This window comes from Blastopirellula marina DSM 3645 (assembly GCF_000153105.1).
GTDB classification, from domain to species: Bacteria; Planctomycetota; Planctomycetia; order Pirellulales; family Pirellulaceae; genus Blastopirellula; species Blastopirellula marina.
Genome location: NZ_CH672377.1, coordinates 1191395 through 1272304 on the forward strand (window position 1 = coordinate 1191395; position 80910 = coordinate 1272304).

General features: G+C 57.1%; 49 protein-coding genes, 1 tRNA gene, 1 rRNA gene and 1 other annotated feature (2 of these 52 only partly in view). Of the genes, 20 read left to right on the forward strand and 31 right to left on the reverse strand.

Features of this window, described 5'->3' with window-relative positions:
* Positions 1-1515: a sequence feature (mutual gap in cmsearch alignment for this rRNA model is longer than 100), on the reverse strand; it reaches 1194 nt to the left of the window's first position.
* 699 nt (positions 1516-2214) lie between these two features.
* Positions 2215-2871, reverse strand: a complete 657-nt coding sequence (locus DSM3645_RS23940; RefSeq protein WP_002655206.1) for a DUF1349 domain-containing protein — start codon at positions 2869-2871, stop codon at positions 2215-2217.
* Positions 2872-3016: 145 nt separating this feature from the next.
* On the opposite strand from DSM3645_RS23940, the gene mfd reads away from it, so the two are divergent.
* From mfd to DSM3645_RS23955, 3 genes are all read left to right on the forward strand, one after another.
* Positions 3017-6250: a transcription-repair coupling factor gene (gene mfd, locus DSM3645_RS23945; protein ID WP_002655207.1), complete on the forward strand. Its 3234-nt coding sequence runs from the start codon at positions 3017-3019 to the stop codon at positions 6248-6250.
* 96 nt (positions 6251-6346) lie between these two features.
* Positions 6347-8023, forward strand: a complete 1677-nt coding sequence (locus DSM3645_RS23950) for a peptidylprolyl isomerase (RefSeq protein WP_002655208.1) — start codon at positions 6347-6349, stop codon at positions 8021-8023.
* 233 nt (positions 8024-8256) lie between these two features.
* Entirely contained in the window at positions 8257-9546 is a 1290-nt protein-coding gene (locus DSM3645_RS23955; protein WP_002655209.1) for a citrate synthase, read from the forward strand.
* A 95-nt stretch (positions 9547-9641) separates the two neighbouring features.
* Here DSM3645_RS23955 and DSM3645_RS23960 read toward each other — a convergent pair whose 3' ends face one another.
* The 5 genes from DSM3645_RS23960 to DSM3645_RS23980 form a co-directional block, all read right to left on the reverse strand.
* The gene (locus DSM3645_RS23960) at positions 9642-9836 is read right to left on the reverse strand and encodes a hypothetical protein (protein WP_002655210.1); all 195 of its coding nucleotides are present in this window, start codon (positions 9834-9836) and stop codon (positions 9642-9644) included.
* A 188-nt stretch (positions 9837-10024) separates the two neighbouring features.
* On the reverse strand, positions 10025-11332 hold the full coding sequence (locus tag DSM3645_RS23965) for a Gfo/Idh/MocA family protein (RefSeq protein ID WP_002655211.1): 1308 nt from the start codon (positions 11330-11332) through the stop codon (positions 10025-10027).
* A gap of 109 nt (positions 11333-11441) precedes the next feature.
* The gene (locus tag DSM3645_RS23970) at positions 11442-12542 is read right to left on the reverse strand and encodes a M14 family metallopeptidase (protein ID WP_002655212.1); all 1101 of its coding nucleotides are present in this window, start codon (positions 12540-12542) and stop codon (positions 11442-11444) included.
* 5 nt (positions 12543-12547) lie between these two features.
* Positions 12548-13069, reverse strand: a complete 522-nt coding sequence (locus tag DSM3645_RS23975) for a cation transporter (protein ID WP_002655213.1) — start codon at positions 13067-13069, stop codon at positions 12548-12550.
* 101 nt (positions 13070-13170) lie between these two features.
* Positions 13171-13878 (reverse strand): metallophosphoesterase, encoded by a 708-nt coding sequence (locus DSM3645_RS23980; protein ID WP_050769496.1) that lies wholly within the window; start codon positions 13876-13878, stop codon positions 13171-13173.
* 271 nt (positions 13879-14149) lie between these two features.
* Here DSM3645_RS23980 and DSM3645_RS23985 point away from each other — a divergent pair, with 271 nt between their 5' ends.
* Entirely contained in the window at positions 14150-15184 is a 1035-nt protein-coding gene (locus tag DSM3645_RS23985; RefSeq protein WP_161603409.1) for a WD40 repeat domain-containing protein, read from the forward strand.
* A 55-nt stretch (positions 15185-15239) separates the two neighbouring features.
* Positions 15240-20450 carry an MSCRAMM family protein gene (locus tag DSM3645_RS28905; RefSeq protein ID WP_050769497.1) on the forward strand — a complete coding sequence of 1737 codons (5211 nt, stop codon included), beginning with the start codon at positions 15240-15242 and terminating at the stop codon, positions 20448-20450.
* Between the two features lie 56 nt (positions 20451-20506).
* On the opposite strand, the gene DSM3645_RS31030 is transcribed toward DSM3645_RS28905, so the two are convergent.
* From DSM3645_RS31030 to DSM3645_RS24005, 4 genes are all read right to left on the reverse strand, one after another.
* Positions 20507-20677: a hypothetical protein gene (locus DSM3645_RS31030; protein ID WP_002655218.1), complete on the reverse strand. Its 171-nt coding sequence runs from the start codon at positions 20675-20677 to the stop codon at positions 20507-20509.
* Between the two features lie 78 nt (positions 20678-20755).
* A complete protein-coding gene (locus tag DSM3645_RS23995; RefSeq protein WP_002655219.1) occupies positions 20756-21406 on the reverse strand; it encodes a hypothetical protein in 651 nt (216 codons plus the stop codon).
* A 93-nt stretch (positions 21407-21499) separates the two neighbouring features.
* Positions 21500-22024 (reverse strand): DUF2269 family protein, encoded by a 525-nt coding sequence (locus DSM3645_RS28910; protein WP_131282815.1) that lies wholly within the window; start codon positions 22022-22024, stop codon positions 21500-21502.
* Positions 22025-22102: 78 nt separating this feature from the next.
* Positions 22103-23383, reverse strand: coding sequence for a CCA tRNA nucleotidyltransferase (locus tag DSM3645_RS24005; RefSeq protein ID WP_002655221.1), 1281 nt, complete (start codon positions 23381-23383; stop codon positions 22103-22105).
* Between the two features lie 105 nt (positions 23384-23488).
* On the opposite strand from DSM3645_RS24005, the gene DSM3645_RS24010 reads away from it, so the two are divergent.
* Both DSM3645_RS24010 and DSM3645_RS24015 read left to right on the forward strand, forming a co-directional pair.
* On the forward strand, positions 23489-23824 hold the full coding sequence (locus DSM3645_RS24010; RefSeq protein ID WP_002655222.1) for a rhodanese-like domain-containing protein: 336 nt from the start codon (positions 23489-23491) through the stop codon (positions 23822-23824).
* 210 nt (positions 23825-24034) lie between these two features.
* Positions 24035-24119 (forward strand) — tRNA-Leu (locus tag DSM3645_RS24015).
* 58 nt (positions 24120-24177) lie between these two features.
* Here DSM3645_RS24015 and DSM3645_RS31865 read toward each other — a convergent pair.
* The 6 genes from DSM3645_RS31865 to DSM3645_RS24045 all read right to left on the reverse strand — a co-directional run bounded on the left by DSM3645_RS31865 (position 24178) and on the right by DSM3645_RS24045 (position 33537).
* Complete coding sequence (locus DSM3645_RS31865) at positions 24178-24762, reverse strand: GNAT family N-acetyltransferase (protein WP_081444995.1); 585 nt, start codon at positions 24760-24762, stop codon at positions 24178-24180.
* Entirely contained in the window at positions 24647-26386 is a 1740-nt protein-coding gene (locus tag DSM3645_RS24025) for an FAD-dependent oxidoreductase (protein WP_237564924.1), read from the reverse strand. The genes DSM3645_RS31865 and DSM3645_RS24025 overlap by 116 nt, the downstream gene beginning before the upstream one ends.
* Positions 26387-26684: 298 nt before the next feature.
* Entirely contained in the window at positions 26685-29942 is a 3258-nt protein-coding gene (locus tag DSM3645_RS24030; RefSeq protein ID WP_002655225.1) for an efflux RND transporter permease subunit, read from the reverse strand.
* Positions 29943-29945: 3 nt separating this feature from the next.
* A complete protein-coding gene (locus DSM3645_RS24035) occupies positions 29946-31388 on the reverse strand; it encodes an efflux RND transporter periplasmic adaptor subunit (RefSeq protein ID WP_040352975.1) in 1443 nt (480 codons plus the stop codon).
* Between the two features lies 1 nt (position 31389).
* Positions 31390-32076, reverse strand: coding sequence for a CerR family C-terminal domain-containing protein (locus tag DSM3645_RS24040; protein WP_002655227.1), 687 nt, complete (start codon positions 32074-32076; stop codon positions 31390-31392).
* A gap of 174 nt (positions 32077-32250) precedes the next feature.
* Entirely contained in the window at positions 32251-33537 is a 1287-nt protein-coding gene (locus tag DSM3645_RS24045; protein WP_237564925.1) for a PQQ-binding-like beta-propeller repeat protein, read from the reverse strand.
* A 246-nt stretch (positions 33538-33783) separates the two neighbouring features.
* Between DSM3645_RS24045 and DSM3645_RS24050 the strand changes: the two genes are divergently transcribed.
* A complete protein-coding gene (locus tag DSM3645_RS24050; RefSeq protein ID WP_040352976.1) occupies positions 33784-37335 on the forward strand; it encodes a PVC-type heme-binding CxxCH protein in 3552 nt (1183 codons plus the stop codon).
* Between the two features lie 214 nt (positions 37336-37549).
* Entirely contained in the window at positions 37550-38365 is an 816-nt protein-coding gene (locus DSM3645_RS24060; RefSeq protein ID WP_002655231.1) for a transglutaminase-like domain-containing protein, read from the forward strand.
* Between the two features lie 23 nt (positions 38366-38388).
* On the opposite strand, the gene DSM3645_RS24065 is transcribed toward DSM3645_RS24060, so the two are convergent.
* Positions 38389-39021 carry an NADPH-dependent F420 reductase gene (locus DSM3645_RS24065; RefSeq protein ID WP_040352977.1) on the reverse strand — a complete coding sequence of 211 codons (633 nt, stop codon included), beginning with the start codon at positions 39019-39021 and terminating at the stop codon, positions 38389-38391.
* Positions 39022-39130: 109 nt separating this feature from the next.
* Positions 39131-40762: an alpha/beta hydrolase gene (locus DSM3645_RS28915; protein WP_002655233.1), complete on the reverse strand. Its 1632-nt coding sequence runs from the start codon at positions 40760-40762 to the stop codon at positions 39131-39133.
* A 311-nt stretch (positions 40763-41073) separates the two neighbouring features.
* Between DSM3645_RS28915 and DSM3645_RS31935 the strand changes: the two genes are divergently transcribed.
* Positions 41074-49335 (forward strand): tetratricopeptide repeat protein, encoded by an 8262-nt coding sequence (locus DSM3645_RS31935; protein WP_002655234.1) that lies wholly within the window; start codon positions 41074-41076, stop codon positions 49333-49335.
* Here DSM3645_RS31935 and DSM3645_RS31035 read toward each other — a convergent pair.
* From DSM3645_RS31035 to DSM3645_RS24090, 3 genes are read right to left on the reverse strand one after another with little or no spacing between them, the layout of a single operon-like run.
* Positions 49332-50465, reverse strand: a complete 1134-nt coding sequence (locus tag DSM3645_RS31035; protein ID WP_050769498.1) for a hypothetical protein — start codon at positions 50463-50465, stop codon at positions 49332-49334. The two genes, DSM3645_RS31935 and DSM3645_RS31035, sit on opposite strands and share 4 nt — an antisense overlap.
* The gene (locus tag DSM3645_RS24085; protein WP_002655236.1) at positions 50455-50967 is read right to left on the reverse strand and encodes an anti-sigma factor family protein; all 513 of its coding nucleotides are present in this window, start codon (positions 50965-50967) and stop codon (positions 50455-50457) included. Before DSM3645_RS24085 ends, DSM3645_RS31035 begins: the two co-directional genes overlap by 11 nt.
* 11 nt (positions 50968-50978) lie before the next feature.
* Positions 50979-51623 (reverse strand): RNA polymerase sigma factor, encoded by a 645-nt coding sequence (locus tag DSM3645_RS24090; protein WP_002655237.1) that lies wholly within the window; start codon positions 51621-51623, stop codon positions 50979-50981.
* A 682-nt stretch (positions 51624-52305) separates the two neighbouring features.
* Here DSM3645_RS24090 and DSM3645_RS24095 point away from each other — a divergent pair.
* The 3 genes from DSM3645_RS24095 to DSM3645_RS24105 all read left to right on the forward strand — a co-directional run bounded on the left by DSM3645_RS24095 (position 52306) and on the right by DSM3645_RS24105 (position 55967).
* Positions 52306-53976, forward strand: a complete 1671-nt coding sequence (locus tag DSM3645_RS24095; RefSeq protein WP_002655238.1) for a DUF1549 domain-containing protein — start codon at positions 52306-52308, stop codon at positions 53974-53976.
* Positions 53977-54050: 74 nt separating this feature from the next.
* Positions 54051-55316 carry a DUF1501 domain-containing protein gene (locus DSM3645_RS24100; RefSeq protein ID WP_390072903.1) on the forward strand — a complete coding sequence of 422 codons (1266 nt, stop codon included), beginning with the start codon at positions 54051-54053 and terminating at the stop codon, positions 55314-55316.
* Positions 55317-55535: 219 nt separating this feature from the next.
* Positions 55536-55967: a universal stress protein gene (locus DSM3645_RS24105; RefSeq protein WP_002655240.1), complete on the forward strand. Its 432-nt coding sequence runs from the start codon at positions 55536-55538 to the stop codon at positions 55965-55967.
* Between the two features lie 74 nt (positions 55968-56041).
* Here DSM3645_RS24105 and DSM3645_RS24110 read toward each other — a convergent pair whose 3' ends face one another.
* The 3 genes from DSM3645_RS24110 to DSM3645_RS24120 form a co-directional block, all read right to left on the reverse strand.
* Entirely contained in the window at positions 56042-56731 is a 690-nt protein-coding gene (locus DSM3645_RS24110) for a DUF1559 family PulG-like putative transporter (RefSeq protein WP_002655241.1), read from the reverse strand.
* Between the two features lie 87 nt (positions 56732-56818).
* Positions 56819-57550, reverse strand: a complete 732-nt coding sequence (locus DSM3645_RS28925) for a DUF1559 family PulG-like putative transporter (RefSeq protein WP_050769499.1) — start codon at positions 57548-57550, stop codon at positions 56819-56821.
* Positions 57551-57577: 27 nt separating this feature from the next.
* A complete protein-coding gene (locus DSM3645_RS24120; RefSeq protein ID WP_050769500.1) occupies positions 57578-58336 on the reverse strand; it encodes a DUF1559 family PulG-like putative transporter in 759 nt (252 codons plus the stop codon).
* 212 nt (positions 58337-58548) lie between these two features.
* Here DSM3645_RS24120 and DSM3645_RS28930 point away from each other — a divergent pair, with 212 nt between their 5' ends.
* Positions 58549-59154, forward strand: a complete 606-nt coding sequence (locus DSM3645_RS28930) for an RNA polymerase sigma factor (RefSeq protein ID WP_002655244.1) — start codon at positions 58549-58551, stop codon at positions 59152-59154.
* A complete protein-coding gene (locus tag DSM3645_RS24130) occupies positions 59147-59812 on the forward strand; it encodes a hypothetical protein (RefSeq protein WP_040352979.1) in 666 nt (221 codons plus the stop codon). The genes DSM3645_RS28930 and DSM3645_RS24130 overlap by 8 nt, the downstream gene beginning before the upstream one ends.
* Before the next feature lie 82 nt (positions 59813-59894).
* On the opposite strand, the gene DSM3645_RS24135 is transcribed toward DSM3645_RS24130, so the two are convergent.
* The 5 genes from DSM3645_RS24135 to DSM3645_RS24160 form a co-directional block, all read right to left on the reverse strand.
* Positions 59895-61043 (reverse strand): GNAT family N-acetyltransferase, encoded by a 1149-nt coding sequence (locus DSM3645_RS24135; RefSeq protein WP_002655247.1) that lies wholly within the window; start codon positions 61041-61043, stop codon positions 59895-59897.
* A gap of 303 nt (positions 61044-61346) precedes the next feature.
* Entirely contained in the window at positions 61347-61862 is a 516-nt protein-coding gene (gene rimI, locus DSM3645_RS24140; protein WP_040352980.1) for a ribosomal protein S18-alanine N-acetyltransferase, read from the reverse strand.
* Between the two features lie 160 nt (positions 61863-62022).
* The gene (locus DSM3645_RS24145; protein ID WP_002655249.1) at positions 62023-68394 is read right to left on the reverse strand and encodes a hypothetical protein; all 6372 of its coding nucleotides are present in this window, start codon (positions 68392-68394) and stop codon (positions 62023-62025) included.
* Between the two features lies 1 nt (position 68395).
* Positions 68396-71770, reverse strand: coding sequence for a hypothetical protein (locus DSM3645_RS24150; protein ID WP_002655250.1), 3375 nt, complete (start codon positions 71768-71770; stop codon positions 68396-68398).
* A gap of 554 nt (positions 71771-72324) precedes the next feature.
* Entirely contained in the window at positions 72325-72756 is a 432-nt protein-coding gene (locus tag DSM3645_RS24160) for a response regulator (RefSeq protein WP_040352983.1), read from the reverse strand.
* 229 nt (positions 72757-72985) lie between these two features.
* Between DSM3645_RS24160 and DSM3645_RS28935 the strand changes: the two genes are divergently transcribed.
* The 4 genes from DSM3645_RS28935 (at position 72986) to DSM3645_RS24180 (ending at position 77947) form a co-directional block, all read left to right on the forward strand.
* Positions 72986-74053 carry a tetratricopeptide repeat protein gene (locus tag DSM3645_RS28935; protein ID WP_002655252.1) on the forward strand — a complete coding sequence of 356 codons (1068 nt, stop codon included), beginning with the start codon at positions 72986-72988 and terminating at the stop codon, positions 74051-74053.
* Between the two features lie 469 nt (positions 74054-74522).
* Positions 74523-76610, forward strand: a complete 2088-nt coding sequence (fusA, locus tag DSM3645_RS24170; protein WP_002655253.1) for an elongation factor G — start codon at positions 74523-74525, stop codon at positions 76608-76610.
* A gap of 168 nt (positions 76611-76778) precedes the next feature.
* A complete protein-coding gene (locus DSM3645_RS24175) occupies positions 76779-77330 on the forward strand; it encodes a hypothetical protein (protein ID WP_131282817.1) in 552 nt (183 codons plus the stop codon).
* A 23-nt stretch (positions 77331-77353) separates the two neighbouring features.
* Positions 77354-77947, forward strand: coding sequence for a 5-formyltetrahydrofolate cyclo-ligase (locus DSM3645_RS24180; RefSeq protein WP_002655255.1), 594 nt, complete (start codon positions 77354-77356; stop codon positions 77945-77947).
* On the opposite strand, the gene DSM3645_RS24185 is transcribed toward DSM3645_RS24180, so the two are convergent.
* Both DSM3645_RS24185 and aroH read right to left on the reverse strand, forming a co-directional pair.
* The gene (locus tag DSM3645_RS24185; RefSeq protein WP_161603412.1) at positions 77944-78756 is read right to left on the reverse strand and encodes a cysteine peptidase family C39 domain-containing protein; all 813 of its coding nucleotides are present in this window, start codon (positions 78754-78756) and stop codon (positions 77944-77946) included. The two genes, DSM3645_RS24180 and DSM3645_RS24185, sit on opposite strands and share 4 nt — an antisense overlap.
* A gap of 477 nt (positions 78757-79233) precedes the next feature.
* Entirely contained in the window at positions 79234-79665 is a 432-nt protein-coding gene (gene aroH / locus DSM3645_RS24190; protein ID WP_002655257.1) for a chorismate mutase, read from the reverse strand.
* A gap of 507 nt (positions 79666-80172) precedes the next feature.
* Here aroH and DSM3645_RS31040 point away from each other — a divergent pair.
* Positions 80173-80910, forward strand: a 16S ribosomal RNA gene (locus tag DSM3645_RS31040); it runs 860 nt beyond the window's last position.

The window sequence follows — 80910 nt, forward strand, 5'->3', positions numbered from 1 at the left end:
TCCGGGAGCGGATTTTCCAATCTCCCCATCTTGCTGCAAATCACGGGCTGTTCCACCAGCCCGATCACCTTTCGGACGCCGTCCCTCCATCGGTCCAACGTTCTAGCGCAGGAATATTAACCTGCTATCCATCGTCTACGCCTTTCGGCCTCGACTAAGGCACCGGCTAACCCTGGGCGGAATTGCCTTCCCCAGGAAACCTTAGGTATTCGGCGAACAGGATTCTCACCTGTTTAATCGTTACTCATTCCGGCATAATCACCCGATAGCCCCAACACCGCTCCTTTCGGTACGGCTCGTATCTGACTATCGGCGCTCTCCTACCACTTTCGTCCGCTGCTTCGGTGAGACGCTTACTCCCGATCATTATCGGCGCAGAATTACTCGACCAGTAAGCTGTTACGCACTTTTTAAATGGTGGCTGCTTCTAAGCCAACATCCTGGTTGTCACAGTAATTCAACCTCCTTAGTGACTGAGCGTCTCTTCGGGACCTTAACAGACGGTCTGGGTTGTTTCCCTCTCGACCACGAAGCTTATCCCTCGTGGACTGACTCCTGAGATAGTCGCCCCGGTATTCGGAGTTTGGTCCGACAGGGTACCCCGGGAAGGGGCCCCAAATCGATTCAGTCTCTCTACCCCCGGTGCGTAGTGGCTCAAGGCTAGCCCTAAAGCTATTTCGGAGAGAACGAGATATCTCCAAGTTTGATTAGACTTTCACTCCTCCCCACAAGTCATCCCCTCGGTTTTCAACCCAAGTGGGTTCGGTCCTCCACGCGGTATAACCCGCGCTTCAACCTGCTCATGGGTAGATCACTTGGTTTCGCGTCTACAGCCTACGACTAACGCCCTATTCAGACTCGGTTTCCCTCTGGCTTCAGTCCGTAAGACTTTAACCTGCCGCAGACCGTAACTCGCCGGATCATTATGCAAAAGGCACGCCGTCACCCAATAATCGGGCTCCGACCGCTTGTAAGCGTATGGTTTCAGGTTCACATACCTCCCCTAACAGGGGTTCTTCTCATCTTTCAGTCGCCATACTGAGTTCGCTATCGGTTATCAGAGAGTATTTAGCCTTACGGGATGGTCCCCGTGGATTCAGTCCAGGTTTCACGTGCCTGAACCTACTCAGGTATCTCTCGGGAGGCAATTCCGCTTTCGTTTACCGGGCTGTCACCGTCTGTGGCCGACCTTTCCATGTCGTTCAACTAGCAGATTGCTTTGTAACTCCCATGTGAGAGACCCTACAACCCCGTGAGGAAAATCCCCACGGTTTGGGCTATTTCGCTTTCGCTCGCCGCTACTGACGAAATCGAGTTTTCTTTCTCTTCCTCCAGGTACTGAGATGTTTCAGTTCTCTGGGTTAGCCACTTACGCCTATGTATTCAACGCAAGTCATTCAGGAATCCCGGGATCAACGTTCGTTTGACAACTCCCCCAGGCTTATCGCAGTCTTCCACGCCCTTCATCGCCTTCTGATACCAAGACATCCCCCATACGCCCTTAATAGCTTGACCACAAATATTCAAAGCTCTTCAGCAAAGAACATCTTTCAAGCTATCGGACTTACTTACTGCCGACGCCTCGCGGCGGCGGCTATAGATATCCGATTAATTTAACGATATTCGCTCGAGAATTTCACCTTAAAATTAACCCCCAGCTTGTAGAACCGGGGGTCCGGTTACTTTTGCATTCTCTATATTCTCACGCTCACTTCAGCGGCCGCAAACTGAACTCGCTCTCCACCTCCGCTCCCCTTCACTTGCGTGATGAGTCGCTTCCGAAGAAAGCTTGTTTCAATCGCAAACCACGTCTGCAAGACGTGATGAATGCCATCTACTTCATTTGCCAAATTGTCAAAGAACTCTTTTCCGCCGCAACTTTTCGGAGCAGCGTTCCCCTGTTGAAGTATTGCCCTCAACGAGAAGAAAGGAATTTATGACAAACCGGACCGAGTGTCAAACGGGGGCAGCGCCGTTTTCATGAAGAGTTGGAAAAAGAATCGACCGCGAAGCGAGCGATACTACCGAATTCCTCGGTGTTTTACGGGGATCGCGGCCAAATGCGGATTGTGAAAGTTTTTAGAATATCGCGCCGTCGGATCCACTTTTTCGTGACTTTGGCAAACGCTGCTTCGAGACGTCAGGACGAATTTGGGGGTCGAGATCGAACCTTTTCTGGCGATCTGGAATCCAGGCTGGATATGGCCACTCTGGCTACTTGGCTGCCGATTCCAGCAGATAGAAGTCGCGAAAACTGGCCGCGAACTCCTTTTTGGTCACGTTTAACGCAAACACGCCGACTTGGACCTGCGCCGGCAACGGCATCCGCAGCGATGTATGACGACGCCACTGCGAACCGTCGTCGCTAAGCCAAAGATAGATGCGATCGGCTCGGCGCTCGAGTCGCAGCCACATCGGCTGCCCATTCCATGCGACGTTGACGTTTTCGGTCAGCTTTCCCTGCTCATACAGTTCGGCGGAAGCAAACACGGCCCTCGCTTCGCCGACTGCCGAACGAGTCCAGCGGAGAAAGTTGTTCTCGTTTTGCCAGACAACCAACCCAGCAGCGACATAGCTGACTCGGATATTCCCGGTATTCTCGGCGGGAATCGGGAAGTCGAGGACTTGGGTTTCGATAACAAAATCTCCGCTGACTTCGCGCCAGACACGCGGCGCCGAAGTGTCCTTCAGCACCGGATTGAGATTGTGGATCCCTGGCGGAACATGAAAATCAAGCTGCCCCTGGCTTTCTTCAACGGGGCAATCTCCATGGGGATCCTCGGTCTCGCCCCAATCGGCGACTTCGGCAAGCAGCGGGGTCGCCAACACGGCCCAAACCAAAAGTCCTATCCGCAGCTTGGCAAATTGCATCCTCGCGATCCTTCTATGGCGCATTCTGGATAATCGGTCAGGCCACGATCATGTACGTAGTAGCCCCGCTTCGAGTTCAACAACGCGAAAGTTGGTTCGCACTTGGCGAAGTTGGCCTTTTGGCCGTAGAATTTCGCTGAATCGTATGGCAACTGGGACCGCGCTAGAGTCGGCGGCCGCGCAACTGCGCAGCTTGCCGCAAGGATTAGCCGAACGAACAGAGTTCCGAGAACTCGTCACTCAGATCGCTGCAGGGCGCAAAGGGACGATCGAGGGAGTCTGGGGATCAGCCTGCGCGCTGATCACCGCGGCGATCGAGCCGGATATTGCCGGCCCTCTGTTGGTCGTCTGCCCGAGTTTGGCCGATATCGACGACGTATCCGACGCTTTGCGGACGTTCAGCAGCGCCGAGATCGTGCAATTTCCCGCTTGGGAATCGGACCGCAGCGAACGTCTGCTGCACGACGAGATCTATGGCCGGCGCCTGCGGGTCTTAAAGCAACTGACGCACGGGCCGCAGCCGGCGATCATTGTGACCAGCATCGAAAGCCTGTTGCAGCCGGTCCCCAGCGCGGCGAATGTCGCCGCCAACAGCCGGCGCGTCGCAGTCGGCGACCAACTGGACGTCGAAGAACTGGCCCAATGGCTGGTGCGACATAAGTTCCACTCGACCAGCGCGGTCGAACTGCCGGGCGAATTCTCGCTTCGCGGCGGCATCCTTGACGTGTTCGCCCCCGATTGGGAGCAACCGGCCCGGATCGAGTTGTTTGGGGACGAAATCGAATCGATTCGTCAGTTCGAGATCGGCACGCAACGCAGTCTTCACCCATTGGAGACAGTTGAGATCACGGTTCTGCGATACGGCAAGGGGCAGACCGGACACTTTTCGGACTACCTACCAACCGCTTCGGCCTGCGTGCTGATCGAGTTGGAGCGGATGAAGGACTCGGCCGAGCAGTACTTGGATCGGCTGGAGAAGATCGAAGACAAGTTTGGCCTGCACGAGACGCTCCAGAAACTGCAACCGCTCGGTTCGCTTAGTCTGTCAGGCGTCGCAAGCGGTCATCTCGACGCGAGTTTGACGCTCCACTTTGAGTCGGTCGAGCAATTCAGCGGCGAGATCGAACGGGTTCGCGGCGAGCTCGAAGCGCTCAGTAACGGGCAGGACGTCTACATCATTTGTCAAACCGAGGCCGAAATCGATCGGCTGAGCGAAGTTTTTGAGGGAGGCGAACTACAGCGAGCCGGCCGACTCTATTTCGCGTTGGGACGCTTACCGCAAGGCTTTCGTTACCGCGAAGAGAGCGTCGTTTTGGTCAGCGGCGATCAGCTGTTCCATCGCGTCCGTCGCCAACGGCCGGCGACGCGCAAACTTGGAAAAGTGATCGACAGCTTTCTGGACCTGCGCAAGGGAGACCTGGTCGTGCACTTGGCGCACGGCATCGGTCGGTATCGCGGGCTCAAGAAGATTGAGAAGCAGCGGCAGGTCGAAGAGCATCTGGAAATTGAGTTTCACGGCGGGACGAAGGTCTATGTCCCGGCGTCGAAAGTCGAGTTGGTGCAGAAGTATGTCGGCGGCTCGAAATCGCGACCTCCGCTCGCCAAGATCGGCGGCGTTACCTGGCAGAAGCAAAAAAAGGCGGTCGAGCAGGCGGTCCACGATCTGGCCGGCGAACTGCTGGAAGTCCAAGCGATGCGGCGCAGTCGCCCCGGCATCGCTTTCTCGGCTGATACTCTTTGGCAGCGCGAATTTGATCTATCGTTTCCGTATGAAGAGACGACCGATCAGCTGACGGCGATCGGCAATATCAAGTTTGACATGGAGCAGCCGCGGCCGATGGATCGCCTGCTGTGCGGCGACGTCGGCTTTGGCAAAACGGAAGTCGCCATGCGGGGCGCCTTTAAAGCGGTCGACAACGGGTACCAAGTCGCGATCCTGGTGCCGACGACCATTCTGGCCGAACAACACTACAAAAGTCTCCGCGAACGGATGGCCGAATTCCCCTTCACCATCGCCCGACTCAGTCGATTCGCCTCGGCGAAGGAACAGCGAGATGTGGTGAAAGGACTGAAAGACGGCACGATCGATATCGTCGTCGGCACGCATCGCTTGGCGTCCAAAGATGTCAGCTTCCAAAATCTGGGGCTGGTCGTGATCGACGAAGAACAGCGCTTCGGCGTTGAGATCAAAGAGCGGCTGAAACAACTGCGCACCACCGTCGACGTGCTGACGATGACGGCGACGCCGATTCCTCGCACGCTGCATATGTCGCTGGTGGGAGTCCGCGATATCTCGAATTTGGAAACGCCGCCGCTGGATCGCGTCGCCGTCGAAACAAAAGTATCGCGTTGGGGCGACGAACTGATTCGACACGCGGTGCTTCGCGAACTTTCGCGCGGCGGCCAGATCTTTTTCGTCCACAATCGCGTGCAAGACATCGAGCTAATCGCCGCGAAATTGCAGCGCATTGTGCCGGAAGCGAAAATCGGCATCGGACATGGCCAAATGGGGGAAGGCGCGCTCGAAAAGGTGATGACTGATTTCATCGCCGGAAAATTTGACCTGCTATTGGCGACGACCATCGTCGAAAGCGGACTCGATATTCCCAACGCGAACACCATCTTCATCGACGAGGCGAATCGCTACGGCCTGTCCGAGCTGCATCAACTGCGCGGTCGCGTCGGTCGCTACAAGCATCGCGCCTATTGCTACATGCTGCTGCAACCAGGCCGGCATCTCAGCCCGGTGGCGGCCAAGCGCTTGCATGCGATCGAGGAGTTCAGCCACATGGGCGCCGGGTTCGCCATCTCGATGCGCGACTTGGAAATCCGGGGCGCCGGTAATATCCTCGGCACGCAACAAAGCGGCCATATTGCGACGGTCGGCTACGAGCTGTATTGCCAACTGTTGGAAACGGCCGTGCGGCGGATGAAGCGAATGCCGTCGAAAATGACGATCGATGTCGACGTCGACCTGCCGGGCGAAACCTATCTGCCGGATGACTATGTCAACGATATGCGGCAAAAGATTGATCTCTATCGCCGCATGACGCGCGTTGCTAGCGACGAGGACCTGACCAATCTGAAGGAAGAGATGCAGGATCGATTTGGTCCTTTCCCTGATCCCGTCGAGCGCATGCTGCGAATGACCGAGATCAAGCTCGACGCCGCGTTTTGGCAGATCAACGCGATCTTTCTCGAAGAAGAGTATCTGGTTTTGCAATATTCGGACCGCGGGCGCGTCGAACAGCTAGCTCGCCTGCGCGGGCGTGATTTCCGGATCGTTGATGACAAAAGCGTTTACGTTCCGTTGAAGTCGAATGAGCAGGACGCCGACGCTATCATCAACAAAACGAAATCTATCTTGCGGCCAAGTTAATCTCTTTCTATTATCGCGCCCCCTCAATAGATTCGCTATTGAGGTTCGCCAGCCAAAACTCGCTCGGGCCAGATAGCCGCCTGCACGGAGGGTTCCTTGATCCGCCGCAGTTCGATCTACATTTTCCTCACGGCGTTCGCATTGTCGACGTTCGGCTCCTTGCCTTGGTGCGCCGAGCCTGCGCAACTTTATGCACAGGGGAGTACGTTTCGTTCTTGGTTGCCTTGGGGGGGCAAAAGCACGAGTGATGATGCGCCGGTCGATCCGTTTAAAAACCGCGGAGGATCCGCGACGCCCGATTATCGCGTCGCTGCTGCGCCCAGCGCCACTGCTCCGGCGGCGACGCCCACGACGGCGCCGCTTCCCTATCCGAGCAATCCCTATGGCGCCACCGGCTACACGCCGCCCAGTCGCAGCGCCGTAACGACGCAAATCGGCGATCAGCCGAGTGGATCTGCCGGCGCCCATGAGGCGTATTCCGGCAACTACACCAACGCGACAACTCAGCCCTGGCGAGAATATCCACAAGGAGCAGCGGCGTGGTCCAACCAATCGCCGCCCGGCGCAACCAACTCGCCGCAAAACGCCTATCCGCCCCGACAAGTTGCGCCACAGCCGGCGGCGCGACCAAGTCCGTATCGGCAGAGCCAATATGGACAAAGCCAATACGCGCCGCCTGTTACGAGTCAATATCCGCCAGCACAAACGCCGACTGTCAATGCGCCGCCGGTGACCGAGCCTGCGCGAGCGGGCGTCAATAATGACAAGCTCTTCGTCCCGGCGCGCATCATTGCGTTGGTTGGCGGTCAGCCGATTTTGGCGGGAGATATTCTCGGCCCGGTGAATCAGGCGCTGGAAACCAGAATCGCCGAACTGTCGCCGGAACAGCGCGAACAGGTTACGGAAGAGGTCCTCGAGGAGCAGCGTCAGATGGCTTTGCGTGAGCTGCTGCCGGGCCTGATCGACACCAAAATGATCTATCTCGATTTCATTCGGACGATTCCGCCTGACAAGCTGTCCGAGATGCAAGGGCACCTCGATTCCCAGTACGCCGAATACCAGATGCAAAGCGACTTGGACCAGTATGAAGTCCATACGCCGGCCGAGCTCGATATCGTGCTACGTCGTGAAGGCTCTTCTTTGGAAAAGAAGAAGCGACTGTTTCTCGAACAGATTGTTGCGAGCCAACAATTAAAGACCCACGTCAAACCCAACACGGAAGTAAGCCACCAGCAAATGCTGGACTACTACCACGATCACGCGGCCGACTACGCAAGCCCGGCTCGCGCGAAATGGGAACAATTGATGGTCCGGTTTGATAAGTTTTCGAGTAAAGCGGAAGCCGAGCAAGCGATCGCCGAAATGGGAAATCAGGTCCTCCGCGGCGCTCCGCTGGACGCCGTCGCCAAGAAGGAATCGCAATGCTTTCGTGCTTCGGAAGGGGGGCTCTACGATTGGACGACCCGCAACAGCCTGAAAAACGAGACGATCGACGCGGCGATCTTTTCGCTCCCGACCAACCGACTGAGCCAGATTATCGAATCGCCGGAAGGGTATCACATTGTTCGGGTCTTGGAGCGCGATGAGGCCTCGATCAAGCCGTTTCGGGACGCGCAACTAGAAATTAAAGAAAAGATTCGCCGTGAACGCGCTAACCAGGCGCAGCGCGACTATGTCGCCGACGTCCGCAAACGGACCCAAATTTGGACGATCTTTGACGAAGAGAAGGGGGCCCAAACGGCCTCATCCGATTCTTCGGAACAACGCCGTTAGTCTGCCAGCATAAGCACGGCTAATATCGCCAACTGCGGGCAGCCCTCCTCGTCTCGATTCAGGCAGGGCTGTAGAATTGGCGGTTGTGCAGATATCTGCGGCGGCGAATTCCGCCTTCGGCTATTTTGCCGGCCGCATGCATCGGGTAGAGTATCTCTCACCTATGCTTTCACATCCATGCGACGCCAATTTGGGCGCCGCACGTCGCAATTGATGACGAAGAGGAGCCGTCGATGACTGAGGTCGCCCATCTACGTGTTCGCGATACCGAGATCGAATTACCGATCGTCGAGGGAACGGAGCAAGAGACTGCCGTCGACATCAGCAAGTTACGTGCTGAGACCGGCTTTATTACGCTGGACGACGGTTACGTAAACACAGGTTCGACCACGAGCAAGATTACGTATCTCGACGGCGAGGCCGGCATTCTGCGCTATCGCGGCTACCCGATCGAGCAACTTGCCGAAAACTGCGACTTTGTCGAAGTCATGTATCTGCTGATCTACGGCGAACTGCCGACGGAAGCGCAGATCATGGACTTCCGCAAGTCGATTCGCCGTCACACGATGTTGCACGAGGACATGCGGTCGTTCTACGACGGCTTTCCGCGCGACGCTCATCCGATGGCGATTCTCAGCTCGGTGGTCAGCGGTTTGTCGACCTTCTATCAAGATTCGCTTGACCCGCACGATCCGCGGCAAGTCGAAGTGTCGATCCATCGCTTGTTGGCGAAACTGCCGACGATCGCCGCCTATAGCTTTAAAAAGTCGGTCGGTCAGCCGTTTATCTATCCGCAAAACGACCTATCGTACTGCGAGAACTTCCTGCAGATGATGTTTGCTGTCCCCAGCGAACCGTTTCACGTCGATCCGGACTTCGTCAGCGCACTCAATCTTCTGCTGATCGTCCATGCCGATCACGAACAGAACTGCAGCACGTCGACGGTCCGCATGGTCGGCTCGGCCGACGCGAATCTGTTTGCGTCGATCTCGGCAGGCATCAGCGCTTTGTGGGGCCCACTGCATGGCGGCGCCAACGAGGCGGTCGTTTCGATGCTGGAAAAAATCATCGCCGACGACATGAACGTCGAAAAATACGTCAAGCTGGCGAAGGACAAAACTAGCAAGTTCCGCCTGATGGGCTTTGGCCACCGCGTGTACAAGAACTTTGACCCGCGAGCCACGATTATCAAAAAAGCGTGCGATACGCTGCTGGCCAAGCTGGCGATTAAAGATCCAATCTTTGAAGTCGCCCAGCGACTTGAAACAGCCGCCCTGAATGACGAGTACTTTATTGAGCGGAAGTTGTATCCCAACGTCGACTTCTACTCAGGCGTCATTTATCGTGCGATCGGCATACCGGTGCAGATGTTCACCGTGCTATTTGCGATCGGACGTCTGCCGGGCTGGATCGCCCACTGGAAAGAAATGCAAGGCTCCCCCTCGAAACGCATCTGCCGGCCGCGTCAGGTTTATACCGGTCCGACCGAGCGTGAATTCGTTTCGCTCGAAAAACGAGGCTAAGCCGAAACGCTCGTTACAATCTCAAGTTCCCACGCCAAGCGTTTTGTCGCTTGGCGTTTTTTATGAGCGATCACGTTTTAGAAATTTGTTAGCCGTTACTCTTCGCCGCCGACAACGGCGCCGCCGACCATAATCACGACGCCTAATGCGATCGCGCCCAAACGAATGCCGATGCCCGGCAAGGGGCCCCACATGTCGACCCAACTCAGCAAGATGAACTCCATGCCGACCATGTTCAACAGGAATGAACCGGCGCCCAACATCACCAACGTTCCTCCCAATCCACCCATCGTTCTGTCTCCCGTATAAGAATGCAAAAGAGTTGAAAAAGCTGTGACGAGTAACAAATTGACGGCACACCTCAGAGGGGGTCGCCGCACCGCTAAGTTACCCGTTCGGCAACTCTCAAGCAAACAAAAAATGGCTGCCTCGAATTGCTCCGCGGCAGCCATTCAGATCATCGGCAGTTACTGATCGGTTAGAGCGTCCAGCCTTTACGATACTCCTTGTGGATCAGGTCCTGGGCCTGCGGGTTGTTGTTGGTGACCTTCAGGTTCTCGGCGTCCCAATGAATCGCGTCGCCGCTGCGATAGGCGACCGTTCCCAGCAACACCGCTTCGCTCAAAGCTCCTGAATAATCGAAGTTGCAAGTGGTCGGCCCGCCGGTGCGAATCGCTTGCAGCCATTCGTTGTGGTGACCGATCGAGTCGGGGATCGTTTGCTCGGGCGACATAAAGTCGACCATCTCGCCGTCTTGGAAAACGTAGTGCCGACCGTAGTCCGACAAAACCATTCCCTTGTCGCCGACAAACAACTGGCCACTGCCCCAGTTCATTGGATTCCCCTCTTTGTCTTTGAGCTGGGCGAGCTCTGCGGGACGTTTGCCCCCGTCGTACCAGGTCAAATGGACCGGCGCCTTTTCACCGCGGGCCGGGTATTGATAGTCAGCAACGCACCAGCTGGGACAACCGACCGGATCGACCTCGGGCCCGGTGGCTGAGACGCTTGCCGGATGCTTCAGATCCAGCGCCCAGTGAACCAAGTCAACATAATGGCAAGCCATATCGCCAAACGTACCGGCGCCGTAGTCCCAGAACCGGCGCCAGTTGGCCGGATGAACCTTTTCGCTGTAAGGACGTTCGGGCGCACAGCCGAGAAACAAATCCCAGTTCAAGTTTTTTGGGGCCGCTTTGCCAAACGCGTATTTGCCGTCTCCCCAACCTTTGCCGACCCAGACGTGCGCGCGGGTGATATTGCCGATAATGCCGGAGTTAAGCAGTTCGACGACGCGGCGATAGTTATTGGTTGCGTGAATTTGCGTGCCCATTTGGGTCACTAGCTTGTTTTCTTTCGCCAGGTTGCTGACGGTGCGGGCCTCATAGACCGTGTGCGTCAGCGGCTTTTCGCAGTAGACATGTTTTTTCAACCGCAGCGCCATCGCCGAGGCCGGCGCATGGCTATGATCGGCGGTGCTGACAACGACCGCGTCAATGTTGTCCGCTTCCTTCTCTAGCATGACGCGATAGTCGGCGTAGCCTTTCGAGCCGAACCGCTTGGTCGCCGGCTCCAAATAGCTCGAATCTACATCCGCCAACGCGACAAAGTTTTCGCTTTCACATCCTGACAAGTTGGCGTTGGCGCGATTCGCGACGCCGATGCCGGCCAGATTCAGTTTTTCGTTGGGCGATTTCGATTCGGCGGCGGGAAGTTGCGAATAGAATCCGATGCCGGACACGGCGGCCGAGGTAGCGACCAGGAACCGACGGCGAGAAGTTCGCAGCGACATGACGTGGGTCTCCGAGGTGGGAAATTAGGCGGAATCAGCCTATTGAAGCAGACTTCTAATCACGATGCAAAATCGCGCACACGAATCTCGCAATTCCGCAACGACCGTATTAGTCTGTCCGATTTTCTTGGAGTTTTGCGACCGCCGCAAGGCAGATCACTTCACCGCGCATGACGGACTGTTCCCGCCAGACCGTACTCTTGGGACAGAACGCGTCGGCAGCCGACTGCTTCGCGCGATGGAACGCCGGACTGGCGCGGTCTCCCCAGAAATGGGCCTGATTCTCACGGCGCAGCGCCTGCAAGACGCGCACGGCCGAATAGGTTCCAAACTCGGCGCAGTAGTAGGCGTAGTCGATTGCGCCGGCCTGCTCAGCGCACCACAAGCCAAAGTCTCCTCGCGCCTCATAGGCGCCTGCAGCTTTACGCATGCGATCGACGGCGGAACCGCCGAGCGCATGCGCCGCTTGCTGCTGCCAGGGCGAATCGAGTTGTGGATGGGCCAAGAGCGTCAATTCTCCCCAACGTCCCAACCCGGTGTGAAAGTCCAAATGAATCACCCGGCGGCTTGCTCCTAGCCAGGCTTTCCAATGCGGCGCTAGGATCTGCTGCGCCTCGCTTGGCCCTTTGCCGCCGTAGAACAGGCCGCGAGGAAATTCGTACTGCCCGCCGGCGATCGCCTGTTTGACCTGTTTCATGCCATAACGCGCGAGCGTCGCCGCCGCACGGAAGCGAAAGCAGTCGAAACCGCCGGGGGGAACCTCGGGATTTAAGAGCGGATCTAGAACCTCGTAAAGCGGCGGCGCTCCGCGATGCTCTTCGCCGCGCCGCAGGAAAGCGCGGTTCAGATCCAGGTTCTGAGCGTCGCTGCGCCGCTGATCGACATATCCATAAGGATTGAGCGCGTGCGCCACTACAATTCGCAGGTTGGACGGGACTCCCTCGCGCAGCAAACGCCGCATCCAGCGCAATTGAATCGCGGCGCCAAGCGGAGCTTCGAGCCCATGCAGCCCGCTGGAGAGAACCAGACAGTGCGGCGCCTGGGGATCGCCCAACGTCAGCAGGTCAATCGATAACGGATCGCTTTGGGGCTCGAGCGACTCGATCGCGTGAGACTCCCACGCGCCGCCGAGCTCTTTGCCAACGGCGAGAAATTCGGCACGCGACTGGTCATAGTCGCGCGGAAACCAGATCCCCTCCGGAACGCTCACGCGACTTACGGTTTCACCTTGACGTGAAAACCGGCCGCCATCAAAGCGGCGACGACATCCGCGGCGTCGAAATCTCCCTCGACGACCATCGTCTCTTCTTTTGGCTTGGCGGTGTCCGCTTGGACGCCGTCGACGGTCGCGACCGCCTCTTTAATCGACTTGGTGCAAGCGCCGCAGCAATTGTGCAGACCGGTTAGTTCCAGACGCTTGACAGCTCCTGCTTTGACGCCGGAGTCATCCTTCATCTTCAATTTTTCGCTATCGGTTTTCGCATGAAAGCCGGCCTGGGAGATTGCGTTAAGTGCGGATTGGGCCGCTTTATCATCGTCGGCAGTCACCACCGTTTTTCCTTCTTTCGCGGTCACATCCACTTTTACGCCGGGCAAGTCTTTGACCGCGGCCTGGACCGCTTTGACGCAAGCACCGCAGCAGAGGTGCATTTTCGTTAGCGTAACGGTGGTTTCGGCCTGAGCCGCTGGGACGAAGAGGGCGACCGAAAAAATCAGTGCGAGGGGCAATCGAAACATCGGGGTTCTCCGTTCGAAGGGGGCAAGTCGGCGCATATTGTGCGATCCCCCAATTCTACCACTCGCGCATCCTCCGTCGCAAAGCCAAAATCGCGCGATTTTCACTCGGTCGCATGCGCGGGAATCGCGTGCGATATCGCCAATTCTTCCGCTTGGCGCAGTTGACCAAAACGACTTGCTTGCCAGACATGCAGCGCGTCGACATCGATCGCCGTCAGCCAACCGTTGCGCCAGCAAGCGGTATCGATATCCTGAATGCAGCCGAGATTCAGGATTTCGCCGCTGCGCTGCTCGGTATGCCCTACAAACAACGTTTTGCCGGAAACATGGCACTGATACGCGTCAGGCTCGAGCACCTTCCAACGCAGCGCATACGGCGGCTGCTGATCCATCGGCAAGTCGGGCTCTGCATTGGCATGCGCAAACAGGCAGGTTTCCGTCTCGTAGTAAAAGCGTGAACGACGGATGAACTCGATATGGTCGGCCGGAATATCGTCGATCGAACCGCCGAAGCGGTAGGAGTTGATGGTCCGAGTTCCTCCGCAGTTCTCCCAATAGTCGCGCGTCTTTTCGCAGGTCAAACCGGCCAGCAGCAATTCCTCGTGATTCCCGAGGAGGTGAATCAGGTTCGTTTCTGACTCGAGCTGGATCAAACGCTCGATTGTCTGCTTCACTTCCCATCCCTGATCGATGAAATCCCCCAACACGACGATTGTGTCTTTGGGTGTCGGCGCAATCATCCCCAGCACGGCGTCCAGCGCATGCACGCAGCCATGAATGTCGCCGATGGCGATAGTTCGCGATGGCATGGTGATTTTCGCCTTGAATCGACATGGGTCGGAAAAGCGCCGTATCTCGTTTATCGGCCAGTCGCCGCCGGCGGATTGCATTCCAAGCTAGCAGCAACGCAATGCATGCGAAACGGATGATCGGAATGACCGGTTTGATGCGTTTTGCTTACTTGGTCGAAACATTTTCACACATTCCGCTGCGGCCAGGCGCCAGTTAGCGCCGATAGAGGATGAAGGATCGCGCTGTCATCTGCGCGGAGAGAAATTGGACTTCAGAGGGATGGTAAAGATGAGCATGGATCGTGTTCCGTCTATTCGAATCTTCGCCGCAGTTTTGCTAGCGGCTCTGATCGTAGGCGTCGCCTCGGCGCAAGAACCGACCGCAATGCTCGACCGCACAATTCAGTTGCGCCCCGAACCGGGCCGACTCCATCCCCCGGTCATTTCCGATATCTCGATCCACCCTGCCGGCGCCATCTTCGCCGCCGCCGGCGACGATCATATCGTTCGCGTCTTCGAGATGGACTCTGGCAACGAACTCTATCGCTTGGAAGAACACCACGATTGGGTGCGCGCCGTTAAATTCTCGCCTGATGGCGCTACGCTAGCTACCGCCGGCAATGACCGCCGCATCATTTTGTGGGACGTCGAACGACGTGCGCAACTCCGCTCGATGGGCGAGTTTCCGTATGCCGTCGCCGACGTGGCCTTCAACAAAGCCGGCACCATGCTGGCGATCGTCGGCTTTGGTCCGACCATCGCAATTCACGACCCCATCACAGGGCAAAAGCTGCACGAATTGGAAGCGCCGATCAACGACATGCGCTGCGTTTCGTTTTCGCCTGACGGCGCGATTGTCGCCGCCGCCGGCCGCAACGGCGTGATCCGGACCTGGGACGCCGTGTCTGGTCGACCGCTGGGTGATGTGAAGGCGCATCGCCAACGGATTCATTCGCTGGTTTTCTCCAGCGATTCATCCCAATTGATCTCTTGCAGCGACGATCGCACGATCAAAGTCACTGATTTGGGACAAAACAAGGAACGCACGTCGATGTCGAGCGCTCCGGCGAAAGTCATGGCGCTGACGTTAATTAACGATACGACGCTGGTCTCGGCAGGCAGCGACAATCGCCTGCGATTGTGGGACCTGACGACGCACGCAGAAATCGCCAAGCTCGAAGGGCATTCGGGCAGCGTAACGGCGATCGACGTCTATAACGACGTGATCGTCTCTGGCGGCTTCGACACCACGGTTCGGATCTGGAAGATCCAGTCGGGTGAGCGAACCGCACAATCCCCCCAGGGCAGCTTGTTTACGAAATAAGTTCGACGATTGCGGCAAGGATCGCCGCTATATGACGCACGCATGGAGGCGCTAAATGCTTCGCCGAATGTTCAATTCGCTTCTGAAGGGCCGCAAACGTAAAGGCCCCGCTCGACCTACGCTCCGTGGCAGCGATGTCGAAATGCTGGAAGATCGACGCGTCTTTGACGCCGATCCAATCCAATTGGGAGCGATCTATGTGGAAGAAGACGCCTCGGGCGGCGACGACCACGGCGATACGTTCCACATCAAGTTCAGCGGCGGCGCCGCCGGGACCGAACTGACCCAGATCATCATCGATGGGGATCAGATCGGCAACTTTGGCAACCTGCCGGGCCTAAGCGCCGGCGACGTGATCTTTGACACGGCGCTGGGCGGACTCGGCGCGGACAGCGCCTTCCCGTTCAAAATGATCTCGGCCAATGGGATCGACAACTTCAAGGTGACCGTCGCCGACGGCGGCACGAAGTTGATCATTGACTTCGATGGATTCAACGCCGGCGAAGAGTTCGTCTTTTCGATCGATGTCGACGAAATCATCATCTACGATCCGAATAACCCCGGCAACATCTTAGTCGACCCGATCGCGTCGGGCGCCGAAGTTCAGGGGACGCAATTCTCCGCCACCTTCGAGGCGCAGTACTACCACAATACGACGATCGACACCATCTTTTACGACGCGTACGATCCGTTGCTGAATGCGTCGGGGCTGAACCTGCCCAGCGACAACGCCACCGGTCATCGCGATCGTACGGACGGCGCCTTTGGCAATGCGGTCCAACAACCGCTGCCGATTACGATCTCGGGTCGCGTCTACCACGACGTCAACCTTAGCTTGACCCAAGAAGCAGGCGAAGCTGGCCTGTCGGGCGTTTCACTCACGCTGTGGCAGAAGGTGAACGGCGTCTATGTAAACACGGGATTCACGACCACCACCAATGGCCAAGGGGATTACGAGTTCGGCGCGAATCTCAATCTGCAGCCAGGCACCTATCAAGTTCGTGAAACGCAGCCTTCCGGTTACTTTAGCGTGGGCGCGATCCCCGGCACGGTCGCTGGCGCTGGAATCGGCGAAATTGTCGCCGGCGACAAGGATGTACTGACCGAAATCACGATCATCAACGGCGGCACGTCCGGCATTCACTACGATTTCGCCGAAGCGCTGCCGGCGTCGATCAGCGGTTACGTCTATCACGACCGTGACAACGACGGCGTTAAGGAAACCGGTGAAGAAGGTATTGCCGACGTCACGATGACGATCACCGGCATCGACGTCGACGGCGTCACGCACACCTACACCGTCACGACCAACTCGGTCGGCTACTACGAAGCGACCTTGCTGCCGCCGGGCATGTACACCGTAACTGAAACGGTGCAGCCGGCTGCGTACATCGACGGCATTGACGCTGCTGGTACGGTCAATGGCGCGGGAATGGGTTCGGCCATCAATCCTGGCGACAAGATTGTCAGCGTGTTGTTGCTGGGTGGTGAAGCGGGCATCAACTACAACTTTGGCGAAATCAAGCCAGGTTCGATCAGCGGTTCGGTTCATTTGACCGATCGCGATGGCAACTGCTACGACGGCGTCACGATCATTACGCCTCCGATCGAAGGAGTCGTGATCGAGTTGCTCGACGCTAGCGGCAATGTAATCGAAACAACGACGACCGACGTGAATGGTCAATATTCGTTCGACAACTTGCTGCCGGGGACCTATTCGGTCCGCGAGTATACGCCGGTCGGCTTGATCGACGGCGGTGACCATGTCGGCAAGATCGACGGCATCAAAGTGGGTCAGAACTCGACCAACGATCTGCTGTCGAATATCGTACTGATGTCGGGCGATGACGGCGTGAACTACGACTTCTGCGAACATGAAGCGGCGACGATCGCCGGTTATGTCTATCACGACCGAGACAACGACGGGGTCAAAGAAGCGGGCGAAGAGGGAATCGGCGGCGTGACCGTCGTGCTGCTCGACGCCAGCGGCGTGCAAGTTGGTACGACGACCACCAATTCTGACGGTTCGTACAGCTTTACCGGGCTTCGAGCCGGAAGCTATCAAGTTGTCGAAACCCAACCGACAAATTACCTCGACGGTCTTGACGCCGCCGGCACCATCGGCGGAACGACCGTCGGCGCCGCGCTCAATCCTGGTGACAAAATCAACGCGATCGAGCTGAAGTGGGGCGATGACGGCATCGACTACAACTTTGGTGAAATCAAGCCGGTCAGCATCAGCGGCTACGTCTATCACGATCTCGACAATGATGGTTTAAAGGAAACAGGCGAAGCCGGGATCGGCGGCGTCTCGGTTCAGGTGATCAACACGGTCACCAACCAGATCTTCTCGGTGACGACCGACAATGATGGTTACTACGAAGTCGTCGGACTACCGCCGGGCACTTATCGGATTACCGAAACCCAACCGGTTCCGTACATCGACGGTAAAGACGCCGCCGGTACGGTGGGCGGATCAACGCGCGGCGGCGCCGTGAATCCCGGCGACGAGCTCAACGCGATTTCGCTAGTCAGCGGCGACACCGGCATCAATTACAACTTTGGCGAAATCCTGCCGGGCTCGATCTCCGGCAAGGTTCATCTGACCGACCGCGATGGCAACTGCTTCAGCGAGGAAGCGTATAACTCGCCAATCGAAGGTGCGATCGTCCGGCTGTACGATTCTCTGGGGAATCTGGTCGCCGAAACGACGACCGACGCCAACGGCGATTACTCCTTTAACGGATTGCTGCCCGATACGTATACCGTTGTCGAAATCACGCCTGCGGGTTTGATTGACGGGGGCGATCATGTCGGCACGATCAACGGCGTGGCGGTTGGACAGAAAACGGTCAATGACACGCTCTCGTCGATCATCATTCGGTCAGGCGATCAGGGGATCAACTACGACTTCTGTGAACACTTGCCGGCTCAAATCGGCGGTTTTGTCTATCACGACCGGAACAACGACGGCGACATGGACGCTGGCGAAGAGGGAATCGGCGGAGCGATCGTTTACTTGTACGACAGCTCCGGCGCATTGGTCGGCACGCAAACGACGGCCGCGGATGGAACCTACTTGTTCACCAACCTGCGGGCCGATACGTACCGCATCGTCGAACAACAGCCCAACGGTTATCTCGACGGCAAAGACGCTGCTGGAACCATTCTGGGAGCAGTGGTCGGCGCCGCGACCAACCCCGGCGACGAGATCAACGCGATCGAATTGAAGTGGGGCGATTCGGGCATCAACTACAAGTTTGGTGAAGTCAAACCGGGTAGTATCGGCGGTTTCGTCTGGTCCGACACGGATGACGACTGCTTGTTTGACGCCAACGAAAATCCGATTTCCGGCGTCGTGATCAATCTGTTGGACGCCGCCGGCAACGTCATCGCCACCACGACGACCGACGCCAACGGCCACTATCAATTCGACAACTTGTTGCCAGGGCTGTATACGGTGGTTGAAACTCAACCGGCCGGTTACTTCCAAGGGCACCAGATGGACATGAACGGCCTGGCCGACGATTCGGTGCAAGATACGATCTCTCGCATCAACATCACGTCGGGTCTGGATCTCGATAACCACAATTTCTGCGAACTGCCGCCGGCGACGATCTCCGGATACGTTTACCAAGATGGTGCGACGTTCACCACGAGCGATGGCAATTTGCCGTCGGACGCGCTGTCGCAGCGGGACGGCACGCGAACCTCCGACGACACGCCGATCGGCGGCGTTACGTTGGAGCTGCGTGACGGCATTACCGGCTTGCCGATTATGGGGAATGACCCGCGACTGCTGGGTGGAACCTACGGCAGCGGACCAGTTCGCGTGGTTACCGGCTCGGACGGTTATTACCAATTTGTCGGACTACAAGCCGGTTTTTACGCCGTCTTTGAAGTGCATCCCGAAGGCTATGCAGACGGCAACGACAACGCCGGCACCACGGCGGGCGTCGCTTTCAACCACGGCAACGGAGTCAGCGTCGGTACGTTGTTGATCGATCCGCTAAACGACTTGATCGCTTTGATCGACGTGCCGGTCGGCGCCCACTCGTACGAGAATAACTTCAGCGAACTGAAGGCGCAGCCGAACCCGCCGTTCCTACCTCCGGTTCCGCCAGAGCCGGTCGGCACGCTGCCGCCGCTGGTTACTCCGGTCGCTCCGGCGCCAGCCGATTTGATTCCGCCTGCGGCGCTGTTTATTATTCAGCCGCTGCTGCAAAGTTCGAGCGGCGGCGCCACCGGCGTTACTTGGCACTTGAGCGTTGTGAACGCCGGTTTGCCGCGCAGCAAGGATCAGATCGCATTTGTGGAGCCGAACGTTTGGTTCACCGCGGCCAACGATTCGATCTTGCCGTGGGAAGGAAACGAGTTGCAACAGGCCGAATGGAAGCTGCAAGTGCAGTCGGCCGGCGACAACGATCCCGAGCAGATTCTCACCAAGATGTTCGGCATGGCAGGCGCCCACCCGGTCTCGGGCGACTTTAACGGCGACGGCGTCACCGACTTCGGCATTTACTACAAAGGTCACTGGTACATCGACGTCAACGGCAACGGCGTCTGGGACGAGGGAGACCTGTGGGCCAAGCTGGGTTACGACGGCGATCTGCCGGTGGTTGGCGACTGGGACGGTGACGGGAAAGACGATATCGGCATCTTCGGCAAAGCGTGGGCGGGCGATCCTCGCGCCGTCGCCAGCGATCCTGGATTGCCGGTGCCGAACAACGTCTCGACCGGCGTCTCTAAAAACTTGCCGCCCAAACCGGATGAAGCGACCCTAGGCAGTCGCGTCATGAAATTGACCTCGACCGGCAAGGTCCGTTCCGACCTGATTGACCACGTCTTCCACTTTGGAACGGCCGGAAACTTTCCGATCGTCGGCGACTGGGATGGCGACGGCATCCAAACGATCGGCGTCTTCCAAGATGGCGAATGGCGCCTGGACGAAGATGGCAACGGCCGCTGGAACGACGAAGTCGATTCACGCGTTCGCTACGGCAAAGCAGGCGATGTTCCGGTCGTCGGCGACTGGAACGGCGACGGCATCGACGAAATCGGCGTCTATCGCGGCGGTGAGTGGATCCTGGATAGCGACAACAATCGTCACCAAGACGATACCGACAAAGTCTTCATGCTCGGCGACGCCGATGACATGCCGACGGTCGGCGACTGGGATGGTGACGGCTACGACGAAGTCGGCGTCTACCACGGCATCTCCGCCGATGCCCGAGTCAGCGAAGCGCCCGGTCCGGCAAAACGCTAAGCAATTTAAAGGGGGGCCCGGCCAGTTTTGGAGAGACTGGCCGGGGCGCCCTGATTTTAGCTCGCCTTTAGCTTTTCGATTTCTGCTTTGGCGGCGGCCATTTCTTGCTCGAACTTTTCGGTTTCGCTGGCGTCGTCCGCTTGTTCTTTTGAGCCGGCCAATTGCTGCGTCAGCTTTTGAATCTTCTTGTTCAGCACTTCGATTCGTTTTTTCGCCTTTTTGTCCATCGTTGCTCCCAGAGCCTGCGAGATGAGTATTTCTATGCGTCAGTGTAGTGGTTCGTCGCCCCCAGCGGGAGTATCGCCTTACAGCATCGCACGCAAGGCCTGCATCGCGGCGATCGACTCCATCCCTTGCAATCCAAAACACTCGTAAAGCAGCATGATCGCATCGTTGAAATTACTCTGCATCAATTCTTTGCGCAACTGCATCGCTTTTGAGACGATCTCTGGGTCCTCTCGATAGCGCTGGAGAAAGACTTTGGCGCATTGTTCGCCGCGCGGCAGGTCGACTTGCAGCAAGTCAGACAACACGCGTCCAGCTGCGGATTCGTCGCCAGCTTGAATCGACTGCATAAACAGCTGAAAGTTGGCGGCCGGCGCAGGCGCAGGCAAACTCAAGACGTTGGGAGTCGATTCCATCGGCAGCGAAGCCTGCGGCGCCGACTCAAACGTAAAAGCAGTCTCGCTGGACGCGGCCATCGCATCGTCCGTCGAGTAGGTTTCTTCGGCTTCAAATTCCAGGGCTTCGGCCGGCATGCTGGAAATCATCTGATTGACATGCACCAGACGAGCGCCGATCTGATCGTAAATCGTTTCGATATCGCTCAGGAACGATTCGCCGCGAGCATCGGCTAGAATCTCTTCTTCGTTCTCAACGATTCGCTGCCGCAGACGCGCGACTAATTCTTCGCGGGCCTGCTTCAAGATCGTGACGGCATCTCGTGGCGAGTTCATGGTGGATCGGCGGAAAGGTCAGGAAAATGGCCAGATTGTCGTGCCAGCCTCCCTGCTTTGGCGCTATCTCCACCTTACTTAAACCGGTCCCTGCTACGAACCATTTTCCGCTGCAGAGGGGGAAGTCGGTTCCGTTTCTGCCGGTTGAACAGTTTCTGCGTCCCCTTTGGGAATCCGCTCGGCGACTTTCAGCGCTCCGCCCATCAGCACGATCGAAATCGCCAGGCCGGCGTTCATCGAGAGCCAGAAGCGTTCTTTCTCGCGAAAACGAGCCGCGTTTTCGCTGCGGCCGGTCAGCATGCTGGCGATGTAAAAGACGACCAAAGCCACCAACATTTTGACGCCGACGACCGGATGATAGTACTTTTGCGGAAAGCTGTACTGCGTCGCGATCAGCACGACGTTGATGATCCCGCTGACTAGCAGCAGAAAGGCGCAGATCATCACCCATTTCATCCAGCGAGCGCGAACGCCTGCTTTCAGTAGCTCTTTTTGCTCGTCCGCCAACGGGTCGGTCGAGGGAGCCAGGGCAAATCGTGCATAGACCGCTCCTCCCACCAAAATGGTCGCCGGTACGATGTGGGCCCAACGTAGTAGCAAATCGGTCGCAAAACTCATACGGTCGCCTCGGGTGCGGATAAAAGGAAACGTGCCTGCCGACGTCGCTATGATATCCGCTTCGCCGCTATTGGCCACCTACGCAGGCCGCCAATTTCTGGCCAGTTCCAGCGCTTCGTCCAGCGTTGCGATCTCACCCAACAGCTGCGCATCGCGGATCGATTCGAGCAGTCCTTGGAAATGTCGCCCCGGTTTCAGCCCGGCGCGGATCAAATCGTCTCCGGTCGCTACCGGCGACGGATTCAGCCGTTCGACCGCCCAACCAAGTCGCTCGCGCACAAAATCGAGGTGCTCCAGCGATTCCATCCGCGCCTTCGCAATGGCCGACGCGAGATCCGCCAGCTTCTCGATCCGCGGATCGACCAGCACGCGTTGCAGCCGCGGCCAAGACTGATCTTTCGCGGTCTGCAGCACGTGCACCTGGCGCAAGAGCCATTGGACATCTCTGGTTTCGTCGTTGGTCAATTTCCATCGCCGACAGACTTCGACCAACAGCGGGATCGGCTTCCGCGGATCGCCGCTGGCCAATTCGCGAGCCGTCGAAAATCGCAGCAGCGCCGCCAATGCGGTCGCAAAGTCGTTGCCCGACAAGAACTGCAGAGTCCGCAGCGTCTCGGTCCACCGCGGCGCATGATCAATGACGGTGATAACTTCTGGCAATACGGTTGGAAAGAGCCAGGAATCTCGCAGCAACACGACCGCTTCAACCCGGCGCGGCGAGCAGAGCATCTTACGCATCTCGACGGCGACCCGCTCGGCGCTGACGACGGCGATATTTCGCGAATGTCGTTGGATCGCCCGCATCGTGTTCATTTCGAGATCAAACTGAAATGTCGAAGAAAAGCGAATGGCCCGCAACATACGCAACTTGTCTTCGGCGAAGCGCTGATTGGGATCGCCGATCGCGCGGACTAGGCGATCACGCAGATCGATCTGCCCACCCACAAAATCGTAGATCGCAGACGCATCTGGATCGTAGAAAATGCCGTTGATCGTAAAGTCACGCCGCTTCGCGTCTTCTTCGGCCGAAGTGAAGCGAACTTCGTCAGGCCGACGACCATCGCTATAGCCGACATCCTGACGAAACGTGGCGACTTCAATCTGGCCTCGTTTTTTCCCACCTTGGACAGTAATCACGCCAAACGAGGCGCCGATCGCCAGGGTCCGCTTTTCGCCAAAGATCTGCCGCACGCGCTCTGGCGGCGCATCGGTTGCGACATCAAAGTCTTGCGGATCGCGGCCCAGCAGCATGTCGCGCACGCATCCGCCGGCCCATAGCGCTTGATGGCCATGCGTTTTGAGCGTGCGGACCACTTCTAACGAAAAATCGCGTTCGGCGCCGTTTGATTCTGCATTCATAGTGTCACGATTTTATCAAGTCAGCGGCGGGGCTGGACGGACGTTGGCTGATCCGGCTACGATCGGATAACTGTTCTGACCCAATTTTGTGGAGCTTTTCGCCCGATGACTGACGCGCCGATGGAAATCACTGTAAGCGAAGTGAAACAACTGCTCGACTCCGGCGACAAGTTTCTGCTGCTCGATTGCCGTCAACCCGACGAACACCAGTTCGCCAATATCGCCGGGGCCGTGCTGATTCCGATGAACGAGCTGCCGCAACGGATCGCCGAAATCGAGCCGTTTCGCGACGCGCCGATCGTGGTTCATTGTCATTTAGGGGGCCGAAGTCTGCGAGTCACCCACTGGCTGCGGCAAAACGGGTTCATGCAATCGCAAAATATGACCGGCGGAATCACCCAGTGGAGTGCGGAAATCGACTCCACCGTGCCGACCTATTAAGAGGTGGGCGCTCGGCATTGCTCGGTTCGCCCGCAAAATCGGCCTAGTCCGAGCAAGTGGATTAAGCCCGACGCGAACCAGAATCTCCCCTAAGGGGTCCTTTTCCCCAAGGGCCCTTTCCACTCGGGAACCGTCGATTATAATTCACACCTTGCCAGCGGCTCTCCGGAGCCAAGTAGAGTGCATTTCGGTCTCTAAGACCGGCAAAATGCCGAAGTGGCGGAATTGGCAGACGCGCTAGGTTCAGGTCCTAGTGGGAGTAAATCCCGTGGAGGTTCAAGTCCTCTCTTCGGCACTTTTTAGAAGGCGACCATTTTTGGTCGCCTTTTTTTGTGCGCCGAGCAGGCATGGCGTTAGCCGACGGGACGTCTCATTTCAACTTCGCACAACGCGTCGAACCGATCACTTTTGCACCAATCAGCGCGTTGTTCGCCTACAACAACAAAACCCAATCTTCGAAATACTTCGATGTTGCCCGTTTCACGAATGGTGAATAGCGCAAGCGTTCTACATTCCCGTTCCTCCGCTACTCGCTCCGCGAACCTCAGCAGCCTTGACGCCACGCCGCGGCGACGGAATTTCGGAAGTACGCCCAGCCCGGTTATGCGCAGCAGCGCTCCATCTGTATTGAAACTGATGACGCCGACATCCCCCCCCTCGATCGAAGCGACCGCATCGACTTGCTCGTCGGTTGTCGCACTACTCGTCTCTAGCAGCGTGTAGACCTGTCGAACCGAGCGGAAAGCGTTTTCTCGGATCGCGACAACATGCTGCCGTTCAGCGGCGACGGCGATTCGGACGGAAATCAACGGAACGCTTTTCTCACACGGTTGTGACTCTTTGCCCAAACGTCGACAACACCCGGTGGACGCAGGTGATCGCCATCGAGCCGTCTCCCACGGCGAAACCGCAGCGTTTGGTGGATCCGGCTCGGACATCTCCGGCGGCTAAGATGCCGGGGACGCTGGTTTCCAGATCGCAGGGGGGACGATCGGCCGTCCATTGGGCCGTTAGCTTGTCCGGCGGAATTGCGGCGCCCGTCAGGACGTATCCGGCGTCATTTAGCAGCACGCTCTCTGGCAGCCACTTCGTATGCGGCTGCGCTCCAATGAAGCAAAACAGCGCGGCGCACGCCAGGGTGGTGACTCGCTCGGATGGGCGATGAATTAGATCAATCGATTCGACGCAGCGCGCCCCCTGAATCGCGACGATCTCGCTTTCGGTCAGGACCTCGATTTTGGGGTGATTCAGGACTCGTCCGCACAGATAGGCCGACATGCTTTTTCCCAGATCGTCGCCGCGAATAACGATTTTCACCGCTTGGGCCGTTTGCGCCAGAAACATTGCGGCCTGACCGGCCGAATTGCCGCCGCCGACGACGACGGCGGTCGAGTTTTCGCAAATGCGCGACTCAACAGAGGTCGCCGCGTAGTAAAGTCCGGCGCCCTCAAAATGTCGCGTGTTGGAAACGCCCAGTTGTCGATAAGTGACGCCGGAAGCGACTAAGACGCAGCGAGCTTTGACCATTTGGGCGGTGCAGAGCGTCAATTGGTGCTCGCCTGACTCGAGCGTCTCGATCGACTGAACCGTAATCGGCGCGATGAACTGGGCGCCAAACTTGAGGGCCTGCAAATAACCTCGGTTCGCCAAATCACTGCCGCTGATGCCAGAGGGGAAACCGAGAAAATTCTCGATCTTCGAGCTACTGCCGGCTTGCCCGCCGGGCCCCATGCTATCGATTACCAGCGTCCGAATCCCTTCCGACGCCGCATAAACCGCGGCGGCGAGTCCGGCCGGTCCAGAACCGACGATGACCAGATCGAACGACTCGCCGTGAACTCGCCGAGAGATCCCGATGCACTCGGCCAGTTCCGGCAGCGAGGGGTTGTGAACCGTGTGTCGGTTGCAATGGATGACCGGAAGTTCGGCGTTCACCGCATCTAGCTCTTGAAGCAGTTTCCGCCCCGCTTCACCATGCGCCTCGAAAAACGAGTGGGGCACGTGATTCTTGTAGAAGAACTCGCGTAGTCGCGCCGTGCGCAGGCAGCTGACGTCGCCGATGATGCTGACGCCGACAAATCCAGAGCTTTCTAACAGCTTGCGGCGGACCTGGAACGCCTCTAACAGCTTGTCGCTGAAAGCAGGGCAGTCATTCAGCAGCTTGCGCAGGCGAACGCCGCACAATTGGTACGCTTCTACCGGGCCTTTGGCGATCGCGCCGATCACCGCCGCGCGGCCGGTGAGCATATCGACATCGCCGGTAAACTCGCCGCACCCATGAACCGTCACCTGTTGCTCGACGCCGTGATGATTTTCTACGATTCGCACTTCGCCCGATTTGATGACAAAGAAGGGATAGTCTTTTACTCCCTGCTGAAACATGACTTCATCGGCGGCGAAGCGAACCAACTTGCCATGTTCTAATACGGCCGACATCTGTTCGTCGTCCAGCACCGGAAAGGCGACGTCGCATTGTGAACCCATTTGCCCCTCGATCGTTTCGATCTTGTCGGTCAGGTAGTTGTTTGATTTTGTGCGACGCGCCAGACAAACCGGTTGCACAATGATTTGATCCCATCCGACGATATTGTAATGGCGAATTCGTTGCCGACGTCTCCCATCATCGCTTTCCCATAACGGGAAGTCCAGAATTGCTTTGCATGCGCCCGTAAGATGGATGCGTTGACGTTGATCTGACAAACTTGTCCCGAAAACGCCCTTACCGTTCTAGGCGGAATAGCAGGACAGTTCCGATTCGATTGCAGATTGGACCCGTTCCGCGGCAGGTTGGTCCGAAAAAAAAAGCGACCTCGTGTGAGATCGCTGTTCTTCGATTCCCAGTGATTCTGACGGCTCAAGCTCAGCTCACCTCGGACGTCACCAGCTCTTGCTTCTCAATCTCCCGCCGCTCTTCCGTTGTTTCGATCTCATCATGTTTCGACACCTGACCTCCCAAGATCGCGTAGATCAAATAGAGGACCGGCACCAGGTACAAGACCAGGAAGGTCGACGCCATCAGGCCGAAGCATAAGCTGACCGCCATCGGGATCAAAACTTGGGCTTGAAGCGAGGTCTCGAACAAGAGCGGGGTCAGGCCCGCGATCGTGGTAATCGAGGTCAACAGCACCGGGCGAAAACGACGTCGGCCGGTATCTAACAGCGCCTCGTAAATCGGTAGGCCGTCTTTCAAACGATGGTTAATGAAGTCGACCAACACGATGGAGTCGTTCACCACCACGCCGCATAACGCAACCAGGCCAAAGAAGCTGAAAAGCGTCAACTCAAGCCCTAGCAACAAGTGACCCACCACGGCCCCGATCAGGCCGAACGGAATCGCGATCATCACAATCAGCGGCTGAAAGTAGGAATTGAATTCGATCGTCAGCAGCACGAACATCGCCGCCAACGCGACGCCGGTGCCGATGAACAAACTGCCGAGCGATTCGCTTTGCTGCTCTTTCTGCCCTTCCCAACGGATGGTGACGCCAGGGAATTTCTCCATCATTTTCGGCACGTACTCGGTCTTCAGATTCTCGATAATCGCGTTCGAGTTGGCGACGCGTTGATTGACGTTCGCCGACACGGTGATCGAACGCTTCTGGTCGAGACGATTGATCTCGCTCAGCGGTCGAACAATCTCGACATGGGCCAATTCCGTAATCGGTCGCTCTGATCCGTCGCCGGTCCGCACACGGATTTGATCGAACTCGGCCAATGAGCGGCGATCCTCCCGCGGATAGCGGACCATCAATTTGACTTCGTGTCGTCCGCGCTGCAGACGCATTACTTCGTCGCCGTAGTAGGTGGCGCGAATGGTTTCGGCCAGGTCGCGTTCGGTGACGTTCATCGCTTGAGCGTTCTCTTTCAATCGCAGGCGCAGCTCCATCTTGCCTGGCGAAGAGTCATCTTCGATGTCGTATACGCCGGCCGACTTGGCCAACTCGTCCTTGGCGTCTTCGACCGCCGCTTCTAAGCGCGCCATGTTTTTGGGGTTGGTCAACAGCTTGAATTCAATCTGCTTTCCGCCGGGGCCAATATCTTGGGAGTCGAACACCAGCACGTCGGAGCCGACAATCGGTCCGGTCGCATCGCGCCATTCTTCGATCAGTTGCGAGCTGCTAACGGTTCGCAGCCCTGGAGATGTAAGTCGTACCACGACGGCGCCCAAATGACTGCCGAACTGATCGCTCGTTTGGCCAGGTCCTTGTCGCATCTGGGCGAAGCCGACGTTTCGCCGAATCAGCTCTACGACGGTCTCTCCATTCTCTTCGTGCTTTGCATTCACGGCGCGAATCGCCGCTTCGATTTTTTGCGTCGCTTCGTCCGCCAAGACCGCCGGCGTTCCGTCCGGAAAACCGACGTTCGCGACGATCGTTTTACTATCCATCGACGGAAACAGATTGAGCGGCACAAAACCGGCCCACACGACCGCGATTGAAATCGCCATGATGCAGACCGCCAGCGTAAAGATGGTGAACGGATTGCCGAGCGAATACTTCAATCCGGGCTGGTAAGCGTTTTCGATGACCCAATCGAGCCGCGCCGATGTCCAATCCCCCACCCGGTTGAACGCCGCCCCAATGGGTCGGAACGGGTAGGCGAAGAAGTCGATCGCGTTGTTGATTAAATCGTCGGAGTCATCGCCGTGAGCCAAGTGACACGGCAAAATAAAGGCCGCTTCTAATAATGAGATCACGAGAATCGCGATCATCGCCAGCGGCATGACCGCCATAAACTTGCCCATCACGCCGGCGACAAAGAACATCGGCACGAACGCCAATATCGTGGTTGCGATCGACATGACGACCGATGGCAACACTTCGGCGGTGCCGTCCACGGCCGCTCGATGAAAGCTCTTGCCCATCTCGCGATGCGCGTAGATGTTTTCGCCGATCACGATCGCGTCATCGACCACAATGCCCAGCGCCATGAGAAACGAGAACATCGTCAGCATGTTGAGCGTCTGCCCACAATAGAGCAGGATCGCGCAAGCGCCGAGCATCGAAATCGGAATCCCCATCGACACCCAAAACGCGAGCCGCGTATTCATGAACAAGGCCAAAATGATCAGCACCAGGACGAGCCCTTGCCAACCATTGGTCGTTAGCGTGTTGAGACGATCACGAACTTCTTCCGATTGATCTCCCCAGGTCACCATGCTGTAACCTTCGGGAATCAAATCGCCATGCTCCTTGACGAAGTTCTTCACTTCATCGGTGATGACGATCAAGTCTTCTTTCGAGGTCCGATTGACCGAGATCGCGATCGCCGGGCGACCATCAACGCGTTGGAACGACGTAACATCGTCGAAGTCGTCGCGGACCACCGCGAGGTCGCCAACGGTTAACACAACCCCGTCTTGCGTCTTGATCAACGGCAGCTTGGCGATCTCGCGACCGATATCGCGTTTGTTATTGCCGCGCACCAGCACTTCTTGCGAAGCGGTGCGGATCAATCCGCCGGGCATTTCCAGATTTTCGTCTCGAACGATTTCCGACACTTGCTTGAGGGTCAACCCAAAGCGGCGGAGCGTATCTTCTTCGATCTCGATATCGATCTGATAGTCTTTGGCGCCGGAAACTTCGGCTTGTGAAACGTTAGGCAGCGCCAAAAGTTCAACGCGGATCTCTTCGGCCAGATCGCGCAAGCGCCATTCCATCTCGGCGCTGGGATGCTCGACGTCAGGGGCGAGCACGCCGACGGTGATCGCCGACTCGCGCAGCGTGATCTGCTGCACCTCGGGATCTTCAGCCAGTAGTGGAAAGCTGGGGATACGCTCGACATCGCCGCGAACTTCGTTCAAGACGCGCTGCGCGTCGACGTCGGCGTTCAGTTCCAAGATGACGGCGCCATAGTCGTTGTTGGCGACTGAGGTCATTTTTTTGATGCCGACCGTGTCTTTGACCGCTTCTTCGATCTTCTCGCAGATGCCGCTCTCGACCTCTTCCGGGCTCGCGCCGGGATAAGGAACGGTCACCAGGACGATTTCCAGTTCAAACTCTGGAAAAGTCTCGCGGCGCAGCATAAAAAAACTGAGCACGCCGACCCCGATCACGCTGATCATAATCGTATTCATCGCAGGCGTATTGCGAATCGCCCAGCGAACTAAATCTCGCATAACTTAGCCTTCCACTTTCACGGGGAGACCGACACGGGGATAGCCCATCGGAGAAATCACGATCTGGTCATCCGCGCGAAGATCGACGTTCTCGCCGTTGATCAATGCGTAATCATCTTGAATCACCAGTACTTCGACGTGCTCAATCTCTAACTTGCCGTCACGCACTAACCACAACACAAACCGGGGACGCGACTCATCCGAATGCGTGCGCGTCTTGGCCGCTTGGCCTGCGGTCATCGTTTCTTGAATTGCCTGAGCCGAATAGAGCGACAACGCCGATTCCGGCACGCGCCAGATCGGCATTTCGGGCTGAACTTGAACTTTCACATCGACAAACATGCCGCGCAACAATGCCGAAGGACCGCGGGATTTGACCATTTCGCCATTCAGCTTGGCCTGATCGGGATTGGGAACACGGATCAATACGGGGGCTGTTCGCGTTCGTTCGTCGAGCCCCAACCCATCAAATCGCGAGAGAACCCCATCCCATTGATAGGTTCGGCCTGCTAGTTCATACGAAACCGCCACCGGAACCTGGGGCAACAGATAATCTTTCGAACCGCGAGCGGCCAGCGGATCAATGGTCTTGCCGAGTTGCTTGCGCCAAAGCCAGGCGAGTTCGTCCATGCGCAAACTACAGCGGACTTCGGCGGCGCTGGTATCTTCGATCGTGTAGAGCGCCGTGCCGACCTGAACGTAAGAGTCCTGCTCGACATCGTCGGTAATGATGACGCCGTTAACCGGCGAAACGACCTTGGTATTCTCAAAATCAAGCTTCGCTTGCTCCAGCCGCGCCTCAGCCAACTCTTTGGCTCGTTGCAGACCCTGCTTACGCGTCGCAAAACTGCGAACCTGATTTTCTAACTGCAACAACTGGTTCTGGGCGGTGATCATCGTTTGCTGTTCGCTATCGACCGCGGAAGGAGTCGTCGCGTTGCGGGCCAACAGCGATTCCATCCGGGCCAACTGCTTCTTTTGCAGCTCTAGATTCTGCTTCGATAGGAGGATCAACTCCTGCGTGTTCTCGACATCAACATCAGTTTCGCGAATCGCGACTTCGGCCTGTTCGACTTCTTTCGACAGGCGTTCGACTTCCAGTGCGTACTTGCGCGGATCGATTTCCAACAGCGGCTGTCCCTTGGTGACGTAGGCGCCTGAACGCAACGAGTCGTCTCGATAGGTGATGCGACCGGCGACTTCCGAGGAGAGATTGATCTCGCGATAGGGGACGACGACGCCGTCGACATGAAAGATCAGTCCCTCTTCATTCCGCACAATGGGAGCCGTCGAAACCATCAAAACGGGTCGTTCGACTTCCTGTTTTTCCGGAGGCTTACGCATCTGAAAGATCACGAAAATGATCGCCGCTGCGGCGCAAATGATCGCCAGCGGAGTGATGATGCGCGCAGCCATGTTTAGTGATGAAGCTGACTTTTCACTCATCTTAGTGGTTTCCCTTTACGCTTTTTTCCGCCGAATCAGGCGCCAACGCTTGACTCTCAAGCGGCAAGTCCCATCCGCCGTGTTGTAGCGCGGCGAGGACAAATCGGTAGATATATTCCGCCAAATCTTCTGTGCCAAAATGTTCATCCAGCATTTCCTGCGGCACCAACATGTGCAGCACCGGTTGGTTGAACCGATAAAACAAACATTGGCCAATCAAGCTGAACGCAAGTTGATGCAGGCGAAACTCCTGCACGTGGGGACCCACGATCTCTTGCAGGATCGAAACAAGCAGTTTGTGATGGGGGCGAAAAAACTCTTCCACCAACTCCTCCACCACTCCGGTCGGCTGAGCAAACTCTCGCATCATCAATCGATGACACGCGCTAGTGTCGGTCTTGGATCGCATTCGCAATAAGGACACCCGAATGAAGTCGCGCAGGCGTGACTCCGGGCTTTCGTCCGCTTCCCATTGCGGCATGGGGTACGCATCGTGGGCGCTGATGTGCGCTTGCTTGAACACGGCTGAATAAAGCTTCTTCTTGTCGCCAAAGTAGTAATTCACGGCCGCCAGGTTCACGCCGGCTTTCGCGCAAATATCGCGAATCGTCGCCGCACGAAATCCCTTTTCAGAGAACTCTTCGAGCGCCGCGGCGATGATCTTGCTGGCTGGGTCGTCGTTTCCCACTGATTCGCTCCGCTGGTGATATCCTTACTAAGTAAAACAAGCGTATGAAACAATTGTTTCAACAAAAACGGCAACTGGGCAAGATTTACCGATTTTTCGCCATAAGTAACGAAAAAAGGCCCGGATAAACCGGGCCTTATGCGTGGATGATCTTTAAAACGTGTCAAATTGACATCAATTCTGAGTCAAATCATAGATCATCAACTTGTCTTGTTCTCGCAGATAAAGCTTGCCGTCCACCACGACTGGGTGGGACCAGCTTTCCCGTTCCTGGTACTCCGGCATGAACTTCCCCTTCAGGACGTACTCCTTCGGAGTCGCTTCGACCAAGACTATCTCGCCGGACTGATAGCGGAAGATGAAATTGCCGTCGGCATATAGCACGGCCGCCGAGCCTTTTCCTTCTCCACGCTTGTCGCCGCCCCATTGCACTTCGCCGGTCTTCATCTCAATGCAGATCGGAAAGCCTTCGTTGTGCTTCGTTCCGGCGTAGATGTAATCGCCCAGCTTGACCATGCCGCCGTGATGGTTTTGGAAAGTTTTCGGCTCGAGGAAGTAGACCTCCTCTGCGCTGACGCCGTCACGAGTTTTCGACAATTTCACCAAGCCTGCGCCCGTTTGATAGCCAGACGAAACGAAGACATAGTCGCCGTCGACGATCGGGGTCGGGATGACCGCGACGTCGTTGGCGACCGGATTGTAGTTGTAGAGAAACTTGCCATCTTTAGCTCGCACGGCGACCAAACCTCTGCCGGTCATCTGCACGTATTGTTTTACACCGGCGCCGTTGCCGATCACGATCGAAGAGTAGCCGGCTTCCCCTTTCCCTTTGTCCCCGAGCTTGGCGTCCTTGGTCGCCCAGACTTCTTTGCCAGTCTTTTTGTTGAGCGCGAGCAGCAACGCTTGATCTGAGCCAGGCGTGCAGATCAGCAAGTTGCCGTCCACCAACGGCGATTCGGCGAATCCCCAGTTGGGTCGTTTGGCTCCGTACTCCTTCTCAAAGCTTCGCGTCCAGACAACTTTGCCGCTCATGCGATCCAGGCAAGCGACCGTACCGTCAGAGAGTACGACGTACAAATCATCGCCGTCAATCGTCGGCGTCGAGCGCGACCCGCCGTAGCCATGTTTCGGAATCTCTGCGGTGACCGGAGTCTTCCAGGCAACTTGATTGGTCGCCAGATCCACGGCGACCACGCCTTGGGCGTCGTCAAAGTTGCCGGTGGTGTACAACATTCCATCCACGATCGAAACGCTGGCGTAGCCCCCGCCGAGTCCTTCGACCATGCCGAGTAATTTCGGCGGCTGCGCGTCCCAGTCTTTCAGCAGTCCAGTCGAAGTCGACTTGCCTTCACGCTGAGGACCGCGCCACTGCAACCAGTTGGCGTCGTCCGGTTTCGCCGCGATTGCCGATGAACCAAGGATCGCCACCGCGGCGAATGCAACCATGTGTACGGATTTCATGCGAGATCTCCCAGCAGGCAGGGGGGTTTGCGCCAAAATAGGCGGGAATATTCCGATTGGGTCGAAAATCAAAGGCGATGTGAGTCTAAGCGGCAGGTAAGAAGATGGCAAGCTTGGCTGAACGGGGCGCGTTCTGTGAAAAACCTTTGGGGAGTGTGATTTTTTCACGGTTGCATCTCGATCCAGCCCCCTAAACAATCGAACAAAGCCCTGGCAAGTCCCGCTCACTCCTCCTGATGGGTCGTCATGCTCCCTTCTTTACGACTTCTGTTGCTTGTTATCCTAGCCGCACTCGCCCCTTCGATTCTGTTGGCGGACGAACCGTTTATTCCCCGCCGGCAAGCGACGATTCCCGGTCCGGCGCTCTCGCCGGCAGACGCCGCCGCCAAGATGACGGTTCCCCCAGGTTTCACGGTCGAAGTGGTCGCCGCCGAGCCTGACCTGATTAATCCGGTCGCGATGGCGTTTGACGATCAGGGGCGGATTTGGGTCACCGAGTCGCTCGAATATCCACGGCACGCACCGGGGCCAGGTCGCGATCGCATCAAAGTGCTGGAAGATACCGATCACGATGGCCGCGTCGACAAAACGACAATCTTCGCCGACGGTTTGAATATCCCCTCCGGCATTGCGGTCGGCTTTGGCGGAGTTTGGGTCGCCAACGCGCCCGATCTGCTCTTCTACGAAGATACGGACGGCGATTTGAAAGCCGACAAAAAGCATGTGGTCGTCACCGGCTTTGGACGAGCCGACACGCATGAACTTCCCAACTCCCTGACCTGGGGCCCCGATGGCGCTCTCTACGGCCTGAACGGCGTCTTCAATCCGTCGCACATTACCCAGCACGGAAAAACGTTCGACTTTACTTGCGCGATGTTTCGCATCGATCCCCGGACCGAAGAATTTTCGCTCTTCTGCGAAGGAACCAGCAATCCCTGGGGAATCGCGTTCGATCCCGAGGGAAGCGCCTTTATCAGCGCCTGCGTGATCGATCATCTTTGGCATCTGACCGAAACCGGTTACTACCATCGCCAAGGCGGCCCTTACCCTCCCCATACCTGGAAAATTGGATCGATCGTCCAGCACAAACACCAGATGGCCGCCTACTGCGGGATCGAATATTTTGACAGCGACGCCTATCCGGCCGAATACCGCGATCGCTTGTACATGGGAAACATCCACGGCAATTGCATCAACGTCGACGAAGTAACCCGCGACGGCTCGACCTATTTCGGCAAGCCTCATCCCGACTTTGTCACTTCCAACGACGTTTGGCACATGCCGGTCGATCAAAAGATCGGCCCCGACGGTTGTCTCTATGTTCTCGACTGGTACGATCGCTTCCATTGCTATCAAGACGCAATGGCCCATCCGGCCCAAGTCGATCGCTTGAAGGGTCGGCTCTATCGAATTCGGTACGAGGAAACTCCCCGCGCCGCCCCCTTCAATCTGGCGAAAGAAACCGACACGCAACTGATCGAGCGACTCTCTAGCGGCAATCGCTTCTATCGCGACCGAGCCCAACGTCTCTTAAGCGAACGTAGTGAGCCGGCGACGATGGCGCAACTAGCCAAGTTGGCCCAGGACGAATCAGCGCCGCGCAAAACTCGCTTGCACGCCGTGTGGGCGATCGCCGGCGGCAAAGAGCCGTCAGAAGAATTCGTCTCGTCGCTCCTATCCGACCAAGACCCCACTTTTCGCGCATGGGGCGTACGTATCGCCGGCAATCAGGGGACCGTTTCGCCGCAACTCGCCGCCAAGATCGTCGCGATGACGGCGGACAACAGTCCTGACGTTTTGTTGCAAATAGCGATCGCCGCCGGCAAGATTGAGCAGGCGCCGAGCATTCCTACGCTCGCCGCCGTGTTGGTCAGCGCCGGCGACGACAAGCTGATCCCGCATATCGTCTGGCAAAACCTGTACCCACGACTCGAAACCGAGAGTGGGCAATTTTTTGCACTTCTGGAGGATCCCAGGTTCGCCAGTGATCCGCAGGTCGCCGCGCTGCTCCCACGGATCATCGATCGCATTCTGGCTGCTCCCAATGTCGAAACCGACAGTATCGTCAAGCTGGTAAAATTGGTCGCCGAGACGCCTGCGTTGCGGTCGGCGCTCAGCAATTCGTTAGCGACGCTCGCCGCGCGCGTGCAATCGGGCGAAATCTCGGGGGATCGCCTCCGCGAAATGCGTTCGCTGCTTGAGCCGGTCATCCAGCCGACTCTGGCCGCCGGCGAGAAGAATCCCGCTTACTTTGACGCCGCCCTGCTAGCTGTTACCTGGAAGAACGCCGACGCTCAATTAGCGATACGCTCGGTCTATCAGGACCCAGCGGCGCTCGCTGCGAAGCGTTCGGCGGCATTGGCGGCGCTGGTCGCTTTTGGTGACGAACAGATTGTTCCCGCCGTTCGCGCGGTGCTGGTCGACCGTCAAAAGGCGTCTCGGCTCCTGCAAGCCGATTCGATCGCCGCCTTGGGGCGACTCGATCAGCCGCAGGTCGCAGAGATGTTGCTCTCCACCTATCCGCAACTAGCGCCGGACCTTCAACCCAAGGTGCTTGAACTGCTCACGCAACGCGTCGCTTGGAGCAAGCAACTGCTTAACGCGGTCGCCGCCGAAAACATCTCGAAAGACGCGCTGAACATCAATCAAGTTCGCAAACTGCAAGAGAGCCCGGACCGGGACATGGTCGCCGCCGCGGTCCAATTGTGGGGACAAGTCCGTACGCAACGCAATCCCGAGCGGGAACTGGTCATCGCCGACATGCGGCGTTTGGTCCACGGACGTGATGGCGATCCGCATGCAGGCGCCGTCGCGTTTCAAAAACTATGCGGCCAATGTCACAAGATCTATGGAAAGGGGCAGGAAGTCGGACCTGACATCACGACCAACGGTCGCGGCTCGTTCGAGCAACTCCTCTCCAGCGTCTTCGATCCCAGCTTGGTGATCGGTCCCGATTATCAAGGTCGCATGGTGCTGACCGCGGACGGTCGAACGCTGACCGGATTGATGGTCGAAGACAACGAGCAGCGCGTCGTTCTCAAGTTACAGGGAGGAAAACTCGAAACAATTCCGCGAGAGGACGTCGACGCAATTCGCATTAGCAAGTTGTCGCTGATGCCGGAAGGCGTCGAAAAACAACTGAGCGAACAGGAACTGATCGACCTGTTCGCCTATCTTTCGCTAACTCGTCCCCCTGGCGATCCGCAGGCCGAATATATCCCCGGCGCCGAGCGAATCGACGTCGACCGGTTGCATCTGCCTGCGACTCTAGTGAACCAACTCGCGACCGCCGATCTATCCAGCAACACGACCGAGATCGGCAAAGGAGCCCGCGGCGCTGCGACCGATCTGGTCTATCTGCCCGCGAAAAACGCCTACCTGCGTCCCTCGCAGTGGCACGAAGTCGGCGTCGGCGGCGGCGCCGACTTGGGCGTCGTGTCCGCAACGGCGCCGATTTTCTATCAGGCCGAGTGGAGTTCACCGATCGCGATTAATCTGATCACCCTCTCCGGCGTTTATCCGAATCAGCCCCAGCCGCAAACCGCGTGGAAAATCGAAGTCCGCTCGGGAAACCAGTGGCGCTTACTCGATCACGGCGTCGGCGGTTGGTACGACAACGGTCGTTACGTCTGGGGCGCTCCCGGCTCTGCCGAAACGACAATCGACGGCTTTCGCGTCAGCTTGTACAGCCCTGACGAAAAAACGCCGATCCGCAGCGTCCACTTCCGCGGCGAACCCGGCGTTTCCTGGTTCGTCGGCTCGGCGCCGGCCGATGTACGGATCGTGAAAGAAAAATAACCAAACAGCGACGTTCGATCTTTAGCCGCAAAAGATTTTTGCACCCGATTTTTCGAGCATCTCCACCGTATCGAGGAATCGCTCCAGAATTTCGTCGAAAGTCCAGCGATGAACGTTACAATGCGCCGCAAGGCGATACTCCGTGCGTCGACTGGTCGATTTGTTCGTACAAATCGCGCGTCGGTCGCACCACAACGATAACCGCTGGCAACCCATGCTGATTCAAGTTGGCTACGAGATCGCTTTTGAATCGCCGCAACCCGCGCCGATGTTGACGATGCTCTATCTGCATCCGTCGCGCGAGATGACGACGAAACAGCCGGATCGTCTGGTCGTGACTCCCCGTGTGCCGATCTTTGAATACTACGATCTCTTCGGCAATCGTTGCGGTCGACTGGTCGCACCAGCTGGTCGGATCGTCTTTCGCAATCAAGCGTTGGTCGAAGATTGCGGCTTGCCCGATCTGCAAGCTCCTCAAGCGATGCAGGCGCAGGTCCAAGACTTGCCGTCCGACGTGTTACTGTATCTTTTGGCCAGTCGCTACTGCGAAGTCGATAGCGAGTTGAAAGATCTCGCTTGGTCGCTATTCGGCACGACGCCGCCCGGCTGGCCGCGCGTGCAGGCAATTTGCGACTTTGTGCACAACCATATTCGTTTCGACTATTCACAGGCCCGCGCCAATCGCACGGCGCTGGAAGCGTATCGCGAGCAAGTCGGCGTTTGCCGCGACTATATGCATCTGGCCGTCACCTTTTGTCGTAACTGCAACATTCCGGCGCGCTACTGCACCGGCTACCTGGGGGATATCGGCGTTCCGCCCAATGCGGCGCCAATGGACTTTAGCGCCTGGTTCGAGGTCTATCTCGGCGGTCAGTGGTACGCATTCGATGCGCGAAACAACATTCCGCGCATTGGTCGCGTTTTAATGGCCCGCGGTCGAGATGCGGCCGATGTCGCATTGACCACGACGTTCGGAACCAATGAGCTGAAATCGTTTCGCGTTTGGGCGGATGACGTTACTGGAACCTAATTCGTAAGAACATCTGACGCCCCTTACTTCTGTGGGCGACGCACCACGTCGATGCCAAAGTCGCGTCCCAACCCACGATGGCGAGCCAGAATGATCCAGGTCATCGCCAGCGGCTCCAGCAATCGTGACATTTTGAGTGGTCCCAACTCGATCGGCTCAAAACCAAGCTCCGCCGCTAGTTGGGCGGCGATACGATTAGCGGCTGGATCGTCGCCGGCGTAAAACATCGTCACCCGGTGATCGCCGTAGTCGGGGTCGGTCATGTTTTTCGCCCCGTTGGTATTCAAAATTTTGACCACCTGAGCCGTCGGCGCCAGCTGGGCGATCTCTTCGCCCGCCGAGCGATCATATCCCATCGTTAGGTCTGACAGGTCCTGATTGACCGGATTCGTGCAGTCGAGGATTAACTTTCCCGTTAAATCGCCCGCCGATCGGAGCACCTCCGAGACCGCCGTAAAGGGAATCGCCAGCACGATTACCTCGCACATCCCGGCCGCGCTGACCGGCCCAAGCTTGACGTTCATAGCGGCCGCTTCTTCCATTCGCTGCGGATCGGCCGGATCTCGCACGCAAAGCGTCACCTGATGACCGTGCTTGGCCCACTGCGGAGCCAATGCCCGTCCAACATTCCCCATTCCAATGACGCCGATACGCATTGCAAACTCCTTATTCTTACCGTCGCTTCGAGCAAGCCGAGGCAAGGCCCAAGCCGCAAACGTTGCGCCAACGCAAGAATAGAAACGCTCGCAATCAAAAATCGCAGCATTACCGCGGAACAGGTCCGCCGGCGTTCGCAACTCCCCGATTTGCTGGATTGAATACCCAGTAGATGCCGCCGGGGCCCGAAGCCGATTGCAGCCATTGCCGCTGCGATGCCGGCGTCGGTTGATGCAACAGCGTAAAGATGTCGCAAATGATCGAGTCGTTGTCGCCGTAATAGGCGTGCCCGATCAAGCTAGTGTCGATCGCTGAAACGTCAATCGTATCGACTCCTTGCACGATCACGATCTCGGGGCGCACATCGCCGGCGCGGGGATAGCCGTTTACATTTTTCGAGGCCAACAACGCCAAGTCGTTGGACGAAGCGTACAACGTCACTTGCTTCGAGGCCCGCACAATCTGCGGCGCGATCTCGTCGCGAAAGATGACCGCATCCACATCGGGAGCCGCTAGCACCACCTGATTGAAGAGCTTCGTCTCGTCTTTCATCTCCGCGGCGATCTCTTCCAGCGCCGTCCCCATCGCACGATTGCCCATGCTGTGGGCGATCAGGTTAATCGACTCGGCGTCGCTTTGTCGGGCGACCTTCAGCAGAAACTCTTTCAGATGCGAGACCGTCCAGAGCGAGTTATCACGATCGGTCGTATAGCCAAACAGATCGGCCTGCGAAGGCCAACTGTAAAACATCGGAACGCCGGTGAATTTCAGGTCGTACGACATCTGCGCCGTCCGTCGCGCGGCGTCTTCAAACGAGACGTTGAATCCATGCACAAAGATCAAGACTTCGTGACGCGGCGACTGGGCGACTTTCTCGCGGAGATCAGCGAAAAACGCTTCTTCTTCCTTGGAGAGCACGTCCAGCAGCACCACATGCTTCTCGGGACGCTCGGTCAATTCTAACCTCAGCAGCGACGGACCTTCTAACTGGCCAACTTCATGCACTTCCGGGATGCTGATATGACAAGCGCCAAACTGCAAATCGCCGCGGCCCCCGCTAAACATTTGACTGCCGCTGGATAGCGCACGTAGTTCTTTCTGATAGTCGAGTCCGGCGTCACGAGCGAGAAACAACGCCAGGCAAACGCCGACAATCGCTAGCACTCCGCCCAGGCGGGCCAACTGATATTTCCACATCACGCCGAAGAGTACGAGTCCGCCCAGTGCAATCCCGATCGCCGGGTAAAAGTGCCCCAGGATGCCGCTGGAGCCCAACAGATCACGATCCGTGCCGTAGAGCACTTCGACCACTTCATAGCCCGGCGTGTCATCCGGGAGGCTCTCTGGCATCATCATGGGGGCCGCCATCATCGACTGGGGCGCGATCGCTTCGTCGGGCGCCGTCATCTCCGGCGGACGAGCCGCTAGATCCTCGGGCGCAACCATCATTCTTGTGCGGGGAGCCGTCTCGGCTGTGGATCGCATCATCATCGGCGATGTGCGCACTTCTGCCGGCGCTTCGGCGGGCGCGACCATCCTCTCGCGCGGAATTTCCACTTCGGCCGGCTCGATCACCGGAGGCGGCGCCTGATTAGGGGCCGGCATGGTCGCTGAATCTTCTGGCGCCTGCGCCATTTGAGCTTCATCGGGACGTTGCTTCGACGAGTCGAGCGTCAGTGTCGTCAGCGCCGACACGCCGATAACGGTTGCACCGATTGCCGCAATAATCCGTCGATTCATGACGCTCCATTCCTACATCGCTACTTCACTAGACGCACTCTTCAAGAGACGTCGGGGGCGTGGATCATAGGATCTTCCCCCTCGCTCGGCCAGATGAATTAGGGGGTTTCGCCGTCGGTTTGTAACGCCAAACCTAGTCAGTACTTAGCTCGCAAAGCGATTCTCGACCGTGGCCGGCGAATTGCTGGGACAAATTGACAAATTCGACTACGATCAAAAAACCGCCGCCGCCCCACGCTCGTCTCAATGGGCGGAACCACTTTTCTCACCAGACCGATGCGTCTCGCTCGCCGCGACCCAGGAATCTCATCATGCACCGCCGGATTCTTTGCTCTGCTCTCTGGTTACTCCTCCTCTGCCCCGCTATTCTCTTCGCCCAAGAGAACGCCGAAGAAAACAAACCCGCGGTCGCGGCGCCGGAAGCGGAAACTGGCCCCGCCGCGCAATCGAGCTTGCTGTCCGTTCCCAAGCCGGTTCGTGAAGCGATGCAAGATCGCGACTACGACCGCGCGATCGCAGCCATCGCCAAGGCGATCGCTGAAAATCAAGGAGATCCGGCCTACCTGACCTATCTGAAGGGGCGCGCCCATTTCTTCGCGAAGCAGTACAAAGAGTCGATCGCTGTCATGACCCAATTGACCAAACGCTATCCAGATAGCGCTTGGACGCGCAAGGCCCGCTTTGCAATCGGCGTCGCCTATGCGCGAGCCGGAGACTATCGCGCCGCCGAACTCGCTTATCAGGCCGAAGCCGAATATCTGATCTCGCTCCAGCGCAAAGAAGAGATCGCCGCGATCTATCTTGAGTTCGCCGACGCTTTCTTCGCTCCCCCAGCGGACGGCAAGCATCCCGATTATCAACGCGCACTTGCGTTCTATCAAAAAGCGGCCGAGATCGGCCCGCTGCGCGAAACCAATACCCGCATCCAACTGCAAATCGCTCGCTGCTACAAACAGCTGAACAATCCGGGCCAGGCGATCCAACTTTACCAGGCCTTTATCAACGCGAATGACGATGACGTGCTGCTCTTGCCGGCTCGCTACGAATTGGGCGAAGCGTATCTGCAGTCCGGCAATCGGGTCGAAGCGCGACGCAGCTGGGAAGACTTGCTTTCGCTACACGGCACAGCCAAGTCTAAACTCATTCCGTTGGCCGCTTTCCGTCTTTCAGAAACCTATGGAATCCCGAATCCCGGTAACAAAGATGACCTGGAACTAGGAGTCGCGGCGCTGAAGAAGTTTTTGGCGACCTATCCCGATCATGAGAAAGTCGCGTCCGCCCATCTGCGAATCGTGCAGAGCTTTCTGAATCAAGGGCGAACCGAAGATGCGCTCGCCGCGGTCGACAACTTTTTGCAGCAAGCAAATCTGGAGAAAAGCGACGAGTACGCGTCGGCCCAATATCTCAAGGGCTTGGCCTTGGCTCGGCAAAAGAAGTTTGACGACGCGATCGTCGCCTGGCGGACTTATCTGCAACAGCACCCCACCCATGGCCACTGGAGCGAAGCGCAGCGTCAAATCATCAACGCCGAATACGCAAAAGGACTCGACGCGTTGGAGCGCGAAGATTATGACGCCGCCCGAGCCGCGTGGGGTGAGTTCCTGGTGAAGTACCCGATCGACGAGCGGAACCGCTCGATCCAAAACAGCTTTGCCGAAATGCTCTTCGCCCAGAAGAAATATGAAGCAGCGATCGCCGCCTGGCGTCAGGTCGTCTCGAAATACCCACAGACCGAGGAAGCTTCCATCGCCCAGTATCGCGTCGCGCAAACGCTGGCCGAAAAGCTAAGTCGCTTAGCCGATGCGATGGTCGAATACAAAAAGCTGAACTGGGGTTCGCAGGCCGGTCCGGCCCAGCAGCAAATCGCGTTGTTATCGAACAAGTCGCTTTCGATCAGCACCGTACGCGTTTATCGTAGTAACGAAACTCCTCGCATCGGCCTGAAGACGCGCAATCTAGAGTCGGTCAACGTGCAGATTTACAAGGTCGATCTCGAGACCTACTTCCGCAAGATGCACCTAGCGACGGGCGTCGAATCGCTGGACATCGCGTTGATCGATCCCGATTCGCAGTTTGAGCACCCAGTGGCCGACTACGAGAAGTATCGTCTGTTTTCTCAAAATGTCGATGTTCCGCTGCCAGGCGAGAACGAGGTCAAAGCCGGCGTGATGGCGGTCACCGTCAGCGGCAAGACCCAAGAATCGACCACGTTGGTGCTGCAAAGCGATCTCGACATGATCGTGAAAAGCTCGCGTGACGAGGTCTTCATTTTCACCCAAAACATGCGGACCGGCAAACCTTGGCCCGGCGTCAAGTTGCTCCTCTCCAACGGCAGCGAAGTTTTCGCCGAAGTCGAAACCGGCGCCGACGGCGTTTACCAGGCCGATCGCAAAGAGTTACGTGATCCGGCCGACTTGCGCGTCTTCGCCATCGCCAACGGTCATATCGCGTCAAGTGTCGTCAATCTTAACGGTCTGGGCGTCGCCCAGGGGATTGCCCGCGCTGGCTATCTCTATACGGATCGCCCCGCCTATCGCCCTGGTCAGTTGGTTCACTTGAAAGGCATCCTTCGCGATGCGGTCAATGACGTCTATGTCGTTCCGACGCAGCGGGACTACAAGCTGGAAGTCTATGACGGCCGCAACCGACTGGTCATGGAAGAAGAGGTCCAGCTGAACGACTATGGCTCGTTCCATTCGCACCTACTTCTTCCGTCGGCGTCGGCGCTCGGCGACTATCGGATCGTCGTCTCCCACGACAAAGTTCGCTACGAAGGCTCGTTCGTCGTCCATGAATATCAACTGCCGTCCGTCTTTTTGACGGCCGAGTCCGATCGCAACGTTTACTACCGCGGCGAGAAGATCACCGGCACGATCAAAGCGGCCTATTACTACGGGGCCCCAGTCGCCGGCGCCGAGATTTCCTATTCGCTCAACGGCGATCGAACGCTGACCGGCACGACCGACGATAAGGGAGAAGTGAAGTTCGAGTTTGAAACGCGTGACTTCCGCCAATCGCAAACGCTTAATTTGGCGGTCCAGTTGCCGGCCCATTCAACGGCGACGCAGCAGCACTTTTTCCTTTCGGCCCAGGGATATACGATCGCCGCCAAGACGGTTCGCCCTGTCTACTTGGCCGGTGAAACATTTGAAGTCGATGCGACGGTCAAAGACGCCGAAGGGAAACCGATCGCCCAAGACTTGACGCTGAAGGTCTTTCAATTGCTCGACGCCAAAGGAACTCGCGAAAAACAAGAGAAGCTGATCGAAGAATTTCCGGTCAAAAGCGATGAGAAAACCGGCGTCATCCGCAAAACGCTGCAGTTGGCCGACGGCGGCGACTATCGTGTTCGTCTGGAAGGAGTCGACCGCTTCGACAACGTCGTCTCGGGTCAGGTCGCGGTCAAGATCTCAGGCGACGAAGATTCGACCCGGCTCCGAATTCTGGCCGATCATCACACGCTGAAGTCGGGCGAAAAAGCGACCGTGAAAGTCCACTGGCGCGACCAACCGGCCCTGGCTTTGATGACTCTGGAAGGCGCCAAAATTCTCGAATATCGTCTGGTTCAGTTGAAACAAGGCGCCAACGATCTGGAAATCGCCGTTTCGTCCAAACTGGCGCCCAATTTTCAAATGTCGTTAGCCCTGATGATCGATCCGACCAAAGAGCAGCAGGACGAAGAGGCTCCGCTCCGCTTCCACACCGCGAGCAGTCCCTTCGCCGTGGAACGTGATCTTCAAATCGAGATGAAAATTGTGGGCGAAGGCCATAAGCCCGGCGACAAGGTGAAGGTCGATATCACCACGACCAACGCCGCCGGCCAGCCGGTTCCGGCGGAGCTTAGTCTCGCGTTGGTCGAGAAAGCGCTCTACGAACGTTTCCCCGACCGATTCTTAGCGATTCAGCGTTTCTTCGGCGGCGCCGCACGCACGTTTGCGATGCGAACGACGGCGACAATCGAGTTTTGCTATCACCCGCAAACCAGTTCAATCGATCACTTGCTGCTGGCCGAAGAAGAACGGCTGGAGACGCTGGCCCGCGAAACGGAAACCTTGTCGGAACTTGGCGATCGCGACTTTGACGGCATCGCGCTGAATAACCGCGACCGCGCAAGCGGCTTCTTTGCCGCGCCCGTCGAAGAAGCGGAAGCGCTCGCCCACAGCGGCATGTCAGGCAGCGGAGGCGCATTCGGTGGCGGCGGCTTTGGCGGAGGAGGCGCATTCGGCGCTGCCGGAATGCAGCAAGGTGGAAATGGCCCTGGCTACGCCTATGGGAACTCGATACCCGAACTGCAAAGCCAATCGCGTCAGCTCCAACAATCGGCGGACAAGCCGCAAGCCGCGCCCAACCAATCGATGCAACTCTCTCGCCAACGCTTCGCCCAGAAGGATGAGAAGAAGCGTTACAATCTACTGGCTGTGGATGCGGCGTCCATCGTCCCCGACGATCGATTGAACCCTCAGTCGATGGCGCCCAGCGACTGGGCCGCACTCGGTTCTCGCCGAGAAATACAAATGCTGGGTGTCGACGGACGTTATTCCAACCTCAACTTCTCCGCCGAATTGGGCAAGAAGTGGGATAGTACCGTTGCTGGCGAACGCCTGAAGAAAGCGGCCGCGGAAGGACAGAAAATCTTAATCGGCATCCCCGCCCAAGAGACCGGCTTTTGGGATCCGGCCGTCCTGACCGACAAAAAAGGGAAGACGACCCTCGAGATCACTTTGCCCGAACGGTCGACCGCCTGGCTGCTAAAATCACGCGGCGTGACGATCGACACGCTCGCCGGAGAAGCACAAGCCGAACTAGCGGTCAGCAAATCGCTGTTTGGCGAATTGAAGACCGCCGCGGCGTTTGTCGACGGAGATTCGGCTCAGATTCCGGTCACCGTTCACAATGACCTGCTCGACAAGGGAGCGATCACTGTCACCTTGAAGACGACGATCGGCGCCAAAACGCAAACCGAAACCAAGACGCTTGACGTGGCCAAGAAGGGAATCGTCGACCTTGAGTTTCCGGTTCGGTTCGCGTTACCGATCGCCGGTAAAACGGACGCCGAGCCCGGCGCCAAAATTGAATTCTCGCTGCAGGTCTCGGCCGCTGAAACGGTCGATCAGCAGTTGGCGATCGTGCCGCTATTGCCTGCCGGGATGCCGGTCTATGCAATCGCTTCCGGCACGTCGGCCAGCAGCACTTCCGCCTTCGTACAGCGTCCGCAAAAGATGCCGTGGACCAGTCCGCGAATGCAGATCGTGATCGGTCCGACGGTCCAGCAGACTTTGCTCGACGCGCTGAACGCCAATCCGACGCTGCGGCAACTCGAAAGCCAACGTTTCGCCGCTGGGATCGACACCAACACCAGCGACCTGATGGCCGCGATCGCGCTGCAGCAATTGATGAGCAAAGGACGCGACGCCGCAAATCCGCAAATGCAATCGTTGGACGAAACGATCCGTCGCCAACTGCGGGCCGTGGTCGCCGCCCAAAAGGATGACGGAGCTTGGAACTGGGCCGGACCTTCCGGCGCCGGAAACGCCTACACGTCGTCCCGCGCTATGTGGAGCCTGACGTTGGCGCGCGGCGCTGGCTATCGTGTTGATAACGGCGTGTTCGATCGCGGCCTGAATTTTCTGAAGAACCAACTGACGCAATTGGCGGTAGGCGACTACGAAAGTCGAGCCATCTTGCTACACGCATTGACGGCGACCGGCAACGAAGACTTCCCGCTGGCCAATCAGCTATACCGCAATCGCAATTCGCTCTCGACGGCGGGGCTCGCCTATCTGGCTCTCACCTTCGCCGAGATGAATCGCCAAGAGACCGCCAGCGAAATCATCGCGTTGGCGAAACAAAAACTAAGCGGCGGCGGCGCCAAACCGTTGTCATGGAACTCGGCGGAAGTCGAAACCCGCGGTCTGTATGCGTTGTGTTTGTACAAGCTGTCTCCGCAGCAGGAAGAACTACGGAAAGAAGTCGAGTGGCTCATGCAGCATCGCTGCGGTTCACGCTGGACGCCGGAGAAAGCGGTCGGCCCGATCATGTTGGCCGTCTGCGGATACAACGCGACCAAGCAGTTGGCCGCCGACGCCTACGAGTTGACGGTGATTGTGAATGACAAACCGCTGAAAACATGGAAGTTTGACGCGAACTCGACGACGCAAACGCTCGAAGTTCCGGTTGACTCGCTGACAAACAAAGCAAAAGAGACGATCCGCTTCGAGCTTAACGGCCGCGGCGAATTCTCCTATGAATGCGTGTTGGCCGGTTTCGTCGCCGCCGACAAGCTGGAAAACACGGTCAAAGACTGGACGATCCGCCGCTACTACACGCCTGCGCCGCTCGAGTTTGACGGCCGTCCAATCCCTAGCGGTTTTGGCTTGCTGACCGGCAGCTATTCCAGCTTCCGCAACAACATGACGCAGCTTCCAGCCGCCAAAAAAGGGCACGTCACCCTCGAAATGTGGCGAAGCAGCGTCCCCAGCGGATCGCGCGATCAACAACTGCCGTATCTGATCGCTTACGAACCGCTCCCCTCCGGCGTTCGTGTCGACGAGAAATCGGTGAAGGGTCCGTTCGAGCGTTTCGAGATTCAAGCCGGCGGCATCTTGTTCTATCTGGGCGGTAATCGCGGATTAGGTTCGATCCACTTCGATATCATCGGCTCGATTCCCGGCGACTACCAAGGATTGCCGACCGTGCTGCGCGACGCTTATCACCTGGAGGATATGGTCGTCGCCAAATCGCAACCGCTAAAAGTTTTGCCGCTCGGCGGCAAGAGCGACGACAAATACCGTCTGACTCCGCTCGAACTATACGAGTTGGGCCGGCTGAAGTTCGAAAAACATGACTTTGCTGGCGCTCATCAGAACTTGACCGAGCTCTTCAGCAACTGGAATCTGCAGACCAATTACTTCCAACAAACGATCCGCATGCTACTCGACATCAGTCTCGAACAAGGCAACTCGGCCGAGGCCGTTCGCTACTTTGAGATCGTGATCGAGAAATATCCGGAACTAGAGATTCCCTTCGCCAAGCTGATGAAGATCGGCAAAGCGTACCACGAAATCGGCGAGTACGAACGGAGCTACCTGGTCTATCGCGCCACGGTCGAAGCCAGTTTTATGGTCGAAAGCCAGGTCGCTGGTTTCCTGCAGGATCAAAACGAGTTTCTCCGCAGCGTCGAAGTCATGACCGCGCTGTTACAAAACTCGCCGCCGGAACCTTACGTCGCGACCGCCGACTACGCGCTCGCGCAACAAGTCTTCGCCAAGGCCCCGGTCGCGGCCCAAGATCCACAGTTGCGTGAGAAACATATCAACCGCGTCACGCTCGTTCGGCGTTCGCTGGGGATGCTCGAGAATTTCCTCACCGCCCATCCCGAAGATCCGTCGGCCGATCAAGCCGCCTTCTCGCTGGCGACCGGCTTGATTGAGTTGGACGCCTACCAACAAGCGATTTCGGTCTGCGGCGACTACACGCGTCGCTATGACAACAGCAACTTCCTGAGCAGCTACTGGTACATTACCGGCTTCTGCCACTTTGCTTTGGGACAACACGAGAAAGCGCTTGAGATGTGTGAGCAGGTCGCCCAGTACAAGCGTCCGGCGACCCTTTCCGGCAGCCGTCAATTGGCCGAGGAAAACAAATGGCGCGCCGTCTATATCATGGGACAGATTCATCACGCTTTGGGTCAGGCCGCCGCGGCGATCACCGACTACGAGAAGGTGAAAGATCGCTTTGTCGACGCCGCCCAGTCGATCGACTACTTTTTGCACAAACGAATTGCGCTGGAAGATGTGACGACCTTCACGCCGGCGGAACCGGTCAACGTGAAGCTTGATTTTCGCAACATCGCGGCGTGCGACGTCAACGTTTATCGCATCGATCTGATGAAGTTCGGACTGTTGCGGCGCAACCTGCAGCAGATCACGGCGATCAACCTGGCCGGAATTCGTCCGTACCACGAAGAAAAAGTGGAGCTCGGCGACGGCAAAGATTATCGCGATCGGACGAAAGAGCTGAAGTTGCCGCTGCAAGAAGAAGGCGCCTATCTGGTGGTCTGCCGCGGCGAAAATCTGCACGCCAGCGGTCTAGTGTTGATCTCACCGCTCAAGGTCGAAGTGCAGGAAGAAATCGAATCGGGTCGCGTTCGCGCCACGATTCGCAACGTCAAAACCGACGCCTACGTCGCTGATGTTCACGTCAAAGTGATCGGCTCGGCCAACAACGAGTTTACCTCCGGCGATACCGACCTCCGCGGCGTCTTCGTCGCCGACGGCATCCAAGGACGCTCTACGATCCTCGCCGAAGCCGAAGAAGGTGAATACGCGTTCTACCGCGGCGAAAAATCGATCGGCAATGTGCCGATGCCGGTTCCTTCCGCCCAGCCGCAAGCGCCCAACGCGAGTGGCGCCGATCAGCAACAGGGAGGCGGCAGTTCCAAAGCCAAGCTCAACGACGAGCTGCTCCGCGGCATCCGCGCCGGCAACGGCATGATCCAGGAAGAACAACGCAAGAACCTGGACAACTACTATCGAAATGACATCAAAGAGGGGATCCAGAACTTCAAGTTCTAATCCGCCGTTGCTTTCGGTTCGGCCGGCGGGTTAATCGGCAGCGGGGGACGATTCTCATCACCCCGTTTGCGATCTCGCCCATCGGGACCGCGACCGCCTGGGCCGTTCCAATCACCGCGGCGGCCTGGTCCACCGGGGCCTTCGCCTCGCGGGGGTCCATCTCCACGCGGACCGTCATCAAATCCGGGAGGACCATCGCCTCGTTTGAAGCGATCCGGGGAGCGCGGGCCTCCGGACGGCCGACCAAAGAAGTTGTACATCAGATGCCGCGAATACTCTTCGTGCAACTCACGTTCAAACGCATCTTTCGGCAGAGAGGCCAAATGACTGCGGCGTTCGGCAGGGAGTTTCTCAAAGTACTTGCGCACATCTTCTTCGCTGGCGTTCTCCAACATTTGCGAATGGAACGCTTTAAAAATCAACTGCCGCAAGAGGTCGCGTTGTCCGTCAATCGGCAACTTCTCGAGCATCGTCCTCGTTTGCGGCGTCAAATCGGCCGCCAGACGTTTGATGTCGCCGGGACCAGGCAGCGGCGCGTCGACTTGCGGCTCGAAATTCATTTTCACCCAGACCCAGAAGAGTCGTCGCTCGACCGGCATCTCATCCAGACGATGGCGCAAACGCGAGTCTTCGCCAAACTGCGTCTCCATGTAGGCTTCGATCGGCTCTTGATTCTTCTGCATGAAGTCGACCAGCCAGGCCCAGATTTTGGGCATGTCTTGTTCGCTGGCTCCCCGCAGCGCGTCTCGCATCATGCCAAACCGGCGACGTCGCGACTCTTCTTCCAGCTCTGACTTGATCGTCGCGACGCGCTTTTCGATCGGTAGTTTCTCGATTTCCGCCCGTTTAACAGGATCGAGCGTTTTTAGCCATTCGTAATAGCGATTCATCACTTCGCGCAGCTCGTGGCCGTCGTCGCGCGTTTCGAGCGCGGTATGAATCTCTTCGCAATGCTCGCGTCCCGCGGCCGAGAGTCGCTCCCAACGCTGCTGACTGGACAGCAGTTCGTCTTTTTCGGCCTGCGACATCTGCTCGATCCGCTGGCGGCGATCAGCCAGATCGTCTCCGTGGACAACCGCGGCGATGGTCAGCAGCAAGCAGGCCGGCAGAACGAGTCGCTTAAACGCCATCATCCACCTCCGAGACGAACAGGCCCTCGCTGCGAAGGCGTTCCAGGAATTCGACTTCGTCCACTTTCTGGTAGCGGTCCATATTCTCGATCAGCGGCAATTCGGTCAGCAGTTCTTCATTTTGACGGCTAGCGGACTGGCTAATCCAGGCAAAGCCGAGCACAGCGGCAGCCACCGCCGCGGCGCCGGTGATCGCGGCGATTCGCCAGGAACGCGACTTTTGGCGGACCTGGATGGTTTCCAGTTCCTGCGACGCGGCGACCGAGATCATTTCGACTGTGGTATGCACAAACTGATCGCTCGCTTCAACCCGCGGTAGCGAATCGAGCATATCCCAGGCGCGCTCCAGCCGCTGCAAGCGGAGCCGATAGTCGTAATCGTCGGCCAGACGGGCTTCGACGACGATTCGCTCGTCTTCGGAGAGCTCGCCGTCGAGATACGCGACCAGCTGCTGCTCGGCGTCTTCTACGGGAACCATATTGTTGTCTTGCGGCGTACTCATAGGACTGGCGTTCACTCGGATGGCGGTCGGGCGCCTTGCTCCAGATAAGGTTCGAGGGCTATTTTCAAATTGGCTCGAGCCCGAGAGAGCAAAGACTTGATCGCTTCGACCGACATCCCCATGGTGACGGCGATATCGGCATAACTCATTTCCTCAAATTTCGATAGCAGCACCGCCATCCGCTGGCGATCGTTTAAAGTTTCCATGGCGAGACGAACAACTTCGCCCATCTCGGCCCGATCAATGACCCGCGTCGGCATTTGGCCGCTGGCCGCTTTGGCGATACGATCCAGCGGATTGGCTGGTCCCATCCCGGCGTCGTCGCCGCCGTCGACTTGGATCTCTTTACGGCGCGCCATACTGCGGCGAGCATTGCTGGCCACGTTATTAGCGATCGTGTAAAGCCAGGTCGAAAACTTCGAGCCTGGTTTGTACGACTTTCGTGATCGATAGACCCGCAGAAAAACTTCTTGGGCCAAGTCCTCGGCCTGATCTCGGCGTCCCATCAAATGATGCATGAGATTGATCAGCCGGTTTTGATAGCGAAGCATCAGCTCCTCAAAGGCTGCCGCACTGTCATCGCGCACCTCGAGCATGAGCCGGACATCCGGATCTTGCAGTTCGTAGCGTTTGGCGGTCGATTCGGTGATCGACAAACGGCGCTCCTAGCCTAATCGGCGGTAATATCGATTTTGGTTCTAAGAAGACAGCGTCGATCACCCCATCTGCCGGCGCGATCGAGCCGTGTTTACTTCTCGCCTATTGTAACCCCAGCGCCTTGCAGAAGTTTCCTGGGCAAAAGAATTATTCAGTAAGTGCATCATTTTGGCACGCCTATTGCAACTGTGTTTACCGTCCTAGGGATGAGAAGAAGCTAACTTGATTGGGTCGGAACAGAGAAGAGGACCACGATTAAGGGGCCGGCGTTGTGAAGAGGCGATCCGGTCCATAGAGCGAAAAGCTTTGCTGTTTAACGCTTTATGGCTTTCTTTGGGACATGAAAGAGGCAACCGAGAGTCACGTCACCGTGGTTCTCGCTTTCAACAAAACTAGGCGAGCTGGTCAGCGAGACCAGCTCGCCTGTTTTATTTTGCGTGCATCAAAATCGTACACTGATCGATTATGCAACACCCGAGCCAGCCCCACCTGTATTCACAAAGCCGCTCTTTTGGGCGGATTGACCGGTTGATTCTCATCTTTTCTCTGCAAATTCTGAGTACGAACGTTTAAACTGTACGTTTGTAGTATTAGATGGCTCACTCGATGTGAGACAAGCGTCTCATTCTTTGACACGGTTTCACTTCCACTTTTCCCGTCAGCAACTCAAGGCACTTCCCCATGGCGACTTTTTCTCGTTTCGGCCTGGCTATTTGTCTAACGGTGAGCTGGGTCAGCTTTTCGTCGGCTGCACGGCCTTCGGATGACTACGGCATCCCTCAAGTGGCCGAGATCAACGAACAAATCAGCGTGGTGTGGAAGGACTATGGAATTTCGCCTGCGCCAGAAGCGCAAGACTTCGAATGGGTCCGTCGCGTTTATCTCGATATCATCGGACGCGTTCCTTCGGTCGCCGAGCTCGAAGAGTTCCAGCGTGATCGCGGCAAGGATCGCAAAAAGAATCTGGTCGAGAAGCTGCTAAACGATTCGGCCTTCACCGAAGAATATGCTCGCAACTGGACCACGATTTGGACCAACGTCCTGATCGGTCGTAATGGCGGACTCGACAATAACTCGCAAGTCAGCCGCGAAGGGATGCAAAAGTACCTGCGTGACAGCTTTGCTCGCAACAAGCCGTACGATCAGCTGGTTCGCGAAGTGATCACCTCCGAAGGCGCAAACGCCCCCGGCATGCCCAACTTCAACGGCGCCGTTAACTTCTACATGGACAAGCTCGCCGAAGACGGAGTCCAAGCGACCGCCAAGACGGCGCAGATCTTCCTCGGCGTTCAGGTGCAATGCACGCAGTGCCACAACCACCCGTTCAACAGCTGGAAGCAAGACAAGTTTTGGGAGCTGAACGCCTTTTTCCGCCAGACGCGCGCTCAGCGTGATCGTGGGATGGAAGCGAACAACGCCATGGGAATGGCGATGAGCCTGAAAAATGTCGACTTCCGCGGCGAGAGCGGCAATCCTTCCCAAGCCGAGATTTACTACGAACTGCGGAACGGCCTGATCGAAGTCGCTTACCCGACCTTTATCGATGGCACCAACGTCAACCCGAATGGCATGGTCTCGCAAGTCAATCGTCGCGAAGAACTCTCAAAATTCGTCACCGACTCGAAAGAAATGCAGGAAGCGATCGTCAATCGCATTTGGGGACATTTCTTCGGCAACGGCTTCACCAAACCGATCGACGACATGGGCCCGCACAATCGCGCGTCGCATCCCGAATTGCTGACTTACCTGGGCGAAGAGTTCCGCGGCGCCAGCTTCAACATCAAAGAGCTGATCAAGTGGATCACGCTGAGCCAGGCTTATGGGCTGTCCAGCAAGATCACCAAAGGTAACGAAGTTGACGATCCGACCATCGGCGAATCGCCGAAGTTCAGCCACTTCTATCTGCGTCAGATGGACGCCGAGCAGTTGTATGAATCGTTGATCGTCGCGACCCAAGCTCACAAAACCCGTGCCGACTACGCCGAACAAGAGCGGATGAAAAGCATGTGGATGCAGCAGTTCACCATTGCGTTTGGAACGGACGAAGGGGACGAAGCGACGACCTTCAACGGCACCATCCCGCAAGCGTTGATGATGTTCAACGGCGACTTGATTAAAGAAGCGACGAGCGTCAAGCCAGGCAGCTTTATCGCCACCTTGGCGGCCAACGGCGATGACGGCAAAGAAGCGATCCGCCACTTATATATGGCGACCGTCGCACGACGTCCGACCAAGAACGAAATGCAAGCCGCCGGCATCCTGGTCGCGAGCCATAAAGGGAACACGGCCGCCGCGCTGCAAGACGTTTTTTGGGCACTGCTGAATAGCAACGAGTTCATCCTGAATCACTAATTCGACGGCTTGCGCCCTCGTTTTTCTTCCGAATATTTCAAGCAAACAACGCTAGTCACCATAAGGAAATACACATGTCCATTCCCACTGGGATGTCGCGACGTCACTTTATGAAGCATATGGCCGGCGCTTCGGCCATGGTCGCTCCGGCGATGATGATGGGCAACGCGATTCGCGCTAACGCCGCCGACCTCACCAGCCGCGGCAAAAGCTGCATCATGCTCTGGATGGGCGGCGGGCCCAGCACCATGGATATCTGGGATCTCAAGCCCGGCGCCAACACCGGCGGGCCCTTCCGACCGATCTCGACTTCCGGCGATTTGCAAATCTGCGAACATATGCCGAAGACCGCCAAGATCATGAAAAATCTCTCGGTCGTCCGCTCGATGAGCACTCGTGAAGCCGACCATGGTCGCGGCCGTTACTACATGCACACCGGCTACGTCCCGAATCCGAACATCGAGCATCCCGGCTATGGTTCGGTCGTCGCGCATGAGCTGTTCGACCAACGTCCTTACTTAGAAATCCCGCCGTTCGTTTCGGTCGGCGGCGGCAGCGTCGGACCAGGCTTCCTCGGCATGAGCTGGGCCCCGTTCACCGTTAGCAGCAACGGTCAGGTCCGCAACCTGAAGATGGCCGGCATGAGCGAAGGAACCCTCGGCAAGCGGCTTGAAATGTTGAAGCTGGTCGAAAACGGCTTTATCAATCAGCGCCGCGGACCGGCCGCCGAAGATCACGCCAAGATCTTGAACAAGACGGTCAACCTGATGACCAGCGAACAGATGAAAGCGTTCCGCGTCACCGAAGAACCGGAAGCGATGAAAGAGATGTACGGCACGAACGGCTTCGGCCAAGGCTGCCTGCTCGCTCGTCGCCTGGTCGAAGCCGGCGTTCCCTTCATCGAGGTCGACCTCGGCGGTTGGGACAACCATGCCAACATCTTCAACACCTTGTCCGACAACAAACTGCCGGTCATGGACCAAGCGATGTCGGCCCTGGTCACCGACCTGGAGCAACGCGGTCTGTTGCAAGACACGACCATCGTCTGGATGGGCGAATTCAGCCGCACCCCGCGGATCAACGGCAACACGGGCCGTGACCACTGGGCCCGCAGTTGGAGCACGGTGGTCGGCGGCGGCGGCATCAACGGCGGCATCGCGGTGGGTGAAACGAGCGCCGATGGTACTCGCGTCGAGACCGAGCCTTACTCGGCCGAAGACATGATGGCCACCGTTTGCCGAGCGATGGGCATGTCGCTTGAAACGACCTTCACCAGCAAAAACGGCCGCCCGATGAAAATCGCCAACGGCGGCAAAGTGATCAAAGAACTGATCGCCTAGGCCAGATCGAAGCAAAGCCGGCCGATCGTCGCACCAGCGACCTTCGGCCGCAAAGCGCTCAGGGACGGATGGCGCTGCACAAAGAGCCCCACGAGCCAGCATCGCAACTTCGCAACCAGCCGACGTCTTTTGAAAGACGCCGGCTTTTTTTCTGCGCCAACATCTGCGTAAAATCTAGGCAAGGGATCTCACTTTGCTGGAAGCAACAAGGAACTTCTCATGACCTGGCTCGCCCAACCGCCGATTGTTGTACCGTTTGACTTTTCCCCGGTTTCGAAGGAAGCGGTTGGCCGAGCCATCGGTTTGCTGGGCGATCCTAGCCGAGTTCACGTGGTCCACGTACTGGGAGAACTTTCGCCCGCCGAGCCCGGCGAAATGTGGAACACGGTCGACCACGCATCGCGAACCAAGCACGCAACCGACGCGATCATCAAGGAGATCGGCAACGAGGTGACGATCAAAGTGCTGTTTGGCGACGCCGGGCACAAGATCGTCGAACATGCCGATGAGATCGACGCCAAGCTGATCATCATGCCTTCGCATGGCCGTAGCGGTCTACTGCGCGTTCTATTGGGTTCGGTGACCGATCGAGTTGTTCGCTTGGCGCATTGTCCGGTGCTGGTGTTGCGACCGGAGAAGCCGAAAGCGTAAGGGTTTCTCTTACAATGTCTTTGCGTAAAAATGGGCGTTGCAGCTTCGTACGCCACGACGCCCGATACCATGCGTTAGTCGTCACCGGCGCGTGTCGTCCAGGCTTTCAACTTTGGCAGATCGCTTTGTTGCATAGTTAGTATCGATGTGTCGGCTTTCATGACCAAGGTCTCGCAATCGCGAGCGCCGATTGCCGACTCGCCGGCCAGAAAAGATTCGGGCGACGTATCATCCGGTTGCGTCCAGACAACCGGCTCGCCAAAGTTCTCGACGACCATTGCCGTATTGGCCGTCCCGTCGGTGATACCGTGTAAGGTCATCTTCTGGACCATCGGATCAAAACAGGTTCCCGGTCCGGCGATCGCCTGATACGTCGTGGTGGTGCTGTCCTCGTCAATAATCTGTGGGTTTTCGTAAGTCAGCGGTCGCTTGTGGATCAGGCCAATATTGTGGGGGCCATCCCAGGGCTCGCTGAAATCGTATTGATTGTAGAGGTCGCTGCGCTCGAGAAACGGCAGAATGAGAACGCGCCATGAATGCATCGGCTGGCCGTCTTCATCGGAGATATAGGCCGGCGGTAATGATCCATACGTTTCGTGATAGTTGTGCAGCGCTATCCCAATTTGCTTCAGATGCCCCACCGAATTGATCCGCCGAGCGGTCGCTCGCGCCTGATCGACCTCGGGCAATAGCAACAACATCAGTCCCCCGCAGGTCAGCGCCGCCGCCAAACAACCGACCATGACAATCGCGATGACCACCATTAGATTTGATTTGCCCTTGCGCCGGCCAACGAAGAATCGCTTATTCACTACAAAAGCCCAATCGCTGGATTTGGAGCAAGGGATACATCAACGCGATGGCACAACCTCTCCGCCGCCGCGAGTCGCCGCAGACTTCAGCAAACTCAGGTCTTCTTTCTGAATGCGGCGCACGCTGCCGTCGACCATCACCACGACAACAATATCGCGCGGAGCATTGTAGAGCGGCACGCCGGCTGCGACGTCGTCCCAATTCATATCAACCGGCTTCGTCCAAGGAACGGGTCGCCCGAGATTTTCGATCACCAGAATCGTATTGGGCGTTCCGTCGGTGATGTCAGGAAATTTCACCGGCCCAAATTCAGGATCAAAAACCGCGCCGGGCGCAGCGATTACCTGACACGTCGTTAAACCGGGATCATCGGTTTCCAGTCGCGGATCTTCATAACATTCTGGAAGCTCTGGCAGCAATTCCAGGTTCTCTGGCCCATCCCAAGGCTGGGAGAAATCATATCGATCGTAAAGGGCGTGTTCTTCCAGAAACGGCAAGATCAAGACGCGCCAAGAATGCATCGGTTTGCCATTTTCATCCGCTAGATAAGCCGGCGGGAAGGCACCAAAAGTATCGTGATAATAGTGCAGCGCCAGAGCGATCTGTTTCAATTCATTCGATACGTTGATGAACCGAGAGACATCGCGCGGCGTCGAAACTGCTGGGTATAGGACGTATGAAAAGAGCCCAAACGCCAGCGAGGTGATTCCGCACGTAATCAATGGCCACCGCGAAGGGCGCGCGTTCTCTGTATCGTGATAAGAGGACATCAAAAGCAGGGCTTCAACTTAGCTTTGTTAATAATTCGAGAGCGCTTCGCCGCCGTTGCGTGTTGAAATATCGTGGAGCGTTTGCGGCGCCGTGTTTTCGCTGATGAAATGGACCGATCCGTCCGCCATCAAGATTTGCGTGCCGCCGACCGGGCCGTTTTCAAAGGGAATCCCTTGTACGAAGGCATCTACATTCGTATCGACCGGGCGAAGCCAGGGGACCATGGCGCCGGTGTTCGCGACAACCATGGCGGTATTGGAGGTCCCATCGGTGATGTCCATAATTCTTGTATTTGTCGCTTCGCTTAGAATGGTGTTGGCGTCGGACAACGCTTGGTACGAAGTCGCTCCTTCACCGGGACTGGTCACCGTCGGATCGTTGTAGGTTTCCGGCATCTGCGACATCAGCAAGCGGTTATTGGGGCCATCCCACGGCTCGTCAAAATCATATTGGCTGTAAAGCATCTGCTGTTCGAGGAACGGCAAGATCAACACGCGCCACGAGTGCATCGGAGTTCCATCTTCATCCGCTAGGTAGGCGGGGGGGAACGAGCCATAGGTGTCGGCATAGTTGTGCAGCGCCAGGCCAATTTGTTTCATATTGTTCGTCGAACTCATTCGTCGAGCAGCGGCCCGGGCTTGCTGCACCGCCGGCAGTAGCAGCGCCACCATGATTCCGCTGCACATGAGCAGCGAGACACCGACCACGACCAGCACAATCACGATTACGGCTGGATTCGTAGCGCCAGTTCGGCGACAGTAGCGGGAAGTAACCAACCGAGACATGATTCGATTCCTATCGGCGTCAAAGGGGAATAAGCCTGAATCTTACCGCATCTTTGAGGGGGGTGGAACTCTTTCTGACGGAGTTTCCATTGATGTTCTCCGCTCAATCGTAAAGAATCAAAGGTATCCAATCGACTCGATGGGCGCTATTACCTTATTGACAGGTATTCGCCCAAAAATCAGCCCCTACCGCTCCCTTCCCGCCTAGCGCCATGACCTCGACCCCAGAGCAACCGACGGACGGCGAATTGCTGACCGCCGTTTTGGCGGGCCAGCGAGAAAAATTTGCCGAGATTGTCCAGCGGTATCAATCGCCGCTGCTACGCTTGGCGATGAGTCGACTCGGGCGACAGCAGGAAGCGGAAGACGCCGTTCAGCAAACATTTTTGAATGCGTTTCGCTGGCTCGATACCTATGATTCGCGATATAGCTTTCGGACTTGGCTCTGGACGATCCTGATTAACAACTGCAACCGACTGCACCAAAAGTCGGCGCGCCGGGCCGAGACCGAAGTGGGGGACAGCCCCGTGATTCAATTTCAGGCCGATGATGCGGCGGCCGAACCGCTGGCGGCGATGATAACGGCCGAAAGGCATGAACATGTCCGCCGCTTGCTGACCGAGTTGACGCCGTCTCAAGCCGAGGCGGTCCGCTTGCGATTTTTCGGTCAGATGAAGTTCCAAGAGATCGCCGATTCGCTGGGATGCACCCTTCCGGCCGCTAAGGCCCGAGTTCGTAAGGGAATGATTCGCTTGACCGAGCTTCTAACGGCCGGCACTTTATCCGCTGGTCGAGTTGGAGATCACTTTGATGATTAGTCGTTCTGACGCTTTTCGCCTGACCACGTGCGACGACGTTTTTGATGTCCTCACCCGAGCGCCCTTCCCGAGCGGCGATCCGTCGGTGGACGTGAGTGTCGAAAAGCATTTGCGCTGCTGCCATGACTGTCGGACCCTGGCCGAGGCGCTGCGGCCCGCAACCAGCGAACTTGCGGAAACGCTGCCGGAGGAAGCAAGCTGCTTGCCGCAGGTGGACGGCGACTTCTGGCGCGGCGCCGAATCCGCTTGGCAAGATCCGCAGACAAACAAGTCACAGCCGAATTCTCTCTGGCTGAATATTGCGGTACCGGCAGCGGCGACGCTAGTCGCACTGTTGGTTTTGGCGACCTATTGGGGATCGGTGGGCCAACCCTTGCCAAACGGGGGCAACGGTCGCTCGTTGGCGAACGCTCAGCTAGAAGCCGAGCGATATCTGATCAACCTTTCGCTGCCGGCCGTCTGTCTCTCGCAAAGGCCAGCTCGCACTTCCGAAATGGTCGTGCAGGCAGTCGCTTCGCTCGACGCGTCGCCGCTGGCGCATTTGACATGCTGCAGCGAGTGCCATCATCGCTCTGGCGACCGGCAACCGGCGGCGACATCGTCTCCTGCGGCGATCGTGGCCGCAGCCAATAGCTGTCAGGCTTGCCACGCTCCGTAGTGGTCGTGAATGATCGCTGGGCGAGCTTCGAAGCGGTTTTGTCACTCGACGCCGTCCGCTTTTTTTTCGCTTGGGCGAACTTCTAAAGCAGATCGACCGTTTGCTGCGCGCGGGTTTGATCGGCCCTGCGCGAAGGCCGGCCGTTTTTCCACCAATGGGACCAACGCAAAATCTGGCTTTTGGGTTCAAAGGTGGGATAGTGCGTCACCCGGCCGATCGGCGCGAGTCGTGTGAGCCAACTGCGTTTCGCGTGAATCGATCCGGCGCCCAAGTCAATCAAACGATCGCGGCGGCGGCAACTGTCTTCAATCGTGACCGCGGTAGCGACAGTTCCGATCCCTAGCTCATGAATCTCGGGCAAGCTGCCGCGACGCAATCCATAGACTTCACCGTCACGGTGATAGTTGTAGAGAAATGCGGATGGCCGTCCATCGACATAGATCAGGCACAGATCAAGCATTCCCAATTCGGCCGCCGCTTTATGGGTCTCGCGAAAAAAGCCGCTTACTTCTGGGTGAGACAGCGTATTACCGTAGACGGAAGCGCCTTGCCAACTGGTAAGCGCAATGTGGTAGGCCTGACCAAACAGATCCCACCGCGGATCTCCGTCTGCGGCCTCGAGACCTTGGGGTCGATAGCGCAACATTTCCATCCGGCCCTGGCGGCGCACGCGGCGCGTTTTCCGACGGATCTCGCTGCGAAATTTGGGACTGCGCGTCGCCAGGTACTTTTCCCAACTTTCCGGCACGTCGATCAACGACGTTTCGTTCCAAACGCCGCGATGAGCGGTCAGACCTCCCATCGACATTGCGCTAAAAGAGAGATCGTCTTCGATGTCGGCAGTCGCGAGCCATCGCAGATCAAAGAGTTCCCAGTCGCGCGGAGTCTCACGGATATGGCGACAAGCGGCGCCTAGCGTCTGATTGCGATCGACCCCGAGCGGTCCGTAGTAGCTTCCCCATTCTGAAAGCGGATAGGTCAAGACACGGACCGGACCAAGCCGCGTTTGCTCGCGAACCACCGTCAGCGGAACTATGCCGACGATGCGATCCGCATCCAGCACGATCAAGACGCGCAGACGTTGATCCCGGCCAAAGTGGCGCCAGTAGATTCGAAGCCAGTCAAGCGTTTGAAAAAAACTAGCGTGCGGCGTTTCTAGCCATAGTTTCCGCCAGTTAGCGCGGATCGTCGCCAGGGCTTCGATTTCGTTGATTTCAACTACGCGGAGCATGAATCTCGGACTATTCGGAGGGGGCGTTAGATACTAATAGCCTACGCCCCAAAACGCTCTAAATACGGGGCGCCGCGATGCGAATCCCCCCTTTTCGGTCGATTCAACCGGACTAATCCGACTCGTCGGTTTGTCGCGCAAATTCGGCGTGGACCGACCCCAAGACGGACTTTCTTGCGGAAGTCAAAGTGGAGAACGCCGCCAGACCGGGGAACATGACGGCAGGAATCGCCGCCGCCAAGAAACGACAAGAGACGTATCGGCGTTCGACACGTCTCTCGTCTTGTTTCGGGAAACTGCCGCTTAGCCAGCCAAGCGGGCGATTTGCGAGCCGGTTTCGGTTTCGACCGGTTGTTGAAATCGATACTGCATCAAGTAGGCGTCTTCGGTCGTGTCTTCGTAGAAATCACGCAAAACCGAGATTGCTTTGAAGCCTTCCTTGCGGAAAAAGAGCTGGGCGTCGAGGTTCGTTTCGCGCACTTCCAACAAGATTTGCGAACGACGATGCGGCGAAAGCTTGCTAGCCAGCTTGGCGATCATTTGCGATCCGATATTCATGCGGCGGCATTTAGGATCGACCGCAAAGTTCATCACATGCAATCGGGTGCGATGCAGCTGATAAATCATGAAGCCCACAATGCGCTCGTCATGCTCGGCCACCATGCCGATGCAATTTCGTTGACGCAGGCATTGGATGAAATCATCTTCGCCCCAAGGGAATTCAAAGCTGGCCCGTTCAATCTGCAATACTTCCGTCATGTCACGACGGATCATCCAGCGAATGTGCACCGGCAGGTCTTGTAGTCCAGAGAGAATCATTCCGGCCTCCTTCCATGTTAGCCAGCAGAGTCAGGAGGCGATGTCTTTCGCCCCGCGAAGAGTGTCGAGCAGGTACGGTAACAAATCAGATTCAATCCGCCAAGATAGAAGTATCGGACGACCTAACGTTTGGCGATGTAAATTTTCGCTAGAGGTCGAGCTAGCGTCGAGTTTTATGGACGCTGCGTTCCAACTTCCCCATAAAAGATCTTCCCGATTCCGTTGCATTTCTCCGTCCCCAGTGAAGCGGGGAGGCCGCCAAAACGAACACCGCCGCAACGATCCAGCCAACAAACGCAGGTTGCAGAAACAGCCCCCAGGCGATGCCGGCGGCGGCGCCCAAAGCGTGAGGCCAACGCGACATCCAAGCGGCGGAGATGTCAATCCATTCAGGCTGTCGCCAAAGCAATCCCAACAGCGCGATCGATGCTAGCACGCCGCCTGCAACAAGCAGCGGACGTCGCCAATCGACGGCCCAATTTGATTTTTTCAATTGCAAGCGAATGACATCCGCCTTGCCGTACAAAACGTGGCTCCAGGTCTCCGGCGCACTCTGTGGCTTGATGCCTGTTTTGGCGATTTCGGTCTGCAGCATGGCTAGTTCATCGCCTGAGGTCGCCTCGCGAAATTGACGTTCGGGGGCGAAGCGATCTCCCTGCACTTCGCCTAACAACGTCACCAGCGAACGCCAGGCGTTATCGGCCGCTTGCAGACGTCGCTTTTTCCAAGCGTCGATCTCGCTTCTGGATGCGTCGCTGTCGCGGATGCCGCGCTTCCAATGTCGCCAGGCTTCGGCAAATCGAACGGTGCGCCAATCCACAACGGAAAGCGGGGAAAAATCGGCTTGCAACGGTTTCTCGCTCTCGACGCGCCAAATGGGGGTCGGAGTCATCGCCAGCGAATCAAACGTCAAGACATCGAGCGGACGAGTCGCGGACGACGACGCTGGATAGACGTACGCGATTTGCAACTCTTGCGGCAGGGATCGCGATAGCAGCGGAGCCGTCACGCCGCCCTCCTCATCAGCGGTCGTGGAAACCACTTTGCCTTCGATCGATGTCGAAAGCAACTTTGCTCCAGCCGGCAAACGAAATCGAAGAAAATCACTCCCCTCGGGAGACAAATAAATTGACGTCGATGTCAAATAGGTCAACGCATCGGCGACCTTCACATCATGCCGCAGCGACAGGATGCGCGGCGTCTCCTCAATGGGCAGCAAGCCGACAACGCGGCATTCGTAGCTTCCCGAAAGTGACTGGTAGACCTGACTTCCGGGCGGAACGTGCATCGCAAACCAGCTATCCGGAAAAGCGACCGATTGAAGCTCGCGCGTTCCCCAAATAATTTGTTGCGAATTGAAAGAACGGGGCACGGCGACATATTGCGGCGGATACTGCCCCAACAACCGCACAGGACGAATCACCAGATCGCCGGTGCTAGGAGTCTCGACATCGGCGACCAGGCTAAGTTGAAACTCTTCGGGAAGCGGGCGCAAAGGTCGTAACCGCCAGATGACGCCTGCGGCGCCCAGCGAGCGCTGCGTGATGTCAAAACCAAGCAGCGACGTCGATTTCAACTTGTAGTTGGCTGGAGCCAGAAACTCGAATTGGTCGGGCGCAGTTCTTTTTAACCGCAAGCGGCAATCGATGCGAACGGTCCACCCCTCTTCGTCTCCCTTGGCGGACAGGAGCATCTCGCCGCCGAGCTCCACGTTGTTTCGTCGGATGGTCAACTGCATCACGCCGCTGGGATCAAGCACGCGATAACTGCCGTAGGCCACTCCTTGGACCGAGTCCAACGGCTGGGCCGCTTCGCTAGCGGCGGTGTCGAACATCGGAGCGCCGATTTCTGGCAAGCGTCGCAAGCGAACGTCTGGATCGTGGGAAATGTGCAAATACGACGAATCGATTTGCGCGTCGACGACACGCGGCGCCTCTATCTGCAGCGCAATCGCCATGTCCGTTTCAAAATGCCCTTCGATCCGTAACTCGGCCAACGCCCGCAGCGGCGCAGCGAAAAAGAGGGACAAACGCGAAGTTGGTTCGTCGTATTGCCAGACGACTTCACGGACGACGCCATCGGAGATAAACGCGACATCGTCTACGCGCCACCCCTTGGCCATCTCCAACGAAAAGGAAGTCAGTTCGCCCGCCAACGCTTCTAGTTGCAAATCGAGTCGATAGTCGGAGATTTGCGATCCAACATGCACGTACTGATTGGCCGTGATGAACATTCGGGAATCAACCGGCCGCACTTCAACCACGGCCGGCGTCGTCGCTTCGTTGCTCAGGTCAAATGCACGTCGTAAACCGTCAATCGGCGCCGGCCATGCTTCGGTAAAAGCAGGCGTCGCGATGGTCGCCAGACTATTCGCTTCTTTTCGCCAGGTCGTCGCTACGCTGGCCGGCGCTGAGATCGCCGTCCAACGTTCCTTTGTCTCGGCATCTGCAACGGTAACGCTGGGAAGATCAAAGGATCCTAATCCGCTTGACTGGTCCAGCGTGAACGAGAACTCCAAGGCGACCGGTTCGGCGATCGGCGGTTCAAAAGTCGCCGACAATCCGTCCTCCGAGGCTGTGATTACGGCGCCAGGCAATTTCACTTCGTTCCAACGCAGTCGCGGATCAAATTGGAGGCGGCACGTTTTGATTTCACCGCTGATCGGCGTCAATTGAATCCGACTTATTAACGTTGGCGAAGGTTGCCCAAGCTGGAAAAGATCGACCTGCTTCGCATGAAATCGACCATCCTGCGAATCGGCGGTTGGTATCCAGCTAATTTGGCGGACCGATCCCAAGGGAACGCTGGTAAAGGTCGAGAGCGATTGGAAAGGAAGCGGCTTCCCATCCGCTAGGATTTGCGCGATCGGTTTGCTGGCGATTGACTCGTAACGCAGTTCCGCGTTCAAACACACGGGGGTTTCCCAAGCGACGCTTTGATTAGCGGGAAGCTGAGCGACGATCTTCACGCGATGATCGCCGGCATCATCAAACACGATCGTCAATTGTTCCTTTTCTGCGAAATCGTCCATCGACAAGGGGATCTCGTCCACCAGAACCGATTGGACGCCCGCCAGAAAATCAGCGCTAAGCGGAAGGGCGAACGAAGTCCCATTGATCGTCGACGTAACCTCAAACAAGCCGGCGACGCTAAAAACTTCCGGCATATTGGTGGTCGGAGGCGAAATCCGCCAAGACGCCGCGGTCACATCGACGCGTTGCGACATGTAAATCGGATTCTTCGAAGCGGTGAAGAGATAGTCGTACAAGGCCTGAGGCAAATAGACGTCGCCGGTCGGCTTTTTCTCGCTGTCAATCGGAATCCAAATTGGATAGGTCACGGATTTAACATCGGTCGCAGCCGGCTGCTGAGCGCAGAGCGACGTCCCCTGCAGCAGAAAAACGAAGACCAGCAAATATCCGGCGGCGGTGCGAACGCTGTGTGAATCGCTCGACTCCGTTTCGCGCCACGAGGTCGCAAACCAGCGCACGATGACGCCTGCAACCAATCCTTGCAACAAGCCGGCGGTAATCGGCGCGAGCGTTGTGGGCAGCAAGATCGCCGCAAGCGCGATCACCAAGGCGGCGACCAGCAAACCAATCCGCCGCCGAGGGGTCAACCAGCCGGTCAAAAATGAGATCCCCAGCATCGCATAACCCAACGCCTGAATCTGCTGCGGATCAACGGCCCAAATCGAATCAGCCGGACCGTCGATTTCCAACTTGCGCAGACGCGTAAAGTCTCCGTTGGGAACGTACAAACCATGGAGAAACATGGCGCGTAAGTGCGACGACAACGACTTATCCCAGGTAAACAACGTCAGCTGCGACGTCTCGATGTTCGTGATCGATTGCAGGAGGTCAAAACTGGTCTGCGGTCGCTGCAGTGCGAAGGGACGTAACAGCGGAAATCCTGATGCCGCCGTTTTGTAGCGAATGGAGCAAACTTGCGTCCGCGCGTCGCCGTAAATATCGACTTCGTACCGATCGTCTCCCCTTGCCGCTGCGACAACCGGCTGGCCATCCAATTTGACCGCTAGCAAGTGGCATTTCGACGGGAACTGAAATTCCAGTTTCCCGGTATGGGAAGCGATCAAGCGATAGTCAGCGTCGACCAGGACCGAATCATGACGAAGGTCATAACGATAGTCGGCCAGTTCCGCATAGGGAACAAGCTCCACGGGCTCCTTATCAATCGTTAACAACGGTCCCCCGTCCAATTCATTAACGCGCGAGACATCGCTCGACCGATAGCGAAACTCGCGATTTTGCAGATGGTCGTCAGTCGGAGCGGCGTTCTCATAGACCGGCGAGAGCGGAAAGTCTTCGCCAACGGTCAACCGCCAACGGCGAGGCGCGGCGACGTCCAGCTGATTGGTCTGCGTTGTTCCTTGCGGAGTCGCTAGTAACACAGGAGTAACGCTGTCCGAAATCGGTCGCGTGATCTCGGTCGACAACGTCGCGGGAAAGCGTGTCCCCGGCGGAAGACGCAATTCATACGCCGCCAACTTAGACTTTTCAGCGCCTTTGGATGTCAACGGCACGCAAGTCACGGCCATCCCGTCATTTAGGCGCCAATTTTGCAGTTCGGCCGCCGCTTCCGTCGCGTGCAACACGATCGGCTCTGTGAGATCACCGGCGCCATCTACGTGAATCGCAATGTGTTCTTTCATTCGGTCGCCGCGCAGCAACACGTCGCTACGTATCGCCATGCGATAGCCGCCCCGTTTCGGAACCGCGAGCACGACGGGATCGCCGTAGCGGGGCGAACTCGCAGCGAACACCAGGCTGTTCGATTGCTTCGCTTCGCCTGGCAGCAGAAGTTTCGTCTCATCTGACAGCATGGTTCCGTCGACCAGCAACTCAGCCGACTCCGGCGAGGGACGCAACTCAAGCGTTTCATCCGCCGAGATGCGAATCCAATCCGCCAGCACGTTGCTTTCGAATTGCATCGGTTTCAGTTTGCGCGTGTCGTATCCGATTTCAGTATCACGCCGTGGCCGTGAAAACTTGCCGCGTAGCGTGACTGCCTCGGTCGACGTGATCGGTTGTTTGAGCCGAACGTGTAGTCGACCATCGTCGTCGATATACCACCGATCCAGCGGCGCTTCCGCCGAATCGGTGGCCAGCGAATCGACTTTCCAGTCGTTCGTTAATGGTCCAAAATCAAGTTCAAGCGTTTCTCCCTTGTCCGCCGAGATGATCGCCGTGGTCTGGGCGACAAGTTTGGTCGGCCCAATGTGGACCGAATTGCCCACGCGATATCGCAAGCGAGGCTCAATCCGAGTGAGAGAAAAGTCAATCGAAGCCGAGGGAGCAAACAGCACGAACTGAGCCGTTGCGTGACTCTCGTCGATACTTTCCTCAAAGCGGAGTTGTTTCCCTTGGCGCACATTCAGCGTGGTCATGCGCCACGTGTCATCCAGCGAAACCATCAGTTCCGCTTCTTGCCACACCGCCGGATCAGCCGTCAAAAGAGGCGCTTGGAGCGTCGCAGGCGAGCTTTCCACCGGAACGACGCCCGAAAACTCAAACTCGGTAAGTTGCTCTACATTTTCGGGCAAGCGAACGGTCAGTCTCCGTTTGCCCGCTTCGTTCGGTGGAGATTGCTCCCAGGCGACCGGGCGGCGACCTTGCTGACGGTCGACCAGATGGACGCCGGTTAAAATCAAGCGAGCGTCGCTGGATAGTTCAAACTTGCGCAGCGGTTCGGCAGTTGAAACGCAGATAAATCGAGCCATAACCGAGATGCTCGCCGCGCCGACTTTGTAGTCGCAGTGCTGAGCGACATGCAGCGGTGACGCCGAATTGGCGCTGCGACGGTCAACGATTCTAAATTCAATTTGGCCCAACGCGTCAGGCAGCAGCAGCCATTCTCCTAGTTCATCATCCTCGTCGCTGGCCGATTCGATTTCCTGCACGATCCCAATATCGGCTTGAATCTGCTGATCCGCACCCAGATGAAGATGCAAACTCGACGACGCCGCGGGGGGCAGCCGTAGCGAAAATTCTCCCAATTCGGATGCGACGGCGCGCCAGCGGAACTTGGGCGCGGCTTCCGCCGCCCAGACGCCAACTTCGCCGTTGCTGACGCCGGGGCGACTGACCGACGCTTGATTCGAAATGGCCATCGGGGCCAACAATTCCAGCGGAGAGAACTCGAGATTGGTTCCTTCGAACGAAACAAACTGTTGTTGCTGGTCAAAGTCTTCTTGAGCCAGCGACAGTTCAAAGGTCGCTTCTCCTTCGATCATGCTCTCGCTGACGCGGCCCACCAAATCGGTGCGGCGAATTCGCGCAACATCGCCGGGACCGCCGCGCGTCGCTCGAATTGCCTGAACTCCTTTTTCAAAGTCGCTCAGCCGAATGACGGGCGCGTAGATGAATCCGTTGCGTGGCCAAATTTTCTCTTGCCCAACGGGGACGTAGAGCCGACGAAATTCGATCGGCGCAACATCGTCGTCGCACCTAGCGAGCGATCCTCCCAACACCGTCGACAACAGCGCCGTTATCACTAACATCGATCGCGACATGCTACGCCTCCGCCGAAGAGGACTTCAGAAGTGCGGAGCCAGCCGTTGTCGAAGCCGGTTCTTGCGGTTCGGTGGGCAAAGCGCGCATCTGCGACTCTGAGCCGGTCCGGCGCACGACGGTGCGTGACGGCCGACGCGTTCCCAAGGCGAAATACAAGACGATCGAGAACAAGCTGCAGGCCAGGCCGATCGCCGCCATACCGCCCAGCAGAACCGCGTGATGCGGGTAAAAGAGCGCCATCGCCGCCGCGACGGCGACCAGGACGCCCACGACCGACGCGCGGCGCAAATGCGGCAGATAAAAAAGTCCCAGTCCAATCGCCAAGGTGACGCCGCCAAAGGCCAACATCAAACTGCGGCGACGCACAAACCAGGGGCGGATCGATTTTGGAGCGCCGATCGAACTGTAGAGATATTGGCTCATTCCCGGCGGAAACTGATCTTGCTCGCTCGCATTTGCCCAGCTTTCTAATCGATCCTGATGAATTCGTTCGATCGGAATGTAGCTAAGTCCGTCCCACTCCCAGTTCATCTCTTCGGCCAATCCCGGCGCCGACAGGCAAAACCAATCGCTTGGGCAGGCCAATTGATAGTAAACCGGCTCCAGATAGACTGCATCCTCCAAAATTGGAGCATGCAGCGCGGCGCCGCTTTCAAGCCCCATCCCTTCGATCTCGTACCAGACTTCCAGCGTATCCATCGCCGTCGTGCGCGACAGTTCTGACGGATCGATTTGCAGCGTGATTCCGTCGGACTCGTCGCTCGGAATCTGGCGCGACTTCCAGTTGGTTTCAAACGTTTTCGCTTCGGCTGGCAAGTGCAACGTCAGCGACGGCTGCCTCGTCTGCAGCAGGAAACACGCGCGGGTGCGACGATGATCGGAGGTCAACGCTTCCTGGATCCAACAACGCTTGACGCGCGTTCGTAAATCGCCGACGCCGCCGGGGCGCTTAGAGAACTCCAAGGTGACAGCGGTCGGCGCGGCGCTTTCGCTGGTCGCGACCGACTCCAATTGCAACAAGACGTTGGCGTCGGAACTCCGCACTTCGGCCCAGGCCGGATCAGGTGCGACGACCTGGATGCCGGTATGTGACGAAATTGAAAGTTCGGTAGGGCGGATCACCATCTTGACGGGGCCTGACGGCGATTCGTCCGCCGCGAGTGAAATCAGCGGAATGGTCGTAATCATCGGCGCCAATTCTCCAGAGCTGGCCAAAGCGGCGCCGGGCGAGCTGACCTTATATTCCAGCGTCAATTCCGCTTCGGATGGTTGCCCCAATACGTCAATTCGCAGCGCCGATTCCGTTCCGTCCGGCGGCGATTGCAGTTGAGCGTACCCGACTTCTTCTCCATCTAGGCGAATCACCAAATCGGCCAGCGCAGATCGGGGCGCGCCATGCAGTAGCAAATTGCCGACTCCGCCGTAGAACGCATGAATCTTGAACGTTTGCACCACTTGGCAACGCGAATCGAGCGGCGCTGCGTCCAACGCCTGGAGCGGCGGTTCGATATCAATCGCCGCCCGCGGCGTCACAAATAACTGCTGTTCGATTTTTTCGAGCTCCAATCGCAACGGCTGCGCCTGTTCGGACGGGGACATCCGCAAATGGAGGCGTTGGGCGCCAAGGTTTTCATCTTGGGCAAGCACGTCGATTTGGTAGGGAGAGTCCAAGCCAAATTCGGGAATCGCTTTCAGGTTCGGCGCGGTGCGTAAAAGGATCGAAGCGGCGGTAGGTTGCGTTATCTGAGGTCGAATCATCGGTAGCGAAACGATCCCCATTTCGTCCATCTGCAGCGGAAGAGTCGCCGTGAACGACACTCGCGCTAATCGCGCCGTCGTCGTTGTTCGATCCATGCTGGTCGACAGCAGCGGCGCGCTCCATTGGCCCTCGACCGTATCCACTTGGGCCCAATCGACGTCGCTTTCTTTAAACTTCACGACGCTTTCCCAACCGTTCAGATCAAACGTGATCGATTCGCTGTATGATTTGGGAACCGAGAAGACAAAGTCGGCGTCGACCTGAGCGACGGTCTCGTTGATCACAAACTGATAGGCGGCGCTGGTCGCCTGCAGGATCGGCTGATTCGTCGTCGCTTTGATTTCTAACTCGGCAGGCTGCGCGGCGTAAGAGAACGCGGCGCGCTCATCCATCGATTCGCCGACCGTCTCGCGGCGATAGTTGCGCATGCTCCAGCTTGCGATGACGTTCTCACTGTATTTGAGTCGCAGCTCCCCTTCCTGTTCCTTCGCTTGCCAGACGTCGAAGAGCCCGGCCTTGATGCGGCTTTCCTGCGTGTCGGCGCCGCCGATCTGACTCGTCTTTATTTCGATTTCGCGGGTAGCCAGCTTGTTGGAGATGTTAGTGAATTCCACCCGAATGAATCGCTGCTCGATCCCTTCTCCTTGCGGCAAGAAGACCTCGCGCAGTTCATAGTCGACCGTCTGCGAAGGAGGAAGCCATTCGGCGTCGTCGGCGATGCGAACGTCAAACGATTCGATCGGAACTCCGTTGAGCGAGGTGACTTGCAGATTGGCGGTCGTCTTCAATTGCAAATCGTCTTCAATCGTCGTCACGATATCGCCGGTCGCGCGCAGGATAGCGACATCATCCTGCATAGAGCGACGATTCGAGCCCCAGGTCAGTTGCATCGTGCTGCTGCCGGTCAATTCCACCGAAACGAGCGTCGCATCCTCTTGATGTTCGGTCGCCGTGACGATCGTGTTTCCGGTCGGCGTCGCAACCACATCGGGCGGAAGCGACAATTGCATCTGAAACTGAGTCGTCGACGCGACGTTTAAATTGAATCGGACTTCATCGCCGTTCGATTCGGTCCGCACGCGAGCATTGAGCCGCACTTCCACCTTATGCGGCGACTCGCTCGACTCGTTTTTCAGCCAAAGATTATATTTGCCCGTGCTTGAATCGGGCTTGATGACCCATTCCGATTTGTCCGACACGGTCGGCGATCCGCGCAACCCAGCCCCGGCGAGCCCCAACGAGGTCTTGATCCACCCCTGCTCATGCAACTCGAAATGGTAGGCGAGAACGAGATCCACGAACCCGTCCGCCGCTTTTCCTTCGACATCGACCAAATTGAGCACGTATTTCGGCAGCCCAGAGCCGCCGCTATTTTTGCGGTCGCCGTTGTACCACTTCATGTATTCCTGGTACGAGGACTCGACGATGAACTTGTACTCATTGTCGGCGGTCGGCAGATAATAGAGCGTCTCCCCTTTATCCGCGACGCTGGCTCGCGTCCCTTCCGACTCTGGAGTCATCTGGGCGGCGGCGCTGCTCGCATACATGCAGCACGCGAAGGCGGCAATCAATGCGACCAACTCGGCGCGCGACGGCCTAGCGGGAATTCGAAACATGGACGATCGAGTTCTGCGAAAAGCGAGGAGAATCCAGGAGCGCCGAGACAAGCGAGGAAGTGACGCCTCTTTCAATTTATTCAGAACCGCCCCGCTTGGTCCCACGAATTTCGCTGCGGAAGCGAAACGGTAAAGAAACCCCTGACGACTAGTTAGATTATAGCAGTTGGGGCGTTCCGAGCGATCTTTCGACACCGCCCGCGAGAGAAAAAAGAACAGGCAGCTCCCCCTTCCCCAGAAGGGAGACGGGCCGCGAGTTCGCCAACCTGCGCAGCACAAAGCGACGACCTACAGGCCGTCGCTTTCGGCGTATTGCGTTGATCTTTTAGAAAGGCGATTCGGCAGATGAATCACTTCTTGCGATGACGAATCTTCGCACGCATGCGTCGCTTTTTACGACCAATTTTCCGCCGACCTTTTCCCGTTTTCTTCGTTCCCACGAACTTCTCCGGACGTATAAGGACCTTTGACGGTCCCTCTGCAAAACTTAATGTTGAGTGGAAGGAGGATAGGATATCAAACTTCCTACCCCCTTTTCAACCACCTACACGCGTTTACCAGGGAGATGTTTCGTCCAGAGCCCGTTCTAGCAGGGCAATTAACGCTGCGGGGTCGTATGGTTTTTGTAGAAAAAAGCGAGCTCCACGGCGGCGGGCCGAGCGAACCAGGTCCGCTCGTTGCATTCCACTGACCAAAATAATGGGCAATTGATGCGTCCGCTGAGCGTCCGAAATCTCTTCGCAGATATCGAGCCCGCTGGCGTCCGGAAGATCAATGTCCAGCAGCAGCGCCGAGATTTGCTCGCTGGCCGCAAAATGCAGGCACTCGCCCCCGAGACCGGTGTCGATGGTCTCGAACCCGTTCTTTTGTAAGATGATCGCCAGCACTTCGCGTTGCGTCACGTCGTCATCACAAATCAGCACGCGTCCACGCGAATGTCCGCTGTCAGAAATCGGTTCTAACTGCGGAATATTCTCCATAATCATCATTTGGCTCCCTGATGTAGCTGGCGCGTCGCTCAACCGTACACCAGGACTCGATGCTGTCAAAAAGAAACGGTTGCGAAAAAGAAACATTGGCGCGGTGCGGCCCCGCTGAGCCGCTGCAATCGTTCAAATCCTCGCAGTCGAACTAGAAAGTGGCCGTAAATCGCGATAACTTGAAGAGACAGCCCTCAAACTCTCGTCGCAATTTCTCTCAGTCCCGGAAGAACTCATGCGCGCTATCCTCCTGACCATCTCCATCGCACTTCCGCTGCTCTTCTCCTGCTTGTCCCCTGCACTAGCGGACGACTCGGAACAGATCAATGCGTTGGTGCGATCCGCCGCCGAACAGAGCAAAGCCGCCAAAAGCGAAGTCGAATACGCCGCGATCATCAGCATTTGCGAAGAGGCGCAGACCCTGACGCTGCCGACCGAGCACGAGAAGTACTTCCACCAATTGCAGGCCTGGGCGCTCAACAAACGGGGCGAAGCCTTAGCCGACAAAGCCGCAGCCGCGACCGACCCAGCCGATGTCGCCAAGCTTGACGAAGCGGCGTTGGCCGACTTTGACGCGGCCGTAAAGCTGCAACCTAAGTTGGCGACCGCCGTTCACAATCGGGGAGTCAGCTTAGCCGCGGCAGGCAAAAGCGATGAAGCGATAAAGGATTTCGACTTGGCGATTTCGCTCAATCCCAACTACCCCAATTCGTGGTTCAACCGGGGCGAACTCCACTATCAAGCTGGCCGGATGCGACAAGCAATATCGGACTACAGCCGCGCTATCCAGCTAAAGCCAACCGATGCAGGCGCCTTTAACAGCCGCGGCAACGCCCAATATTTGTCCGAAAACTATCAGGCCGCGCTGGCCGATTTTGGCCAGGCGATCCGCATCGCTCCGAGCGACCCGCTTGGCTACGCCAATCGCGCCGACGCTTATAGCGATCTGGGCTACTGGGAGCGCGGACTGCAAGATTACCGCAAGGCGATCCAACTCGATCCGGAATTGGCGCGAGCCAAACAAGGCATGGCCTGGGTGCTAGCAACTTGCCCGCAATCGAACGTCCGCGACGCCGATTTGGCGCTGCGATACGCCGCCGAAGCGGCCGCTCAGATCGAAACGCCCGATGCTCGGTACCTCGACACGCTTGCCGCCGCCCAAGCAAACTTTGGTCAATTTGACGAAGCGGTAAAGACGGCGGAACAGGCCAAAACAATTGCGACCGAACCTCACGCCATCCAAGTGGAAGAGCGTCTCCAACTCTATCGTACCGAGCAGCCTTTTCGCGAACCTGCAAGGTAATTCCCGCTTCTAAGTAAAAAGTAAATGAATTTTGTCTACCGCGAAGGAAGATTCGTGACTAGACTTTGCGGAAGAACCGGGGATAATGGAAAGATGCGTGCCGTTGACCGCAGCCTGCCGCAATAGGCGGTGGACTCCCCGGCTAAAGCGGTAGCTCTTAAGTACTTACGTTTTTACGAGACGCGATTCCCATGTTTTTTGTCGTGGAAACTCGACTGCCGAAACGCCGCCCAATCACGGTCGGTCCAGGAATTCGCGCCTAGCCCGGCGTTTGACATGCGCAGCCTACGGACGGCCGAAGTGACCTAGTCCGTTTCGCCCAATCTATTAAGATTGTCTCGCGCAGGTCCACCGCACGGCTCCCTTTCTCGGGACCTCTCTCCTCTGACCTGTGTCGGATCCCATAAATTAAAGCGTTCGCGCTTGAGTTGTTTTCCTTCAACCTCGACCTTTTTTGAACTCCTTTACTATGAACCTCGCCAAACTGCGAAACATCGGTATTTCCGCTCATATCGACTCTGGAAAAACGACTCTGAGTGAGCGCATTCTGTTTTACAGCGGTCGCATCCATAAGATCGAAGACGTCCGCGGCGGCGGTGACGGCGCTACCATGGATCATATGGAGCTCGAAAAAGAGCGCGGCATCACCATCACCAGCGCGGCGACCAGCGTCGAATGGAAAGGGTACCCGATCAACTTGATCGACACCCCGGGCCACGTCGACTTTACGGTCGAAGTAGAGCGTAGCCTCCGCGTGCTCGACGGCGCCGTACTCGTCCTTTGCTCGGTCGGCGGCGTGCAGGCCCAGTCGTTGACGGTCGATCGCCAGATGAAGCGCTACAAAGTGCCCCGCTTGGCGTTCATCAACAAGATGGACCGCACCGGCGCCAACCCCGACAAAGTTATCCAGCAGATGCGCGACAAGCTAAATGTCGACGCGATCGCGTTCCAGATTCCGATCGGGCTGGAGGACAAGCTGGAAGGGGTCATCGACCTGGTCGAGATGAAAGCCTATTACAACGACGGCGATCAAGGCGAAATCGTCCGCACCGAGGAAATTCCGGCCAACTTGCTCGAAAAGGCGCAGGAAGCTCGTCAGCACATGCTCGAATCGCTCTCGCTTTACAGCGACGAGTTGATGGAACTGCTGCTAGCCGAAGAAGAGCCGACCGCCGAACTGGTCCACAAGGTGACCCACGATGCGGTCCTCGGTCTGAACATTACGCCGGTCTTCATGGGCTCGGCCTATAAGAACAAGTGCGTTCAACCGCTGCTTGACGCGATTACGCGGTACCTGCCTTCGCCTTTGGAAGTTGAATACAAAGCGAAGGACGTCGAAGACCCGACCGTCCTGATTCCCCTTTCGTGCGAAACCGATGCGCCGTTTGTCGGCATGGCGTTCAAGATTGTGGAAGATCCGTACGGTCAGCTGACTTTCATGCGTATCTACCAAGGCAAGATTGAAAAAGGCAAAGGCTACGTCAATCAGCGTACCGGCAAAACCGATCGCTTCTCGCGTATCGTGCGAATGCACTCTGACAAGCGTGAAGAGATCGATGTCGCCACCGCTGGTGACATCGTCGCCGTGATGGGCATCGACTGCGCGTCTGGCGATACCTATGCGTCGGAGCGAAATTACTGCTCACTGGAAAGCATTTTTGTGCCGATCCCGGTGATCAAGATTTCCGTCGCGCCAAAGAGCCGCGACGACAGCGACAAATTGGGCAAAGCCTTGCAGCGTTTCCGCAAGGAAGACCCCACGTTCCACGTCTTCACCGACGAGGAAACCAAAGAAACGCTGATCGCAGGCATGGGCGAGCTGCACCTGGAAGTTTATGTCGAGCGGATCAAACGCGAATACAAGGTAGAAGTCGTCACTGGCCCGCCGAAGGTTTCGTATCGCGAAGCCCCGACCAAGGCCGTGGAGTTCAACTACAAGCACAAAAAGCAAACCGGCGGTTCTGGCCAATACGGCCACATTGTCGGCGTCATGGAACCGATGGAAGATGGCGGCGAAGGTTTTGTGTTTGAAGACAAGGTTTCGCAAGGGCGCATTCCCAAGGAATACATCCCGGCGGTCCAAAAGGGCTTCGAAGACGTGCTGCTCAAAGGTCCGGTCGCCGAATTCCCGGTGGTCGGCCTGAAGGTGGTCCTGCAGGACGGTTCGTACCATGACGTCGACTCGTCAGAAATGGCCTTCCGCATTTGTGCCCAGGGCTGTTTCCGCGAGAACTTCATGAAGATGAAGCCGACCTTGCTAGAGCCGATCATGAAGGTCGAAATCGAAGTACCGGAAGAGTACCAAGGCCCGGTTACCGGCGATGCGATTGCGAAACGCGGCATGGTGACCAGCACCGACTCGAACGGCGAAACTTCGGTCATCACGGCCGAAATTCCGCTCTCCTGCATGTTTGGCTACTCGACGATCCTGCGCAGCATGACGCAAGGGCAAGGAACATTCAGCATGGAGTTCGACAGCTACAAGCCGACTCCGTCGAATATCCAAGAAGAAGTCGTCGCCGATCGCTTGAAAGAAAAAGCGGCCAAAGCGAAGTAGTCTTCGCTATGGCATTTGACAAACGAATAGCCCCGTTCGCCATGTGCGAACGGGGCTGTTTTATTTCGAACCGTCAATCAAGGCGTTCGCTCGCGAACTCGACCAATTTCGATTACGCTACCTGCTAGTGTGGACTGGAACCAAGGCTTCCCAGAGCGGACCAAACTCGTGTCGACTATTTGCAGCAATTGCGGAGAAGAGCTGATCGGCGCCGTCAATCGTTGCTGGCGTTGCGGTCGAGATTTCGAGATCGACGCGCTCGCCGACATCCCGCCGATTCGCCGAATGCATATCCTGCCCACGTATCTTCACTCCAGCCCAATTGTCGCCAACGCGGCGACCTCTCCACCTGAGAGCGCGGAGGAAGAGATCATATCGGCCGAGTTGGCCAGTCCACCTACGCCGCTTCGACTTGACTCTCCATTCCTCTCGGCCGATGCAACGCCCGATAGCAAACGTGTGATCCCCTGGCTTCCAATTGCCCTGGGAACCGGAGGCTTGGGAGCGCTCCTTTGCCTGATTACGATCGCAGGCGTCCCGTTGGTTCTTCTAGCGATGGGCGTCATCATCTGGCGATCAGGCATGATTCCTGCTCGACAAGCCTGGTTCCTGCTGTTGTTAGCGGCGATACTGCTGCTTGTTGCGTCGATACGTGCGAGCGTCGCGATGCACCTCTATTTTTTCGGCCAACCCCTGTTTCCATCGTCGTTGGTTTCCTAAAGCTCCTTCTGAAATGACTGGCTGTGGCGCAGGACGCTTTACAACAAAAAAAGACTCTACGCCAAAGCTTCCTGGCTGCCCGTAATCAGTTGGGCGATCGATCAGAGCGGAGCGTAAGAATTCAGGCGCGCATCAGCAACTGGCTGCCCCAGCAATCGGCGGCGACCCTCCTGTGCTATGTCAATGCTCGCTGCGAAGTCGACACGCGGTCGCTGCTGCACCAGCTGCTCGCTGACGAGCGACGAGTCGTCGTTCCTTATTGCCTGGACGACAATCATCTAGGCCTGTTCCTACTCTCCAACATGTCGGAACTTGCAACGGGACGTTTCGGCATCCTTGAGCCGCGACACCAACTTCGAGATTCAAAGCGGATATCGCCCGTTGAGATCGACTTGGCGATCCTGCCGGGAGTTGCGTTTGACCTGCACGGAAATCGCCTCGGCTACGGCAAAGGCTATTTCGATCGATTGCTAAGTGAGATGCGACCGCAGGCCGTGACGTGCGCGCTGGCCTTTGAATGCCAGCTTACGGCCCAGATTCCGACGGAGCCCCACGACCTGCCGATCGACTATCTCGTCACGGAAGATCGCCTCATTCGATCTGCTGCAGCCAACTAGCGATTGGCGTAGTGATCGTGCAGGTTGTTATCAATCAAACCGGTCTGGCTTGCTTGATCGGTTGACAAGTAGAGAGCATTGCCGCGCCACAGGCGATCCAGCGACTCGCGCGGCCAGACTTCCACGCCGATGCTGGGGTTCGGATCGGCGATCAACACTTGACTATCATTAATCACGCCTAGGCAGATCACCGAGTGCATGGTCCCCGGAGTCCAGCCCTCTTCCACCTCCATGCCGGACGCATGCCCCAGCGTTTGCCACTGCTGAATACCGACCTGCAGCAAGACGGGACGATCCAGTTTCGCGAGTTGGTCGAAGTTGAGCTTTTCCGCAGACACATGCAGATTTGCATTCGCCGTCTTCAGCTTTAAGCCGCGGTAGATTCCCTTCCAGGAAGTTCCCTTGCGAGTAAAGCAAATCTCAGCCATCTCCTGTTCCGAGGCCGGAAGTCCATATTGCCCAAGCAGCGTTGCGGCGCAAGCTGCAGAGCACGTCTTTTGCGTGGTTTGATAACAGACCCCATCGTCGCTCCAGAGGTCGCCGCACTTCGGCGCACTGCCGAGAACCAAATAGACAGCCGCAAATCCGCCAACGCAAAGCATCGCTCCCATCGGCAGAGCTCGCCGCGCCCCTTGGTCCTGAAGTCGATTCGAGACGACGGCGGCCATTGCGGCGGCGCCGATCGGAAACCAGTTACCCAGGACCAGAAGAGACGAAAAAGGAAGCCATTTCGCCATTACTTCGCTGTCCCACAGGAACCAAGCGTAGCCCGCGATGGCGAGCACAATCATGCCTGCCAGAAGATTCAAAGAAGCGTCCGACCAATCCCTAGAAAGCGACCGCACAGCAAAGAATGCTGCTAAAGAGAGCCCAGTGACAATCGCATACGCGACATACATGTCCGTCACGGCATCGTCTCCTGCTAGAAACTGGCAATCCTTGCCCACTCCCCGAACCCCCAGCGGAGGATCCCCGCATGTGAATTCCAGATGTGTGCTTTTTGAAGATATCGTTAATTATAGGCGGTCGCAATCTGAATTATTCGGAAGTTGGCATAAGTTGCGGTACTTTCGCGCAATAGCGTCGTCACAAATCCTGATACTGCGACGAAACGGGGCGCCAACTCGTTCTACGCAACCGGTTAAGAATGGGTTGCGATTTTCATGCCAAGCGTTGGCGAGATTCTTGGGGGGACCGCTAGCGCAACCACACGGCATCGCGCCTAAATGACTATCAAACCATGGCTTACGACCATGGCACGCAATTCGGCATGCTAGCAATCGCGGCTATTTGGCGCCGCTCATCTGCGCTTCGATCCAAGCATCCAGCGCCTTCCAATCGACCGGCGGCAGGTCAGATAGGTCAGGTCGAAGCCGGACGGCCTGCTTGATATAGACGTGCTGAATATCCTTTTGACACTTAGCCGTGTTCCAGTTCAGCATGATGCGGATGCAGAGCGGTAGTGACCCCGGCACGCTGATTTCATGCGTGCAAATCAGCGGAACGTCCATCCAGCCGAGCTGGCGAGCGGCTAAAGCGGGGAACTCGGCATTAATGTCGCTGGTCACCGTAAAGATAGCGCTGCCGACATCTTTCCCTTCGATGCCGTTTTGACGAATCATCAACGCAAGCAATTCTCGCGTAGCTCGCAATATCTCTTCACGATTGTTGCTCTCGACGGTGGTCGCACCGCGAACGCCTCGGCAGGCAGTCGACATGGGAAAACGCTTCAAGAAGGAGTTGGATAGAACAAGGGTCAAGCATACCCCTGATTCGACCCTCAGAAAAGCCGCAAGTAGGTCGATCACCAGGAACCCAAAGTGGAGATCTTTCCATTTTCAGACCTCGAAAAACGCTTGTTTTATAAGGGTTTACGACACAAGTTCATGAAATCTGCACAAAAAGCCTTTGGGCCCGTTGACGCCCATCCTCAATCCGATAGGATAGACCGTCTCACTTGAAGGCATTGGCCCTGACAGTGAGGAAAACAAAAACTGAGAGACAACGTTTCTCGGGCTTTGATCTTTGACAATTTGGTTGTGACCTCTGTTAAGTTCGGCGTGAGACTGGACTTCACTGAGACCGATTCAGGCCTTCGGGCTTGAAGGAGTTTTGGAGAAGACAATCACGATGAACTGTATTTGAATTGTTTTGCAAAGAGCAGTTCAAACGCTTTAACTGTTGCTCATAAGCGTCTCACTTCGGTGAGTCGTAAAAGCATATAACAATTGAAGGGTTTGATTCTGGCTCAGAATGAACGTTGGCGGCATGGATTAGGCATGCAAGTCGCGCGATAACTGAGAGAGCTTGCTCTCGAGGGGACAGCGGCGAAAGGGAGAGTAACAGGTGGTTTATCTACCCTCGGGTTTGGGATAGCGTCGGGAAACTGGCGGTAATACCAAATAACATCTACGGATCAAAGTTCCGGCGCCCGGGGATGAGACTGCTCACTATTAGCTTGTTGGTGGGGTAATGGCCTACCAAGGCGACGATGGTTAGCGGGCGTGAGAGCGTGGCCCGTCTCACTGGGACTGAGATACTGCCCAGACACCTACGGGTGGCTGCAGTCGAGAATCTTTGGCAATGGGCGCAAGCCTGACCAAGCGATGCCGCGTGCGGGATTAAGGCCTTCGGGTTGTAAACCGCTGTCAGAGGGGAAGAAATTTTGACTGATCCTCAGAGGAAGGACGGGCTAAGTTCGTGCCAGCAGCCGCGGTAAGACGAACCGTCCGAACGTTATTCGGAATTACTGGGCTTAAAGGGTGCGTAGGCGGCCCTACAAGTCAGGTGTGAAATCCCACGGCTCAACCGTGGAACTGCGCTTGAAACTGTAGGGCTTGAGGGAGATAGGGGTGAGCGGAACTGATGGTGGAGCGGTGAAATGCGTTGATATCATCATGAACACCGGGCGGCGAAGGCGGCTCACTGGGTCTCTACTGACGCTGAGGCACGAAAGCTAGGGG

Bases quoted from the DNA above. Each gene is read 5' to 3' on its own strand.
- DSM3645_RS28915 (WP_002655233.1), bottom strand. From the start codon at position 40,762: ATGAATCGACGGATTATTGCGGCAATCGGTGCAACCGTTATCGGCGTG.
- DSM3645_RS24085 (WP_002655236.1), bottom strand. From the start codon at position 50,967: ATGAGTACGCCGCAAGACAACAATATGGTTCCCGTAGAAGACGCCGAG.
- DSM3645_RS24135 (WP_002655247.1), bottom strand. From the start codon at position 61,043: ATGCTCCGCGTAGTTGAAATCAACGAAATCGAAGCCCTGGCGACGATC.
- DSM3645_RS24050 (WP_040352976.1), top strand. From the start codon at position 33,784: ATGCTCCCTTCTTTACGACTTCTGTTGCTTGTTATCCTAGCCGCACTC.
- DSM3645_RS24030 (WP_002655225.1), bottom strand. From the start codon at position 29,942: ATGCGAGATTTAGTTCGCTGGGCGATTCGCAATACGCCTGCGATGAAT.
- DSM3645_RS24120 (WP_050769500.1), bottom strand. From the start codon at position 58,336: ATGTCTCGGTTGGTTACTTCCCGCTACTGTCGCCGAACTGGCGCTACG.
- DSM3645_RS24095 (WP_002655238.1), top strand. From the start codon at position 52,306: ATGGCGACTTTTTCTCGTTTCGGCCTGGCTATTTGTCTAACGGTGAGC.
- DSM3645_RS24105 (WP_002655240.1), top strand. From the start codon at position 55,536: ATGACCTGGCTCGCCCAACCGCCGATTGTTGTACCGTTTGACTTTTCC.
- mfd (WP_002655207.1), top strand. From the start codon at position 3,017: ATGGCAACTGGGACCGCGCTAGAGTCGGCGGCCGCGCAACTGCGCAGC.
- DSM3645_RS31035 (WP_050769498.1), bottom strand. From the start codon at position 50,465: ATGGCGTTTAAGCGACTCGTTCTGCCGGCCTGCTTGCTGCTGACCATC.
- DSM3645_RS24100 (WP_390072903.1), top strand. From the start codon at position 54,051: ATGTCCATTCCCACTGGGATGTCGCGACGTCACTTTATGAAGCATATG.
- fusA (WP_002655253.1), top strand. From the start codon at position 74,523: ATGAACCTCGCCAAACTGCGAAACATCGGTATTTCCGCTCATATCGAC.
- DSM3645_RS23995 (WP_002655219.1), bottom strand. From the start codon at position 21,406: ATGAACTCGCCACGAGATGCCGTCACGATCTTGAAGCAGGCCCGCGAA.
- DSM3645_RS24005 (WP_002655221.1), bottom strand. From the start codon at position 23,383: ATGAATGCAGAATCAAACGGCGCCGAACGCGATTTTTCGTTAGAAGTG.
- DSM3645_RS24145 (WP_002655249.1), bottom strand. From the start codon at position 68,394: ATGTCGCGATCGATGTTAGTGATAACGGCGCTGTTGTCGACGGTGTTG.
- DSM3645_RS31030 (WP_002655218.1), bottom strand. From the start codon at position 20,677: ATGGACAAAAAGGCGAAAAAACGAATCGAAGTGCTGAACAAGAAGATT.
- DSM3645_RS23975 (WP_002655213.1), bottom strand. From the start codon at position 13,069: ATGTTTCGATTGCCCCTCGCACTGATTTTTTCGGTCGCCCTCTTCGTC.
- DSM3645_RS24130 (WP_040352979.1), top strand. From the start codon at position 59,147: ATGATTAGTCGTTCTGACGCTTTTCGCCTGACCACGTGCGACGACGTT.
- DSM3645_RS24065 (WP_040352977.1), bottom strand. From the start codon at position 39,021: ATGCGTATCGGCGTCATTGGAATGGGGAATGTTGGACGGGCATTGGCT.
- DSM3645_RS28930 (WP_002655244.1), top strand. From the start codon at position 58,549: ATGACCTCGACCCCAGAGCAACCGACGGACGGCGAATTGCTGACCGCC.
- DSM3645_RS23955 (WP_002655209.1), top strand. From the start codon at position 8,257: ATGACTGAGGTCGCCCATCTACGTGTTCGCGATACCGAGATCGAATTA.
- DSM3645_RS23980 (WP_050769496.1), bottom strand. From the start codon at position 13,878: ATGCCATCGCGAACTATCGCCATCGGCGACATTCATGGCTGCGTGCAT.
- aroH (WP_002655257.1), bottom strand. From the start codon at position 79,665: ATGTCGACTGCCTGCCGAGGCGTTCGCGGTGCGACCACCGTCGAGAGC.
- DSM3645_RS28910 (WP_131282815.1), bottom strand. From the start codon at position 22,024: ATGAGTTTTGCGACCGATTTGCTACTACGTTGGGCCCACATCGTACCG.
- DSM3645_RS24010 (WP_002655222.1), top strand. From the start codon at position 23,489: ATGACTGACGCGCCGATGGAAATCACTGTAAGCGAAGTGAAACAACTG.
- DSM3645_RS23985 (WP_161603409.1), top strand. From the start codon at position 14,150: ATGAGCATGGATCGTGTTCCGTCTATTCGAATCTTCGCCGCAGTTTTG.
- DSM3645_RS24045 (WP_237564925.1), bottom strand. From the start codon at position 33,537: ATGAAATCCGTACACATGGTTGCATTCGCCGCGGTGGCGATCCTTGGT.
- DSM3645_RS24060 (WP_002655231.1), top strand. From the start codon at position 37,550: ATGCTGATTCAAGTTGGCTACGAGATCGCTTTTGAATCGCCGCAACCC.
- DSM3645_RS23965 (WP_002655211.1), bottom strand. From the start codon at position 11,332: ATGTCGCTGCGAACTTCTCGCCGTCGGTTCCTGGTCGCTACCTCGGCC.
- DSM3645_RS23940 (WP_002655206.1), bottom strand. From the start codon at position 2,871: ATGCAATTTGCCAAGCTGCGGATAGGACTTTTGGTTTGGGCCGTGTTG.
- DSM3645_RS24150 (WP_002655250.1), bottom strand. From the start codon at position 71,770: ATGTTTCGAATTCCCGCTAGGCCGTCGCGCGCCGAGTTGGTCGCATTG.
- DSM3645_RS24160 (WP_040352983.1), bottom strand. From the start codon at position 72,756: ATGATTATGGAGAATATTCCGCAGTTAGAACCGATTTCTGACAGCGGA.
- DSM3645_RS23960 (WP_002655210.1), bottom strand. From the start codon at position 9,836: ATGGGTGGATTGGGAGGAACGTTGGTGATGTTGGGCGCCGGTTCATTC.
- DSM3645_RS31865 (WP_081444995.1), bottom strand. From the start codon at position 24,762: ATGTCCGAGCCGGATCCACCAAACGCTGCGGTTTCGCCGTGGGAGACG.
- DSM3645_RS31935 (WP_002655234.1), top strand. From the start codon at position 41,074: ATGCACCGCCGGATTCTTTGCTCTGCTCTCTGGTTACTCCTCCTCTGC.
- DSM3645_RS28935 (WP_002655252.1), top strand. From the start codon at position 72,986: ATGCGCGCTATCCTCCTGACCATCTCCATCGCACTTCCGCTGCTCTTC.
- DSM3645_RS24035 (WP_040352975.1), bottom strand. From the start codon at position 31,388: ATGAGTGAAAAGTCAGCTTCATCACTAAACATGGCTGCGCGCATCATC.
- rimI (WP_040352980.1), bottom strand. From the start codon at position 61,862: ATGATTCTCTCTGGACTACAAGACCTGCCGGTGCACATTCGCTGGATG.
- DSM3645_RS28905 (WP_050769497.1), top strand. From the start codon at position 15,240: ATGCTTCGCCGAATGTTCAATTCGCTTCTGAAGGGCCGCAAACGTAAA.
- DSM3645_RS24110 (WP_002655241.1), bottom strand. From the start codon at position 56,731: ATGGTGGTCATCGCGATTGTCATGGTCGGTTGTTTGGCGGCGGCGCTG.
- DSM3645_RS28925 (WP_050769499.1), bottom strand. From the start codon at position 57,550: ATGTCCTCTTATCACGATACAGAGAACGCGCGCCCTTCGCGGTGGCCA.